The sequence below is a fragment of the Kitasatospora sp. NE20-6 genome (assembly GCF_045862635.1).
In genome coordinates this window covers 112,470-211,480 of the sequence record NZ_BPRL01000011.1, presented here as the reverse complement: position 1 = coordinate 211,480, position 99,011 = coordinate 112,470, and the positions used below count along the sequence as shown (strand labels likewise).

General features: G+C 73.2%; 96 protein-coding genes, 1 tRNA gene and 1 pseudogene (1 of these 98 only partly in view). 39 read left to right on the top strand and 59 right to left on the bottom strand.

What is annotated here, in order from left to right; genetic code table 11:
- The 10 genes and pseudogenes from SNE206_RS12935 to SNE206_RS12890 all read left to right on the top strand — a co-directional run.
- Window positions 1–260 (top strand): 30S ribosomal protein S2 (locus tag SNE206_RS12935; RefSeq protein ID WP_407913442.1); only part of this gene is annotated, 260 nt, incomplete at its 5' end.
- Window positions 261–616: 356 nt separating this feature from the next.
- On the top strand, window positions 617–844 hold the full coding sequence (locus tag SNE206_RS12930; RefSeq protein WP_407913441.1) for a hypothetical protein: 228 nt from the start codon (window positions 617–619) through the stop codon (window positions 842–844).
- A 9-nt stretch (window positions 845–853) separates the two neighbouring features.
- A complete protein-coding gene (locus tag SNE206_RS12925) occupies window positions 854–1,126 on the top strand; it encodes a hypothetical protein (protein WP_407913440.1) in 273 nt (90 codons plus the stop codon).
- 439 nt (window positions 1,127–1,565) lie between these two features.
- Complete coding sequence (locus SNE206_RS12920; RefSeq protein ID WP_407913439.1) at window positions 1,566–2,012, top strand: hypothetical protein; 447 nt, start codon at window positions 1,566–1,568, stop codon at window positions 2,010–2,012.
- 41 nt (window positions 2,013–2,053) lie between these two features.
- Window positions 2,054–4,852 (top strand): tetratricopeptide repeat protein, encoded by a 2,799-nt coding sequence (locus SNE206_RS12915; RefSeq protein ID WP_407913438.1) that lies wholly within the window; start codon window positions 2,054–2,056, stop codon window positions 4,850–4,852.
- Window positions 4,853–5,327: 475 nt separating this feature from the next.
- Complete coding sequence (locus tag SNE206_RS12910; protein WP_407913437.1) at window positions 5,328–5,741, top strand: hypothetical protein; 414 nt, start codon at window positions 5,328–5,330, stop codon at window positions 5,739–5,741.
- Window positions 5,742–5,824: 83 nt separating this feature from the next.
- Window positions 5,825–7,576, top strand: coding sequence for a tetratricopeptide repeat protein (locus SNE206_RS12905; protein ID WP_407913436.1), 1,752 nt, complete (start codon window positions 5,825–5,827; stop codon window positions 7,574–7,576).
- 219 nt (window positions 7,577–7,795) lie between these two features.
- A complete protein-coding gene (locus SNE206_RS12900) occupies window positions 7,796–8,221 on the top strand; it encodes a hypothetical protein (RefSeq protein WP_407913435.1) in 426 nt (141 codons plus the stop codon).
- Window positions 8,222–8,403: 182 nt separating this feature from the next.
- Complete coding sequence (locus SNE206_RS12895) at window positions 8,404–11,226, top strand: tetratricopeptide repeat protein (RefSeq protein ID WP_407913434.1); 2,823 nt, start codon at window positions 8,404–8,406, stop codon at window positions 11,224–11,226.
- Between the two features lie 314 nt (window positions 11,227–11,540).
- Window positions 11,541–12,207, top strand: a pseudogene (locus tag SNE206_RS12890) (tyrosine-type recombinase/integrase); the annotation flags it as partial.
- 182 nt (window positions 12,208–12,389) lie between these two features.
- Here the strand turns inward: SNE206_RS12890 and SNE206_RS12885 are convergent.
- Window positions 12,390–12,470 (bottom strand) — tRNA-Tyr (locus SNE206_RS12885).
- Between the two features lie 213 nt (window positions 12,471–12,683).
- Here SNE206_RS12885 and SNE206_RS12880 point away from each other — a divergent pair.
- Window positions 12,684–13,172 (top strand): YajQ family cyclic di-GMP-binding protein, encoded by a 489-nt coding sequence (locus SNE206_RS12880; RefSeq protein ID WP_407913433.1) that lies wholly within the window; start codon window positions 12,684–12,686, stop codon window positions 13,170–13,172.
- Between the two features lie 75 nt (window positions 13,173–13,247).
- On the opposite strand, the gene SNE206_RS12875 is transcribed toward SNE206_RS12880, so the two are convergent.
- Both SNE206_RS12875 and SNE206_RS12870 read right to left on the bottom strand, forming a co-directional pair.
- Window positions 13,248–13,712 carry a hypothetical protein gene (locus SNE206_RS12875; protein WP_407913432.1) on the bottom strand — a complete coding sequence of 155 codons (465 nt, stop codon included), beginning with the start codon at window positions 13,710–13,712 and terminating at the stop codon, window positions 13,248–13,250.
- 189 nt (window positions 13,713–13,901) lie between these two features.
- Window positions 13,902–14,378 carry a hypothetical protein gene (locus tag SNE206_RS12870; RefSeq protein ID WP_407913431.1) on the bottom strand — a complete coding sequence of 159 codons (477 nt, stop codon included), beginning with the start codon at window positions 14,376–14,378 and terminating at the stop codon, window positions 13,902–13,904.
- 77 nt (window positions 14,379–14,455) lie between these two features.
- Between SNE206_RS12870 and mug the strand changes: the two genes are divergently transcribed.
- Window positions 14,456–15,028, top strand: coding sequence for a G/U mismatch-specific DNA glycosylase (mug, locus tag SNE206_RS12865; RefSeq protein ID WP_407913430.1), 573 nt, complete (start codon window positions 14,456–14,458; stop codon window positions 15,026–15,028).
- Between the two features lie 8 nt (window positions 15,029–15,036).
- On the opposite strand, the gene SNE206_RS12860 is transcribed toward mug, so the two are convergent.
- The 4 genes from SNE206_RS12860 to SNE206_RS12845 form a co-directional block, all read right to left on the bottom strand.
- The gene (locus SNE206_RS12860; RefSeq protein WP_407913429.1) at window positions 15,037–15,585 is read right to left on the bottom strand and encodes a YbaK/EbsC family protein; all 549 of its coding nucleotides are present in this window, start codon (window positions 15,583–15,585) and stop codon (window positions 15,037–15,039) included.
- Window positions 15,586–15,665: 80 nt separating this feature from the next.
- Entirely contained in the window at window positions 15,666–15,941 is a 276-nt protein-coding gene (locus SNE206_RS12855) for a hypothetical protein (protein ID WP_407913428.1), read from the bottom strand.
- 117 nt (window positions 15,942–16,058) lie between these two features.
- Window positions 16,059–16,865, bottom strand: a complete 807-nt coding sequence (locus SNE206_RS12850; RefSeq protein WP_407913427.1) for a hypothetical protein — start codon at window positions 16,863–16,865, stop codon at window positions 16,059–16,061.
- A gap of 312 nt (window positions 16,866–17,177) precedes the next feature.
- Window positions 17,178–17,579 carry a YccF domain-containing protein gene (locus SNE206_RS12845; RefSeq protein WP_407913426.1) on the bottom strand — a complete coding sequence of 134 codons (402 nt, stop codon included), beginning with the start codon at window positions 17,577–17,579 and terminating at the stop codon, window positions 17,178–17,180.
- A gap of 200 nt (window positions 17,580–17,779) precedes the next feature.
- On the opposite strand from SNE206_RS12845, the gene SNE206_RS12840 reads away from it, so the two are divergent.
- Both SNE206_RS12840 and SNE206_RS12835 read left to right on the top strand, forming a co-directional pair.
- A complete protein-coding gene (locus SNE206_RS12840) occupies window positions 17,780–18,220 on the top strand; it encodes a cation:proton antiporter regulatory subunit (protein WP_407913457.1) in 441 nt (146 codons plus the stop codon).
- Between the two features lie 4 nt (window positions 18,221–18,224).
- Window positions 18,225–19,520 carry a cation:proton antiporter gene (locus tag SNE206_RS12835; protein WP_407913425.1) on the top strand — a complete coding sequence of 432 codons (1,296 nt, stop codon included), beginning with the start codon at window positions 18,225–18,227 and terminating at the stop codon, window positions 19,518–19,520.
- 8 nt (window positions 19,521–19,528) lie between these two features.
- Here the strand turns inward: SNE206_RS12835 and SNE206_RS12830 are convergent, their stop codons facing one another.
- The 15 genes from SNE206_RS12830 to ndhC form a co-directional block, all read right to left on the bottom strand.
- Window positions 19,529–20,419: a hypothetical protein gene (locus SNE206_RS12830; protein ID WP_407913424.1), complete on the bottom strand. Its 891-nt coding sequence runs from the start codon at window positions 20,417–20,419 to the stop codon at window positions 19,529–19,531.
- A gap of 46 nt (window positions 20,420–20,465) precedes the next feature.
- Window positions 20,466–21,836 carry an RNA polymerase sigma factor gene (locus SNE206_RS12825; RefSeq protein WP_407913423.1) on the bottom strand — a complete coding sequence of 457 codons (1,371 nt, stop codon included), beginning with the start codon at window positions 21,834–21,836 and terminating at the stop codon, window positions 20,466–20,468.
- 118 nt (window positions 21,837–21,954) lie between these two features.
- A complete protein-coding gene (locus SNE206_RS12820) occupies window positions 21,955–22,383 on the bottom strand; it encodes a YciI family protein (RefSeq protein WP_407913422.1) in 429 nt (142 codons plus the stop codon).
- Window positions 22,384–22,543: 160 nt separating this feature from the next.
- On the bottom strand, window positions 22,544–24,262 hold the full coding sequence (ctaD, locus tag SNE206_RS12815; protein WP_407913421.1) for a cytochrome c oxidase subunit I: 1,719 nt from the start codon (window positions 24,260–24,262) through the stop codon (window positions 22,544–22,546).
- Window positions 24,263–24,451: 189 nt separating this feature from the next.
- Complete coding sequence (gene htpX, locus SNE206_RS12810; protein ID WP_407913420.1) at window positions 24,452–25,309, bottom strand: zinc metalloprotease HtpX; 858 nt, start codon at window positions 25,307–25,309, stop codon at window positions 24,452–24,454.
- 124 nt (window positions 25,310–25,433) lie between these two features.
- Window positions 25,434–26,978 carry an NADH-quinone oxidoreductase subunit N gene (locus tag SNE206_RS12805; RefSeq protein WP_407913419.1) on the bottom strand — a complete coding sequence of 515 codons (1,545 nt, stop codon included), beginning with the start codon at window positions 26,976–26,978 and terminating at the stop codon, window positions 25,434–25,436.
- Window positions 26,979–27,026: 48 nt separating this feature from the next.
- Complete coding sequence (locus SNE206_RS12800) at window positions 27,027–28,580, bottom strand: NuoM family protein (protein WP_407913418.1); 1,554 nt, start codon at window positions 28,578–28,580, stop codon at window positions 27,027–27,029.
- A 91-nt stretch (window positions 28,581–28,671) separates the two neighbouring features.
- On the bottom strand, window positions 28,672–30,687 hold the full coding sequence (locus SNE206_RS12795) for an NADH-quinone oxidoreductase subunit L (protein ID WP_407913417.1): 2,016 nt from the start codon (window positions 30,685–30,687) through the stop codon (window positions 28,672–28,674).
- Complete coding sequence (nuoK, locus tag SNE206_RS12790; protein ID WP_407913416.1) at window positions 30,684–31,061, bottom strand: NADH-quinone oxidoreductase subunit NuoK; 378 nt, start codon at window positions 31,059–31,061, stop codon at window positions 30,684–30,686. The genes SNE206_RS12795 and nuoK overlap by 4 nt, the downstream gene beginning before the upstream one ends.
- Before the next feature lie 5 nt (window positions 31,062–31,066).
- Window positions 31,067–31,732: an NADH-quinone oxidoreductase subunit J gene (locus tag SNE206_RS12785; protein WP_407913415.1), complete on the bottom strand. Its 666-nt coding sequence runs from the start codon at window positions 31,730–31,732 to the stop codon at window positions 31,067–31,069.
- A complete protein-coding gene (locus SNE206_RS12780; RefSeq protein ID WP_407913414.1) occupies window positions 31,729–32,310 on the bottom strand; it encodes a NuoI/complex I 23 kDa subunit family protein in 582 nt (193 codons plus the stop codon). Before SNE206_RS12780 ends, SNE206_RS12785 begins: the two co-directional genes overlap by 4 nt.
- On the bottom strand, window positions 32,310–33,263 hold the full coding sequence (gene nuoH / locus SNE206_RS12775; RefSeq protein ID WP_407913456.1) for an NADH-quinone oxidoreductase subunit NuoH: 954 nt from the start codon (window positions 33,261–33,263) through the stop codon (window positions 32,310–32,312). The genes SNE206_RS12780 and nuoH overlap by 1 nt, the downstream gene beginning before the upstream one ends.
- Before the next feature lie 2 nt (window positions 33,264–33,265).
- Complete coding sequence (locus SNE206_RS12770) at window positions 33,266–34,354, bottom strand: NADH-quinone oxidoreductase subunit C (protein ID WP_407913413.1); 1,089 nt, start codon at window positions 34,352–34,354, stop codon at window positions 33,266–33,268.
- Window positions 34,351–34,977, bottom strand: coding sequence for an NADH-quinone oxidoreductase subunit B (locus SNE206_RS12765; protein WP_407913412.1), 627 nt, complete (start codon window positions 34,975–34,977; stop codon window positions 34,351–34,353). Before SNE206_RS12765 ends, SNE206_RS12770 begins: the two co-directional genes overlap by 4 nt.
- The gene (gene ndhC / locus SNE206_RS12760; protein ID WP_407913411.1) at window positions 34,968–35,384 is read right to left on the bottom strand and encodes an NADH-quinone oxidoreductase subunit A; all 417 of its coding nucleotides are present in this window, start codon (window positions 35,382–35,384) and stop codon (window positions 34,968–34,970) included. The genes SNE206_RS12765 and ndhC overlap by 10 nt, the downstream gene beginning before the upstream one ends.
- A gap of 348 nt (window positions 35,385–35,732) precedes the next feature.
- Between ndhC and SNE206_RS12755 the strand changes: the two genes are divergently transcribed.
- Entirely contained in the window at window positions 35,733–36,920 is a 1,188-nt protein-coding gene (locus SNE206_RS12755) for a sensor histidine kinase (RefSeq protein WP_407913410.1), read from the top strand.
- Between the two features lie 92 nt (window positions 36,921–37,012).
- On the opposite strand, the gene SNE206_RS12750 is transcribed toward SNE206_RS12755, so the two are convergent.
- The 4 genes from SNE206_RS12750 to SNE206_RS12735 all read right to left on the bottom strand — a co-directional run bounded on the left by SNE206_RS12750 (window position 37,013) and on the right by SNE206_RS12735 (window position 44,234).
- On the bottom strand, window positions 37,013–38,092 hold the full coding sequence (locus SNE206_RS12750; protein WP_407913455.1) for a S1C family serine protease: 1,080 nt from the start codon (window positions 38,090–38,092) through the stop codon (window positions 37,013–37,015).
- Between the two features lie 307 nt (window positions 38,093–38,399).
- Window positions 38,400–39,542, bottom strand: coding sequence for a glycosyltransferase (locus SNE206_RS12745; RefSeq protein WP_407913409.1), 1,143 nt, complete (start codon window positions 39,540–39,542; stop codon window positions 38,400–38,402).
- Window positions 39,539–42,433 carry a CDP-glycerol glycerophosphotransferase family protein gene (locus tag SNE206_RS12740; RefSeq protein WP_407913408.1) on the bottom strand — a complete coding sequence of 965 codons (2,895 nt, stop codon included), beginning with the start codon at window positions 42,431–42,433 and terminating at the stop codon, window positions 39,539–39,541. Before SNE206_RS12740 ends, SNE206_RS12745 begins: the two co-directional genes overlap by 4 nt.
- 163 nt (window positions 42,434–42,596) lie before the next feature.
- Window positions 42,597–44,234: a glycosyltransferase gene (locus tag SNE206_RS12735; RefSeq protein WP_407913407.1), complete on the bottom strand. Its 1,638-nt coding sequence runs from the start codon at window positions 44,232–44,234 to the stop codon at window positions 42,597–42,599.
- Window positions 44,235–44,387: 153 nt separating this feature from the next.
- Between SNE206_RS12735 and galE the strand changes: the two genes are divergently transcribed.
- A complete protein-coding gene (gene galE, locus SNE206_RS12730; protein ID WP_407913406.1) occupies window positions 44,388–45,371 on the top strand; it encodes a UDP-glucose 4-epimerase GalE in 984 nt (327 codons plus the stop codon).
- An 80-nt stretch (window positions 45,372–45,451) separates the two neighbouring features.
- Here galE and SNE206_RS12725 read toward each other — a convergent pair whose 3' ends face one another.
- Window positions 45,452–47,764 (bottom strand): serine/threonine-protein kinase, encoded by a 2,313-nt coding sequence (locus SNE206_RS12725; RefSeq protein ID WP_407913405.1) that lies wholly within the window; start codon window positions 47,762–47,764, stop codon window positions 45,452–45,454.
- Between the two features lie 371 nt (window positions 47,765–48,135).
- Here SNE206_RS12725 and SNE206_RS12720 point away from each other — a divergent pair, with 371 nt between their 5' ends.
- Entirely contained in the window at window positions 48,136–48,777 is a 642-nt protein-coding gene (locus SNE206_RS12720; RefSeq protein ID WP_407913404.1) for a TetR family transcriptional regulator, read from the top strand.
- Window positions 48,778–48,962: 185 nt separating this feature from the next.
- Here SNE206_RS12720 and SNE206_RS12715 read toward each other — a convergent pair whose 3' ends face one another.
- The 6 genes from SNE206_RS12715 to SNE206_RS12690 form a co-directional block, all read right to left on the bottom strand.
- A complete protein-coding gene (locus tag SNE206_RS12715) occupies window positions 48,963–49,907 on the bottom strand; it encodes a beta-ketoacyl-ACP synthase III (protein WP_407913403.1) in 945 nt (314 codons plus the stop codon).
- Window positions 49,908–50,012: 105 nt separating this feature from the next.
- The gene (locus tag SNE206_RS12710) at window positions 50,013–50,945 is read right to left on the bottom strand and encodes a hypothetical protein (RefSeq protein WP_407913402.1); all 933 of its coding nucleotides are present in this window, start codon (window positions 50,943–50,945) and stop codon (window positions 50,013–50,015) included.
- A 212-nt stretch (window positions 50,946–51,157) separates the two neighbouring features.
- Window positions 51,158–52,321, bottom strand: a complete 1,164-nt coding sequence (gene mqnE / locus SNE206_RS12705) for an aminofutalosine synthase MqnE (RefSeq protein WP_407913401.1) — start codon at window positions 52,319–52,321, stop codon at window positions 51,158–51,160.
- A gap of 89 nt (window positions 52,322–52,410) precedes the next feature.
- Window positions 52,411–53,373, bottom strand: a complete 963-nt coding sequence (locus SNE206_RS12700) for a threonine/serine dehydratase (RefSeq protein ID WP_407913400.1) — start codon at window positions 53,371–53,373, stop codon at window positions 52,411–52,413.
- Window positions 53,374–53,400: 27 nt separating this feature from the next.
- A complete protein-coding gene (locus SNE206_RS12695) occupies window positions 53,401–53,862 on the bottom strand; it encodes an Lrp/AsnC family transcriptional regulator (RefSeq protein WP_407913399.1) in 462 nt (153 codons plus the stop codon).
- A 120-nt stretch (window positions 53,863–53,982) separates the two neighbouring features.
- A complete protein-coding gene (locus SNE206_RS12690) occupies window positions 53,983–54,666 on the bottom strand; it encodes a UbiX family flavin prenyltransferase (RefSeq protein ID WP_407913398.1) in 684 nt (227 codons plus the stop codon).
- Between the two features lie 63 nt (window positions 54,667–54,729).
- Here SNE206_RS12690 and SNE206_RS12685 point away from each other — a divergent pair, with 63 nt between their 5' ends.
- Both SNE206_RS12685 and SNE206_RS12680 read left to right on the top strand, forming a co-directional pair.
- Complete coding sequence (locus SNE206_RS12685) at window positions 54,730–55,470, top strand: cyclase family protein (RefSeq protein ID WP_407913397.1); 741 nt, start codon at window positions 54,730–54,732, stop codon at window positions 55,468–55,470.
- Between the two features lie 88 nt (window positions 55,471–55,558).
- Entirely contained in the window at window positions 55,559–56,272 is a 714-nt protein-coding gene (locus tag SNE206_RS12680) for an MOSC domain-containing protein (RefSeq protein WP_407913396.1), read from the top strand.
- A 40-nt stretch (window positions 56,273–56,312) separates the two neighbouring features.
- Here SNE206_RS12680 and SNE206_RS12675 read toward each other — a convergent pair whose 3' ends face one another.
- Complete coding sequence (locus SNE206_RS12675) at window positions 56,313–56,696, bottom strand: VOC family protein (RefSeq protein ID WP_407913395.1); 384 nt, start codon at window positions 56,694–56,696, stop codon at window positions 56,313–56,315.
- 253 nt (window positions 56,697–56,949) lie between these two features.
- On the opposite strand from SNE206_RS12675, the gene SNE206_RS12670 reads away from it, so the two are divergent.
- From SNE206_RS12670 to SNE206_RS12645, 6 genes are read left to right on the top strand one after another with little or no spacing between them, the layout of a single operon-like run.
- Window positions 56,950–57,702, top strand: a complete 753-nt coding sequence (locus SNE206_RS12670; RefSeq protein ID WP_407913394.1) for a GntR family transcriptional regulator — start codon at window positions 56,950–56,952, stop codon at window positions 57,700–57,702.
- A 9-nt stretch (window positions 57,703–57,711) separates the two neighbouring features.
- Complete coding sequence (locus SNE206_RS12665; protein WP_405012797.1) at window positions 57,712–57,939, top strand: ferredoxin family protein; 228 nt, start codon at window positions 57,712–57,714, stop codon at window positions 57,937–57,939.
- 11 nt (window positions 57,940–57,950) lie between these two features.
- Window positions 57,951–59,342 (top strand): ABC transporter substrate-binding protein, encoded by a 1,392-nt coding sequence (locus SNE206_RS12660; protein ID WP_407913393.1) that lies wholly within the window; start codon window positions 57,951–57,953, stop codon window positions 59,340–59,342.
- Window positions 59,339–60,184: an ABC transporter permease gene (locus tag SNE206_RS12655; protein ID WP_407913392.1), complete on the top strand. Its 846-nt coding sequence runs from the start codon at window positions 59,339–59,341 to the stop codon at window positions 60,182–60,184. The genes SNE206_RS12660 and SNE206_RS12655 overlap by 4 nt, the downstream gene beginning before the upstream one ends.
- A complete protein-coding gene (locus SNE206_RS12650; RefSeq protein ID WP_407913391.1) occupies window positions 60,181–60,906 on the top strand; it encodes an ABC transporter ATP-binding protein in 726 nt (241 codons plus the stop codon). Before SNE206_RS12655 ends, SNE206_RS12650 begins: the two co-directional genes overlap by 4 nt.
- A gap of 44 nt (window positions 60,907–60,950) precedes the next feature.
- A complete protein-coding gene (locus SNE206_RS12645) occupies window positions 60,951–63,626 on the top strand; it encodes a fumarate reductase/succinate dehydrogenase flavoprotein subunit (protein ID WP_407913390.1) in 2,676 nt (891 codons plus the stop codon).
- Window positions 63,627–63,650: 24 nt separating this feature from the next.
- Here SNE206_RS12645 and mqnP read toward each other — a convergent pair whose 3' ends face one another.
- Window positions 63,651–64,550, bottom strand: a complete 900-nt coding sequence (mqnP, locus tag SNE206_RS12640) for a menaquinone biosynthesis prenyltransferase MqnP (protein WP_407913389.1) — start codon at window positions 64,548–64,550, stop codon at window positions 63,651–63,653.
- Window positions 64,547–66,004 (bottom strand): menaquinone biosynthesis decarboxylase, encoded by a 1,458-nt coding sequence (locus SNE206_RS12635; RefSeq protein WP_407913388.1) that lies wholly within the window; start codon window positions 66,002–66,004, stop codon window positions 64,547–64,549. The genes mqnP and SNE206_RS12635 overlap by 4 nt, the downstream gene beginning before the upstream one ends.
- A 79-nt stretch (window positions 66,005–66,083) precedes the next feature.
- Here SNE206_RS12635 and SNE206_RS12630 point away from each other — a divergent pair, with 79 nt between their 5' ends.
- From SNE206_RS12630 to SNE206_RS12620, 3 genes are all read left to right on the top strand, one after another.
- A complete protein-coding gene (locus SNE206_RS12630) occupies window positions 66,084–66,464 on the top strand; it encodes a PLD nuclease N-terminal domain-containing protein (protein WP_407913387.1) in 381 nt (126 codons plus the stop codon).
- Window positions 66,465–66,850: 386 nt separating this feature from the next.
- Entirely contained in the window at window positions 66,851–68,452 is a 1,602-nt protein-coding gene (locus SNE206_RS12625; RefSeq protein ID WP_407913386.1) for an acyl-CoA carboxylase subunit beta, read from the top strand.
- A gap of 58 nt (window positions 68,453–68,510) precedes the next feature.
- A complete protein-coding gene (locus tag SNE206_RS12620) occupies window positions 68,511–68,720 on the top strand; it encodes an acyl-CoA carboxylase epsilon subunit (protein ID WP_405012788.1) in 210 nt (69 codons plus the stop codon).
- A 108-nt stretch (window positions 68,721–68,828) separates the two neighbouring features.
- Here SNE206_RS12620 and SNE206_RS12615 read toward each other — a convergent pair whose 3' ends face one another.
- The 7 genes from SNE206_RS12615 to hemL all read right to left on the bottom strand — a co-directional run bounded on the left by SNE206_RS12615 (window position 68,829) and on the right by hemL (window position 75,898).
- Window positions 68,829–69,233 carry a hypothetical protein gene (locus SNE206_RS12615; protein WP_407913385.1) on the bottom strand — a complete coding sequence of 135 codons (405 nt, stop codon included), beginning with the start codon at window positions 69,231–69,233 and terminating at the stop codon, window positions 68,829–68,831.
- A 126-nt stretch (window positions 69,234–69,359) separates the two neighbouring features.
- A complete protein-coding gene (ccsB, locus tag SNE206_RS12610; protein ID WP_407913384.1) occupies window positions 69,360–70,496 on the bottom strand; it encodes a c-type cytochrome biogenesis protein CcsB in 1,137 nt (378 codons plus the stop codon).
- Window positions 70,497–70,499: 3 nt separating this feature from the next.
- Window positions 70,500–72,248 carry a cytochrome c biogenesis protein ResB gene (locus SNE206_RS12605; RefSeq protein ID WP_407913383.1) on the bottom strand — a complete coding sequence of 583 codons (1,749 nt, stop codon included), beginning with the start codon at window positions 72,246–72,248 and terminating at the stop codon, window positions 70,500–70,502.
- Between the two features lie 2 nt (window positions 72,249–72,250).
- Window positions 72,251–73,021, bottom strand: a complete 771-nt coding sequence (locus tag SNE206_RS12600) for a cytochrome c biogenesis CcdA family protein (protein WP_407913382.1) — start codon at window positions 73,019–73,021, stop codon at window positions 72,251–72,253.
- Window positions 73,018–73,614, bottom strand: coding sequence for a TlpA family protein disulfide reductase (locus SNE206_RS12595; RefSeq protein WP_407913381.1), 597 nt, complete (start codon window positions 73,612–73,614; stop codon window positions 73,018–73,020). Before SNE206_RS12595 ends, SNE206_RS12600 begins: the two co-directional genes overlap by 4 nt.
- A gap of 221 nt (window positions 73,615–73,835) precedes the next feature.
- Window positions 73,836–74,483, bottom strand: a complete 648-nt coding sequence (locus SNE206_RS12590) for a histidine phosphatase family protein (RefSeq protein WP_407913454.1) — start codon at window positions 74,481–74,483, stop codon at window positions 73,836–73,838.
- A 29-nt stretch (window positions 74,484–74,512) separates the two neighbouring features.
- A complete protein-coding gene (gene hemL / locus SNE206_RS12585; protein WP_407913453.1) occupies window positions 74,513–75,898 on the bottom strand; it encodes a glutamate-1-semialdehyde 2,1-aminomutase in 1,386 nt (461 codons plus the stop codon).
- A gap of 494 nt (window positions 75,899–76,392) precedes the next feature.
- Here hemL and SNE206_RS12580 point away from each other — a divergent pair, with 494 nt between their 5' ends.
- Window positions 76,393–76,881, top strand: coding sequence for a hypothetical protein (locus SNE206_RS12580; protein ID WP_030267869.1), 489 nt, complete (start codon window positions 76,393–76,395; stop codon window positions 76,879–76,881).
- 111 nt (window positions 76,882–76,992) lie between these two features.
- Here the strand turns inward: SNE206_RS12580 and SNE206_RS12575 are convergent, their stop codons facing one another.
- The gene (locus SNE206_RS12575; RefSeq protein WP_407913380.1) at window positions 76,993–77,760 is read right to left on the bottom strand and encodes a Clp protease N-terminal domain-containing protein; all 768 of its coding nucleotides are present in this window, start codon (window positions 77,758–77,760) and stop codon (window positions 76,993–76,995) included.
- Between the two features lie 211 nt (window positions 77,761–77,971).
- Window positions 77,972–78,211, bottom strand: a complete 240-nt coding sequence (locus SNE206_RS12570) for a chaplin (protein WP_407913452.1) — start codon at window positions 78,209–78,211, stop codon at window positions 77,972–77,974.
- Window positions 78,212–78,542: 331 nt separating this feature from the next.
- Here SNE206_RS12570 and SNE206_RS12565 point away from each other — a divergent pair, with 331 nt between their 5' ends.
- From SNE206_RS12565 to SNE206_RS12550, 4 genes are all read left to right on the top strand, one after another.
- A complete protein-coding gene (locus SNE206_RS12565; RefSeq protein WP_407913379.1) occupies window positions 78,543–78,785 on the top strand; it encodes a chaplin in 243 nt (80 codons plus the stop codon).
- Between the two features lie 308 nt (window positions 78,786–79,093).
- Window positions 79,094–79,336, top strand: a complete 243-nt coding sequence (locus SNE206_RS12560) for a chaplin (protein WP_407913378.1) — start codon at window positions 79,094–79,096, stop codon at window positions 79,334–79,336.
- 94 nt (window positions 79,337–79,430) lie between these two features.
- Complete coding sequence (locus SNE206_RS12555; RefSeq protein WP_407913377.1) at window positions 79,431–79,721, top strand: chaplin; 291 nt, start codon at window positions 79,431–79,433, stop codon at window positions 79,719–79,721.
- Between the two features lie 146 nt (window positions 79,722–79,867).
- The gene (locus SNE206_RS12550; protein WP_407913376.1) at window positions 79,868–80,263 is read left to right on the top strand and encodes a hypothetical protein; all 396 of its coding nucleotides are present in this window, start codon (window positions 79,868–79,870) and stop codon (window positions 80,261–80,263) included.
- Window positions 80,264–80,371: 108 nt separating this feature from the next.
- Here SNE206_RS12550 and SNE206_RS12545 read toward each other — a convergent pair whose 3' ends face one another.
- Window positions 80,372–81,022: a hypothetical protein gene (locus tag SNE206_RS12545; protein ID WP_407913375.1), complete on the bottom strand. Its 651-nt coding sequence runs from the start codon at window positions 81,020–81,022 to the stop codon at window positions 80,372–80,374.
- Window positions 81,023–81,355: 333 nt separating this feature from the next.
- On the opposite strand from SNE206_RS12545, the gene SNE206_RS12540 reads away from it, so the two are divergent.
- The 3 genes from SNE206_RS12540 (at window position 81,356) to SNE206_RS12530 (ending at window position 82,718) form a co-directional block, all read left to right on the top strand.
- Window positions 81,356–81,700: a rodlet layer protein gene (locus tag SNE206_RS12540; protein WP_407913374.1), complete on the top strand. Its 345-nt coding sequence runs from the start codon at window positions 81,356–81,358 to the stop codon at window positions 81,698–81,700.
- A 157-nt stretch (window positions 81,701–81,857) separates the two neighbouring features.
- The gene (locus SNE206_RS12535) at window positions 81,858–82,205 is read left to right on the top strand and encodes a rodlet layer protein (protein ID WP_405012774.1); all 348 of its coding nucleotides are present in this window, start codon (window positions 81,858–81,860) and stop codon (window positions 82,203–82,205) included.
- Between the two features lie 255 nt (window positions 82,206–82,460).
- Window positions 82,461–82,718, top strand: a complete 258-nt coding sequence (locus SNE206_RS12530; RefSeq protein WP_407913373.1) for a hypothetical protein — start codon at window positions 82,461–82,463, stop codon at window positions 82,716–82,718.
- A 73-nt stretch (window positions 82,719–82,791) separates the two neighbouring features.
- Here the strand turns inward: SNE206_RS12530 and hemB are convergent, their stop codons facing one another.
- From hemB to SNE206_RS12495, 7 genes are all read right to left on the bottom strand, one after another.
- Complete coding sequence (gene hemB / locus SNE206_RS12525) at window positions 82,792–83,772, bottom strand: porphobilinogen synthase (protein WP_407913372.1); 981 nt, start codon at window positions 83,770–83,772, stop codon at window positions 82,792–82,794.
- Window positions 83,773–83,841: 69 nt separating this feature from the next.
- Window positions 83,842–85,482 carry a uroporphyrinogen-III synthase gene (locus SNE206_RS12520; protein WP_407913371.1) on the bottom strand — a complete coding sequence of 547 codons (1,641 nt, stop codon included), beginning with the start codon at window positions 85,480–85,482 and terminating at the stop codon, window positions 83,842–83,844.
- Window positions 85,479–86,477, bottom strand: a complete 999-nt coding sequence (gene hemC / locus SNE206_RS12515) for a hydroxymethylbilane synthase (RefSeq protein ID WP_407913451.1) — start codon at window positions 86,475–86,477, stop codon at window positions 85,479–85,481. Before hemC ends, SNE206_RS12520 begins: the two co-directional genes overlap by 4 nt.
- Before the next feature lie 41 nt (window positions 86,478–86,518).
- Entirely contained in the window at window positions 86,519–87,865 is a 1,347-nt protein-coding gene (locus SNE206_RS12510) for a glutamyl-tRNA reductase (RefSeq protein WP_407913370.1), read from the bottom strand.
- Window positions 87,862–88,752 carry a redox-sensing transcriptional repressor Rex gene (locus SNE206_RS12505; RefSeq protein ID WP_407913450.1) on the bottom strand — a complete coding sequence of 297 codons (891 nt, stop codon included), beginning with the start codon at window positions 88,750–88,752 and terminating at the stop codon, window positions 87,862–87,864. Before SNE206_RS12505 ends, SNE206_RS12510 begins: the two co-directional genes overlap by 4 nt.
- A 107-nt stretch (window positions 88,753–88,859) precedes the next feature.
- Window positions 88,860–89,549 carry an exonuclease domain-containing protein gene (locus SNE206_RS12500; protein ID WP_407913369.1) on the bottom strand — a complete coding sequence of 230 codons (690 nt, stop codon included), beginning with the start codon at window positions 89,547–89,549 and terminating at the stop codon, window positions 88,860–88,862.
- Window positions 89,550–89,708: 159 nt separating this feature from the next.
- A complete protein-coding gene (locus tag SNE206_RS12495; protein ID WP_405012768.1) occupies window positions 89,709–89,984 on the bottom strand; it encodes a glutaredoxin family protein in 276 nt (91 codons plus the stop codon).
- Between the two features lie 109 nt (window positions 89,985–90,093).
- Here SNE206_RS12495 and SNE206_RS12490 point away from each other — a divergent pair, with 109 nt between their 5' ends.
- The 3 genes from SNE206_RS12490 to SNE206_RS12480 all read left to right on the top strand — a co-directional run bounded on the left by SNE206_RS12490 (window position 90,094) and on the right by SNE206_RS12480 (window position 94,022).
- Window positions 90,094–91,101 carry an HAD family hydrolase gene (locus SNE206_RS12490; protein WP_407913368.1) on the top strand — a complete coding sequence of 336 codons (1,008 nt, stop codon included), beginning with the start codon at window positions 90,094–90,096 and terminating at the stop codon, window positions 91,099–91,101.
- Between the two features lie 607 nt (window positions 91,102–91,708).
- Entirely contained in the window at window positions 91,709–92,575 is an 867-nt protein-coding gene (locus SNE206_RS12485; RefSeq protein ID WP_407913367.1) for an ECF subfamily RNA polymerase sigma factor, BldN family, read from the top strand.
- Window positions 92,576–92,831: 256 nt separating this feature from the next.
- Window positions 92,832–94,022 carry a DUF5667 domain-containing protein gene (locus tag SNE206_RS12480; RefSeq protein ID WP_407913366.1) on the top strand — a complete coding sequence of 397 codons (1,191 nt, stop codon included), beginning with the start codon at window positions 92,832–92,834 and terminating at the stop codon, window positions 94,020–94,022.
- Between the two features lie 161 nt (window positions 94,023–94,183).
- Here the strand turns inward: SNE206_RS12480 and SNE206_RS12475 are convergent, their stop codons facing one another.
- From SNE206_RS12475 to SNE206_RS12450, 6 genes are all read right to left on the bottom strand, one after another.
- Window positions 94,184–95,194, bottom strand: a complete 1,011-nt coding sequence (locus SNE206_RS12475) for a lysophospholipid acyltransferase family protein (protein ID WP_407913365.1) — start codon at window positions 95,192–95,194, stop codon at window positions 94,184–94,186.
- A complete protein-coding gene (locus SNE206_RS12470) occupies window positions 95,191–96,252 on the bottom strand; it encodes an NAD-dependent epimerase/dehydratase family protein (RefSeq protein ID WP_407913364.1) in 1,062 nt (353 codons plus the stop codon). The genes SNE206_RS12475 and SNE206_RS12470 overlap by 4 nt, the downstream gene beginning before the upstream one ends.
- A gap of 217 nt (window positions 96,253–96,469) precedes the next feature.
- Window positions 96,470–96,568, bottom strand: a complete 99-nt coding sequence (locus tag SNE206_RS12465) for a 30S ribosomal protein bS22 (RefSeq protein WP_003948845.1) — start codon at window positions 96,566–96,568, stop codon at window positions 96,470–96,472.
- Between the two features lie 120 nt (window positions 96,569–96,688).
- A complete protein-coding gene (locus SNE206_RS12460; RefSeq protein ID WP_405012763.1) occupies window positions 96,689–96,898 on the bottom strand; it encodes a helix-turn-helix domain-containing protein in 210 nt (69 codons plus the stop codon).
- 257 nt (window positions 96,899–97,155) lie between these two features.
- Window positions 97,156–98,355 (bottom strand): acetoin utilization protein AcuC, encoded by a 1,200-nt coding sequence (locus tag SNE206_RS12455; protein ID WP_407913363.1) that lies wholly within the window; start codon window positions 98,353–98,355, stop codon window positions 97,156–97,158.
- A 42-nt stretch (window positions 98,356–98,397) separates the two neighbouring features.
- Window positions 98,398–99,011: the 3' portion of an MFS transporter gene (locus SNE206_RS12450; RefSeq protein ID WP_407913362.1), read on the bottom strand. The gene runs 604 nt beyond the window's last position; the window shows 614 of its 1,218 coding nt (coding positions 605–1,218); the start codon falls outside the window, past its right edge; the stop codon is at window positions 98,398–98,400.

Here is a 99,011-nt window from a genome sequence, read left to right as displayed (position 1 = left end):
TCGTCGCGATCCTCGACACCAACTGCGACCCCGACGAGGTCGACTACAAGATCCCGGGCAACGACGACGCGATCCGCTCCGTCACCCTGCTGACCCGCGTGATCGCCGACGCCGTCGCGGAGGGCCTGAAGGCCCGTGCCGGTGTCGCCAAGGGTGACACCAAGGCCGACCCGGGTGCCGGCCAGCCGCTGGCCGACTGGGAGGAGGACATCCTCGGGGGCCAGCGGGCCGAGGTGCCCGCCGCTGAGGCCGAATACTGACACCTCGCTCGGGCTCAATGAGCGTTAAGGCTTCAAAACATAGATGGAGGCAGGTGGATGTGCCGCTCGCTAGATGACTTGGAGACGAACGGAACTCCGCCTGAGCGGGATTTTGCCTCTAAATACAGAGGCTTCCACTCGCTAAATAATAATGCCAAAATACATTGGGAGGAGGTGTGTGAAAGCTATATGCTGAATCCGCAGGTCCTGCGCGCACCTCCCAATGTTAGAGAACTGGTGGCCGAGGGGCTGGCAATACGTGCTCTTAACTACGGCATCCATCTTGGCAGCTGCCCTCACTGCTAAAAGAGATTGCGCTGCAGCGGATGTCGATAAAGTTTGCGGGGTTGAGCTAGATGTGGGACCACGGCGCCGTAAGCGCGACATGCATTCAGGCGCTGAAGGAAATGTTTCCCGATGCCTTGGATGAAGACCTCAAGGCTGGTGCGGTGCTGCTGGCCGCACAGCTGGCCAGGGAGTTCGACTTCAATCGCGAGGTAGACCGGGAAATTCTCGTTCCAGGACTGGCTCAGCAACTGAAATCGATCTTCAGGCAGGACGAAGCGACTCCTCCTCAGACGTGAATCCAGAAATTGGCCGGGCCCGAGGACCCTGCGGCTCGCTGGAGTCACGAACGGCTACTGACCACCCGCAAGAACCTCGCCTACACCTACCAGGTGGCCGGAGACCTGGACCGCCCCCTCCACGAGACCACCCTCGCCCAGCGCGAGCAGGTCTTCGGCGCCACCCACCTGGCCACGCTGACTGTGCGGGCAGCCTTGGCCCGCGCACGCGACGCCCTCAAGGGTGAAGCAGCAATTCCGGTTGACCCGCGGCTTTACAGACCGCGCAGCGAATCGCTCTGACCTGCACATTCATCCCGCTCGAAGCACGCCATCCCACAGGTGCCCCATGGTCAACCGAACCGGAGGTAGATGCTCGAACACCCGTGGGTGTTTCAGTGATCCCAGCCAGGCCGGACAGGATTGATGGACTGTCCGGGGCACTGTCCGGTCCATCCTCCCAGCTCAGGGCCCATGCCCGAACAGCAGCCCACAGGCGCCAACTGTCCGGCCTGCCGATCCACCCCGGCCAGGGCACCCAAGTGATCCGCGAACCCATCCACGAGGCTCGCGCAGCCTTCCCCCACCCTGCACCGCCAGCGCGGTCCCGCAGGTCCTCACGGCCCCCTCGGGCAGGTCTCGATCCGGGTTGAACCGAATGCCTGAAGTGGCCTGCCAGATGCCTCTACGCTCCGTCACAAAGCCTGTGGAGCAGGCGATATCAACCCGAGGGGAGACGGGGATGAGTACGGAGATCGTTCAGCTGGTGGAGCAGGCCAGCCCCTATCTGACCGCCGCGGTGAGCGCGTACGGCGGGGCCGTGCTGGCGCGGGCGGAGGACGCCGCCGCGGACGCCACCGCCAACCTCGGCCGCCGCATCCTTCGGACCGTCTGGCACCGCCAACCCGCGTCCGTCCAGACCGCCCTCGAAATTGCCATCCAGGACGCCGCCGAGGACAACGGCCCCGACGCCGCCGCCACACTACGCCAGCAGATCAAGCGAGCCCTGCGCGAGAACCCTGAACTGCTGCGCGAGATCACCGCACTGCTCCCCCAGTCCGCACCCGAATCCGTGACGATCACCGCCGCCGGCACCCGCGCCGTCGCCGCACACACCATCGTCACCGCCGTTACCGGCGACCATGTCCAGCTCACCCCGCCCCCGACCGTGCCGGGAACCAGCGCGTGAACGCCGAGGCATCCGGCAACCGGTCAGTCGCCGCACACAACATGAGGGACGTCCACACCGGCGACGTCATCAACCTACCCACCGAGGTCCTGACCGCAGCCCGCGACGTCCCGGCCCCGCCCGGTCTCTCCAACCTGCCGCCATACCTCATGTGCGTCGGCCGCGACGACCACCTCACCCGACTCCGCACCACACTCGCCACCACCCGTGAGGCCGCCGCAACGCAGGCATCCGCGGTACACGGCCTCGGCGGCATCGGCAAGACCACACTCGTCCTCGCCTACGCCCACCGCCACCGCCACGAATACGACCTGATTTGGTGGATCAACGCCGACACTCCCGGCAACATCGCAAAATCTCTCGCTGACCTAGCCCTCAACCTGTTCCCCGCCTGGGCCGGGAAAGCGAATCAGGACGAACGCACCGCATGGGCGACTAGCTGGCTGCAATGGCACCCCAACTGGCTGTTGGTCTTCGACAACGTCGAGAACCCTGCCGACCTTGCCCCCTACCTCGGTGCCCTGGACGGCGGACACCACCTCATCACCAGCCGCCGAGCCACCGGCTGGCCTCGCACCATCCACACTCACCCCCTCGACACTCTCGACCCTCACGAAGCCGCAGAACTCATCTGTACTTACGCCATACCCTCCGGAACCCCCACGCCCCAAGAACTTCTAGATGCCCGTGCCCTGGCCGCAGACCTCGGCCACCTCCCCCTCGCCCTGGAACAAGCTGGCGCCTACCTCGCCCAGAACCCCACCATCACCATCGACTCGTACCGAAGGCACCTGCCCGCAAAGCTGGACAAAGCCGCCGACGGCATCGATGCCGAACGCACCATCGCCCGCATCTGGTCCCAGACCCTCCATGCCCTAACCGAACGCAACCCCCACGCCGTTCAGGTCCTGTACACGCTCGCCTGGCTGGCGCCAGACGACATCCCCGTCGGTCTCCTCGAAGTCGCCGGCGCTGACCCGGACGACCTCCACGAGGCCCTCGGACTCCTCGCCGCCTACAGCATGGCCACGGTCACCAGGCACACCACGAGCGTCCATCGCTTCCTTCAGGCGATTCTGCGCTCAGCTGCGAAGCCTGGCCCCGACGGCTCACCCTCCGGACGCCGGGCAGCGGAAGAAGCAGTCGCTCAGGCTCTGAGAGGGCTCGTCCCTTCGACCATCAACTTGGTCACGCCCTGGGACACCCTGATGCCCCATCTGATCGCACTCGCCGCAACCAGACCACCCGGGCACCAGGACGACCGCGCGGCAGACCTCTACGACACCGCAGCTCGGCTTCTGTACGCGCAAGGCCACGACGCCCGCAGCATCCCCCTCCGAGAGGCCACCCTCGCCCAGCGCGAGCAGCTCCTTGGCGACACCCACCCAGACACCCTGACCAGCCGAGGCAACCTCGCCAACGCCTACCACGCGGCAGGCGACCTGGCCCACGCCATCACCCTCCACGAAGCCACCCTCGCCCAGCGCGAGCAGTCCCTCGGCGACACCCACCCAGACACTCTGATCAGCCGCAACAACCTCGCCCACGCCTACCAGCACGCCGGAGACCTCGAACGTGCCATCACCCTTTACAAGACCACCCTCGCCCAGCGCGAGCAGGTCTTGGGCGACACCCACCCAGACACCCTGACCAGCCGCAACAACCTCGCCAATGCCTACCACACGGCCAGAGACCTTGCACGTGCCGTCACTCTGTACAAGACCACCATCGTGCAAAGCGAGCAGCATCTCGGCGACACCCACCCAGACACTCTGATCAGCCGCAACAACCTCGCCGACGCCTACCAGGACGCAGGGAACCTGGACGACGCCATCACCCTGTACAAGACCACCCTCATCCAGCGCGAGCAGGTCCTCGGCGACACCCACCCCAACACCCTGGCCAGCCGCACCAGCCTCGCCCACGCCTATCGGACCGCCGGCGATCCGGCGCGCGCCGTCTCTCTGTACGAGACCGCCCTCGCCCAGTACGAGCAGACCCTCGGCCACACCCACCCCGACACCTTGGCCACCCGCAACAACCTCGCCCACGCATGTCAGGACGCCGGCGATCCGGCCCGCGCCGTCTCTCTCCACGAGACCGCCCTCGCCCAGTACGAGCAGACCCTCGGCCACACCCACCTCCACACCCTGGCCAGCCGCCACAACCTCGCCCACGCCTATCGGACCGCCGGTGACCCGGCCCGCGCCGTCTCTCTCTTCGAGACCGTCGTCGCCCAGCGAGAGCAGGTCCTCGGCGACACCCACCCAGACACCCTGACCAGCCGCAACAACCTCGCCCACGCCTACCAGGACGCAGAGAACCTCGACCGCGCCGTCTCTCTCTTCGAGACCGTCGTCGCCCAGCGAGAGCAGGTCCTCGGCGACACCCACCCAGACACCCTGACCAGCCGCAACAACCTCGCCTACGCCTACTTCGAGACCGGCGACCCAGCCCGCGCCATCGCTCTCTTCGAGACCGTCGTCGCCCAGAGCGAGCAGGTCCTCGGCGACACCCACCCGGACACCCTGACCAGCCGCAACAACCTCGCCTACGCCCATCGGGAACTCGGGAACCTCGACCGCGCCATCCCTCTCTTCGAGACCGTCGTCGCCCAGAGCGAGCAGGTCCTCGGCGACACCCGCCCCAACACCCTGACCGCCCGCCACAACCTCGCCCTCGCCTACTTCGAGGCCGGTGACCCAGCCCGCGCCATCCGCTTCTTCGAGGCCACCCTCGTCCGCTGCGAGCAGGTCCTCGGCGACACCCATCCCGAGACCCTGACCAGCCGCGACAACCTCGCCACAGCGAGGGAAGTAGCTAGCGGCACGACCGGGTGAAGCTGCGCTCCCGGCTTTACAGACCGCACGCCGAACTCGGCCGGGTCCACGAGTCGGGCTTCCGGCACACGCCCCGGACACCCCACTCCAACCTGTCCGGGCACTGTCCGGCCCGATTCCCGCAGGTCAAACCACCAACCCGGACACCGGACAGCCCGGACACAACCCCACACGTCCACCTGTCCGGGCAGCGAGCCAGACCCCCGGCACAGCCCCCCACACGGACCGCCCACCGCTACACCCACACCAACCTCGCTGCAGCGAAGGCAACACCAGCGGGCGGCTCAGCCGGGGAACCCGCACTTCCGGTTGACCCGCGGCTTTACAGACCGCGCAGCGGAACGCGTCAGACGTGGGCTTCTTCCGTGTTGTGGAGGCCCGGCCCCACGGGTTTCCCGTAACGATCCTCCGGCGACCGTCCGGCTCCTAAGCTGATGACACATCAGTTGGTGTCCGCTTGGGGGGTTCGAGCAAGATGAGTGTGGAGATCGCGGAGCTGGTGCAGCAGGCCGGCCCCTATCTGACTGCAGCCGCGGGCGCTTACGGAGGCGCGGTCCTCACCCGGGCGGAGGACGCTGCAGCCGACGCCACCGCCAACCTCGGCCGCCGCATCCTCCAGGCCATCTGGCACCGCCGCTCCACGCCCGAACTGGAGGCCGCGGTCCTCGACGTCGCCGAGAACACCGACGACGAGGACGCCGCCGCCGCACTACGCCAGCAGCTCAAGCGGGCCCTGCGCGAGGACGCCGACCTGCTCAGGGAACTTGCCGCTCTGCTGCCCGCACCGGCAGCCGGAAGCGTGACGATCACCGCCTCCGGTGAACGGTCCATCGCCGCGCACACCATCACCACAGCCATCACCGGCGACGGCCACCCCACCGGCCGGTGACCAGCCCCCACTACGAGACTTCCGGGCCGCGCTCTGCCGCCGCACACAGCATCGGAAGTGTCCACACCGGCGACGTCATCGGTATGCCCGCCGAGATCCTCACCGCCGCCCGCGACGTCCCGGCCCCGCCCCGCCTCACCAACCTGGCACCTCTCCTGCTGTGCTTAGGGCGCGACGACGACCTCGCCTGGCTACGCAGCACACTCGCCGAGCAGAGCGGGACCGCGATCACCCAGGCATCCACCGTCCACGGCCTCGGCGGCATCGGCAAAACCACCCTCGCCCTCGCCTACGCCCACCGCTACCGCCACACCTACGGCCTCATCTGGTGGATCAACGCCGACTCCCCCACCCGCATCGAGCAATCCCTCGCAGACCTCGCCCTCAAGCTGCTCCCTGTCTGGGCCGGGAAAGCATCCCAGGACGAACGCACTGCGTGGGCGACGACCTGGCTTCAGTGGCATCCCGGGTGGCTGCTGGTCTTCGACAACGTTGAGACTCCCGCCGACCTGACCCCCTACCTCGGCGCCCTCGACGGCGGCCACCACCTCATCACCAGCCGCCGCGCCACCGGATGGCCCCGCACCATCCCCACCCATCCCCTCGGCACCCTCGACCCTGCCGAAGCCGCCGACCTCATCTGCACCTACGCCTGCGGCACACCCACGCCCCGGGAACTCCAGGACGCCCGCCTCCTGGCCGCCGACCTCGGCTATCTCCCCCTCGCCCTGGAACAGGCCGGCGCCTACCTCGCCCAGAACCCCACCATCACCATCGACACCTACCGCCGACGCCTGGACACCAGACTCGACAAGGCCGCCGACGGCATCGACACCGAACGCACCATCACCCGCATCTGGACCCACACCCTCCAAGCCCTCACCGAACGCAACCCCCACGCCGTTCAGATCCTGCACACCCTCGCCTGGCTCGCCCCCGACAACATCCCCATCAGCCTCCTGGAAAAACCCGACACTGACCCGGACGACCTCCACGAGGCCCTCGGCCTCCTCGCCGCCTACAGCATGGCCACGGTCACCAGGAACACCGTCAGCGTCCACCGCCTCCTCCAGACAGTCCTGCGTTCAACTGCACATGGCGGCCCCGACAGCTCACCCATGGGACGCCAGAGCGCCGCAGAAGCACTCGTTCGAGCCCTGGGCTCGCTCAGCCCCCCAACCACGAATGCAGTTACACCCTGGGATTCCCTGATGCCTCAGCTGATCGCGCTCGCCGCAACCAGACCCTCCGGGCACCGGGACGACCGCGCGGCCGACCTCTACTACACCGCGGCAGAGCACCTCCGCGAGCAAGGCCACGACGCCCGCACCATCCCCCTCCGAGAGGCCACCCTCGCCCAGGACGAACAGACCCTCGGCGACACCCACCCCGACACCCTGACCAGCCGCAACAACCTCGCCAACGCCTACGCATCAGCCGGGGATATAAGGCGCGCCATCCCCCTGCTCGAAACCACCCTCGCCCAGGACGAGCAGATCCTCGGCGACACCCACCCCGACACGCTACTCATCCGCAACAACCTCGCCGCCGCGTACGACGATGCCGGCGACCTGAACCGCGCCATCCCCCTCCACGAAACCACCCTCGCCCAGCGTGAGCAGATCCTCGGCGACACCCACCCCCACACCCTGACCAGCCGCAACAACCTCGCATACGCCTACTACGAAACCGGGGACCTGGACCACGCCATCCCCCTGTTCGAAACCGTCCTCGCCCAGCGTGAGCAGATCCTCGGCGACACCCACCCCGACACCCTGACCAGCCTCAACAACCTCGCCATAGCGAGGGAGCAAGCGACCGACACAAGCGAGTGAATCTGTCGTTCCGGTTGACCCGCGGCTTTACAGACCGCGCGGCGAACCGGACTGACCTGCGTCGCGGCACTCTCTACAAGGCGTGTTCCCGCATATCTCCCGCGTTGCGGTGAGCTTGGTCTCGGAGTCGACTGGAAGGAGGGACGCGAACCAGCTCGGCCGCCGACCCCCACGCCCTGCCGTCGCTGCTTCGCAGCCACAAACGCACGAACGGGGCACATGATGAGTGCAGAGATTACCGACCTGGTGAGCCAGGCTAGCCCCTATGTGACCGCAGCCTTAACCGCCTACGGCAGCGCGGTACTCACCAGGGCAGAGAACGCCGCCGCTGATGCAACCGCCAACCTCGGCCGCCGCATCCTCCAGGCCATCTGGCACCGGCGCCCCGAGCCCGAGCAGGCCAAGCTGGAAGAAGCCGTCCAAGAGGCCGCCGAAGAAATCAACAACGAAGACGCCACCGCCGCCCTACGTCAGCAGATCAAACGGGCCTTGCGCGACGACGTCGATCTGCGCAACGAATTCGCCCAACTCCTGCCCCCACAGGCTCCCGGCACGGTAACGATCACTGCTTCCGGGGAACGCGCGATCGCTGGCCACGCCATCACCACCGCCATCACCGGCGACATCCACCGCCCCGTCCCATGAGCAGCCCGCATTTTGACGCCTCCGGGCCGGGGTCAATCGCCGCCCAGACCATCGGCACGGCCATCACCGGCGACGTACTCACGCTGCCGGCGGAGATCCTCAATGCGGCCCGCGACATCTTGGCGCCCCCTGCGCTCACAAACTTACCGCCGTATCCGCTATGCCTGGGCCGCGACGACGCCTTGACCTGGCTCCGCGCAGCCCTCACCCAAGTAGGCGGAAACACGATCACTCAGGCATCGATCGTCCACGGCCCCGGTGGTGTCGGCAAGACCACACTGGCCCTCGCCTACGCCCACCGGCACCGCCAGGACTACACCCTCGTCTGGTGGATCGCAGCCGACTCCCCCACCCGCATCGAACAATCCCTCGCAGACCTCACCCTTCAACTCCTCCCGGCATGGGCCGGGCACGCCGCGCAGGACGAACGGGTGGCCTGGGCAATGACCTGGCTGCAATGGCATCCCAACTGGCTACTCGTCTTCGACAACGTCGAAGACCCAGCCGACTTAACCTCTTACCTGGGGGTTCTTGATAGTGGTCACCACCTGATCACCAGCCGCCGCATCGCCGGATGGCCCCACACCATCCGTGCCTACCCGCTTAGCACCCTCACCTCAGTCGGGTCAGTGGATGTGCTGTGCGCGCGCGCCCTGCCTGGGGCCCTGCCGACCCTGCGCGAACGCAAGGAAGCGCAAGCACTAGCCACCGAACTAGGCCACCTGCCTATCGCCCTGGAACAGGCCGGCGCGTACCTCCACCAACATCCCACCATCAGTATCGATGCCTACCGTAGACGCTTGCATTCGAGGCTCGATGCCTATCGCCGACGTCTCCGTGGGAAGCTCGACACGACCCTTGAGGGCGCCGACGCCGAACGCATCGTCACCCGCATCTGGTCCCAGACCCTCCAGGCCTTGACCGACCGCAACCCACTGTCGGTTAGCGTCCTACGCACACTGGCGTGGCTCGCGCCCGACGGCATCCCGGTCAGTCTCCTGGAGATTCCTGGCGCCAACAACGACGATCTCCACGAAGCCCTTGACCTCCTCAGCGCCTACGACCTGGCCACCGTCACCAAATACAGCGTCAGCGTCCACCGTCTTCTCCAGACAGTCCTGCGCACCACTGCGCCAACCGAACCTGACGGATCACCCGCGGGCCGCCGCGAGGCGGAGGAATCCCTGGTTCGGGCACTTGGTCCCCTTCCTGCTTCAGAAACAGGCGCAACTACGGCGTGGGACGCTCTCATGCCCCAGCTGATCGCACTCGCCACCACCACGCCGGCCGATCGCCTCGACCACGCAGCCAACCTCTACAACACCGCGGCCGTGCACCTTCGCGCGCAGGGCTACGAAGACCGCGCGATCCCCCTCTACGAGACCACCCTCGCCCAGTGCGAGCAGGCCTTCGGCGACATCCACCCCGACACCCTCACCAGCCGCAGCAACCTCGCCCACGCATACCAGTGGGCTGGAGACCTGGACCGCGCCATCCCCCTCCACGAGACCGTCCTCGCCCAGTGCGAACAGGTCCTCGGCGACATCCACCCCGACACCCTCACCAGCCGCAACAACCTCGCTCTTGCCTACGGGGAAGCCGGGGACCTGGACCGCGCCATCCCCCTCCACAAGACCGTCCTCGCCCAGTGCCAACAAGTCTTCGGCGACACCCACCCCCACACCCTGGCCAGCCGCGATAGCCTCGCCCACTCCTACAAATCAGCTGGGGACCTCGACCGCGCCATCCACCTCTACGAGACCACCCTCGCCCAGTGCAAACAGGTCCTCGGCCACACCCACCCCCAGATCCTCATCAGCCACAACCACCTCGCCACCGCCTACGAGGACGCCGGGGACCTCGACCGCGCCATCCCCCTCTACGAGACCACCCTCGCCCAGTGCGAACAGGTCCTCGGCCACACCCACCCCGACACCCTCATCAGCCATAACAACCTCGCCCACGCATACCGGGCGGCTGGGGACCTCGACCGCGCTACCCCCCTCTTCGAGACCACCCTCGCCCAGTGCGAACAGGCCCTCGGCGACACCCACCCCCAGACCCTGATCGTCCGCGACAACCTCGCCCACGCCTACCAGGACGCCGGGGACCTCGACCGCGCCATCCCCCTCTACGAGACCACCCTCACCCAGCGCGAGCAGGCCCTCGGCCACACCCACCCCCAGACCCTGACCAGCCGTAACAACCTCGCCAGCGCCTACCAGGACGCCGTGGACCTCAAGCGCGCCGTCCCCCTCCACGAGACTGTCCTCATCCAGTGCGAACAGTTCCTCGGCGACACCCACCCCCTCACTCTGACCGGCCGTAACAACCTCGCCAGCGCCTACCAGGACGCCGGGGACCTCGACCGCGCCATCCCCCTCTACGAGACCACCCTCGCCCAGTGCAAACAGGCCCTCGGCGACACCCACCCCGACACTCTGACCGGCCGCAGCAACCTCGCTCTTGCCTACCAGGACGCCGGGGACCTCGACCGCGCCATCCCCCTCTTCGAGACCACCCTCGCCCAGTGCAAACAGGCCCTCGGCGACACCTACCCCCAGACCCTGACCAGCCGCAGCAACCTCGCTCTTGCCTACCAGGACGCCGGGGACCTCGACCGCGCCATCCCCCTCTTCGAGACCGTCCTCACCCAGTACGAACAGGCCCTCGGCGACACCCACCCCGACACCCTGAGCATCCGCAACAACCTCGCTCTTGCCTACCAGTCTGCTGGGGACCTCGACCGCGCCATCCCCCTCTACGAGACCACCCTCACCCAGTACGAACAAGCCCTCGGCGACACCCACCCCCAGACCCTGAGCATCCGCAACAACCTCGCCCACGCCTACCTGTCGGCTGGGGACCTCGACCGCGCCATCCCCCTCTACGAGACCACCCTCGACCAGTGCGAACAGGCCCTCGGCGACACCCACCCCGACACCCTGATCGTCCGCAGCAACCTCGTCGCCGCCAGGAAGGCAACAGGCAACACCAGCGGATGAACCTGCCGTTCCGGTTGACCTGAGGCTTTACAGAATGCGCCGCGGACCGCCTTGACCTTACGGTTCGTCAGCCATAGGCATGTAGGCCCCGCATCCGCCCCACAGGGCTGTCAGGCAACGAGCTGACGGCCGTCATGCGCCCTCACGGCAGGATCGCCAGTGTTCAGCGCGTCCCGCACCCGGATGGCGTACATATCGCCCATCCTCGCAACGGCCTCGTCGGCCGGGAGCCACTGCACGGCAGCGGGTTCGTCGGACACCCTCGGCGCACCGCCAACGGGGTGGCACCGGAAGACCAGGGCAACCACGCCGAGATCCACAACGCACTCGGCTTCGCCGTCGAGGCACGGAGACTGCCGCACAACCCACTGCACCAGGTGCAGTGGACCGCGCTGGCCGCGGCCGAGGCCGTTGACCCCGCCGTGGTGGCCAACCCTCGGCAGGTACGGAAGTTGCTCGAAGGCGTCCGGCAGCAGGGGGTCCGTGGGCAGCACTTGGAAGCGTTCTTCGGCTGTCTGTATCACGCCGGCATGCGCCCCGCCGAGGCCGTCTGGCTCCGCCGGGCAAACTGCCAGCTTCCGGCGACCGGTCAAGGACACCCGCCCGATCCCGATCCCACCGGCGCTGGTCGCCCTGCTCCGGGAGCACATCGCCGCCCACGGCGTCGCCCCCGACGGCCGACTGTTCCGCACCTCACGGGGCGGGCTCGTGCAGGAAAGCGGGTACGGCGTGGTCTGGAAGAGGGCCCGGGAGAGCGCCCTCACCCCGGAGCAGGCGGCGTCACCGCTTGCCAGTCGCCCGTACGACCTGCGGCACGCAGGTGTCTCGCTCTGGCTGAACTCCGGTGTGGACCCCGCCGAGTGTGCCCGTCGGGCGGGCCACAGCATCGCGGTCCTGCTCCGGGTCTACGCGAAGTGCCTCGACGGCGCGACCGAGGCCGCGAACAAGCGGATCGCCGAAGCCCTGCAAGGGTGGGAGTGAGGCGCGGCCCCGGCGGGACCGTCCCACGGATGTCCCACACGCGCTGGTCGGAGCCGGTACAGAGGTGAGACAAGGCGGGAAAATCCGCCCATAACGACCGCTCCGCCGATCCCGCTGGATTAACTTACACAGAGGGCCCCTGACCAGCGTTTCCGCTGGTCAGGGGCCCTCTGTTTATCCTGTGGCTGGTGCAGGGTTCGAACCTGCGTAGCTTGCGCGGCAGATTTACAGTCTGCTCCCTTTGGCCGCTCGGGCAACCAGCCAGGATTTCGTCGTCCGGGGCGCTGCCCTGTTCGACGCGGTAAACAATACCTGATGGAGGGGGGTGGTTCGCCACTCCGTCGGCAACGCGGCGATCACGGGGGTGAACCGGCAGGCGCGGGCAGGGCGGGGCGGTGCTGGATAGGCTGGGACGGCGCCCGTGCCGAGCGGCCGGGCGGTGACCGTCAAGCCAGCACCCAAGGAGACCAACACCCATGGCCGACTCCAGTTTCGACATCGTCTCGAAGGTCGAGTGGCAGGAGGTCGACAACGCGATCAACCAGACCTCTCGCGAGATCGCGACGCGCTTCGACTTCAAGAACGTCGGCGCCGAGATCAGCCGGTCGGGCACCACGATCGAGATGAAGGCCAACGGCGAGGAGCGGGTCAAGGCGATCCTGGACGTCCTGCAGAGCAAGTTCATCAAGCGCGGGCTCTCGCTGAAGGCACTCGACGCCAAGGACCCCCAGCTGTCGGGCAAGGAGTACAAGATCTTCGCGGACGTCAAGGAGGGCATCACCACCGAGGACGCCAAGAAGGTCGCGAAGATCATCCGCGACGAGGGCCCGAAGGGCGTCAAGGCGCAGGTCCAGGGCGACGAGCTGCGTGTCACGTCCAAGAGCCGTGACGACCTGCAGGCCGTGCAGGCCCTGCTCAAGGACAAGGACCTCGAATTCGCCCTGCAGTACGTGAACTACCGCTGATCTTCGCCGCCCCGCGGCAGGAGGCGGGCCCCCGGACCGTGCGCGGTCCGGGGGCCCGCCGTGTGTCCGCGAGGGTCAGGAGCCGTGCGTCCGCAGGCCGGGCAGCTGGACGGGGAGGCCGGCGAGGATCGCCTTCACGGCGGCGAGGAGTTCGTCGACCTTCTGCTGGAGGGCGGCCGTGTCGGGCGTGCCGGATCCCGGTGCGGCCAGGGCGAGGACGCCGCCGAGGAGGCCGAGCACCCCGTCGAGCGGGCCGAGGAGTGACGACGTGTCCGGCACCCCTGGCAGCGAAGGCACGCCCGGTAGCGAGGGCACGCCCGGCAGTGCCGGGGGCGAGGGCAGGGCGGGGAGGGCGGACGCGTCCGGGATGCCCGGTGCGGGGACGGGGAGCGGGGGCACGTCGGCGGCCGCGGGGCGGCGGTAGGAGACGGCGAGCACGGCGTCGGGGTCGACCGCCGACGCGGGGGCGGCGGACATGAGCGTGACTGCGGTGATGGCGCCTGCTGCAGTCATCGCGGCGGCCGTCCAGGTGGTGCGCATGGTGAAACGGTTCCTCTCAACGGGCTTTAGGGCGTATCGCCTGAATGCCACGTTGGGACACCCGGACGGGCCCGGCCACCGGTCGTACGCCGAACGGTGCCGACCCCCGCCACTCCGGGCCGACGCGCCGTCAGCCGACGCCGCGTCCGCTGACGCTCCGACGGCCGAAGGCATGGGCCGGTCGGGGGTTCACTGCGGGAGCCAGTCCGCCGAACGGTGCAGGCGGTCGAGCCCGACCGCGGCGAACTCGTCGGTCCCGTCCTCGCCGGGCGTCGCCCCGAGCCGGCGCAGCGCCTGGGAGATGGCTCCTCCCTCGGGCGGCCGCGGGTCGCCCTCGCCGGTCCGCAGCGGGCCGAGCGCGATCCGGCCGTGCACCCAGACCGCGGCCTGCTGCACCTCGCCGCCGCCCTGCAGCTCCGCCTCGACGTAGGCGATCGGTCCGGCCTGCGACCACGCCTCCAGGCGGCGGGCGAACCCGGCCGGGAAGCGGGTGAAGCCGGGCTGGTCGCGCCCCTCCGGGTTGCTCAGCACCGCATGGAGCCGGTCCGTCATCGGGATCAGCGCCAGTCCCTGCGCCAGCCGGGCGACCCGGGCGACCGGGACCTCGGCCGCCACGACGTCGAGGAGTTCGGCGGTCGAGAGCAGAGCGTTGAGTTCGTATGACATTCCGTCATTTTGCGCCGGTGATCGCCGTCGGGTCAGCCGAATATTCGAACTGACTATCCAAAGAGGAGACTGGGGGCATGACGACTCCGCACCGGCCGACGGCCGACGAGATGGCGGCCGCGCACGGCACGACGATCCCCGACGTCGCGGGGCCGGGGCTCCGGGTGCTGTTCTGCGGGATCAACCCGGGCCTGTGGTCGGGGGCCACGGGGTGGCACTTCGCACGGCCGGGGAACCGCTTCTGGCCCGCCCTGCACCGCTCGGGCTTCACCCCGCGGCAGCTCCACCCCTCCGAGCAGGGCGAACTGGCCGCGTACGGGCTCGGCATCACCAACGTCGTGGCCCGCGCCACCGCGCGGGCGGACGAACTGACCGCCGACGAGTACCGGGAGGGCGGTGCGGCGCTGACCGAGCGGGTCACCCGCCTGCGGCCGCAGGCGCTCGCGGTGCTGGGCATCGGCGCGTACCGCGCCGCGTTCGGGCGCCCCCGGGCACAGGTCGGCCCGCAGGACGCGACGATCGGGGACACCGCGGTCTGGGTGCTGCCGAACCCCAGCGGACTCAACGCGCACTACTCGCTCGACGCCATCGCCGCCGAGTTCCGCCGCCTCCGCAGCACGGTGGAGGCGGCGGCCGCGACCGGGGGCTGAGGCTCCGCTCAGCCGCCCGCCACCGGGGCAGGCTCGCCACCGGTCAGGCGCAGCAGGTCGTCGTACGTCACGGGAAAGACCGTGTGCGGGTGCCCGGCGGCGGCCCACAGCCCGGGGTGGGCGGCGAGGGCGGTGTCCACCACCGTGCGCAGCGGGGCGGGGTGTCCGACGGGCGCGACCCCGCCGATCGCCTGCCCGGTGTGGTCCCGCACCTGCTGTGCGGAGGCGCGGGTGATCGGGCCGGTGCCGAGCCGCGCGGCCAGGAAGGCGGTGTCGACCCGGTGGGCGCCGCTGGTCAGGACGAGCAGCGGTGCACCGTCGCACACGAAGACCAGGCTGTTGGCGATCGCGCCGACCGCGCAGCCGAGCGCGGCGGCGGCCTCCGCGGCGGTCCGGGCGGAGTCGGGCAGCACCCTGATCCGGCCCGGCACACCCGCGGCGGCGAGCGCCTCGGCGACCGTGCGGCTGCGCTCGGGCAGGTCCGCGGGCAGGTCCGCGGGTGCGGGTGCGGTGCCGGACAGGGCGGCGGGCGGGGCGGCGGGCGGGGTGGCGTTCATCGGGCTCCTCGCGGCGGGGCGCGGCCGGTCCGGCCGGAACCGTCAGCCTGCCCGCGGCGCGCGCGGTCTGTCCACCGGATTCACCCGGGCCCGGGCGGCTCAGCGGGCCCCTTCGCGCGTACGGCACCGTGGTTGGGCAGGAGCTGGAGTTCGCCGGAGTCCGGCCGGTTCCGGTTGGACGCGATGCCGGGGAGGCGGTGGCTGCCGGTGGCCGCCGCGCGCACCCGCTCCTCGTACAGCTCCTGGAGGGTCCGTCCGGTGGCGCGGCGGACCTCCTCGCCGGTCAACGCGCCGATGACCAGGACGTGGTGGCCGAACGCGGCGCCCGGCCGCCGGTCGTCCCCGGTCCGGTCCACGGGTCGACGACCGCCCGCCGTCCACCTGCACCGCCGACCGGGCCACGTGGTCGGGCTCTTCGCCCGTGATCACGGCAGCGAACTGCTCCCGCACGGCCGCGTACCCGTCGGCGCCGGTCAGGGCGCGGGGAACGTGTCGGCCGGGACGTTCGTGGTGCTGGCGTTGCCGCCGACGACGGGGCGCAGGCTGAGCTTCCAGGTGGAGTAGGTGCGGCTGGTCGTCGCGAAGTCCAGCCCGTCGTCGAACTTGGTGAAGCTGCAGTCCCGGGTGAACCGTTTGGTTCCCGCGTCCCAGTCGGAGCCGCCGGTGAAGTAGACGTCGTAGGCGCCGTCGCGGATCCCGGTGACCTTGGCCGTCCGGCCCTTGACGACGTAGAAGGAGTACGCGGTGTCGGAGCCGCGGACGAGGGTCAGCACGGCGTCGCCGCCTCCGCCGTTGTCCACCGTGAGCTCGCCGTGGCCGTCCGCGCGGCCCTTGCGGACGAAGGCGCCGTTCTCCAGCGCGCGGTTCTGGACGGGTCCGGCCTGCGGCACCGTCAGGGTGGCCGGGTAGCCGGCCGAGGCGAGGGCGGACAGTGCCGCGGCGGTGTCCTTCAGCCCCTGGGCCGCCGCCGTCTCGGCGAGCGCCGAGGAGGGCGCGCACAGCCGGTGGGCGTCGAGGCCGCTGCGGACCGCGCCCAGATCGACCGCGAGCCGCTCCAGGGCGGTGCGGAGCTGCCGGTGGGTGTCGGCGACGGCGTCCGGCGCGACGGCGAGCCGCAGCCCGGCGGCGGCGTCGGCCGCGGCGTCCTCGGCCTGCGCTAGGTCGCCGTCGATCGCGTCCGGGGTGCTCCCGGCGGACAGCCGGCCGAGGGCGGTGTTCAGCGGGCCGATGCCGTCCGCCAGCGCGGTCCCGTACGGCGGGGCCGTCGGGGTGGGTGACACGGACGTGGCCGCCGTCGCCGTCCCGGCGGGCGGGGGCGGGCCACCCGTGGCCGAGGTGCATCCGGCGAGCAGCAGTGCGGCGGCGACCGGGACCGCCGCCGCGCGCCGGACCGTCGTGCGTGCCGTGCGTGCCGCGCGTGTCGTACGTGCCGTGCGTGCGGATTCGGACAAGTCGAGCCCCCCATGCCTGGCTTGTGCGTGCCACCAGCGTGGCGCCGCCCCGGCGGACCGTCAACGCGGCGCACGGAGCACCGCCCCGGCGCGGGAGGAGCGGCCGGGGCGGGGACAGCGGTGCCAGGGGGCGGGACGGGGTCAGCGCCCGCCGAACGCCTCGTCCGTCTGCACCACCTCGCGGCCCAGCGGCATCAGCGAGATCGGGATCATCTTGAGGTTCGCCCAGCCGAACGGGATGCCGATGATCGACAGGAAGAGCGGGATGCTCGTCGCGATGTGCGCGAGCGCCAGCCACCAGCCCGCGAAGACCAGCCAGATGACGTTCCCGACGCAGGACGGCGCACCCGCGTCGTCCTTCTCGACCGTCGTGCGCCCGAAGGGCCACAGGACGTAGCCGGCGATCCGGAACGCGGCGATGCCGAAGGGGATGGTGATGATCAGGACGAAGCAGACGATCCCCGCGATCGCGTAGCCGATGGCCATCCAGATCCCGCAGAAGATCAGCCAGAGGACGTTGAGGACGAAACCGAGCACCTTCATACCGTCCACCCTCGCACGGGGCCGCCCCGGCAGCCATCGATACCGGCCGACGACCGTCTTTACCATTCCATTACCATGGGACGGCCGTCCTCCGGTCCGGTCCGCACCAGTCGGCGCGGCCGCACCGGGGATCCGCTGACGAGAGGACAGATGACGTGCCCATCCCGCGTGTCCGGACGACGAGCCTGCCCGGTGTGGGCATGCAGTACGACCTGACGACCCGAGAACAGCGCCACCTGTCGGTGATCGCCCACCGCGACGGCTCACGGAGCCTCAACGTCTACCGCGCCGACGACCCGGACGCCTGCGCGCACTCCGTGCACCTCACCGCGGACGAGTCGACCGCCCTCGTGGACGCCCTGATGCCGGCCCACCACAGCCCCGGCCTGCTGCACACCACCGACCTGGGCCTGATAGCGGAACGCATCCCGCTGAGCGGCTCCTCCCACTGGAACGGGCGGGTGCTCGGCGACACCCGGATGCGGACCGCCACCGGCGCCTCGATCGTCGCGGTGATGCGCCGCACCGGCGCGGTGCCCTCGCCCGGCCCCGACTTCCGGCTGGCCGGCGGGGACACCCTGATCGTCATCGGCACCCGCGAGGGCGTCGACGCGGCCGCCGCGATCCTGGGAAGGGAGTGATCGGATGCACACCGCGACCGTGTTCACCGAGCTCGGGGCGATCATCCTCGTCCTGGGCCTGCTCGGCCGGATAGCGAGCCGCTACGGCTTCTCGCCGATCCCCCTCTACCTCCTCGGCGGCCTCGCCTTCGGTCACGGCGGGCTGCTGCCGCTCAGCTCCAGCGAGGAGTTCGTGGCGACCGGCGCCGAGATCGGCGTCGTCCTGCTGCTCCTGATGCTGGGCCTGGAGTACACCGCCGCCGACCTGGTGACCAACCTGAAGCAGCAGTACCCCGCCGGCGCCGTCGACTTCGCGTTCAACGCGCTGCCGGGTGCGGCGATGGGCCTGCTGCTCGGCTGGGGGCCGGTCGCGGCCGTGGTGCTGGCCGGGGTCACCTGGATCTCCTCCTCGGGCGTGATCGCCAAGGTGCTGGGCGACCTCGGGCGGCTCGGCAACCGGGAGACGCCGGTGATCCTCAGCATCCTGGTGCTGGAGGACCTCTCGATGGCCCTCTACCTGCCGATCCTCACCGCACTGCTCGCCGGGGCCGGCCTGCTGGCGGGCAGCATCACGCTCGCCATCGCGCTGGCCACCGCGGGCGCCGTGCTGTTCGTGGCGCTGCGCTACGGGCGTCTGATCTCGAAGTTCGTCTCGCACGACGACCCGGAGAAGCTGCTGCTGGTGGTGCTCGGCCTGACGCTGCTGGTCGCCGGGGTGGCGCAGCAGTTGCAGGTCTCCGCCGCGGTCGGGGCGTTCCTGGTCGGCATCGCGCTCTCCGGGGAGGCCGCCGAGGGTGCCCACGTGCTCCTCAGCCCGCTCCGCGACCTCTTCGCCGCGGTGTTCTTCGTCTTCTTCGGCCTGAGCACCAACCCGGCGTCCATCCCGCCGGTGCTGCTGCCCGCGCTGGCCCTCGCCGTCGTCACCGCCCTGACGAAGATCGCCACCGGGTACTGGGCCGCCCGGCGGGCCGGCATCGCCGTCCGCGGCCGGTGGCGGGCCGGCGGGGCGCTGGTCGCCCGTGGCGAGTTCTCGATCGTCATCGCGGGGCTGGCGGTCACCGCGGGCATCGAGCCCGACCTCGGACCGCTCGCCACCGCGTACGTACTGATCCTGGTCGTCGTCGGACCACTCGCCGCGCGGTACACCGAACCCGCCGCGGGCCGGATCGGTGCGCTGGTACGGAAGCGGTGGGCACCGGCCGAGCAGCGCACCCCCGCCGCACCCGCACCCGCACCCGTAGCCGCAGCGTCCGGGACGGCCGGAGCCGCCGAATCGGCCGAGGCGGCCGAGGACGGCACGGCGGCGGCAGCACCGTCCTGACGCCCGTCTCAGCCGCACCCGCCGCTCTCCTGAGGCTCCACCTCCGCCCCCACCTCCGCCCCCGTGCCCGGCGCGGGCGCGGGGAGCGGTGACTTCTCCGGGGACGGCGGTGCGGACGGCCCGGGCAGCACGGGGGCCTCCTCCGCGGAGGAGGCCCGCAGGGCGCCGAGGCGGTCGCGCAGCGCCGCCGAGGTGGACCGCAGCCGCTGGGCGCGGTCGGCACGGACACCGTCCGGGTCGACCGCGACCACCGGGATGCCGCGGGCCTTCGCGGTGGCGATCAGGCTCTCCGAGGCCGCCGGGAGCAGCGCGAGCACGGCGGCGGCGAACAGGCCGCCGTTCAGCTGCTTCGTCCGGCCCAGCAGACCGCGGTGGACGATCTCGCACGGCAGCAGCAGGTCCTCGCGCTCGGCCGCCTCGACGGCCGCCAGCACCAGGGTGACCAGCCCCTCGGCGGCCCGTGTGACGACCCATCGGCGGCCCGGCACGGGTGGCAGGAACTCCCTGATCCGGTCGACCTCCTTGCCGACGACCACGTCGGGCAGCAGGTCGAGGGTGGAGTGCAGCCTGAGCTCCTGCACCTTCTCCCAGGCGACGTCGTCCCCGTCGAAGCCGACGCGTTCGGGGCCTACGGAGACCTGTCCGAAGCCGTCCAGCAGGTGCAGCAGCCGTACGGCCGGGCCCGGCACCCGGGGGTGGCGGCCGATCAGCGCGGCGATCGACACCTCCCACTCCTCCGCGGCGGGCGCCTCGGGCGGGGGCAGGGAGGCGAGGGCGCGGCGCACCCAGTCGCCCTCGCCGACCACGTTGCGGGCCTTCCCCCGGCCGGTGTGCGCGGCGGCGCCGATCGCGGCGCCCGCCCTGCGGCCGATGTCCTGCGCGGTGTCGCGTACCCCCATGGCCCTGCTCCCCCTCCACCCGGTCGCACCAGTCTGCCGGGCCGGGTCACCGTACGGGGCCGGGCTCGCCGCTCTCCCCGCGCCGCGTGCCACCGTCCCGCCCGCCGCCGGCCGCGGGGTCCGCGACGCGGGCAGTGTCGGCGGCGCGGGTGCTGTCGGCGGCGCGGGCGAGCAGGACGCCGCGTTCGCGGGAGTTGCGGGTCAGGCCGGCCGCCCGGGCGAACTCGGCGGCGGCCTCCTCGTGCCGGCCGAGCCGGGCGAGCAGGTCGCCGCGGACACCGGGCAGCAGGTGGTAGGAGCGGAGGGCCGGTTCGGCGGCGATCCGGTCGACCAGGTCGAGGCCGGTGGCCGGTCCGAAAGCCATGCCGAGGGCCACGGCCCGGTTGAGCTCGACGACCGGCGAGGGGTGGCGTTCGGCGAGCGCGGCGTAGAGGGCGGCGATCCGGATCCAGTCGGTGTCGCCGGCGGTCGCCGCCCGCGCGTGGCAGGCGGCGATGGCGGCCTGCAGCACGTACGGGCCCGGCGGTGTGCCGAGCCGGTCGTCGAGGGCCTCGGCGCGGGCGAGTGCGGCGAGGCCGCGGTGCACGAGCAGGCGGTCCCAGCGGGTGCGGTCCTGGTCGAGCAGCAGCACGGGCGCGCCGCCGGGGCCGGTGCGGGCGGCGGTACGGGAGGCCTGGATCTCCAGGAGTGCGACGAGGCCGTGCACCTCGGGTTCGCCCGGCATGAGGCCGGCGAGCACCCGGCCGAGGCGCATCGCCTCCTCGCAGAGCGCCGGCCGCATCCAGTCGTCCCCGGCGGTGGCGGCGTAGCCCTCGTTGAAGACCAGGTAGACGACTTCGAGGACGGAGGCGAGGCGGGGGGCGAGCTCGTCGCCCTGCGGCACCTCGAACGGCACGTCGGCCCGGGCGAGGGTGCGTTTGGCGCGGACGATGCGCTGGGCAACCGTGGCCTCGGAGGTGAGGAAGGCGCGGGCGATCTCGTCGGTGGAGAGGCCGCCGAGCAGCCGCAGGGTGAGGGCGGCCCGGGCCTCGGTGGAGAGCACGGGGTGGCAGGCGGTGAAGACCAGCCGGAGCAGGTCGTCCTCGACGGCGTCGGCGAGGGCGGCCTGCTCCGGCCGGGGCTGCTGCGGGGGGCCGGTCTCCAGCTCGTGGCCGAGCAGGCGGAGCTTGGCGGCGAGCCGCTCCTCGCGGCGGATGCGGTCGACGGCCCGCCGCCGGGCGGTGACGGTGAGCCAGGCCCCGGGGTTGTCGGGGACTCCGGACCCGGGCCACTGTTCGAGGGCGGCGACCAGGGCGTCCTGGGCGAGTTCCTCGGCGAGGCCGATGTCGCGGACGAGCCTGGCGAGTCCCGCGATGATCCGGGCGGACTCGATCCGCCAGACCGCCTCGATGGCACGGTGGGTGTCGGTGGCCGTCACAGCTCCCCATCAGAGCAGTTGGGGAAGGGGACCGGCCACCCGGCACACCGCACAGCCCGCGCCGCCCAAGCCGCCCATGACCAACAGCGACCGGCGGCAGTCGGCGTGCGGCCCGGGGTCAGCCGGTGATCGGCTTCTGGTGCTCGTCGCGCCAGGCCTGCTCCTGGGCGGCGACCTCCGGGGAGACGGTCTCGGGCGGGAAGTCGGAGGCCTCGAAGACCTTGCGGAGCTCCAGCACCGCGCCGTCCTGGAACGGCGCCCGGCCCGCCCACTGCAGGGCCTCCTCGCGGGAGCTGACGTCGATCACCCAGTATCCGGCGATGAGTTCCTTGCTCTCGGCGAAGGGGCCGTCGGTGACGGTGGCCTTCCCGCCGTGGAAGGTCAGCCGGGCGCCGGCGGAGCTGGGGTGCAGGCCGTCGGCGGCGAGCAGCACGCCGGCCTTGATGAGTTCCTCGTTGTAGCGGCCCATGGCGTCGATGTCGTCCTTGCTCGGCATGACGCCGGCCTCGGAGTCGTCGTCGGCCTTCACGATCAGCATGAATCGCATGGTGGTGTCTCCTGGTCCGGGGCCCGGGGTGCGGGCCGTGTGCGCCGGCCGTTCCGGCGTTCCGTCTGTGCGTCGATCGGGCGGGGCGGGATTCGACACGTGCGCGGAGATTTCTTCCGGGGTTCCCGGAGGGCGGGCAGGCGGGCGGACGGGCGGGCCGTCAGCTGCGGGGCCTGCCGGGTTCGACGGCGTTCTGCAGCCGGTCGAACTCCGCGATGTCGGGGTGGTGGAGGTCGAACGCCGGGCTCTCGGAGCGGATGCGCGGCAGGGTGGCGAAGTTGTGCCGGGGCGGCGGGCAGGAGGTGGCCCACTCCAGCGAGCGGCCGTAGCCCCACGGGTCGTCGGCCTCGACCTTCTCGCCGTACCTGGCCGTCTTCCACACGTTGTACAGGAACGGCAGCACGGAGAGCCCGAGGAGGAACGAGCCGATGGTGGAGACGGTGTTCAGGGTGGTGAAACCGTCCGAGGCCAGGTAGTCGGCGTAGCGGCGGGGCATGCCCTCCGCGCCGAGCCAGTGCTGCACGAGGAAGGTCAGGTGGAAGCCGATGAACAGCGTCCAGAAGGTGACCTTGCCGAGGCGTTCGTCGAGGATCCTGCCGGTCATCTTCGGCCACCAGAAGTGGAAGCCGGCGAACATCGCGAAGACCACGGTGCCGAAGACGACGTAGTGGAAGTGGGCGACGACGAAGTACGAGTCGGAGACCTGGAAGTCCACGGGCGGGCTGGCGAGCAGGACGCCGGTGAGGCCGCCGAAGAGGAAGGTGACGAGGAAGCCGATGCTCCAGAGCATGGGGGTCTCGAAGCTGAGGGAGCCCTGCCACATGGTGCCGATCCAGTTGAAGAACTTCACGCCGGTGGGCACCGCGATGAGGAGCGTCATGAAGGAGAAGAACGGCAGCAGCACCTGGCCGGTGACGAACATGTGGTGGGCCCAGACGGTGACCGAGAGGCCGGTGATCGCGATGGTGGCGCCGATGAGGCCGGCGTAGCCGAAGATCGGCTTGCGGCTGAAGACCGGGATGATCTCGGTGACGATGCCGAAGAACGGCAGGGCGATGATGTAGACCTCGGGGTGGCCGAAGAACCAGAAGAGGTGCTGCCACAGCAGGGCGCCGCCGTTGGCGGGGTCGAAGACGTGGGCGCCGAACTTCCGGTCGGCCTCCAGGCAGAGCAGGGCGGCGGCGAGCACGGGGAACGCGAACAGCACGAGGATGCTGGTGAAGAGGATGTTCCAGACGAAGATCGGCATGCGGAAGACCGTCATGCCGGGGGCGCGCAGGCAGACGATCGTGGTGATGAAGTTGACCGAGCCGAGGATCGTGCCGAAGCCGGAGAACGCCAGGCCCATGATCCACATGTCGCCGCCGATGCCGGGTGAGCGGATCGCCCCGGAGAGCGGCGTGTAGGCGAACCAGCCGAAGTCCGCGGCGCCGTCGGGGGTCAGGAACCCGGCGACGGCGATGAGCGAGCCGAAGAGGTAGAGCCAGTAGGCGAGGGCGTTCAGCCGGGGGAAGGCGACGTCGGGGGTGCCGATCTGCAGCGGCATGATCCAGTTCGCGAAGCCGGCGAAGAGCGGGGTGGCGAACATCAGCAGCATGATCGTGCCGTGCATCGTGAACAGCTGGTTGAACTGCGCGTTCGAGACGATCTGGGTGCCGGGCCGGGCCAGTTCGGCCCGCATCACCAGGGCCATCACACCGCCGACGAGGAAGAAGGCGAAGGCGGTGGTCATGTAGAGGGTGCCGATCCGCTTGTGATCGGTGGTGGTCAGCCAGCCCACCAGGGCGCGCCCGCGGTGGGGCCGGCGGGCCTCGTCGAAGCGCCGCCGCCGGGGGCGTGGGCGGGGTCTGTGATCGGTGTCGGTCGGCAGAATCGTCACTGCGCCCACTCCTCCGCGCCTGGCCGGCCGGCCGGCCGACGGGTCACCGGCCCATCAGTACCAGCCGGGGCGGGCGGCGGCCGGAGGCTCGCCGCGGAGGAGGGCCCGGGTCACCCGGGCTGCCGCACCGGGCCACGGGCAGGGGCGGGGCCGCCTCAGCGGCCGGCCTCGGGCAGGGGCGGAGCGACCTCAGCGGCCGGCCATGTGCTCCAGCCGGGCGATCCGCTCCTGCATCGGCGGGTGGGTGGAGAAGAGCCTGGCGCCGCGCTCACCGGGCCGGAACGGGCTGGCGATCATCATGTGGCTGGCGGTCTGGATCTGCGGCTCGGGCGGCAGCGGCAGCCGCTGCGTGCCCGCCTCCAGCTTGCGCAGCGCGCTCGCCAGGGCGAGCGGGTCGCCGGTGATCAGGGCTCCGTCGGCGTCCGCCTGGTACTCGCGGGAGCGGCTGACGGCCAGCTGGACGAGCGAGGCGGCGAGCGGGCCGAGGATCATGATCAGCAGCAGGCCGACCAGCCCCGGACCGTCGTCGTCGTCGCTGCGGCCGACCGGGATCAGCCAGGCGAAGTTCACCAGGAACATCACCACCGAGGCCAGGGCCCCCGCCACGGACGAGATGAGGATGTCCCGGTTGTACACGTGGCTGAGCTCGTGCCCGAGCACGCCGCGCAGCTCGCGCTCGTCGAGGATCTGCAGGATGCCGTCGGTGCAGCAGACGGCGGCGTTGCGCGGGTTGCGGCCGGTGGCGAAGGCGTTCGGCGCGGGCGTCGGCGAGATGTACAGCCGGGGCATCGGCTGCCGGGCGGAGGTGGAGAGCTCGCGGACGATCCGGTACAGCTGCGGCGCCTCGATCTCGCTGACCGGGCGGGCCCGCATGGCGCGCAGCGCGAGCCTGTCGCTGTTCCAGTAGGCGTACGCGTTGGTCACCACCGCGACCACCAGGCCGATGATCAGCCCGGCGCGGCCGAACAGGCTGCCGATGCCCAGGATCAGCGCCGACAGGGCGCCCAAGAGTACGGCCGTCCTCAAGCCGTTGTGCTGGCGGTGCACGGCTGACCCTCCGTGGTGGTGCGGCGGGGAGCCCGGTGGCGGCACCCTCGTCGGAATCAACGGAAGGATGCCGCTCGTTCGTTCCCCGCCGCATCCCGGGCGGGCCGCCCGGGTGGTCCCGCGGTCAGAACAGGGTGCCGTCCACGACCTGCAGCACGAGCTGCGGGACCACCGACAGCACGACCGCGCCGCACGCCGTGAGCGCCAGCGCGGCGGCCAGCGGTGCGGGGGTCCGGAGCGTCCCGGCCGCGGCCGCCCGGGCGGTCTCCGGCGCGGTCTCCGGGGCGGGCGCGAAGAGCTTCGCCGTCCACTGCAGGTAGTAGAAGAGCGCGATCACCACGTTGACCGCCATCACCACGGCCAGCCAGCCCAGCCCGGCGTCGACGGCGGCGCGGAAGACCACGACCTTGCCGAAGAGGCCGATCACGCCCGGCGGCAGGCCCGCCAGGCACAGCAGGAAGAAGGCCATCGCCAGCGCGCTCCAGCGGTTGCGGGCGAAGAGCCCGCGGTGGTCGTCCAGGCGGGTGCCGGACGTCCGGGCGACGACCGCGACGACGCCGAACGCGCCGAGGTTCACCACGCCGTAGATCAGCGCGTACGCGACGGTCGCGCCCAGCGGACGCGGCGAGCCCTCGTAGCCGGCCGCGGCCAGCGGCACGATCAGGTAGCCGGCCTGGCCGACCGACGACCAGGCGAGCAGCCGCACCGCGCTGTACGGGGTGCCGGGCCGCTGGCGGAGCGCCGCGACGTTGCCGCCGGTCATGGTGAGCGCGGCCAGCACCGCCAGCACCAGGCCCCAGGTGTGCGCGTACGGGTGGAAGGCGATGGTGGTGACCAGGGCGAGCCCGGCCAGGCCGGCCGCCTTGCCGACCACCGAGAGGTAGCCGGCCACCGGCAGCGGCGCACTCGTGTACGTGTCGGGCAGCCAGAAGTGGAACGGCACGACGGCGACCTTGAAGGCGAAGCCGACGAGGGTGAGCACCGCACCGGCCTCGGCGAGCGGCTTCAGCTGCCCCGGGGTCGTCGCCAGCCCGTCCGCGATCGCGGCCAGGTGGATCGAGCCGCTCGCCGCGTACACGAAGCCGACGCCGAGCAGCATGACCGCGGTGGCGGTCACCGAGGAGAGGAAGAACTTCAGGGCGCCCTCGGCGCCGCGGCCGTCCCGGCGCAGCGCCACCAGGGCGAAGGCGGGCAGCGAGGCCACCTCCAGCGCGATGATCAGCGTGGCGAGGTCACGGGAGGCGGGCAGCAGGGCGGCACCGGCGGCGCTGCTCAGCAGCAGGAACCAGTACTCGCCGCCGGGCAGCCGCTCCTCGTCGACGGTGTGCAGCGACAGCAGCACCGCGATCAGGGCGCCGCCGAGCGCGAGCAGCTGGAAGGCCAGCGCGAAGTGGTCGGCGGTGTAGCTGCAGGCGCCGGTGCCCGCCGCGGTGCGCAGGCAGAAGGTCGAGCGGGCGTCCCCGCGCACCAGCGGCAGCATCGACGCCAGGGCACCGACGAGGCCGGCGGCGGAGATCCAGCCGAGGGCCTTCTTCCGGGCGCCGGGCAGGAAGAGGTCCGCGACCAGCACCAGGAGCGCGGCCAGCGCCGCGATGAGCGGCGGCGCGACGGCCACCCAGTCGACGGACTGGATGAGACCGCCCGGGTCGGCGACGGCGAGACGGTTCATGGCGGGCTGCCCCAGGAGAGGAGATCCGAGCGGGGTGCTGATCACGGCTCAGCCACCCCCGAGCAGGTGCTTGACGGCCGGGTCGGAGAGGCTGAGCAGCAGCGCCGGCCACACGCCCGCGGCGAGGGTGAGCGCGGCGAGCGGCGTCCAGCTGACCGCCTCGTACGGCTTGAGGTCGGGCACGTCGGCGACGGCCGCGGGCTGCTTCGGGTCGCCCATGCAGACGCGGCGGACGACGACGAGCAGGTAGCCGGCGGTCAGCAGGGTGCCGAGGCCGGCGAGCACCATGTACGTCACGAACGCGGGCCGGGAGAGCCCCGCGGCCGGGTCGAAGGCCCCGAACATCGCGAGCAGCTCGCCCCAGAAGCCCGCCAGGCCGGGCAGGCCCAGGCTGGCCACGGCGGCGAAGGCCAGCAGGCCGCCGATGCGCGGCGCCCGGCCGTACAGCGCCGCTCCGGTGGCCCCGGCGAGCGTGTCGAGGTCGGCGGTGCCGTAGCGGTCCTTGACCGCGCCGACGAGGAAGAACAGCAGGCCGGTGATCAGGCCGTGCGCGATGTTGGCGAACAGGGCGCCGTTGACGCCGGTCTGCGTCAGCGAGGCGATGCCCAGCAGCACGAAGCCCATGTGGCCGACGGACGAGTAGGCGACGAGGCGCTTGAGGTCGCCCTTCGCGCCGGGCCTGGCCAGCGCGAGGCAGGCCAGCGAGCCGTAGACGATGCCGACCGCGGCGAGCGCGCCCAGGTAGGGGGCGAAGGTGGCCGTGCCCTCCGGCACGATCGGCAGCAGCACCCGGACGAGGCCGTACGTGCCCATCTTGAGCAGCACGCCGGCGAGCAGCACCGAGCCGACCGTGGGCGCCGCGGTGTGCGCGTCGGGCAGCCAGCTGTGCAGCGGCCACGCGGGCGCCTTCACCGCCAGGCCCGCGAGGATCGCGAGCGCGGCGACCACCTGGGTGGTGTGGCTCAGGCCGCTGCCGTGGGCGGCGGCCAGCTCCGTCATGTCGAAGGTGCCGGCGTCGGTGCCGATCAGCAGGAAGCCCAGCAGCATGACCGCGGAGCCGAGCAGGGTGTAGAGGATGAAGCGGTTGGCGGACGGCACCTTCGCACCGCTGCCCCAGCGGGCGATCAGGAAGTACATCGGGATCAGCACGACCTCGAAGGCCACGAAGAACAGCACCAGGTCGAGCACCGCGAAGGTGGCGAGCATGCCGACCTCCAGCAGGAGCAGCAGGCCGGTGAACGCCTGTGCGGTCGGCACGCCCTCGCCGGAGGGCAGCCGCCGGGTCGAGTAGACCGCGCAGAGGAAGGTGAGCAGCGAGGTCAGCACGAGGAGCGGCAGCGAGATGCCGTCGACGCCGAGGTGCAGGCGGACGTCGAGCGCGGGGATCCAGGCGGTGTCGGTGACCGCCTGCATGCGGGCCGGCTCGTCGTGGTCGAAGCCGGCCGCGAGGGCGATCGTCAGCACGAGCACCGCGCCGGTCACGGCGGTGCCGAGGCGCAGGGCGCGCCGGTCGGCGGTCGCCCGGTCGGGGCCGAGGGGGACGAGCGTCACGGCGGCGCCGGCGAGCGGCAGCAGCAGGAGGGCGATGAGGACTGCGTTCATCGGGGGCTCCAGGGTCGGGCTGCGGCCGGCTCGGCGGTACGGACGGTGCGGGTGCTGCGGGCGGTGCGCGGGTGGCGGGGCGTCGGCAGGGTCATGTGCCGACCGCCACGAGGACGGCGAGCACGACGGCCCCGGCCAGGAGGGCGCTCAGGTACGCCTGGGCGTTGCCGTTCTGGGCGCGCCGCACGAGCCACCCGAGGGCGTTCGCGCCGGTGCCGGTGCCGCGGACGTACGTCTCGACGACCTCGCGGTCGAGGAAGCGCACCAGCCGGGCGGCGGCCGCGGTCGGGCGGACGAACACGGCGCTGTAGAGCCGGTCGACGCCGAAACCGTGCTGCGCGGAGCGGTGCAGCGGGCCGAGGAGCAGCCGTCCGGGGTCGGCGGGCAGCCGCTCGGCCGGGGGCGGCCCGGCCTGCTCGGGCACGCGCCCGGCCGCGGCCGGGCGGGCGGCCTGCCGGGCGGTGGCGGTGCGCCACGCCGCGTACGCGACGAGGATGCCGACCACGGCCAGGCCGGTGCCGAAGACCGAGGTGGTGAGGGAGGGGCGCAGCGAGCCGCCGTCGAGGAGGGCGGGCAGCCAGCCGCTGCGCAGGCTGGTCACGCCGAAGGCCATGGTCGGCACGGCGAGCACCCACAGCGGCCAGCGCATCGCCGACGGCTCGGCGGTGGCCGGGTCGGCCTCGTCGATCTCCGGGGAGTACGGGGCGCCGTCGGCGGCCGGGGCGGCGGCGGGTGCCCCGGCGCGGCCGTGGAAGGCGACCAGCCACAGCCGGGTGGCGTAGGCCGCGGTGAGCAGCGCGGTGAGGGCGGCGGAGACCAGGACGATCCAGCCGGCCGCCTCGGGGACGGCCGCGGCCGGGCCGACGCCGTTGGTCAGCGCCTCGCCGTGCGCGGCGTGCTCGGCCGCCGTGAGCACGGACTCCTTGGTGAAGAAGCCGCTGAACGGCGGCAGGCCGACGAGGGCGACGAGGCCGATGCCCATCGTCCAGTAGGCGTCCGGCACCCGTCGGCGCAGGTCGCGCATGCCGGACATCGCGCTGAGGGAGTTGGTGTGCGCGGCGTGGATGACGACGCCCGCGGTGAGGAAGAGCAGGGCCTTGAAGGCGCCGTGGCCGACCAGGTGGAAGACGGCGGCCTCGCGGTCGCCGGAGGCCAGCGCGCCGGCCATGTAGCCGAGCTGGCCGACGGTCGAGTAGGCGAGCACCCGCTTGAGGTCGTCCTGGGCGAGGGCGCAGAGCGCCGAGCCGACCATGGTGACGGCGGCCATCACGGCCAGCACCACCAGCGCGGCGCCGGAGAGCAGGAAGACCGGCAGCAGCCGGGCCACGAGGTAGATGCCCGCGGCGACCATGGTGGCGGCGTGGATGAGGGCGGAGACCGGTGTGGGGCCCGCCATCGCGTCGGGGAGCCAGGTGTGCAGCGGGAACTGCGCGCTCTTGCCGGCCACGCCGGCGAGCAGCAGCAGGGCGATCAGCGTGGGGTGGCCGAGCCTGCCGTCGGTGGCGGCGGTCAGCACGTCGGTGATGCCGAAGCTGCCCGCGTCGGCGCCGAGCAGGAAGATGCCGAAGAGGAACGGCACGTCGCCGAGCTTGGTGACGAGGAACGCCTTCAGCGAGGCGGAGCGGGCGTCCTCGGTCTCCCAGTGGTGGCCGATCAGGAAGTACGAGCAGATGCCCATGATCTCCCAGCCGACCAGCAGGATGATGAGGTCGCCGGAGTAGACGACCAGGAACATCGCCGCGGTGAAGAGGGAGACCAGCGCCGCGTACGAGGGGTAGCGGGGGTCGTCCTTGAGGTAGGCCGTCGAGTAGACCTGCACGCAGGTGGCGACGAGGCCGACGAGCACCGAGATCAGCGAGCTGTAGCCGTCGAGGTGGACGGAGAGCGCGATGCCGGGGCCGCCGGTCGGGGCGAGCCGGGTCGAGGCGTCGAGGGTGTGGCCGGTGCCGAGCTGCAGGGCGACGACGAGGGCGAGCACCGCCGACACGGCGACCGGGAGGACCGCCAGCGGACGGGCGAGGCCGGGGTGCCGTCGGCCGGTGGCGAGGGTGGCGGCCGCGCCCAGGGCGGGCAGCGCGGGGACGAGGACGGGCAGGGCGAGGTTCATGCGGCCTGGCCCTCCGGCTGGGTCGACGGGGCGGCGCCGGCCCCGGGCTCGGGCGCGGCGGCCTCGGCCGGGTCGCCGAGCGCGGTCAGCCGGTCGACGTCCGCGGTGCCGCGGGTGCGGAAGACCAGCAGCACGATCGCGAGACCGAGCCCGATCTCGGCGGCGGCGACGGTGATGGTGAAGAGGGTGAGGGCCTGTCCGGCGTGCACCGCGTCGCGCAGCCAGGCGTCGAAGGCGACGAGGTTGAGGTTGACGGCGTTGAGCATCAGCTCGACGGACATCAGCACGAGCACGGTGTTGCGCCGGGCGAGCACGCCGTAGACGCCGACGCAGAACAGCAGCGCGGCGAGGACGGCGGGGTAGACGAGGTGCATCGGCGTCAGCGCTCCTGCGCGGGGGCGGTCGGGGCGGTGGACGGCGCCGGTGCGGCGGGGCGGCCGACCGGTTTGCCGGCCCGCAGCTTCCCGGCGCGCGGCCGGGGCAGCCGGGCGGAGTTGTTCCGGGACAGCACGACGGCGCCGACGAGGGCGGCGAGCAGGAGCACGGACAGTGCCTCGAAGGGCAGCACCCAGTGCCGGAAGAGGTACTCGCCGGTGGCGCGGGTGGAGCCGCCGCCCCCGCCGAGGTCGATCCAGCTGGTGCGGAACGCGTCCGTGACCAGGGTCACCAGGGTGCCGGCGGCCGCGAGGGCGACGCCGAGCGCCACCCAGCGGTTGCCGGAGTCGGCGTCGGGGGAGCGGCCGATCGGGGCCCGGGTCAGCATCAGCCCGAACAGCACGAGCACGACCACCGAGCCGAGGTAGATCAGCACCTGCGCCCAGGCGATGAACTCCGCCGTGAGCAGGAGGAACTCCACGGCCAGACCGCCGAGCGCGACGACCAGCCACAGGGCGGCGTGCACCAGCTGCTTCGTCGTCACCGACACCACCGCGGCGCCGAGCACCACCAGGCCGACCAGCAGGAAGACGACCTCGGCCCCGGTCGGGGAGAGGAAGGAGCGTGCGGCGGGCTCCAGCGGGCCTGCCGCGGCGAGCAGGGCGGTCATGCGTCCTCACCGGCCTCGGCGGCCGCGGCGGCCGCAGCGGCGGCGGCGGCAGCGAGCTTCTCGGCCGCCTTGCGGGCGGTGGCGATCTCCTTGGGCTCCTCGGCGGCCGGGTCGAGCGCGGGGGGCGCGGGCACCGTCCACATCCACTCCCGCAGCCGGTCCCGCTCGTGGGTGAGGTCGAGGATGTCGGTCTCCGCGTACTCGAACTCGGGCGACCAGAAGAGCGCGTCGAAGGGGCAGACCTCGATGCAGATGCCGCAGTACATGCAGAGCGAGAAGTCGATCGCGAAGCGGTCGAGCACGTTGCGGGTGCGGGCGCGGGCGTTCGGGTCGGCGGCGGGCAGCGTCTCCTTGTGGGAGTCGATGTAGATGCACCAGTCCGGGCACTCGCGGGCGCAGAGCATGCAGACCGTGCAGTTCTCCTCCAGCAGCGCGATGACGCCGCGGGAGCGCGGCGGCAGCACGGGCTGCACGTCGGGGTACTGCGCGGTGACGGTCCTGCGCATCATGGTGCGGAGGGTCACGGCGAGGCCCTTGGCCAGGCCGCTGCCGGGGACGCGGTCGATGTGGGGAGCCATCAGGAGATCGCCACCTTGACGATGCCGGTGAGGGCGAGCTGGACGAGCGCGAGGGGGATCAGCACCGTCCACGCGAATCGCATCAGCTGGTCCTCGCGCAGACGGGGATAGGTGACCCGCAGCCAGATCACCACGAAGGCCAGCGCGAAGGTCTTGAGGAGCGTCCACAGCCAGCCGAGCGAGTCCGCGAGCGGTCCGTGCCAGCCGCCGAGGAACAGCACCGTGGTCAGCCCGGAGACGACCAGGATGCCCGCGTACTCGGAGAGCAGGAACAGCGCGAACCGCAGGCCGGTGTACTCGGTGTACGCGCCGAAGATGATCTCCGAGTCGGCGATCGGCATGTCGAACGGCGGCCGCTGCAGCTCGGCCAGCCCGGCCGTGAAGAAGACGAACGCGCCGATCGCCTGCCACGGGATCCACCACCAGTGGAAGGCGTCCACGATCTCCGGCAGCGCCACCGTGCCCGCCGCCATCGCCACCGAGGCGGCGGCCAGCAGCATCGGCAGCTCGTACGACATCAGCTGGGCCGCCGTGCGCAGGCCGCCCAGCAGGGAGAACTTGTTGGCCGAGGCCCAGCCCGCCATCAGGGAGCCGAGCACGCCGATGCCCATCACCGCGAGCACGAAGAAGATGCCGGCGTCGACCGTCTGCCCGACGAAGCCGTCCGGGCCGACCGGGATCGCCAGCAGCACCACCAGGTACGGCAGCAGGGCCACCGCCGGGGCGATCCGGAAGACCTTGCGGTCCGCGCCCGCCGGGACGATGTCCTCCTTCTGCACGAACTTCACGCCGTCGGCGACGAGCTGCGCCCAGCCGTGGAAGCCGCCCGCGTACATCGGGCCGAGCCGGCCCTGCATGTGCGCCATCACCTTGTGCTCGGTCTGGCCGATCACCAGCGGCAGCACCAGGAAGACGATCAGGGTGGCGACGCAGCGCAGCAGCGTGTCGATCAGGGTCACGCGCCGTCTCCGTCCTGGGTGGGGGCCTCGGGGGTGTCCGGGGCTTCGGGGGTGTCCGGTACGTCGGGTGCCGCGGGTGCCGCGGGTGCGTCGGGTGCCGCCGGTGCCGGGGCGCCCTCGGCGGGCTCCGGCGCCTCGTGCGCCGGGACGGGCGCGTGCCAGGGGGCGTCCGCGGACTGCGTGCGGGCCGGTCGGCGCGGGCGCTCACCGGCCGGCGCGGCCGGGGTCTGCCCGGCGTCCTCCGCGGCCTGGCTCACCGAACCGTCGCTGATCGAGCGCGTGCGCCGCGGCCGGTCGGCCCGGACGGGCGCGCCCTCGGCCCCGGGCGCCGCAGCGGCGGCACCGGCTGCCGCGCCGGCCGCGGCCCGGGGGCCTGCGCCGGCCGCCCGCGGGGTGCGGGCCGCACCGCGGGCGGGACGCTCCGCGATCGGCGGCAGGGTGCCCTTGAGCGGGCCCCACTCGTTGGGGTCGGGCACGCCGGGTGGCTGCATCTTGCGCCGGGCCGGGCCGTCGCCCTCCGACTCGCCCGGCTCCTTGGCGCCGGGCCAGGCCTTGGCGACGCGGGCGGCGAGCACGAAGTCCTTGCGCAGCGGGTGGCCCTCGAAGCCGTCCGGCAGCAGCAGGGTCACCAGGTGCGGGTGGCCGGGGAACTCGATGCCGAACATCTCGTGCGTCTCCCGCTCGTGCCAGCCGGCACCGGCGTAGACGCCGACGGCGGTCGGCAGTGCGGCCTTCTCGCGCGCCACCCGGGTGCGCAGCAGCAGGTGGCGCACGGTGCCGGGGGATCCGACCTCGGCGAGGTGCGCGGCGACGGAGAAGCCCTCGGCGAGCTCGTCGACGGCGCTCAGCCAGTCGAAGTAGGTGAGGCCGAGGGTGTCGCGGGCGGTGGTGAGCGCCTCGGTCCAGTGCTCGGCGGGCACGTCGACGGTCAGCAGGCCGTAGGCCTCGGAGGCGGTGGCCCAGGGGCCGACCGCCGCCGCGGTGCGCTCGGCCGGCGTCGGCCCGGCCGGCGGCTCCACGGGGGCCGCGGCCTCGGGCGGGCCCTCGGGAGCGGCTCCGGCCGGGGTGGGCTCGGGGGTGGTCACTGCGCGCCCTCCGGTCCGGCGACCAGCCCGCGGCGGAGCGCGGAGGCCGGCGCGGCGTAGCGCTGCGGCAGCGACTCGGCGGCGATCTTCTCCTGGAGCTTGAGGATGCCCTGGAGCAGGGCCTCGGGCCGCGGCGGGCAGCCGGGCACGTAGACGTCGACGGGGATGATCTGGTCGACGCCCTTGGTGACGGAGTACGAGTCCCAGTAGGGACCGCCCGAGTTGGAGCAGGCGCCGAAGGAGATGACGTACTTCGGCTCGGGCATCTGCTCGTAGAGGCGCTTCACGGCCGGCGCCATCTTGTCCGTGACGGTGCCGGAGACGATCATCAGGTCGGCCTGGCGGGGGCCCGGCGCGAACGGGATGACGCCCATCCGGATGAAGTCGTGCTTGGCCATCGACGCGGCGATGAACTCGATCGCGCAGCAGGCGAGGCCGAAGTTGAAGCACCAGAGGCTGTAGCGGCGGCCCCAGTTGAGCACGACCTTGACCGGGTCCGGCGCGAGCCGGGCGAGCGGGCCGAGGCGGCGCGTCCCGACGGCGCCGGGGGTGGCCGGGTCGGGGATGCCGAGCGGCACGGGGCCGCCGGAGCCGCCGTGCGCGTGGCCGTGGGTCACGTCCATTCCAGAACGCCCTTCTTCCAGGCGTAGAGCAGTCCGACCGCGAGGAAGCCGATGAAGACGAACATCTCCACCAGCGTCGCCGCCCCGTACCCGGCGGCGGCGAAGACCGTCGCCCAGGGGAAGAGGTAGATCGCGTCGACCGCGAAGATCACGTACAGGAAGGCGTAGACGTAGTACCGGACGTGGGTGTGGGCCCACCCCTCGCCGACCGGGTCGACCCCGCACTCGTACGCCAGCAGCTTCTCCGGCGAGTGGACCACCGGACGCAGCAGGCGGTTGGCGGTGAACGAGACCGCGACGAACAGCACGCCGACGAGGGCGATCAGGCCCACCGCCGCGTACGCGTCGAAGTAGCCGTCGCCCGCGGCCGCACCGGCACTGCCGGCGGCAGCCAGCTGCCCCTCCATGCGTTCGCCTCCACCTCGGCCGGGCCGCCGTGTGACCGGCGGGATCCGAACTCTTTGCACACCCATAACCAACGCTAAGGCGTGAGTCTAAATGCACCGCTGAGGTACTCCTGCACCCGCCCGAGCGGGCAGCCACATGCTGGACACCGGCCCCGGGCGGCACGGGAGCGGGCTGCCGTCCCCCGGGTGGGGATAACCCCCCTCCGGGGACGGCACCCAGCACCATGGCACGGCGGCCCCCCGGACCGCGATGCTGGTCCGGCAGCGGGGCACCGGGCGCCACGGGGGTGCCCGGGTCCGCTGCTCCCCGGGGACGGGGACGACATCGAAGGGGCAGGTGCACGCACGATGAAGGACCTGGCTGACCGCGAGGCGGAGGCGGCCCGGCCCTCCCTGTACGGGCCGCGGCTCTGGCTGCAGGTGCAGCACCTGCTGCTGAACCTGCCGCTCGGCATCGCCGGGTTCGTCCTCACGGTGGTGACGCTGACGGTCGGCCTGGGCCTGGCACTGACGGTGATCGGCCTGCCGGTGCTGGCCGCGGGCCTGGCCGGCAGCCGGTGGCTGGGGTCGGTCGCCCGGCGGAGGGCCCGTCACGCACTCGGCTCGGACGTCGCCGAGCCGGGCCCGCTGACACCGGCGCGGACGGGGGTGGCGGGCCGGATCGTCGCCGGGCTGACGGACTCCCTGAGCTGGCGCTCCGCCGTGTACGGCGTGCTGCTGCTGCCCTGGGGGATCATCGGCTTCGCCCTCACCCTGGTGCTGCTGATCGTGGGGTGGCCGGTGCTGCCGTGGGCGATCGGCGGCCTGGCCGCGCTCGACCGGATGCTCGTCGGCAGCCTGCTCTGCCCGAACGCGCTGAGCGTGCGGGTGCGGGAGCTGGAGGACGACCGCGGGGCGGTGGTCGACACGGCGGCGGCGGACCTGCGCCGGATCGAGCGCGACCTGCACGACGGCGCGCAGGCCCGGCTGGTCGCGCTGGCCATGGACCTCGGCCTGGCGAAGGAGAAGCTGGGCGAGGCGGGCACGGCGGACGAGGTCGCCGCGGCGGCCCGGATGGTGGGCAGCGCGCACGGCGAGGTGAAGCTGGCCCTGCAGGAGCTGCGCGACCTGGCCCGGGGCATCCACCCGGCGGTCCTGACGGACCGGGGCCTGGATGCGGCGCTCTCGGCCGTCGCGGCGCGCTGCACGGTGCCCGGCGGGGTGAGGGTGCACGTCGACCTCAACGGCACCGACCGGCCGGACCCCGCGGTGGAGGGCATCGCGTACTTCACCGTCAGCGAGCTGCTGACCAACGTCTCCAGGCATTCCGGCGCGCACTCCGCGACGGTGGACGTCCGGCGGGCCGACGACCGGCTGCTGCTGGTGGTGCAGGACGACGGCCACGGCGGCGCCGACCGCGGGCGGGGCAGCGGGCTGGCGGGCCTGGCCGAACGCGTCGGCGCGGTCGACGGGGTGTTCGCGGTGGAGAGTCCGGCGGGCGGTCCGACCGCGGTCACCGTCGAGCTGCCGTGGCGCACCCGGACGGCACGCGGCTGACGGAGGGCCCGTGGTGGAGGGGCCGTGGTGGAGGGCCCGGCGGCCGCCTCCCTTGCGCGGTGCGGCCGCCGGGCCCGGCCCGGGGGTGCGGGTCAGGCGGTCTTGAGGGTGTCCAGGGTGGCCTGGGCGGTACGCGTGGTGCCGTCGCGGGTGTAGGTCACGGTGACCTGCTCGCCCGGGGTGAGCTGGGCGAGCGCGGTGGTGAGCGAGGCGATGGTGGTGACGGGGGTGTCGCCGAGCGCGGTGATGACGTCGCCGGCCTGGATGCCGGCCGTGGCGGCGGACCCTCCGGGGAGGACGCTGACGACGGCGACGCCCGCGGGCTGGAAGTTCGCGTCGAAGTAGGTGCGTCCGGTGATGTCGAGGGCGGCGCGGCCGGAGTCGGTGACCTTGCCGTCCTTGACCAGCTGGTCGGCGATGCTGGTGATGGTGACCGACGGGATGGCGAAGCCGATGCCGGGCGCGGCTCCCCCGTTCAGCTCCTGGTCGACGGCGGCGAGGGTGTTGATGCCGATGACCTTGCTGTCCAGGCCCACGAGGGCGCCGCCGCTGTTGCCGGGGTTGATGGCGGCCGAGGTCTGCACCATGTTGCTGATGGTCGCGCCCGCCGCGCTGCCGCTGGCGGGCTCGGTGACGGTGCGCCCGGTCGCCGAGACGATGCCCTGGGTGACGCTGCTGGCGAGCCCGAGCGGGCTGCCCATCGCGAGGGTGATCTGCCCGACCTCGACCGTGGAGGAGTTCGCGAAGACGGCGGGCTTGAGCCCGCCGGGCACGCTGGTGAGCCGGATGACCGCCAGGTCGGACTCGGGGTAGCTGCCGACGAGGGTGGCGTCGAGGCCCTTGGTGCTGTTGGCCAGGGTGACGGTGAAGGTGGTGGCGGTGCCGACGACGTGGGCGTTGGTGACGATGTCGCCCTTGGTGTCGTAGACGATGCCGGAGCCGAGGCCGTCCGCCGTGGTGATCTGCACGACCGAGGGCAGCACGTCGGCGATGACCCGCTGGTAGGCGTTCTGCAGCTCGACGCCCCCGGCGACCGGGGCACCCGTCCCCGCAGAGGCGCTGCCGGTGGCGGACCGGGTGGCGGACGCCGAACGGGAGGCCGAGCCGGACGCCCCGGACTGCGGGGCGGCCGCACTGGTGCACCCGGTCGCCACGAGTCCGGCCAGCGCCAGGGCGGCGCCGTACGACCAGAGCTTCGGCCCGGTGGGGCGAGGTCCGGCCGGGTACGGGCGGGTCGGTTCCTTCTTCGGGCGCACCGGGGTTCCTCCGGAGGTGTGCACGGATGCGACAGGTGAGATGGCTTTGTCAGCATTTCACCTGTATGTCCGGTTCACCGGACCGGCGCGCCCGGAAGACCCCCGCCCGCGGGGCCCGCCGCCGGCCGGCCACCCCCGCCGCACCCGCCACCCCCGCCGCACCTGCCGCACCTGCCGTACCTGCCGTCCCGGACGAGGAACCGCACCCGCCGCACCCGCCGGGTCACGCCTCCAGCAGCGCGAAGAGTTCCTCCCAGCGGTCCAGCACCCGGTCCGGGGCGTACCGCACGATCGCCTCGCGGGCCCGCTCCCCCATCGCGTCGCGCAGCTCCTGGTCGTCCATCAGCCGGCCGAGCTGCCGGGCCAGCGCCGCGGTGTTGCCGACCGGGGCGAGCAGCCCGTCCTCGCCGTCCCGCACGATCTCGTGCACACCGGGCGCGCAGTCGAAGGCGACGCAGGGCACGCCGCAGGCCATGGCCTCCATCAGCGAGATCGGGAAGCCCTCGCCGCGCGAGGACAGCACGAACGCCCCTGCCCCGGCCAGCGCCCCCGGCACGTCGTCCGTCCGGCCGGCGAACTCGACCGACCCGTCCAGCCCGAGCGCGGAGCACTGCGCGCGGAGCGCGTCCTCCTCCTCGCCGAGGCCGTAGATCCTCAGCTGCCAGCCGGGCCGGTCGGCGACCGCCTCGGCCCAGGTCTCCAGCAGCAGGTCGACGCCCTTCTCCTGGGCGAGGCGGCCGATGGAGACGACCGTCCGGGTGGCCGGCTCGACCGTCTCCGGCAGCGCGAACGGCAGCGGGTTGGGGATGCCGCAGGTGGAGTTCATGCCCTGGCGGATCCAGGCGTCGGCGTCCTCGTCGGTGAGCACGACCAGCCGGTCGACGTCCGCGTAGTACCGCTGCACCCGGCCGAACCGGGAGGACGCCCTGCACGTCTCGAACGACTCGTGGCTCATGCCGATCACCTGAAGGCCCTTCAGGTCGGCCAGCGCCACCCACTCCATCGCCCACACCTGGGTGACGATCACCACCGCACCGGGCCGGGCGGCGCGGAACATCGCGCTCATCCGCCCGGCGGCCTCCCGCATCCCGGCGGCCCGCGCGGCCTGCCGCCGCCGGGCGCGCACGTCCAGCTGCTGCCACGGGAAGCGGGGCGTCCACGCCGCCGGCGGCTGCCCGGTGTGGAGGGTGGTCATGCCGTACGGGAGGTCGTCGCCGAAGTCCTTGTGCAGCACGGCGGGCGTGATGCCGATCAGCTCGACCCGGTGCCCGCGGCCGGTCAGCAGTCCGGCCATCCGGTGCGACCAGCTGGCCACGCCGCCCAGCTCGTCGACGCTGTTGCTGACGATGAAGATGTCGCGGCTCACGCGCCCGCCTCCCGCTCGTGCTTGCCGGCGCCGAACATCAGGTCGGCGACCCGCGCCGCCGCGTCGCCCCGGTCGTACTCCCCGTACGCCGCCGCGAAGTCGCGCCGCGCGTCCGCGTACTCCTTGCCCACCGACTCCAGCTCGGCCAGGGCCGCGAACAGCTCGCCCGGCTCCCGCAGCACCGGTCCCGGCGCCTCGCTCAGCAGGTCGAAGTACGTGCCGCGGACGTCGTCGGCGTACTCCTCCCAGTCGTAGGCGAAGAACAGCATCGGCCGGTCCAGCAGCGCGTAGTCGAACATCAGCGAGGAGTAGTCGGTGATCAGTGCGTCGGAGAGCTGGTAGAGCGGGGTGACCTCCTGGACGTCGGAGACGTCGATCACCCGCCCGCGCACCGACGGCGGCAGCACCACCTTGTTGAGGTAGTGGCAGCGCACCAGCAGCGTCATCCGGTCGCCGAAGCGCTCCGCGAACTCCTCCACGTCGAAGGGCAGCTCGAACGCCCGGACCCTGCCGCGGGCGTCGGCGCGGAACGTCGGCGCGTACAGCACCACCGGCTTCGACAGGTCGATGCCGAGCTCGCCGGCCAGCTGCCGGTCCTTCGCGGCGTCCTCGCGCAGCAGCACGTCGTTGCGCGGGTAGCCGGCCCGCAGCAGCCGCTCCTCGCCGATCCGGTACGCCGGGGCGAGCGTGCGCACGTCGTGCTCGGAGCGCACGACGAAGTGGTCGAAGCGGTTCAGCCCGGCCAGGTACTCGGCCTGCTGCACCGGCGTCTGCCGCTTGAGCGCGGCCAGGTCGAAGCCCATCTTCTTGAGCGCCGAGCCGTGCCAGGTCTGGATGTAGGTGGTCTCCGGGCGCTTGCGCAGCCGGTGCGGGAAGCCCTGGTTGTCGACCCAGTACTCGGCCTGCGCGAGGGCCCGCAGGTACGGCCAGGACCAGCGCCGCACCAGGGTGGCGCCGGAGGGGAAGCCCTCGGTGCTCCGCGCGTACGACCAGACCGCCTTCATCGGGGCGCCGCGCCGCACCAGCTCCTCGTAGACGGCGCGCGGGCTGTCGCTGTACTGCCGGCCCTGGTGGCTCTCGAAGACGACCTGGCCCTTCACCACCGGCAGCTTCTGCAGGAGCTGGTGGTAGACCTTCAGCTTGGTGTCGCCGTTGTTGAGCGTGCGGCGCAGCTCCAGGGCTCCGCGCACCGTCCGGCGGGCCCGGTCGGCGGCGGCGTTGGCGACGGCGGAGGCCTCGCCGCGCAGGGCGCGCTCGATCAGGTCGGTGCCCCGGCGGGCGGCCGCGCCCTCGGCGGTGAGCTCGAAGGCCAGGTGGCCGCGGGCGGTGGCCTGCGGGGTGAGGCGGTCGCCGGTGAGCCGGGTCAGCCGGGGCCGGACGGCGGGTGCCGCCGGGGCCGTGAGGTCGGTGTCGCCGACGGTGAGGCGGGTGGTGGTGCGCTCGCCGTTGACGGTCAGCACGCAGCGCACGTCCCACACCGCGTCGAGCACGCCGAGCGGCCGCAGCCGGCGGCCGAGGTCGGCGGTGGCGCTCCAGGCGATGCCGTCCCCGTCGTGCCGCACCTCCCCCACCGGGAAGGTGAACGACTTCATGCCCTTGCGGCGCGGCGAGAACAGCAGCCGGGCGGAGAGCTTGGCGTCCGACGGGATGCGGCCGAGCGGGTTGACGATCCGCCCGGCGAGTTCGACGCCCGCCGGGCCGGCGGCGTAGCGGGTGAGCCGGTTGCGCAGGAAGAGCTTGCGCAGCGGCGTCGCGTGGTAGCCGTGGGCCGTGACGTCGAGCACCCGGCGGCCTTCGGGGTCGTCGAGGTGCTCGGGGCAGAAGTAGACCCGGCCGTCCTGCTCGGTGAGCGGCGCGGCGAGCTTGTCGCGGTTGATGAGGGTGTCGACGGCGGGCAGCAGGTTGTCCCAGTCGTCCTGGCCGAGCAGGTAGGCGCAGACCCGCTGCGGGCTGCCGACCTCCTCGTACGCCTCGGGGGCGAGCCCGGTGAGGTAGCTGCGGGCGTGCCCGGCGAACTCCTTGCGGAAGTCCTCCGGCAGGAACGGCAGGTCGCGCAGGTGCAGCACCAGGTCGTGCTTGAGGAACTTCACGTCCTTGCGGTACTTCAGCTCCGTCATGCCGCGGTCGGCGAGCATGGCGTCGATCCGGCGGTGGATCTCCAGCCGGTCGGTGAAGTTGCGGATCTCGTGGCGCCGGTTGGAGAGCGAGCGCTCGCCCTTGGTGGGCGGGGCGACGTCCCACCAGTAGACCCGGTTGGGGATGAGGGTGATCCTCGCGGCGGCGAGGTAGGCCTGCGAGGAGAACAGCAGGTCCTCGTAGAGGATGCCGACGGGGAAGGTCAGCGCCTGCTCGGCGAGGAACGCCCGCCGGTAGGCCTTGTTGGTGGAGAGGGTGTCCCACACCAGCAGGTCGGGCATCTCGGCGACGGAGTCGAGGGTGCGGGTGCGGGCGTAGATCCACGGGTACCAGGCGTCGGTCTTGCCGTGCCGGTTGCCGAGGAAGCGGCGCACGCTGAGGCCGGAGACGAGGTCGGCCCCGGTGCGGGTGCCGGCCTCGTAGAGGTTGCGGGCGGCGTGGGCGGCGAGCTCGTCGTCGCTGTCGAGGAACATCACGTACTCGCCGCGGGCCTCGGCGACGCCGTGGTTGCGGGGGGCCCCGCAGCCGCCGCTGTTGGCGGGCAGCCGCAGGGCGCGGACGCGGCCGGGGTGTTCCTGCTCCAGCCGCAGGGCCACGGCGTGGCTGTCGTCGGTCGAGCAGTCGTCGACGATCAGCACCTCCAGGCCGCGCAGCGACTGTCCGAGGGCGGAGGCCACCGCCCGGGGCAGCCGGGCGGCGTCGTTGTAGACGATCACGATGACGCTGACCAGCGGCTGCGCCTGGCTGGAAGGCATGGAGCGAGGGTCCTTGTCGTCGGGTGCGCTGAGGGTGGTGGTGCGGGTTCCGTGCTCTGCCGATTGAGCCACGGCATCGTGGGAATCCCATGAATTCTCCCACCGCGCGCGCAGTGCCCCGTCCCTCCGGGGCCCGTGGGGTCCGTACGGCGTGCGGGGGCGGTCAGCCGAGGCGGGCGAGGATGCGCCGCAGGCGGGCCCTGACGACCTCCCAGCCGCCGCGCACGCCGTCGGCGACCCGCAGGCCGAGCTCGCCGTTGGTGGTGCCGTACGCCTGGACGAGGGCGAAGCGCAGCGGAGGCCGGTGGACGACGGCGTGCCGCTTGCCGAGGCCGGGGGCGCGGACGGCGGTCACGGCGCGGGAGCCGTCGGCGAAGCCGAGGCCGACGCGCAGCGACCAGGCGGTCATCTCGCCGACGTCGCGCAGCTCGAAGGCGTCGACGGTGGTGGAGGCCGTCCAGCCGCCGTCGGCGTGCGGGGTGAGCTCCAGCCGCCGGCGGACGCTCAGCGGCGGGCCGAGCCGGGTGCGGAGCTCCAGTTGGGCGTTGATCGGCCCGGCGGCCGACACCAGCCCGTACGGGTCGTGGACGCGCAGCCGGACGGCGCAGACCGGGCCGAGCCGCAGGGAGCCGTCGACGGCCAGCGGCAGCCGGCCGGGCGGCAGGGCGTCGAGGCCGGTGAGCGGTACGCCCGCGGCGAGCACCGGGCTGCCGTCGTCGTCGGTGAGGTAGGGCGGGGCGAGCCGCGGGGGGCTGGCGGCGAGTTCGCAGGCGCGGGCGAGTTCGGCGCCGTCGACGGGCTCGGGCCGGGCCAGCAGGAGGTCGCTGAGCCAGCGGCCGGCCGGGCTGGCCGCGGCGGCCGGGGCGGGGCCGAAGCCGGCGAGGTGGGTGCGGGCGATGCGCCACCAGGCCGTGCGGTAGGCGGCGGGCTTCTGCCGCAGTTCGCGGACGTACATCCGCAGGTCGTGGTCGATGAACTTGGTGCGGGCGGCGTCGGCGAGCCCGGGGGCGCCGGCCCCGTCGAGGATGCGGATCGCCTCGGCGTGGGCGTCCACGCGGTCCTGCCAGTTGCGGACCTCGTCGCGGCGCAGGGAGATCGACTGCCGGCCGGCCTCGCGGCGGACGTGCCAGAGGTAGACCGTCTCGCCGACGGCGACCAGGCGGGGCCGGGCGGCGTACAGGCGGGCGGTGAAGACGAAGTCCTCGTAGTGCACGGCGCCCTCGGCGAAGCGCACCTGGTGCTTGTCGAGGAAGTCCCTCAGGTAGAGCTTGTTGACGCAGAGGGTGTCGCGGAGGAACTCCGGGCGGGCGTCGATGCCGTCGTAGCGGCGGGGCGGGGCGCCGACCGCGGGGAAGAGGTCGCGCTGCCAGGGGGTGTCGGTGCCGGCCGGGAGTTCGCGGCGCACGCAGACGCCGGCGGTCACCTCGGCCTGTTCGGCGACGGCGGTCGCCAGCAGGGTGCGCACGGCGTCGGGGGCGAGCACGTCGTCGCTGTCGAGCAGCATCACGTACGGGCTGCGGGCGGCGGCGAGGCCCTGGTTCCGGGGGGTGCCGCAGCCGCCGCTGTTCTCCGTCCGCGTGATGACTCTCACGCGGGGATCGGCGGCGGCGAGGCGGGTCAGGCGCTCCGGAGTGGCATCGGTGGAGGCGTCGTCGACCACGACGACCTCGGCGACGCAGCTTCCCTGGGACAGCGCCGAGCGCACCGCGTCGGTGATGTGCGCGGCGTCGTCGTAGACGATGACCACGATGCTGACCTGGGGTGTCGCGCCGGGCGTCGTGCCGGGAGTGCTGGCGGTCATCCCGCGACCTGCTCCTCCCGCTGACGACAACCGCCTGCGATCGTACCGGACCGTACTTATCAGGGTGTCGGATAACTCGCGCCTCGGACGCGCCGACCGGGCCCGCCGGACTGCCGGAGCCGACTCGAACGCGTGCCGCATAGGATTTCGAGTATGACTTGGTTGATCACGGGCGGCGCCGGATACATCGGCGGACATGTCGTGCGGCAGCTCGCGGAGGCCGGCGAACGGGTCGTCGTGCTCGACGACCTCAGCTCGGGCGCGCCCGGCCGGCTGCCCGCGGGGGTGCCCCTGGTGGTCGGCTCCACGCTCGACCGCGGGGTGCTCGACGCGGCGATCCGGGAGCACGGCGTCACCGGTGTGCTGCACGTCGCGGCGAAGAAGCAGGTCGGCGAGTCGGTGGCGGAGCCGCTGCTCTACTACCGGGAGAACGTCGAGGGCCTGCGCACGGTGCTGGACGCCGCCGTCGGGGGCGGTGTGCGCCGGGTGCTGTTCTCGTCCTCGGCCGCGGTGTACGGCATGCCGGACGTCGACGTGGTGACCGAGGACACCCCGTGCGCGCCGATCAACCCGTACGGCGAGACGAAGCTGGTCGGCGAGTGGCTGCTGCAGGCCGCGGCCCGGGCGTACGGGCTGTCGACGGTCTCGCTGCGGTACTTCAACGTGGCGGGCGCGCACTCGCCCGAGCTGGCCGACGACGGGGTGAGCAACCTCGTGCCGATGGTCTTCCGGCGCCTCACCGACGGCCTGCCCCCGCTGGTCTTCGGCGACGACTACCCGACGCCGGACGGCACCTGCGTCCGCGACTACATCCACGTCGAGGACGTCGCCTCCGCGCACGTCGCCGCGGTGCGCCGGCTGGACGCCGAGGACGGGCCGCTGAGCCTGACGCTCAACATCGGCCGCGGCGAGGGCGTGTCCGTCCGCGGGATGCTCGACGCGATCGCCCGGATCACCGGCCACGGCACCGCCCCGGAGAACGCCCCGCGCCGCCCCGGCGACCCGGCCCGGGTGGTCGCGTCCGCCGACCTCATCCGCAAGGAGCTCGGCTGGTCGGCGCGGTACGGCGTCGACGAGATGATCGGCTCCGCCTGGGAGGGCTGGCTGGCCCGGCACCCCGGGGCCCGGCGGCCCTGACCCCGGCGCCCCGGCGCCCCGCCCCGGCGGTGCCGTGCAGGGCCGGGGCAGGGCGGAGGCGGGGCGGCGCGGGCCGGGGCCTAGTGCGGTACCGCCGTGCCGTAGTACGAGTCCAGCGCGTAGACGCAGCGGTCCTTGCTGCCCGCGAAGACCCGGCCGGCGACGGCCACCGGCGACCCGGTGAGTTCGCCCTTGGTGCCGAGCTCCCAGCGGAGCCGCCCGGTGGCCAGGTCGACGGTGTGCAGGGAGTGGTCCCGGCTGCCGATGTGCACCAGGCCGTCGGCGACCGCGGGCGATCCGACGATCTCCCCGCGGGCGGTGTAGCGCCAGCGCTCCCGGCCGGTGGCCGTGTCGAAGGCGAACAGCGTGTCCCCGGAGCCGAGCAGCACGGCGGTGTCGGCGACCACCGCGGGCTCGGCGCCCTGACGGCTGCCGGTCCGGCCGCGCCAGCGCTCCCGCCCGGTGGAGAGGTCGACGGCGTAGAGGGTGCCGAGGTAGTCGGCGACGTACACGGCACCGGCGTCGAGGGCCGGCGGGGTGAAGAGCACCACGGGTGCGTCGAACCGCCAGCGCTCGGCACCGGTGGCCGCGTCCAGCGCGTGCACCCGGGTGCCGGCCGTGACGTACAGCACGCCGCCGCGCTCCACGGGACGCGAGGGCACGTCCTCGCCGACCCGGAACGACCAGCGCAGCCCGCCGCCGCGGGGGTCGACGCAGCGCAGCCGCCCGCCGCCGTAGTAGTACGCGGCGCCGCCGAGCAGGGCCGGGCCGGACTGCGGGTTCTCGTAGTCCTGCTGGGCGTCGTCGGCCCGCCACAGCTCGGCGCCGTTGGCCGCCGAGCGGAGCTGGACCCCGCCGCCCCTGATGCCGCAGCAGAGCACGCCGTCGGCGGCGTCCAGGGCGTACACCCAGCCGTCGAGGGAGTTGCGCCAGCGCTCGGTGCCGTCGGCGACGTCGACCGTGTACAGGTGCGGGCCGTCGGCGGCGTGCACCCGGCCGTCGGCGACGGCCAGGGCCCAGGCGACGTCCCGGGTCTTCCAGCGCCGCTCGCCGGAGGCGATGTCGAGCGCGTGCACCTCGAAGCTGGAGACGAACAGGGTGCCGTCGGCGACCACCGGGGTGCCCCACACGTCGTTGGACATCCGGAACCGCCAGGGCCGCCACCGCACCGCCGGGGCGGGCGGCGGGACGGGGGCGGGCGCCGGGGCGGGCACCGGGGGGCGGCGCACCCAGTCGGTGGCCGCCGGGGCGGCCGGGGCGGCCGCACCGCTGCCGGGCTGCCCGGCGACGGACTGGTCGGCCCGCGGGCCGGGCCCTATCCGTACGGGACCGCCGGACAGCCGCACCTCGCCGGCGACCGGTCGGCGGCCCGGCGCCATGCGCTCGGTGGCGGCCTCGCCGCCGAGCGAGCCGGCACCGGCGGCCACCGGCGGCGGGGCGACCGGCTGCGGCGGCACCGGGGCGACCGGCTGCGGCGGGGCGACCGGCTGCGGGGCGGGAACGGGGCGGCGCCCGCGCTTCTGCTCGATGAGTTCGAGGGCGCTGTCGGGCAGCCAGTCGCCCGCGTCCCCGAGGGCGTCGTCCGAGAAGAGGTGCGGGGCCAGCTCGGCCTGGATCTGCGCCGGGGTGGGGCGGTGCTCCGGGGAGGGGCGCATGCAGGCCCGGACGAGGTCGACCAGCTCGACCGGCAGCCCGGAGAGGTCGGGCTGGTCGCGCAGGAGCTGGAAGACCGTCTCGACCGGGTTGGCGCCGCGGTAGGGCGGGTGCCCGGTGCCGCAGAAGACGAGCAGCGAGCCGAGCGAGAAGACGTCGCTCGCGCCGGTGACGCTGCGGCTGTCGCGGGCCTGCTCGGGCGACATGTAGGCCGGGGTGCCGACGGCGACGTTGGTCATGGTGAGCCGGGTGTGCGAGACGCCCGCGGCGATGCCGAAGTCGATCACGCGCGGGCCGTCCTCGACGACCAGCACGTTGGACGGCTTGAGGTCGCGGTGCACCAGGCCGGCGGCGTGGATCGACTGGAGGGCCTCGGCGATGCCGGCGACCAGCCAGCGCACCGCGACGACCGGCAGCGGCCCGCAGTGGTTGACCAGGTCCTCCAGCGAGGGCGCGGGCACGTAGGCGGTGGCGAGCCAGGGCACCCGTGCGTCTGCGTCGGCATCGACCACGGCGGCGGTGTAGAAGCCGCCGACCGTCTTGGCGGCGGCGATCTCGCGGGCGAAGCGGACCCGGAAGAGGTCGTCCTCGGCCAGCTCGGTGCGCACGGTCTTGATGGCGACGCGGCGGCCGGAGGCCGAGCGCGCCAGGTAGACCAGGCCCATTCCGCCCGCGCCGAGCCGCCCCAGCACCTCGAAGGGCCCGATCCGCCTTGGATCGTGCGCCGTCAGCTGGTCCACTGAGCTGCCACCTCCCCGTTGTGCCGTCCCCGGTACGGGGGTGCGCCCCCGATTCTCCAGTGCGCACCCCCCGGGAGCCAATCTCCCCCGCCCGCGGCACGCGGGCGGGCTGTTGCGGAGCGCCGGCGTCCGCCCCGAACGCCTCCCGAACGCGGCGGGACGAACCGCATCGGCGCCCGTGTCCGGCGATCACTGCGTGTCATCCGACCAACCCTCAGCAGACCAGCCGTCACGCTGTGGGGTCATCAGTGCACGGGGGGGCTGCAAGGTGATCGCTGAATATCCGTCCGGCCCCTTCCATTACCACCCCGGGCGGCGTAATAGTCGCATCACCGAATCGCGGCAAGATCGTGCCGCGGTAAGCTGACGGCATGACAGGACAAGTTCGCACCGTCGACGGTCGCGTCGCCGGGCGACGCGGACAGGAGACGCGGCAGAAGCTGCTCGACTGCCTCCGCGAGATGCTCAGCACGTCGCCTTACCGGGACGTCAAGGTCATCGACGTCGCCCGTATGGCGGGTACCTCCCCCGCGACCTTCTACCAGTACTTCCCGGATGTCGAGGGCGCCGTCCTCGAGATCGCCGAGGAAATGGCCGAGGACAGCGGCGGGCTCAAAGAGCTCGTCGAAGGAAAGTCCTGGGCGGGAAAGACCGGCGCCGCCACTTCGGAAGATCTGGTGGACGGTTTCCTCGCCTTCTGGCGCAAGAACGACGCCATTCTCCGGGTGGTGACTCTCGGTGCCGCCGAAGGGGACAAACGGTTCTTCAAGATCCGCATGAAGGTCCTCAACTCGGTCGTCGCACCCCTCACCGAGGCCGTCCGGACGAACCAGGGAAAGACCGACACGACGATCGATCCGGCCGCGGTGGCGGGATCCCTGGTCTCGCTTCTGGCCTCCGCGGCCGAGCATCAGAAGGCGTTCACCTCCTGGGGCGTGAAGGTCAAGGACCTCAAGCCCAACCTCGCGCTCCAGGTCTACCTGGGCGTCGCGGGCAAGAAGCCGCCGAAGTAGGCAGCCCCACCACCCACCCGTCAGCTCGCACGGACGACCCCGGTTTCCTGTCCGGGGCGGGGCGGACGGCGGCCGTGTCCTCGGGGGAGGTTCGCCGACGTACCGCGACGTGCCCGATCGGCAGCGGGGCGCCGGAATCACTGATTCCGGCGCCCCGCTGCTTCTCTCCGTGCCCACCGCACCCGCTACGGGCAGCGCACCACCTGGCCGGCGTACGCAAGGCCGCCGCCGAAGCCGAAGAGCAGCACCGGGTCGCCCGGGCGCAGCTCGCCGCGCTCCACCAGCTTGCTGAGCGCCAGCGGGATCGAGGCGGCCGAGGTGTTGCCCGAGTCGACCACGTCCCGGGCGACGACGGTGTCCGGGCCGACGCCGAGCTTGGAGGCGATGGCGTCGATGATCCGCAGGTTGGCCTGGTGCGCGACGAAGCCGCGCAGCTCGGACGGCTCGATGCCGGCCCTGCGGCAGGTCTCGCGGGCCAGCGGGGCGATCTTCGTGGTGGCCCAGCGGAACACCGCCTGGCCCTGCTGGCTGATGGTCGGATCCCAGCCGCTGATGACGACGGCGTCGCCCTTCCCGGGCTCGGAGCCCCACACCACCGGGCCGATCCCTGCCTCCTCGTCCGGCACGGCCTCCACCACAGCAGCGCCGGCGCCGTCGCCGAAGATCACGCAGGTGGTGCGGTCGGTCCAGTCGATGGTGTCGGACATCCGCTCGGCGCCGATCACCAGGGCCCGGGTGGCCGCGCCGGCGCGGATCGCGTGGTCGGCGGTGGCCAGCGCGTACGAGAAGCCCGAGCAGACCGTGTTGATGTCGTACGCGGCCGGGGCGGTGATCCCCAGCCGGGCGGCGACCGCGGCGGCGGTGTTGGGGCTGCGCTCCACGGCGGTGCAGGTGGCGACGACGACGAGGTCGACCTCCTGCGGCTGCCGGCCGGAGGCGGCGAGGGCTTTCTGGGCGGCTTCGGTGGCGAGGTCGACCAGGGTCTCGTCGACCGCGATGTGCCTGGTGCGGACGCCGACCCGGGAGCGGATCCACTCGTCGTCGGTGTCGACCAGCGTCGCCAGGTCGTCGTTGGTGAGGACCTTGGGCGGCTGGTAATGGCCGAGCGAAACGATACGGGAGGCGGTCATACATCAACTCAACCCGGTTACCGGCCAGTCTCCCGGTGACGCTCCGGCACAGTATCGAGGGAAGTTAGCTGTAGGAGGGTGACAACTCCGCCCAAACCGTCCGGGTCAGGCCGCCAGGGCCGCGGCGTCGCCCATGGCGATCACCGGGTGGGCCGCCGGGTCCAGCGTCCGGATGAGTTCGATCATGTCGGGCTCGGTCAGCGAGACGCAGGCGTGGGTCGGGCCGCCGTGGTCGACGTGCAGCCAGACGCCGCCGCCCTTGGCGCTGCCCTCGGGGTAGGCGGTGTCGAGCGGGGAGCGGCCCGCCACCCGGTTGTAGTTGATCGCGACCACGTAGTCGAAGGAGCCGGCCAGCTGCTCGCCGTTGAAGCCGCGGCCGCCCACGACGAAGCCGGGGTCCTTGTCGTACGGCAGCCGGCTGCCCGGATCGGCCTTGCGGCCGCCGGCGTCGGTGAGGCCGAAGACGCCGATCGGGCTGTGCAGGTCGCCGGCCTTCTTCCGGTCGGACCAGCCCTTGTAGCCGTTGTGGGCCGCCCAGGCCGTGCCGGGCTTCCAGCGGCCCTCGACGGTGCGGGTCCACAGGGTGACGGTGGTGTCGGAGGAGTCCTTGCCCTGGCCGGAGGCCAGCACGACCTGGGTGGTCTCCGCCGGGATCTTCGCCAGGAACGCCGGGCCGAGGCCCGGGATGGCCGCCAGCGTGCCGTCGTTCCGGTCGGAGCGGTCGGCGGCGCCCGGGCCCTCGGTGTGGTCGCCGGCGGACACCGGGGCGACGTCGGCCTGCTGCGCGGTGCTCTCGTCGCGGTCGGGGGCGCCGGCCGCGCTGATCACGGGCAGCGACCGCCCGGGGCCGACGGCGAACCAGCCGGCGGCGGCCGCCAGGAGGACCGCGGTGCCGCCCATCAGGGTGCGTCCGCGGCGGCGGGGCTTCACCCGGCGCCGGTGCCCGCGCTGCCGTGCCGCCTGCCCCTCCGCACTGCTGCGGGGGCCCGGCACGTCGGCCGAGCGGCGGTGCGCGGAGGCGCGATGGGAACCGGACATGGGGACGATCCTCCCAAAGTCCCGGGCCGGAACGAAACCCGGGGCGTGTGGTGAGCCTGTGAGCATACGCGTTCCGTGGGGTGGCAGACCCGTGTCCGGGGCGGCCGGAGCGGTCCGTGCGGGGTGCGCGCGGGACCGGGGCGCGCGGGTGGCGGACGCGCGCCGGGGCCCGTCGGCGGGGTGCCGACGGGCCCCGGGCGGACGGGTCGCGGTCAGAGGCGCATGGCCTGCGGGGTCTCGCGGCGGCCGAGGTCCGGGCCGTCGTACTCGCGGATGACCTCGTAGCGGGTGTTGCGCTCGACCGGGCGGAAGCCGGCGTCGCGGATGAGGTCGAGCAGGTCGTCGCGGCCGAGCTTGTTCGGGGTGCCGAAGTTGTCCGCGTCGTGGGTGATCTTGTACTCGACGACCGAGCCGTCCATGTCGTCCGCGCCGTGGCTGAGCGCCAGCTGGGCGGTGGTGACGCCGTGCATCACCCAGAAGACCTTGACGTGCGGCACGTTGTCGAACAGCAGCCGGGAGACGGCGAAGGTCTTCAGCGCCTCGGCGCCGGTCGCCATCTCGGTGCGCGCCATCAGGCGGTTGCGGACGATGCCGTCCTTGGAGTCGTGGAAGTCGTGCTGGTAGCGCAGCGGGATGAAGACCTGGAAGCCGCCGGTCTCGTCCTGCAGCTCGCGCAGGCGCAGCACGTGGTCGACCCGGTGGCGGGGCTCCTCGATGTGCCCGTACAGCATGGTGCACGGGGTCTTGAGACCCTTCTCGTGCGCCAGGCGGTGGATCCGCGACCAGTCCTCCCAGTGGGTGGCGTGGTCGACGATGTGCTGCCGGACCTCCCAGTCGAAGATCTCCGCGCCGCCGCCGGTGAGCGACTCCAGGCCGGCGTCGATCAGCTCGTCGAGGATCTCGCTCGCCGAGAGGCCGCTGATCTTCTCGAACCAGTGGATCTCGGTGGCGGTGAAGGCCTTGAGGGAGACGTTCGGCAGGGCGCTCTTCAGTTCGCGCAGCGAACGCGGGTAGTAGCGCCAGGGCAGCGTCGGGTGGAGGCCGTTGACGATGTGGAGCTCGGTGAGGGAGTCGACCTCCATGGCCTTCGCCAGGCGGACGGCCTCCTCGATGCGCATGGTGTACGCGTCCTTCTCGCCCGGCTTGCGCTGGAACGAGCAGTACGCGCAGGACGCGGCGCACACGTTGGTCATGTTGAGGTGGCGGTTGACGTTGAAGTGGACGACGTCGCCGTTCTTGACCGTCCGCACGTGGTGCGCCAGGCCGCCCAGCCAGGCCAGGTCGTCGCTCTCGTAGAGGGCGATGCCGTCCTCGCGGGTCAGCCGCTCACCCGCGTAGACCTTCGCCTCCAGCTCGCGCTTGAGCCCTGCGTCCATGCGGTGACCCGCCTCCTCCGACTTCGAATCCTTGCCGGAACGAGACTACGCCCACGCACGCCGGGGGGAACGGCAGGGGCGCGCGAACCCTAGCGGGCGAGGAGTTCGGCGAGGAGCTTCGGCTCGATGTTGCCGCCGCTGACGACGGCCGCGAAGACCCGGCCGGCGATCTCGCCCGCCCGGTGGAAGTACCCGGCGGCGGCGACCGCGCCGGACGGCTCGGCGACCAGCCGGCCGCGGCGGGCCAGCAGGGCGACGGTGTCGCGGATCTCGTCCTCCGTCACGGTGACGATGTCGTCGACGTACGCCTGCAGGTGCTGGAAGGGCAGCACGCCGACGGTGGGGGTGCGCAGCCCGTCGGCGATGGTGCGGTAGGTGTCCTCGACCGGCCAGGCGAGGTGCTCGCCGGCCCGGAAACTGGCCTGCGCGTCGGCGGCGAGCTCGGGCTCGACGCCGACCACCCGGACGCCGGGGCAGGTCAGCTTGAGTGCGGCCGCCGTGCCGGAGATGAGGCCGCCGCCGCTGACCGGCACCAGCACGGTGTCGAGCTCGTCGGGGGCGTCCTCGCCGATCTCCAGGCCGACGGTGCCCTGCCCGGCGATGATGTGGGGGTCGTCGTACGGCGGCACCCAGACGTAGCCGTGCCGTTCGACGAGCTCGGCGGGGAGGGTGTCGCGCTCGCCCGGCGGCACGAGGACCACCTCGGCGCCGAAGCCCCGGGTGTTCTCGACCTTGACGGCCGGGGAGGTGTCCGGCATGACGACGACGGCCTTGATGCCGAGCAGCCCGGCGGCGTACGCCACCGCCTGCGCGTGGTTGCCGCTGGACTGCGCGACGACGCCGCGGGCCCGTTCCTCGGCGGTCATCGCCGCGAGCCGGTTGTAGGCGCCGCGCAGCTTGAACGCGCCGGTCGGCTGGAGGCTCTCGGGCTTGAGCCAGAGCCGGCGGGCGCCGTCCGCCGCCCAGGGGCAGGGCAGCAGCGGGGTCCGCACCGCGACTCCGGCGATCCGCTGCTGCGCGGCGCGCAGCTCCTCCAGGCCGACCAGCGTCATCCCGTCACTCCTCCGTCGTCCGGCCGGTCACTCGGCGCCGCCCAGCGGCAGGTCGCTGACCCGGTTCTCCCACTTGGTGGAGAGTACGACCGTGGTGCGCGTCCGGGCCACGCCCTTCGTGCCCGACAGCCGCTTGACGACCGATTCCAGTCCTTCGACGTCCGGGACGCGCACCTTGAGCATGTACGAGTCGTCACCGGCGATGAACCAGCAGTCCTCGACCTCGGGGAGGTCCTTGAGGCGGTGCGCGACGTCCTCGTGGTCGGCGGCGTCGGTGAGCTGAAGACCGATCAGGGCGGTCACGCCGAAGCCCAGCGAGGCCGGGTTGACGGTGGCGCGGTAGCCGGTGATCACCCCGGCCTGCTCCAGCCGGTTGATGCGGTCCGTCACGCTGGGCCCGGACAGGCCCACGAGTCGGCCGAGTTCCGCGTAGGAGGCGCGGCCGTTCTCCCGCAGTGCCTGGATGAGCTGTCTGTCCACTGTGTCCATATACCTGCCAGCGCCCTTCCGAACCTCACCGGACCGAGAGATCATTATCCGGATTCGAAGGCGCCGTGCGCGGATCGACCCGGATATCGCAAAGAACATACTCTCCCGATCCGCGCCCTCTCACTCAGCCCGGGCCGCTGCCCCGAGTTCGCCCTCCCAGCGGCGGTAGAGCGTGTGCGGCACGCCCACCGCGTCGAGGACCCGTCCGGCGACGAAGTCGACCAGTTCGCGGGCGGTGGAACCGCCCGCGTAGAAGCCCGGCGAGGCGGGGAGCACCACGGCGCCCTGCGCGTCCAGTTCGACCAGGTGCTTCAGCGTCGCCCCGTTGAGGGGGGTCTCGCGCAGGCACACCACCAGCGGCCGGCGCTCCTTGAGGGTGACGCCGGCGGCCCGCTGGAGCAGGTCCTTGCTGAGGCCGAGCGCGATGCCGGCCACGGCGCCGGTGGTCGCGGGGATGACGAGCATGCCCTTGGCCGGGTACGAGCCGGAGGACGGCCCGGCCGCGAAGTCCCCGGCCGCCCAGTACCGCACGTCGCCGGGCACGTCGCCGGAGGCCTCCCCGGCGGGCGCCTCCTGCCCGGTCGGCCCGGTGCCGAGCCAGGCCGCCAGGTCGGTGCGCCAGTGCGCGTCGCGGAAGGAGATGCCGGTCTCGTCGAGGATGGTCAGCCGCGCGGCGCGGCTCACCACCAGGTCGACGGCCTCGCCGGCCGCCAGGAGCGCCCGGAGCACCGATGCGGCGTACGGCGTGCCCGACGCCCCGGAGACCCCGACCACCCACGGCCTGCGTACCTGCTGATCACTCATGTCCCCGACGATAGACCGGCGCACCGCTGCGGCGGCGGGGCCGGGCGGGGCAGGATGGACGGCATGGCGCCCACGCTGATCGATCTCACCCATCCGGTCACCACCGGCATGCCGGTCTACCCCGGCGACCCGGAGGTGGACCTCCGGCCGGCCCTGACGACGGCGGGCGCCGGGGTCAACGTGCTGGCGCTGCACCTGGGTTCGCAGTCGGGTACGCACGTGGACGCGCCGTACCACGTGGACGTCACCTGGCCGACGCTGGACGGGCTGCCGCTGGAGCTGTTCACCGGCCCGGCCGTGGTCGCCGACCTGCGCGGGCTGGCCCCCCGCACCGCGGTGACCGCCGGCCTCCTCGCGCCCGCGCTGGCCCGCTGCACGGCGGGCACGGTGCTGCTGCTGGCGACCGGCTGGCCGCGGCACTGGGGCACCGACCACTACCTGGCGCACCCCTATCTGACGCCGGAGGCGGCGGAGGCGATCACCGGGGCGGGGGTGCGGACGGTCGGGGTGGACGCGCTGTCGGTGGACCGGACGCCCGAGCCGGGCCCGGCCGACCCGGCGGTGGCCGCACTGCTGGCGGAGCTCGCGGACGAGCACGACCCGACGGCCGAGCCGCCGAGCCTGGCCGCGCACCGGGTGCTGCTGGGCCGCGGGGGCGGCGGGGTGATCGCGGAGAACCTCACCGACCTGACGCCGCTGCTGGCCGCGCAGGAGGCCGGGGCCGCGCTGGAGGTGTCGCTGTTCCCCCTGCGGCTCGCGGCGGCGGACGGCGCTCCGGTGCGGGCGGTGGCCCGGGTCGGCTGACGGCGGGTGAGGAGGCTCGCGGAGGCGGGCCGGAGGGTCTCCATGACAGGTCTAGACCATGCGCCGGGTGCCCGGCTACGCTCCCTGCATGGCAGAGATCTCCGGTGTCGTCGAGCGGATCTGGCGCTACCCGGTCAAGTCCACCGGCGGCGAACCCCTCGACTCCGTCGAGGTGGACGGGCGCGGCCTCGCCGGCGACCGCCTGTACGCCGTCCGGGACGGCGCCGGCCGGCTCGGGTCCGGCAAGAACACCCGCCGCTTCCGCCGGATGGACGGCCTCCTGCGGCTCGGCTCGCGCCTCGGCCACCGGCTCGACGCACCCGAGCTCCTCGACCCGCTCGGCCACCGCGTCGAGGACCCGGACGCCTTCCTCCGCGCCTACCTCGAACGCGACGACGTCGCCCTCGCCCGCGAGGACGCCGTCTCCCACTTCGACCAGCTGCCGGTCTCCGTGCTCACCACCGCCACCCTCGACTGGGTGCGCGCCGCCGCCCCCGGCGCCGCCGTCGACGAGCGGCGCTTCCGCCCCAACCTTCTGGTCCGGACCCCGCCCGGCACCCCGCCGTTCGTCGAGGACACCTGGTTCGGCCGGGAGGGCCTGGCCGGCGACGGCGTCCGGCTGGCCTTCGTCCGCTCCAGCGAGCGCTGCGCCATGGCCGGCCTCGCCCAGCCCGGCCTGCCGCACGCCCCCGAGATCCTCCGGGCCGTCACCCAGGGCCACGACGGCCGGCTCGACGCGCTGGCCACCGTCGCCCGGGCCGGCCGCCTCCGGGTCGGCGACACCCTCACCCTCACCACCTGAGACACCCCGGGCACCCCACGGGCCCGGACGGCCCGGACGGTCAGGCCGTACCGCCGCCCGGGCCGACCAGGCAGAACGGGTGCCCCGCCGGATCCAGGTACACCCGCCAGCCGGCCTCCCCGGCCTTCCGCACCGCACCCAGCCCGACGACCCGCTGCTCGGCGGCGTCCAGGTCCTCGACGTCGATGTCGAGGTGCATCTGCTGCGGATGGGCCGGGTCCGGCCACATCGGCGGCCGGTAGTCCTCCACCCGCTGGAACGCCAGCACCGCGCCGTCCGGCGTGTGCACGGTCGACCACTCGGCGTCCAGCGACCAGCGCGGGTCCGGCCGGTCGACCTCGCCGCCAAGCACGGCGGCGTAGAAGTGCGCCAGCCCCGCCGGGTAGTGGCAGTCCAGCACCACGCACTGCAGCTTGCCGATCATCGGTCCACACTCCTCGGGTCGCGGCCACTCCTTCGCACCCTCCCATCTTTCCGCCCGGCGCCCCCGCAAGCAGGGCAGCGCGGACGGACCCGGGTGGCACATCACCCGCGCCGCCCCCGCCCCGGCCAGGTCAGGGCCGCGGCGGACGGGCCGTCAGGTGGCGTAATGCTCCGGCAACCCGGCCGCCATCGGACCGCCCCTAGGGTCGTCCCCGGCCGCACCGAGTCCGTACCGACCGCCCCCGGGAGCCCCGATGACCAGCGACAACCCCGCCCTGCCCGGCGCCCGGCGGCTGCGCGCCGACCGTGCCCGCCAGGTCGCGGACGTGCTGCGCCGACAGGTGCTCGGCGGGGCGTACACCGCCGGCCCGCTGCCGCACGAGGACGTGCTCGCGGAGGAGTTCGACGCATCCCGGAACACCGTGCGGGAAGCCCTCGACCTGCTGCGCGGCGAAGGACTGGTGCGGCGCGTGCCGGGCTCGGGGACGATCGTGGTCGCCGACAAGGTGCCGCACGGACTCAACCGCCTGCAGGGCCTCGCCGAGACGCTCCATGAACACGGCGAGGTCGTCAACGAGGTCCGCGCCCTCGGGCCCGTCCGGGCGCCAGGCCCGGTCGCCCGCCGGCTCGGCCTGCCCGACGGCAGCGAGGTCGTCTACGTGGAACGGCTGCGCCGCCTCAACGGCCTGCCGCTCTCCCTCGACCTCACCTACCTGGCGCCCGACATCGGCGCCGGGCTCGACGCCGCCGACCTCGCCCACACCGATGTCTTCCGGCTGATCGAGGAGGCCGCCGGGCAGCCGCTCGGCGGCGCCGACATCACCCTGGAGGCCGTCAGCGCCGACGCGCACTCCGCCACCGTCCTCGAAGTCCCCCGCGGCAGCGCCCTGCTGATGCTGGAGCGGCTGACCACCCTCGCCGACGGGCGGCCCGTCGACCTCGAATACGTCCGCTTCCGCGGTGACCGGATCACCATGCAGGGCCGGCTGCTGCGCGACACCCCGTAGGAGCCCCCGTTGGCCCTCGCCGACCACCGCACCGACGTGCCCGTCACCATCGACGCCTCGCTGTGCATCGACGGCTGCACCCTGTGCGTCGAGATGTGCCCGCTGGACTCGCTGGCCATCGACCCCGACACGAACAAAGCCTTCATGCACGTCGACGAGTGCTGGTACTGCGGCCCGTGCGCCGCCCGCTGCCCCACCGGGGCCGTCACCGTCAACATGCCCTACCTGCTGCGCTGAGGAGCCCCCGCATGCACCGCCCCGGACCCCTGGCCCGCCTGCTGCCGGCCGCCGCCCTGCTCGTCGCCGCCACCGCGTGCTCCTCCGCCTCCGCCGGCACCTCCGGCACCGTCCAGGTGGTCGTCGGCTACCAGTCGAAGACCATCAACACCGTCACCGCGGGCACCCTGCTGCGCGCCCAGGGCTACCTGGAGCAGCGGCTCGCCGAGCAGGGCCGCAAGGACGGGCGGACGTACCGGGTCGTCTGGCAGGACTACGACTCGGGCGCGCCCATCACCGCCCAGATGCTCGCCGAGAAGATCGACATCGGGTCGATGGGCGACTACCCGCTGCTCATCAACGGCTCCCGCGCGCAGGAGGCCGGCGGGCCCGGCACCCGGCTGGTCTCCGTCACCGGCTACAACCTGCTCGGCGCCCTCAACGGCGTCGTCGTGCCGAACGGCTCCCCCGCGCACACCCTCGCCGACCTGAAGGGCAAGAAGGTCTCCACCTCGGTCGGCTCCGCCGCCGACGGCACCCTCGTCCAGGCGCTGCGCAGGGCCGGGGTGCCCGACACCGGCATCCAGAAGCAGAACCAGCAGCCCGCCGTCGGCGCCTCCGCGCTCAAGGCGGGCAGCGTCGACGCGCTCGCGCAGTTCGTCGCCTGGCCCGGCGTGGTGGTCTTCGCCGGCGACGGCCACCTCCTCTACGACGGCGCCGCCCTCGGCCGCCCCACCCTGCACGGCGTGGTGATCCGGCAGAAGTACGGCACCGCGCACCCGGAGGTCGTCCAGGCCTTCCTGCACGCCCAGGCCGACGCCACCCGTTACCTCAACGAGCACCCCCTGGACGCCAGCCGGAAGGTCGCCGAGGCCACCGGCCTGCCCGCCGAGGTCGTCCACCTCTACAACGGGCCCGACGGCATCGCCACCTTCGCCACCCCGCTGCGGCCCGACCTGCTGGACGCGCTCCGCCAGGACGTGCCGTTCCTGAAGTCGGTCGGCGTGCTCAAGGCGCTCGACGTGGAGAAGTTCGTCGACCCGTCGTACCTGGCCGCCGCCGCCCTGCCGGACATCCCGCCCGCACGGATCACCGGCACCGACGAGGTCTGCGCGAAGCCCGTCACCGACCCGGCACTCGCCGGGGAGATCTGGTACCAGGGCGAGGACGCCACCCACCCGGCCGCCGACCCCCGCTGCCTGCTGCGCGCCGTCAGGGCCGCCACGGCCGCCGGGAAGAAGCTCCGCGCCGCCTACGTGCCGGACGCCGCGACCGGCACCCGCTGGTTCGCCGACAAGGACCACTGGGTGCTCGACGGCACCGCACTGCTGCCCTTCACCACCGAGGACGGCGTCCGCGCCCACCTCGCCGCCCACCCCGGCGCCCGCGCCGTCGGCTGGGACGAAGCCCTGGCGGCGGCATGAGCACCACCCTCCAGCGCCCCGGCGCCCCGCCGCGCACGGCCGTGCAGCGGCCCGCCCGCCCCGGCCGGGCCCGGCGACGGCTGCTGCGGACGGCCTCCCTGCTCGCCTTCGTCGGCCTGTGGCAGCTGCTGACCGCGCAGCACGTGCAGGCGTGGGTGCGCTTCGACCACCTGCCGACGGCCGTCCAGGTCGGGCAGGCCTTCGGCCGGCAGCTCGGCACCGGCCCGTACTGGCAGGACCTCGCCGACAGCCTCCGGCGGATCGGCACCGGCTTCCTGCTGGCCGCCGTGCTCGGGGTCGCGGTCGGCGTGCTCACCGCCCGCTCACGGTGGGCCGCCGACCTGCTCGGACCGGTGCTGGAGCTGATCCGGCCGATCCCGGCGATCGCCCTCGTCCCGGTGGCGATCATGCTGTTCCCGGAGAACGAGCAGGGCATCGTCTTCATCACCTTCACCGCCGCGTTCTTCCCGGTGACCGTCTCCACCCGGCACGCGGTGCGCGCCGTGCCGCCGCTCTGGGAGGACGCCGTCCGCACGATGGGCGGCGGCCGCGCCCGGGTGCTGCGCAGCGTGGTGCTGCCCGCGGCCCTGCCCGGCGTCGTCGGCGGGCTGTCGGTCGGCATCGGGGTGTCCTGGATCTGCGTGATCTCCGCCGAGATGGTCTCCGGCCAGTACGGGGTCGGCTACCGCACCTGGCAGGCGTACACCGTGCTCGACTACCCGGGGGTGTTCGTGGGGATGGCCACCATCGGCCTGCTCGGGTGGCTGACCTCGGGCGCCGTCGAGCTCACCGGCCGCCGGCTGACCGCCTGGCTGCCGCCGCGGACGGGAGGCGGGCGATGAGCCTGCGCCTGACGGCCCGCGGGCTGAGCCTCGGCCACCCCGGGCACCCGGTGCTCGACGGTGTCGACCTCGACGTCGGCCCCGGCGAGGTGCTGGCCGTGGTCGGCTCCTCCGGCGGCGGCAAGTCGACCCTGCTGCGGGCGCTCGCCGGGCTGCTGCGCCCGAGCGGCGGCGAGCTGCTCGCGGACGGCGAGCCGCTGCGCGGCCCGGCCGCCGACCGCGCACTGGTCTTCCAGGACGACGGGCTGCTGCCCTGGCGCAGCGTCCGGCGGAACGTCGAGCTGCCGCTGGCGGTGCGCCGGGTGCCGCGGGCGGAGCGGCGGGAGCCGGTCGCCGAGTGGATCGGCCGGGTCGGCCTGGAGGGCCTGGAGCGGCGGCTGCCCCGGGAGCTGTCCGGCGGGCAGCGGCAGCGCGTGCAGCTCGCCCGGGCGCTGGTCGGCTCGCCGCGGGCCGTCCTGATGGACGAGCCGTTCGGCGCGCTCGACGCGCAGACCCGTGCCGCGATGCAGCAGCTGCTGCTGACGGTGTGGCAGCGGCAGCGGTGCACCGTCGTCTTCGTCACGCACGACGTGGACGAGGCGCTGCTGCTCGGCGACCGGATCGCCGTCCTGGGCGGCGGCACCCTCGCCGCCGTGCACGACGTGCCGCGGCCGCGCGACCCCGGCTCGCGCGCCGACCCGGCGGTGCGGCGGCTGCGCGAGGCCGTCCTCGCCGCGCTGTGACCCGGCGCCGCCCTGCTGTGACCCCGACCCCTGGAAGGAACCCCGTGGAGATCCCCGACCTCGCCGACGCCCGCCGGCTGCACTGCGACGTGCTGGTCGTCGGCGGCGGCACCGCAGGCTCGATGGCCGCGCTCAGCGCCGCCGAGGCCGGGGCCGACGTGCTGCTGCTGGAGAAGGCGCACGTGCGGCACTCCGGCGCCCTCGCCATGGGCATGGACGGCGTGAACAACGCGGTCGTGCCGGGCCGGGCCGACCCGGACGACTACGTCGCCGAGATCACCCGCGCCAACGACGGGATCGTCGACCAGCGCACCGTGCGGCAGACGGCCACCCGCGGCTTCGCCATGGTGCAGCGGCTGGAGCGGTACGGCGTGAAGTTCGAGAAGGACGAGTACGGCGAGTACCAGGTGCGCCAGGTGCACCGGTCGGGCAGCTACGTGCTGCCGATGCCGGAGGGCAAGGACGTCAAGAAGGTGCTCTACCGGGTGCTGCGGGAGCGCCGCATGCGGGAGCGGATCACCATCGAGAACCGCGTCATGCCGGTGCGGGTGCTGACCGCGGAGGGGCGGGCGGTCGGCGCGGCCGGCTTCGACACCCGCACCGGGGAGTTCGTCGTGGTGTCGGCCGGGGCCGTCGTGCTGGCCACCGGCCCCTGCGGCCGCCTCGGACTGCCCTCCAGCGGCTACCTGTACGGCACCTACGAGAACCCGACCAACGCGGGGGACGGCTACGCGATGGCCTACCACGCGGGGGCGGAGCTCAGCGGCATCGAGTGCTTCCAGATCAACCCGCTGATCAAGGACTACAACGGCCCGGCGTGCGCGTACGTCGCCAATCCGTTCGGCGGCTACCAGGTCAACCGGCACGGCGAGCGGTTCGTCGACTCCGACTACTGGTCGGGGCAGATGATGTCGGAGTTCGCCGCGGAGCTGGCCTCCGACCGCGGCCCGGTCTACCTGCGCACCACCCACCTGCCGGAGGAGACCGTGCAGGCGCTGGAGTCGATCCTGCACACCACGGAGCGGCCCAGCCGCGGCACCTTCCACGCCGGGCGCGGGCACGACTACCGCACGCACGACGTGGAGATGCACATCTCCGAGATCGGCCTGTGCGGCGGTCACTCCGCGAGCGGCGTCTGGGTCGACGAGAACGCCGCCACCACGGTGCCCGGCCTGTACGCGGCCGGCGACCTCGCCTGCGTGCCGCACAACTACATGATCGGCGCGTTCGTCTTCGGCGACCTCGCCGGCAGCCACGCCGCCGCGCACCTGCCCGCGGAGCGCGCCGAGCTCCCCGACGACCAGGTGAAGGCCGCCCACGCGCTCGTCTACCGCCCGCTGCACAACCCGGACGGGCCGCCGCAGCCGCAGGTCGAGTACAAGCTGCGGCGCTTCGTCAACGACTACGTCGCCCCGCCGAAGACCGGCGCCCGGCTCTCCGTCGCCCTCGACCACTTCGAGCGGATGCGGGGCGAGATCGCCGGCATGGGCGCCCGCACGCCGCACGAGCTGATGCGCGCCGTCGAGGTCGACTTCATCCGGGACTGCGCCGAGATGGCCGCCCGCTCCTCGCTCGCCCGCGAGGAGAGCCGCTGGGGCCTCTACCACGACCGTGTCGACCACCCCGGGCGCGACGACGCCCGGTGGTTCCGCCACCTCAACCTGCGCCGCACCGCCGACGGCGCGATGGAGTTCCTGACCCGTCCGGTCGCGCCCTACCTGGTGCCGGTCGACGGACTGGAGCCCCCGGGCGGCGACGTGGAACTGCTCGGCGAGGTCCACGCCCTGCTGGTGGGGCGCACCGGCGCCGCCACCGCCACCGCCCAGGACGGCCCGGCGTCCGCGGCCCCCGCCTCGCCGCGCCTGCTCGACCTGCTGCGCCTCGCCGACGAGCAGCCCGGCCTCGACCGGCTCGCCCCGTACCTCGCCGACCCGGCGGCCGACGTGCGCCGCACCGCCGTCGCCGTGCTCACCGAGAGCGCGCCGGACGGCACCGGGCCGGCCCTCGCCGCGGCCCTGCACGACCCGGACGGGCGGGTGCGGGCCGCGGCCGTGGCCGGCCTCCGCGAACTCGCCGACGTGCTCGACCCGTCGCTGGGGGCGGTGCTGGCCGGGGCGGCCGGCTCCCCCGACCCGGTCGTGCGGGCCGGTGTGCTGGAGCTGGGCCGGGCGCTGCGCACCGGCACCGGGGCGCTGTACGCGGCCGGTCTCGCGGACGGCGCGGTGACCGTGCGGCTGCAGGCGGTGCGCGGCCTCGTCTCGCTGGACGCGGCGGGCGGGCTCGCCGCCGCCGCGGCCGATCCCGCCCGCGAGGTGCGGGTCGCCGTCGGGGAGGGGCTCGGCACGGTCGGCGACCCGGCCGCCGAGGCGGTGCTGCTCACCCTGGCCGCCGATCCCGATCCGCTGGTGCGGGCCGCCGCGTACGAGGGTGCCGCCGGGATCGGCTGCCCGCCCGCGCTGGCGGCGCTCGCGGGGCTGCCGGACGACGCCTGGCAGGTGCGGAAGGCCGCCGCCGGGGCCCTGGGCGCGGCCGGTGCCCTCGGCCCGCTGCTGGCGCTGCTCGCCGACGCGAACGGCGACGTGCGGAAGGCCGCCGTCCGTGCGCTCGCCCCGCACGCGGCCGGCCCGGCGTCCGCGGCGGCGCTGCGGGAGCGCCTCGCGGACCCCGACGCCGACGTCCGCGCCTACGCCCGTCTGGCCCTGCGGGAGGCCGCGGGGTGACACCCGCGGCCTCCCCGGGGCGGGTCAGATCCGCAGGCCCCGGCTGACCAGGTCGATCAGGGCGAAGACGAAGAGCGAGATGCCGACGAAGCCGTTGGTGGTGAAGAAGGCCCGGTTGAGGCGGGAGAGGTCGCCGGGCTTCACGATCGCGTGCTCGTAGAGGAACGCCCCGACGACCACGGCGAGGCCGGCCCAGAAGGCCGGGCCGGCGTCGGTGAGCAGGCCGTACCAGGCGAGCAGGAGGGTGGTGACGGCGTGGCAGGCGCGGGCGCCGTACAGGGCGGCGGCGGTGCCGAAGCGGGCCGGCACGGAGCGGACGCCGTCCGCGCGGTCGGCGGCGACGTCCTGGCAGCCGAAGATCAGGTCGAAGCCGCCGATCCAGACGCCGACGGCGAGGCCCAGCACGACGGCGTCCCACGACCAGGTGCCGGTGACGGCGAGCCAGGCACCGATCGGGCCGGCGGCCTGGGCGAGGCCCAGGATGGCGTGCGGGAAGTCGGTGAACCGCTTGCCGTACGGGTAGACCACCATCGGCACGACGGCGACCGGGGCGAGCGCCAGGCAGAGCGGGTTGAGCAGGGCGGCGGCGCCGAGGAAGACCACGAGGGCGATGCCGGAGCCGATGTACGCGGTGCGCAGGGAGACGGCGCCGGTGACGAGCTCCCGGCCGGCGGTGCGGGGGTTCCGGGCGTCGATCTCGCGGTCGATGATGCGGTTGGCGGCCATGGCGAAGGTGCGCAGGCCGACCATGCAGACGGTGACGACGAACAGCTCGCCCCAGTGCACCCTGCGGTCGGCGAGGAACATCGCGGTGAGCGCGGCGATGTACGCGAAGGGCAGCGCGAACACCGAGTGCTCGATCATGACCAGCCGGAGGAAGGCCTTGACCTTGCCGGGCGGGACCTCGAAGGCGGCCGTGGTCACAGCCCGTACTCCTTCCAGCGCTTGGTGACGAGGGCCGCGGTCTCCGGGTCGGAGGCGACCATCTCGGGCCATCCGCCGTCGCGGGTGTAGCCCTCCTCGGGCAGTTTGCGGGTGGCGTCGATGCCGGCCTTGCCGCCCCAGAACTGCTGGTACGAGGCGTGGTCGAGGTGGTCGACCGGGCCTTCGACGACGCTCAGGTCGCGGCTGTAGTCGGTGTTGCCGAGCGCCCGCCAGGCCACTTCGTGGTAGTCGTGCACGTCGCAGTCGGCGTCGACCACGATGATCAGCTTGGTCAGCGACATCATGTGGGCGCCCCAGATGGCGTGCATGACCTTCTGGGCGTGCTTGGGGTACTTCTTGTCGATCGAGACGATCACGCAGTTGTGGAAGCCGCCGGCCTCGGGCAGGTCGTAGTCGACGATGTCCGGGATGATGATCTTGAGCAGCGGCAGGAAGAACCGCTCGGTGAACTTGCCGAGCGGGCCGTCCTCGGTCGGCGGCCGGCCGACGACGATCGACTGCAGGACCGGACGGCGGCGCATGGTCACGCAGTCGATGGTCAGCGCCGGGAACGGCTCCTGCGGGGTGTAGAAGCCCGTGTGGTCGCCGAACGGGCCCTCGGGCAGCATCCTGCCGGGCTCCAGCCAGCCCTCCAGCACCACCTCGGCGTCGGCCGGCACCTGCAGCGGGACGGTCCTGCAGTCGACCATCCGCACCCGCTCGCCCGCCACGAAGCCCGCGAACAGGTACTCGTCGATGTCGCCGGGCAGCGGCGCGGTCGCCGCGTACGTCACGACGGGCGGGCAGCCGAAGGCGATCGCGACCGGCAGCCGCTCGCCGCGGCCCGCGGCCACCGCGGCGTGGTTGCGGCTGTCCTTGTGGATCTGCCAGTGCATGCCGATGGTCCGCTTGTCGTGGCGCTGCAGCCGGTAGAGGCCGAGGTTGCGGATGCCGGAGTCCGGGTCCTTGGTGTGGGTCAGGCCCAGGTTGAAGAAGGAGCCGCCGTCGAGCGGCCAGGTGAAGAGGGCGGGCAGCTGGTCCAGGTCGACGTCGTCGCCGGTGAGCACCACCTCCTGCACGGGCGCGTCGCCGGGCTTCACGTGCTTCGGCGGCACGTGGGCCATGGAGGCGAGTTTGCCGAAGGCGTCCCGGAAACCGGTGAAGCCCTGCGGCAGCTCGGGCTTCAGCAGGCCGGCGATCTTCTCGGAGATCTCGTCGGGCGACTTCAGCCCCAGCGCCTTGGCGAGGCGCCGCTCGGTGCCGAAGACGTTCATCGCGAGCGGCATCGCCGCGCCCTTGACGTTCTCGAAGAGCAGCGCCGGGCCCTTGGCCTTCTGGACCCGGTCGACGATCTCACCGACCTCCAGGTAGGGGTCCACCTCGGCCTTGATCCGCTTGAGGTCACCCTCCCGCTCCAGGGCGCGGAGGAAGGAGCGGAGATCGTCGTATGCCATGCCAGTCAGTATCCGCCACCGGCTACCCTGGCCCCGCCAGGAGGGCCCTGTTCGACGTTCCCCGGGGGAGACCACCACCGTGCTGAGGATTCTGCCGCCACTGCTCATGCTCGCCCTGTGGGTGGGCGCGTTCATCGACTGCCTGACCACGCCGGAGGACCGCGTCCGCCACCTGCCGAAGGTGGTGTGGGTGATCATCGTGCTGCTCTTCCCGCTGGTGGGCTCGATCGCATGGCTGGTGGCGGGGAAGAACCGGGCCCGCGGGCCCCAGGAGCCGGCCGCCGGCGGCCCGCCGCGGGGCGGGTTCGTCGCCCCGGACGACAACCCCGAGTTCCTCGCCTCGCTGGGCGGGGACGACCGGCGGCACGAGGACATGCTCAAGGAGTGGGAGTCCGACCTGCGCCGCCGCGAGGAGGAAATGCGCCGAAAGGACGAGCCCGGGGAAGGTCCTCGCGGCTGAGCGGATTTGGCGCTTCCCTACCATCTCCGCACCTTCCTGAACCGGGCACCTGCAGGAACCGCACACCCCCGGCCCGGCCTCCGGGCCGGGTTTTCCGTGCTGCCCGCACGCCGTCCGCGACGCCACTGACCTGCGGGATCGAAGCCCCGGCCACACCCCGTGACGGGCCGGGCGGGCACCCCGGCCACCCCTCCCCCGGTGCTCGCCGGGGTTGTGAGAACTGTGCGCCCTTCACAGGTTCTGAGGCTCGACCTTGTACGGAATCGACGCCGAGCCCCGGCGCCACTCCCTCGTAGTGTCGTAGGTGAAGAAGTGTTCGCCGCAGCAGCAGCCACGTACCCCGGGCCGTCTGCCGGACAGTTCCCTCACACTTGGAGTGGTTCGAGATGACGGTTCTGCACGACGCGCCGGTCGGCGACGAGATCCCAGCGATCCCGGCCGATGCGCGCGGACGCGTGGCCGAGCTGCACGAACTCCGCGAGCAGGTGCGTCGGGGTCCGAGCGAGAAGGCCACCGAGGCCCAGCACGCGAAGGGCAAGCTGACCGCGCGCGAGCGCATCGACCTCCTCCTCGACGAGGGGTCGTTCCACGAGGTGGAGCCGCTGCGCCGGCACCGTGCGAGCGGCTTCGGCCTGGAGAACAAGAAGCCGCACACCGACGGCGTGATCGTCGGCTGGGGCACCGTGCACGGGCGGACCGTCTTCACCTACGCGCACGACTTCCGGATCTTCGGCGGTGCCCTCGGCGAGGCGCACGCCCAGAAGATCCACAAGATCATGGACATGGCCATCTCGGCCGGCGCGCCGCTGGTCTCGCTGAACGACGGCGCGGGCGCCCGCATCCAGGAGGGCGTCACCGCGCTCGCCGGCTACGGCGGCATCTTCCAGCGCAACACGAAGGCCTCCGGCGTCATCCCGCAGATCTCCGTGATGCTCGGCCCCTGCGCCGGCGGCGCCGCGTACTCCCCCGCGCTGACGGACTTCGTCTTCATGGTCCGCGAGACCTCGCAGATGTTCATCACCGGCCCGGACGTCGTGCAGGCCGTGACCGGCGAGAAGATCTCGCAGAACGGCCTCGGCGGCGCCGACGTCCACTCCGCCACCTCGGGCGTCTCGCACTTCGTCTACGACGACGAGCAGTCCTGCATCGAGGAGGTCCGCTACCTCCTCTCGCTGCTGCCGCAGAACAACCGCGAGATGCCGCCCGCCACCTCCGGCGACGACCCGGTCGCCCGCCGCAACGACTCGCTGCTCGACCTCGTGCCCGCCGACGGCAACCGCCCGTACGACATGCGCAAGGTCATCGAGGAGGTCGTCGACCACGGCGAGTACCTGGAGGTCCACGAGCGCTGGGCGACCAACGTCATCGTGGCGCTCGCCCGGATCGACGGGCACGTGACCGGCATCGTCGCCAACCAGCCGCAGTCGCTCGCCGGCGTGCTCGACATCAACGCCAGCGAGAAGGCCGCCCGCTTCGTGCAGATGTGCGACGCCTTCAACATCCCGATCGTCACCATGCTGGACGTCCCCGGCTTCCTGCCCGGCGTCGACCAGGAGCACGGCGGCATCATCCGGCACGGCGCCAAGCTGCTGTACGCCTACTGCAACGCCACCGTGCCGCGGATCTCGCTGATCCTCCGCAAGGCCTACGGCGGCGCCTACATCGTCATGGACTCCCGGTCGATCGGCGCGGACCTGTCCTTCGCCTGGCCGACCAACGAGATCGCCGTGATGGGCGCCGAGGGTGCCGCCAACGTCATCTTCCGCCGGGACATCGCGGCCGCCGAGGACCCCGAGGCGATGCGCGCGCAGAAGATCAAGGAGTACAAGACCGAGCTGATGCACCCGTACTACGCGGCCGAGCGCGGCCTCGTGGACGACGTGATCGACCCGGCCGAGACCCGCGAGGTGCTCGCCGCCTCGCTCGCCATGCTCCGCACCAAGCACGCCGATCTGCCCAGCCGCAAGCACGGCAACCCGCCGATGTAACCGGTTCTTCCGCCGTTCGGAACCCGCAGGACTTCACCATGGGGGAGAAACAAGGACCATGAGCGCATCCGCCGAACCTCTCGTCCGCATCGTCCGCGGCTCGCTGACCGACGAGGAGCTGGCCGTCGTCACCGCCGTGCTGCTCGCCCGCGCCGCGGCCGCCCAGCAGACCGCCGCAGCACGGGCGGCCGAGCCGATCGCCCGCTGGCAGCGCCTGGAGCGCCGCACGGCGTACTACTCGCCCGTCAGCTGGCAGCAGGCCGCCTGACCCGCACCCGCGGGCACACGAAGGGCCCCGCACGCCGCTCGGACGGCGTGCGGGGCCCTTCGGCGCACACAGGGCGCCTCCCGGTGCGTCAGGGCGCCTCCCGGTGCGTCAGGCCGCCGCGAGGGCGGCCGGACGGCCCTCGTGCATGGTGGAGAGGTGCTCGGCGAGCACCTGCGGGTCCTGACCCAGCCAGAGGCGCACGGCGGCGCCGAGCATCATGCAGGACGAGTCGATCCGCACGCCGGTGGTCTGGGCGATCCGGGTCGAGGCCGGCGCGAGCAGGTCGGCGAGGTCCGCGGGCAGCCACACGGTCTGCGCGCACGGCGCGGGCCGTGTCAGCGCCGCCAGCAGGCGGTGGGCGTCCGGTGTGCAGTGCAGGGTCGGCAGGACGTCCAGCAGGCCGTCCGCGACGACCTCGGAGACGTCGCTGCGATGGCCCTGCGCGAGCCTTCGGAGCAGAGCTCTCTCCCCGGCGGTGATCCGGACGGTCAGCATGACCTCGTCGCTCTCCACGACGGCTCCTCCTCGCGGCTTCCTGACGTCCTGGTCGACGACCGGACGGACGATCCCTCACGGTTCCTGTGCACGGTTCCGGACGGCAGCACGCCTGCACCGCCGCCCGGCCCCGCCGGCGGCGGATCAGACGCCGGCGTAGGAGTGCTTCCCGGTGACGAAGATGTTGACGCCGTAGTAGTTGAACAACCAGCAGGCGAAGGCCAGCAGGGCCAGGTAGGCCGCCTTCCGGCCGCGCCAGCCGGCGGTCGCCCGGGCGTGCAGGTAGCAGGCGTAGGCGACCCAGGTGATGAACGACCAGGTCTCCTTCGGGTCCCACTCCCAGTACTTGCCCCACGCCGCCTCGGCCCAGATCGCGCCCGCGATGATGGTGAACGTCCACAGCGGGAAGACGAGGGCGTTGATGCGGTACGAGAGCTTGTCGAGGGTGGCCGCGGCGGGCAGCCGCTGCCAGACGGACGCCGGGGTGCGCAGCGGCCCCCCCGGCAGGCCCTCCTCGACGCGCCGCTCGTACGAGTCCTTGCCGAGGTAGAGCACCGTCGCGACGAACGCCGCGTACAGCGCGCCGCCGCAGATGATCGCGGTGGAGACGTGGATGCCCAGCCAGTACGAGTGCAGCGCCGGCACCAGCTGGTCGGAGTCGGTGTAGAGCACCGAGACCGCCACGCCCAGGGTCAGCAGCACGGCCAGCACGACCGGCAGGCCCAGCCAGCGGACGTTCTTCCGCGCCGCCAGCAGGCCCAGGTAGGCCAGCATCATGGTGAGGGCGAAGGCGCACGAGAACTCGTACATGTTGCCCCACGGCCAGCGCATCACCGACAGCCCGCGGGAGAACACCCCGCCCGCGTGCAGCAGGACGCCGAGGACGGTCAGCGACACCGCGATCCGGCCCGCCAGGTCGCCCTTCTCGCTGCCGCCCGCGGCACCCGGGCCGTCGACGGCGGCGGCCTCGCCGCGGCCGCTGGTGACCACGGTGGCACCCGCGTCGGCGAGCGCGGTGCGGGTCAGCGTGGTGGTTCCGCCGTCGGCGGTGGCCACCGTGACGGTGACCGTGCGGGTGCCCTTCGCGGACTCCTCCGCGGCGGCCAGCGTCTCGGCCAGCCCGCCGGACTGCGCGGCCGAGCGGACCGCGATCGCGCCCTTGCTGCCGAACGTCCACTCGAAGAGGTGGGCGAACATCGCGAGGGTGTACACGGCCATCGCCGAGTAGATCAGCTTGTTCGAGAGGTCGGCCAGCTGTGGGTCGACCGAGGCGAGATTCACCGTCTACTCCTTGGAGTCCGGATCTGCGGGGGTTGCCGGTGCGGGGATCGCGGGGGCGGCGGGGGTGTCGTCGGCTCCGGCACCGGTCCCGTCGCCGGTCCCGTCGTCCAGGGCCGGGGCGTCGTCCAGGGCCGGGGCGTCGTCCTGGAGCCGGACGGCGAACTCGGCGAGCTCCTCGGCCGTACGGGCGGACTCGCTGCGGGCCAGGCCGGCCATCTCGACCAGCGTGGTGCCGTCCGGGCCGGCGGTGGCCCGCACCCAGATCCGGCGGCGCTGGACGAAGAGCGAGCCGATCAGGCCGAGGATCGCGCAGACCGCGCCGGCCAGCGCGATCGCGTTGCCCGGCCGGTGCGACACCGAGAAGCTGGCCCACTGCTGGTAGCCGTCGAAGGTGATGCTGCCGTAGCCGTCCGGCAGCTCCCAGCCCTGGCCCGGCTTGAGGCGGGCCCGGGCGATGTCGCCGTCCTGCTTCAGCTGGGTCAGGTGCGTGGTGTCGAGCTGGTAGATGTTCTGCGGCAGGCCCGAGTCGGTGCCGAGGTCGCCGGCGTAGGCGGTGATGACGAGCATCGGCTCGGCCGCGTCCGGGAAGAGCGAGACCGGGCCGGTCTGCTCGAAGTTCACCGGCGCGGTCGGCAGGAAGTAGCCGTTGAAGCCGAGCTGGGTGTGCTTGCCGTCCTTGTCGCCGTAGTCGCTGACCTTGATCACCCCGGTGGAGGTGAGGTTGGAGTCCTGCGGCAGGAACGGCGTCGGGCCCTTGTAGACCACGTCGCCCTTGGCGTTCCTGACGGTCACCACGGGCGCGTAGCCGTGGCCGATCAGGAAGACCTTGGAGTCGCCGATCTCCAGCGGGTGGTTGACCTGGATCGACCCCTTGGTCAGGGCCGAGGCGTCCGTGCCCTTCCAGTAGCGGATGTGCGCGGTGAACTCGCGGGCGCTGCCGATCTGCTCGCCGGTGGCCTGGTACTTCGCGGTGAAGCCGTCCAGCTTGAAGCCGAAGGCGTCCAGGTCGTCGGTGGTGTAGAACGCGGATCCGGTGAAGTCGTCGAGCTGGGTGGTGGTGTTGGAGAAGCCCTGGCCCTCGATCACCAGCTTGCCGCCCTGCCCGCTCCCCAGGCTCGCCCAGGCGAAACCGGCGAGCAGGGCGAACAGCGAGAAGTGGAAGAGCAGGTTGCCGACCTCGCGGAGGTAGCCCTTCTCGGCGGCGACCGCGCCGCCCGCGAGGTCCGCCCGGAACCGCCGCCCGCGCAGCAGCCGGTGGGCCGCGGCGTTGACCGCCTCCGGGCCGGCGTCGGTCCGCCAGGCCGCGTACACCGGCATCCGGGTCAGGTTGCGCGGGGCGGCGGGCGGCTGCGCGCGGAGCACGCCGACGAACTGCCACGTCCGCGGGACGATGCACCCGGCGAGCGAGACGAACAGCAGGATGTAGATCGCCGAGAACCACACCGAGCTGTAGACGTCGAAGAGCTGGAGCTTCTCGTACAGCGGGGTGATGCCCTGGTGGGTGGACTTCCAGGTCTGCACCTTGAAGGCGTTCTGGCTGTTCTGCGGGATCAGCGAGCCGGGGATCGCGGCCAGCGAGAGCATGAACAGCAGGATCAGCGCGACCCGCATGGACGTCAGCTGGCGCCACATCCACCGGACCCAGCCGAGGACGCCCATGCCGACCGGACCGTCCGACTCCTCGGGGGCGCTGGTGAGGCGCTCGGCGGAGAGGTCGTCGGGCCCGGTCGGGGCGGTCTTCGTCTCGCTCACGGTCAGATTCCGATCGTGACGTCGTCGGTGAGGTACTGCAGGTTGTTGACCATCGCGTCCCACGCGCCGGTCACCAGGAGCAGGCCGACCACGACGAGCATGCCGCCGCCGATCCGCATCACCCACTGGTAGTGCCGCTTGACCCAGCCGAACGCGCCGAGCGCCCGGCGGAAGGCCAGCGCGGCCAGCACGAACGGTACGCCGAGGCCGAGGCAGTAGACGGCCATCAGCAGGGCGCCGCGCCCTGCGCTGGCCTGGTCGATCGACAGGGTGAGGATCGAGGAGAGCGTCGGACCGATGCAGGGCGTCCAGCCGACACCGAAGACGACGCCGAGCAGGGGCGCCCCCACCAGGCCGATCGCCGGGCGGCGGTGCGAGCGCACCTCGCGCATCGTGAAGCCGGGCAGCAGGCCCATGAAGGCGAGGCCCATGACGATGGTGACCACGCCCATGACGGTGTCGATCGTCCGCCGGTGGTCGGCCAGGGTGCGGCCGAACTCGCCGAAGAGCGCGCCGCCGGAGACGAACACCGCGGTGAAGCCGAGGACGAACAGCGCCGACCCGAGGAGCATCCGGCCGCGCCGGGCGCCCCTGGCGTCGGCGAGGTCGGCCGCCGAGAGGCCGGTGACGTACGAGAGGTAGCCGGGGACGAGCGGCAGGACGCACGGGGAGAAGAAGGAGACCAGGCCGGCCGCGAGCGCGATCGGCAGGGCGACCAGCAGGGCCCCGCTCGCGACCGTCTCGTTGTAGCCGGTCCCGGCGAGCGCGCTCACTTCTGCTCCGCGAGGACCGGGGTGATCATCTTCTCCAGGTCCTCGCTGGAGAGCGCCCGCATCGCCCGGGCCGCCAGGCGGCCCTCGCGGTCGACCACCACCGTGGTGGGGATGGACTGCGGGTTGAGGCTGCCCTTGGGGAAGCGCAGGATCTGCGTGCCGTCCGGGTCGTAGATGCTCGGGTAGGTGATCCCGGTCTGCTGCTCGAAGCGGACGGCGTTGTCCGGGGCGACGTCCCGGGTGTTGATGCCGAGGAACTGCACGCCCTTGTCCTTGTACTTCGCCGACACCTCCTGGAGGTTCTTGCCCTCCGCGCGGCACGGGCCGCACCAGGAGCCCCAGATGTTCAGCACGACGACCGTGCCGCGGTAGTCGGAGAGCTTGAGCGGCGCGCCCTGCAGGCTCGTGCCGGTGATGTCCGGCGCCGCCGTTCGCGTGTCCGGCTTCGCGGTGGCGATGCCGCCCTTGCCGGTGATGAATCCGGCCTGGCCCTCGCTGCTCGACGAGCCGGAGGTGCATCCAGTGAGTGCGAGCGCGGCAGCGGCGCCGAGTGCGGCGGCCGGGCTGATGCGGCGGCGGGTCGTCCCAGACATGTGAAAAGTTTCGCATGGGACTTTGGGCAGGTTTGAGGGGGTCCGCCGTTACCGGTCGAACCCCCTCTGAGCTGCGGTTTCTGTACTTATGATCCGCTTACTACGGGCAGTCGGGCCCACCGCGGCCCGCCGGACCGTCAGACGCGGACCCGCCGGGCACCGCCTGCCGGACACGGCCCGGCGGCCCGGGCCCCGGGCAACCGGCCGCCAGGCCCGGGCCGTCAGGCGCCGAAGCTCTTGCCGACCGGCTTGTCCTTGCCGCCCTTGCCGACCAGGTGCGCGGGCAGCAGGTCGCGGGCCGGCTCGCGGTAGCCGATCGAGACGATCCGGTCGCCCTCGTACGTGAAGCTGGTGAGCGAGGCCAGCGAGCACTGCCGGTTGCGCGGGTCGTGCCACAGCCGGCGGCGCTCCGCGAACGAGCGGACGATCCAGATCGGGAGCTGGTGGCTGACGCAGACGGCCTCGTGGCCGCGCGCGGCGTCCCGGGCGGCGGCGAGCGCCCCCATCATCCGGACGGCCTGCTCGACGTACGGCTCGCCCCAGGAGGGCTTGAACGGGTTCGTCAGGTACTTCCAGTAGCCCGGGTTGCGCAGCGAACCGTCGCCGACCCCGAAGGTCTTGCCCTGGAAGATGTTGTCCGCCTCGATCAGCTGCTCGTCCGAGGCGACCTCCAGGCCGTGCGCCTTGCCGATCGGCTCGGCGGTCTCCTGGGCCCGCTCCAGCGGCGACGCCACCACGTGGGTGATGTCACGGTCCGCCAGGTGCTCGGCGACCCGGTCGGCCATCTGCCGGCCGAGCTCGGAGAGGTGGTAGCCGGGCAGCCTGCCGTAGAGCAGACCCTCCGGGTTGTGCACCTCGCCGTGCCGCATCAGGTGGACGACGGTGGTGTCCTTGGCGCTCACTTCGCTCCCTCACTGGGGTCGGTGGCCTCGGCGGCGGCGCGGGCCGCGGCGGGCAGGGCGGCGGCGATCCGCTCGATCGCCCGCTCGTCGTGGGCGGCCGAGACGAACCACGACTCGAAGGCCGACGGCGGCAGGTAGACGCCCTGGCTCAGCATCGAGTGGAAGAAGCCGTTGAAGCGGTACGCCTGCTGGCGCCGCGCCTCGTCGTAGTTCGTGACCTGCTCCGCGGTGAAGAACACCGAGAACATGTTGCCCGCGCGCTGCAGCCGGTGGGCCACTCCCTCCTTCGCGAGCGCGTCCCCGACCAGCGACGAGATCTCGCCGGCGACCCGGTCGACGGTCGCGTACACCTCGTCGGTGCAGTGCCGCAGCTGCGCGAGGCCCGCGGCCGTCGCGATCGGGTTCCCGGAGAGCGTGCCCGCCTGGTAGACCGGGCCGGCCGGGGCGAGGTGCGCCATGACGTCGGCCCGTCCGCCGAAGGCCGCCGCGGGGAAGCCGCCGCCCATGACCTTGCCGAAGGTGAGGAGGTCCGGGGCCCAGCCCTCGTGGGCGGCCTCCAGGCCGTACCAGCCGGCCTTCGACACGCGGAAGCCCGTCATCACCTCGTCGGAGACGAACAGCGCGCCGTCGGCGCGGCAGAGCTCGGCCAGGCCCCGGTTGAAGCCGGGCAGCGGCGGCACGACGCCCATGTTGCCGGGCGAGGCCTCGGTGATCACGCAGGCGATCTCGCCCGGGTGCGCGGCGAAGGCCGCGCGCACGGCGTCGAGGTCGTTGTAGGGCAGCACGATGGTGTCGCCGGCCTGGGCACCGGTCACACCGGGCGTGTCGGGCAGGGCGAAGGTCGCGACGCCCGAGCCGGCCGCGGCCAGCAGCGCGTCGACGTGGCCGTGGTAGCAGCCGGCGAACTTCACGATCTTCGCGCGGCCGGTGAAGCCGCGGGCGAGCCGGATCGCCGACATGGTCGCCTCGGTGCCGCTGGAGACCAGCCGCACCTGCTCGACCGGCGCGACCCGGGCGGTGATCTCCTCGGCGAGCTCGACCTCGCCCTGCCCGGGCGTACCGAACGAGGTGCCGAGGCCCACGGCCTGCCGCACCGCGTCGACCACGGCGGGGTGCGCGTGCCCCAGGATCATCGGACCCCACGAGCACACCAGGTCGACGTACTCGCGGCCGTCGGCGTCGGTGAGGTACGGCCCGGTGCCGGACACCATGAATCGCGGGGTGCCGCCGACCGCGCGGAAGGCACGGACCGGCGAGTTCACGCCGCCCGGGGTCACGACGGAGGCCCGGTCGAACAGCGACTGCGACTGCGGGGCCTCGTACGGATAGCTCGGGACACCGGCCTGCGCGGTGCCCGCGGACCGGCTCTCAGGGTTGCTCACGGGGTTGGTCACCTGAACATGCTCTCAAATCGTGTCCTTCACCTTCGCATGGCGGACCCGATCATCTGGAACGATGATCCGTGTGCTGCTGCCTAGGCAGGGCGTTCGGACGGTACGGTTGTCCGTGCGACCGTCGCGAAGGAGTCCGGCCGGCGAGCCGGGGGTCCGGGCACGGCACGGGACGCACCATCGGGTCGGACCTTCGGGCATCATCAGGGGCGGGCATCCGCACCGGGTCCGCAGGGACGCGGCGACGCCGTCGCGGAGTGGTGCGTACGGCAGTGTGTACGACGGCACGAGGCGGGTAAATGGCACGTTCGGAAGAGGACACCGGGCGTGTGGGGGTCTGTCGATTCCGGCGAGTACCGGTGAGGATGGTCCGAGTGTCCGAGGCGCAGGACGGCTTCGAGGAGGCCACGGGTAGCTCCCGTCCCTCCGCGGAGGCCGCGCACGGGGGTACGGGTACGGGCAGGGGAAAGCGGGGAGAGGGGCGCGTGGGAGTCACCTACAAGTACTTCGGCGCTCCCGACCGGGCCACCGCGGCCAGAGTGCCCACCGCCCTCGGGCCCGGCGGGCTCGGCCTGGACGCCGGCGAGCTCGGCGCCCTCGGGCGGCTCGGCGACCTGATGGAGACCAGCGGCTCCCTCAACGGCCACCTCTCCACCAAGATCAAGCCGGAGACCATGAGCGCCATGGTCCTCACCGGCATCCAGGGCGTGCCGCTGCACCAGGTGCCCCCGCTGGAGCTCGTCGTCCTGCACCCGGACTACGCCGTCGTGCAGCTCCCGCACAACGTCGTCGAGCCGCTGCGCAAGGCCGACGAGACCCAGCTCGGCGCCGCCGCCTTCATCTGGTCGACCGTTCCGGACCGGCGCGGGCCGCGCGACGCCTTCGTGATCTACCAGATGCTCCACGAGTGGCAGGACTTCGCCAACCGGCTCCACGACGCCGGCCACCAGCTGTACTGCCTGGTCTGGCCGTAGGCCGCCCGCGGGTTCCGCCCGGTCCGGCCGCAGGCCCGGCACATGCGTCAGGGGTTCCGCGCCGAGTGCCGCGGAACCCCTGACGCGTGCGGGCACCCGTGCGCCCGCCGGTCAGTCCTGCGGTTCCTGCGCGTCCTGCACTTCCTGCCGGCGGGATCCCGTGAGGACCGCCAGCGTCTCCACGACGAACGACTCGACCGCGGCACGGTCGACGCCCAGCGCGGCGAGCGGGCCGCTGCCGCTCTCCAGTTCGAGCAGCGACAGCAGGATGTGCTCGGTGCCGACGTAGTTGTGCCCCAGCCTCAGCGCCTGACGGAACGTGAGCTCCAGCGCCTTGCGCCCGCGGGCGTCGTACGGGACGAGCGCCGGCGGGTCGGCGGCGGCCGGCGGCAGCGCCGCGGCGAGCCCCGCACGGAAGGCCTCGACCGTGACGCCCTGCGCGAGGAGGGCCTGCACCGCGAGGCCGTCCGGCTCGACGAGCAGGCCGAGGGCCAGGTGCTCGGGGGTGATCTCGGCGTTGCCTGCGGCGACGGCCTCGTTCTGGGAGGCCATCACGACGTTGCGGGCCCGGTCGGTGAACCGGCCGAAGCCCTGCGCGGGGTCGAGGTCGGTCGGCTCGCCGGGGTCCTTCGGCACGAAGCGCTTCTGGGCCGCCTGCCGGGTGACGCCCATGCTGCGGCCGATGTCCGTCCAGGAGGCGCCGGAGCGCCGGGCCTGGTCGACGAAGTGGCCGATGAGGTGGTCGGCCACGTCACCGAGGTGGTCGGCGGCGATGACCGCGTCGGACAGCTGGTCGAGGGCGTCCGTGTGGACCTTCTTGATGGCTTCGATCAGGTCGTCGAGCCGGACGGGATGCGTCATCTTGACTGGATTCGCCATGTGTCAACCATAGGTTGACACCTCTTACGTGTCAACCGTCGGTTGACAGTCGGCGGAGCGCCGCGGCCCGCGCCGCACGCGCCCGGCGCGCACCCGGCACACAGCGGGCACGCAGCGGGCCGCCGCCCTGCGCCCCGGGAGGGGAACGGAGGGCGGCGGCCCGGATGGTGCGGCACGGACCGGCGGACGGCCCGTCAGGCTCGGGGCCCGGTCAGCCGACGTTCGCGCAGGAGTTGCCGAACGCCGGGTTCAGCAGGCCGATCACGTCGATCGAGTTGCCGCACAGGTTGACGGGGACGTGCACCGGAACCTGGATGTTGTTGCCCGAGGCGACACCCGGGGAACCGGCCGCGACGCCCTCGGCACCGGCGCTCGCCATGGCGGTGCCCGCACCGGCGGCAACGATGCCCACGACGGCGGCGCCGACGGCAGCGACCTTCTTGACGCTCATATGAAACTCCTCGTTGTTCAGGTCTTCCACGAACCGCACTGGCTCGGCGCGGAAGCGCACGCGGCGTGCACCGGGCCCAACGAGACCTGCACGGTGCGGTACCGAACGGGCCGTCATGTTCACCCGTAAGCAGTAGTGAAGGCATTCGGGTGATCGTGGGATCAGCCCGTTTCCCCCGGCCGCCCGCCTCGTTCTTCCCTGCGTACCGGCTCCACCGGTCAGGCCCGGCCCACCGGACCGGACCGGCCCACCCGTTCCGTGCGGGCCCGCCGGCCGTCACCGGCCGCGCGGCGCGCGCACACGGGAATCGCGAACAGAAAGAGACTGCACCATGCGCAAGATCGCCCAGGGCGCGTTCGGCACCGCGGCCGTCGCCGCCCTGCTGCTCGGCGGCGCCGCCGCCGCGTCCGCCACCGGCGCGTCGGCCGAGGGCGTCGCGGCCGGCTCGCCGGGCGTGCTCTCCGGCAACCTGATCCAGGTGCCCGTGCACGTGCCGGTCAACGTCTGCGGCAACACCGTCGACATCATCGGCGCCCTGAACCCGGCGTTCGGCAACTCCTGCGCCAACATCTGAACCAGGGCCGCCCGAGCGGTGGCCCGCGCCGGCCCCGGCCGGCCCCACGACTCCCGGAGGAGCCTCCACAGCGCCCTCCGGAAGCGCCGCGGTGTGACCAATTCCCGGCCGTGCGGGGAATGGTGGCGGGGCGCACGAACGAACGCGGTCCACGCGCCCGCCCAAGCCACGGGCGACACGCGCCAGTTGGTCCGCGTGAGTGACAATCACGGAGCATCAAGGAAAGGCCGGGCGATGATGTCGATTCGCCCGGCACCCGGAATTGTCGGATCACCGCAATACCGGCCACGAACCGAAGGAACAATCCCATGCGCACGTTCAAGAAGGCTGCTGTCCTCACCATCGCCGCCGCCGGCCTGGTCGCCTCCGGCGCCGGCGTCGCCGCCGCCAGCTCCGAGGCCGAGGGCGTCGCCGCCGGCTCGCCCGGCGTGCTCTCCGGCAACCTGATCCAGGTGCCCGTGCACGTGCCGGTCAACCTGTGCGGCAACACCGTCAACGTCATCGGCCTGCTGAACCCCGCGTTCGGCAACTCCTGCGCCAACGTCGGCTGAACAAGCCCTCGCTGACGGCAGTGTCCGTGCCGCGCCCGGCCTTCCCGGCCGGGCGCGGCGCACCCTCCCCGCGTGTGATTAGGAGATCGACCCCATGCAGAACGTGAAGAAGGCCGCCGTTCTCACCGCCGCGGCCGGCATCGTCCTCGGCGGTGCCGGCGTCGCCGCCGCCGGCTCCCAGGCCGAGGGCGTCGCGGCCGGCTCGCCGGGCGTGCTCTCCGGCAACCTGATCCAGGTCCCCGTGCACGTGCCGGTCAACGTCTGCGGCAACTCCGTCAACGTGGTCGGCCTGCTGAACCCGGCGTTCGGCAACTCCTGCGCCAACGTGGACGCGCCGGCCACCGTGCCGACGGACACGCCGGAGGTCGACGAGGAGGACTGCTGATCCCCCCGATCGGCACGACTCGCGCGTCCTGCCCCCCGGCCCCAGGCCGGGGGGCCGCTCGCGTCGGCCCGCCCGGCGGGCGCGAGCCCGGCGCCGGCCACCGCCGGACCGCCGGACACCCCCACCGACACGAAGGGTTCAGCCCCATGGTGCTTAAGACCACCGGTGCCGGCGTGCTGGCCGCCCTCGGCGCAGCCGCCGTCGTGGGCGCCGCGGCCGGACCGGCCGCCGCCGCCGGCTCCTCGCAGACCGCTCCCGCCGGACTGCCGCGCCCCACCGCACAGTTGCAGTCCACCGACACCTCGCAGCTGGTCGGCGGCACCACCGGCGCACTGGGCTACGCGGTGGCCCCGGTGAAGGACCTGCGGCTCGACCCGTGGGCGCAGTCCTCCGCGGACGTGCTCGACAACGGCGTCGCCGTCGAACCCGACAACGGCATGGCGCCGGTCACGACGTCCACGCTGACCGGCCCGCTGAGCGCCGGCGGCGGCCCGGCGAGCCTGCCCGCGGTCGGCCCGGTGCTCGGCCTGCTGCCCGGCTGAGCCACCCTCCGGTGCGGCGCGCACCGGCCCCGTACACGGCGGAGCCCGGCCCCTCGGGGCCGGGCTCCGCTGCCGTCCGGGCCGGGCCCGGAAGGCCGCCCGCCGGTGTCAGACGGCCGGCTGGGCCAGCACGTCCTCGCTCAGCGCGCCGGTGGCGGCGGCCGTGAGGTTGCCGACGGTGTCGGTGACGGAGACCTTCTGGTCGTCGCCGCCGAGCGAGGCCTTGGCGCCCGGCACGGCCTGCACCGGGGCGGTCACCAACTGCGGGTCGAGCTCGCCGAAGGACAGCGCGCCGTCGGCGAACTCCCCGCTGTGGTCGGTGGCGTAGCGGACGGGCTGGCCGAGTTCCAGGGCCGGGCCGGACGTCCGGATCGGCGCGGCGGGTACGGCGAGGACGGCCTGGCCGAGCTCGGTGCTGGAGTCGGCGGCGGGCAACGGCACGACGGCGTCGACGGCGGGGCCGACCCGGCCGGCGTTGAGCGCGGGCACGATGCGCGAGGGGATGAGCTGGGAGCCGGGGTTCTCCTCGGGCACCGGCGGCTGCAGCGGCGAGGCCGGGAGGCCGCCGGAGAGCGTGCCGGTCTGGGTGAGCAGCGGCAGCGGCACGTTGAACGGCACCTCCTGGCCGGCCAGGCCGTCCTCCAGCGCCGCCACCTCGCCCGGGGTCATCGGGCGGGCCTCGGCCGCGCCCTGGCCGGCGAGGACGCCGGCCCCGACCGCGAGCAGCAGGGCGCCGGCGGCCCGCTTGGAGAGCTTCATGCAATTCACCGTTCTGTCCGAGAGCGTTCTACCGGGTGCGATCCGCCGCAGGCCGTCGGACGGGTGCGCCGTCGGGAGCTGTGCGGAAAAGCAATCTGCGCAACGACCGAGCACCGGGAGGATTGCGGGCATTGACCGGTTCGGGTTAATAATCGGACTGGAATACCGCCGAGTTGATGATCAATCAGACGCCTGCGAAGAATCTGCGTAACTTTCCGGCCCGTCATTCTTTGAACCCGATGTCGCAGCTCGACGCGACGCGACCGGAATCCACCGAATACCGGGCACGGCCGCCGAGCCGGCGCACCCGAGCTTTTCAGAGAGGTATCTCCCATGCTGAAGAAGACCTTCGCGGGCCTCGGCCTGGCGGCCGCCGCCCTCGCCTCCGCCGCCGCACCGGCCGGCGCGATCGGCAACGCGGACGGCTCCGCCGGCTCCATCCAGGGCAACGGCGGCACGAACGCGACCGGGACCTGGGGCAACCACAGCCCCAACTTCCACTTCGCCGACAACCCGAACGTCTGCCTCCCCGAGATCCACAACATCGGCGTGGCGGTGCTCGGTGTCGCGGTTCCGGTCGAGGTCGACGCACTGAACAACCAGCCCAAGCAGACCTGCGTGGTCGGCGAGGGCACCCTCGGCAGCGGCGACGGCGGCGTGTCCCACCTCATCGGCTGACGCACGCTCCCCGCTCCACCCTCCGGGGCCCACGCCCCGTCCTGCATCCCCCCGCGCGGGCCGCTCCCCCGGCCCGGGCGGCACAGCACGGCCGGCGGGATCCACCCGCCGGCCGAGGCTCCTCCCCATCAAGAAGATCCGAAGAAGGAACGCTGAAATGATCAAGAAGGCTCTCGCCGCCGCCGGCGTCGCCGCCGCCGGTGTCGCCATGGTCGCCTCCCCCGCGATGGCCATCGGCGACGCCGACGGTGCCGCCACCTCCATCCAGGGCAACGGCGGCACCAACGCCACCGGCACCACGGGCGACCACAGCCCGAACTACCACACCCTGGACAACCCGAACCTGTGCCTCCCCGAGGTGCACAACATCGCCGTCGGCGCCGTCGTCGGCCTCGCCGTGCCGATCGAGGTCCCGGTGCTCAACAACCAGCCGGCGCAGACCTGCGTCGTCGGCCAGAACACCGTGGGCAGCGGCGACGGCGGCGTGTCCCACCTGATCGGCTGATCCTGCCGGTCCGCTCTGCCGCCGGGTCCGGGGGAACTTCTCCTCCTGGCCCGGCGGTTGCCGTTCCCCGGCCGGGCCCGGCTGCCCTGCCGCACGGTCCTCCCCCGAGCCGCCCGTCCGGCCCGTACCGCACAGCGGGCCGGGCGCGGCGCGTTCGGGTGACGGAGTGTCACGGCGGCGCGTACTGCCGGGCCCGAACGGGTTGTTGTGATCACACTGAGTCCGCATCACCGTCGAAGAGAGGACCCCTCCACCATGAAGAGCACGCTGGGCAAGGCCCTGGTGACCACCGCGACCGCCCTGGCCATCGCCGGCGTCGCGGCCCCCGCCCACGCGCACGTGGACGCGGGCGGCGGCGCCCACCTGATCGCCACCGCCGACGACCCGTTCGTCGCGGGCGAGGAGCACGGCTGGGCGGAGACCGACCACATCTCCGTCCTCGGCCAGAAGTGGGGCTGGGCCACCAGCACCGCCGTCGGCGGCGGCGCCGAGGGCGAGATCCACGTCGGCTGAGGCGGCCCGCACGCAGCGGAGGCCGGGCCCGGGTGATCCCCGTGGCCCGGCCTCCCGCACGTGGAGGGGCGTCCTACCGCAGCATGCGGGCCGCCTCGACGGCCCAGTAGGTGAGGATCTGCTCGGCGCCGGCCCGGCGGATCGAGGTGAGCGTCTCCAGGATCATCCGCTCGCGGTCCACCCAGCCGTTGGCGGCGGCGGCCTCGACCATCGCGTACTCGCCGGACACCTGGTAGGCCGAGACCGGCACCGGGGAGGCGTCGGCGATCTGCCGCAGGATGTCGAGGTACGCCATGGCGGGCTTGACCATGACGAGGTCGGCGCCCTCGGCGATGTCCTGCTCCAGCTCGCGCAGCGACTCGCGGGCGTTGGCCGGGTCCTGCTGGTACGACTTGCGGTCGCCCTTGAGCGAGGAGCCGACGGCCTCGCGGAACGGGCCGAAGAACGCCGAGGCGTACTTGGCGGTGTAGGCGAGGATGCCGGTGTCCTGGTGCCCGGCGGCGTCCAGTGCGCTGCGGATCACGCCGATCTGGCCGTCCATCATGCCGGACGGGCCGACCAGGTGGACGCCCGCGTCGGCCTGCACGACGGCCATCTCGGCGTAGCGCTCCAGCGTGGCGTCGTTGTCGACCGAGCCGTCCGCCGCGAGGACGCCGCAGTGGCCGTGGTCGGTGTACTCGTCGAGGCACAGGTCGGACATGACGACCAGGGCGTCGCCGACCTCGGAGACGACGTCGCGGATGCCCTGCTGGAGGATGCCCTCCGGGTTGGTGCCCTCGCTGCCGACGGCGTCCTGCACCTCGGGCACGCCGAACAGCATGATGCCGCCCAGCCCGGCCCCGGCGGCCTCGGCCGCGGCCCGGCGCAGGGTGTCACGGGTGTGCTGGACGACGCCGGGCATCGAGCTGATCGGCCTCGGCTCGGTGATGCCCTCGCGGACGAAGGCCGGGAGGATCAGCTCGGCCGGGTGCAGGCGGGTCTCGGCGACCAGGCGGCGCATCGCCGGGGTCGAGCGCAGGCGGCGCGGGCGTACGGTCGGGAATTCGGCGGACAACTCTGCTTCTCTCTCCGGACGATACGAGACCGCCGGGGAGGCTCGGAGCCTCCCCGGCGGCGGGGGGTACTAGCGGGCGGCCTTGCGGCGCGACCCGGGTCGGCGCTCGCTCGGCCGGTAGACCGGTTCCCCGGCGACGACCGCCGCGTCCCGGCGCCTGGCGCCGAACTCGGCGAGGGCCTGGGCGAGCGCCCCGGCGGACGGCGCGGGCGCCATCACGTCGACCCGCAGCCCGTGCTCCTCCGCGGTCTTGGCGGTCGCCGGACCGATGCAGGCGATGACGGTGACGTTGTGCGGCTTGCCGGCGATGCCGACGAGGTTCCGCACGGTCGAGGACGAGGTGAACAGCACCGCGTCGAACCCGCCGCCCTTGATCGCCTCGCGGGTCTCGGCCGGCGGCGGCGAGGCGCGCACCGTGCGGTACGCGGTCACGTCGTCGACCTCCCAGCCGAGCTCCACCAGGCCGGCGACGAGCGTCTCGGTGGCGATGTCGGCACGCGGCAGCAGCACCCGGTCGATCGGGTCGAAGACCGGGTCGTAGGGCGGCCAGTCCTCCAGGAGGCCGGCGGCGGACTGCTCGCCGGACGGCACCAGGTCGGGCTTGACGCCGAAGTCGACCAGCGCCTGGGCGGTGGTCTCACCGACGGCGGCGACCTTGATGCCGGCGAAGGCGCGGGCGTCGAGGCCGTACTCCTCGAACTTCTCGCGGACGGCCTTCACGGCGTTGACCGAGGTGAAGGCGATCCACTCGTAGCGGCCCGTGACCAGGCCCTTGATGGCGCGCTCCATCTGCTGCGGGGTCCGCGGCGGCTCCACCGCGATGGTGGGCACCTCCTGCGGCACGGCGCCGTAGCCGCGCAGCTGCTCGGACAGGCCGTGCGCCTGCTCCTTGGTGCGGGGGACGAGGACGTTCCAGCCGAAGAGCGGCTTGGTCTCGAACCACGAGTGCGAGGCCCGGTGGGCGACCTGCTCGCCCACCACGGCTATCACCGAGGTGGCCGGGTCGACCGGGGCCGACACCGGGGACGGCAGCACCCGGGCCGCCTTCAGGTCCGCGGCGATCGAGGCCAGCGTGGCGGTGAAGGTGCGCTGGCGCGTCGTGGTGCCCGAGAGGGTCGCGGAGAGCGGCGACTCGGGCTTGCGGCCGTTGGCGACCAGCGCCGCGGCGGTGGCCGGCAGCTGGCCGAGCGTGGTGCGGACGACCAGGGTGGTCTCCGGTGCGCCGAGGTCGACCCCGTTGCCGGAGACGAGCGCGGCGGCGTCGACGAAGCGCACGTCGGCGCCCTGGCTGCCGCGCAGCGGCACACCGGCGTAGGCCGGCACGCCGACGGACTGGGCGACGCCGGGGATCACCTCGAAGGGGATCGCGGCGCCCGCACAGCAGAGCATCTCCTCGGCGGCACAGCCGTCGAGGCCGGGGTCGCCGTCGACGGTGCGCACCACGTGCTTGCCGGCGCGGACGGCGTCCGCGACCAGCCGGGCGACGTCGAGGCCGGCCTCCTCCGCGGGGCTGTGCACCTGGACGCCGGCCGGGCAGTGCGCGCGGACGGCGACGGCGGTGAGCGGGTCGGCGATCAGGATGTCGGCCGAGGCCAGCACGTCGACCGCGCGCAGGGTGAGGAGACCGGGGTCGCCCGGGCCCGCACCGAGGAAGGTGCAGCGGCCGGCGGGGGCCTGGGGGGTGGACTGGCTCGCAGCGGTGGGGCTCATCGGCTTCGCTCCCCCATCAGGCCGGCCGCTCCCTGTTCGAGCAGCCGGGCAGCGAGCGCGCGGCCGAGGGCCGCCGCCTGCTCCTCGGCCGACTCGTCCAGGACGAACGGACCGGTGGCGGTCATTCTCAGCAGGGTGGCGCCGTCGACGGTGCCGACCACGCCCTCCAGCAGCAGTTCGGTGCCGTGCCACACGGCGAGCGCCCCGACGGGCGCCGAGCAGCCGGCTTCCAGGGCGGCCAGCAGCGCGCGTTCGGCGACGACCGCGGCACGGGTGGGGGTGTGGTCGAGCGCGGCCAGCCGTGCGGCGAGGCCGGGGTCGACGCACTCGACGGCGAGTGCGCCCTGGCCGGGGGCCGGGAGCATCAGCGCGGGGTCGAGGTGTTCGGTGATGTCGCCGCGGCGGCCGAGCCGGTTGAGGCCGGCGGCGGCGAGCACCACGGCGTCGAGCTCGCCCTGGGCGACGTAGCCGACACGGGTGTCGACGTTGCCGCGTATCGGCACGGTCTCCAGGGCGGCGCCGTGGGCCGCGGCCCAGGCGTTGAGCTGGGCCGTGCGGCGCGGCGAGCCGGTGCCGATCCGGACGGGGCGGCCGGCGCCCGCGAGCTTCTCGACGAGTTCCTGCAGGGCGAGGCCGTCGCGGGCGACGAGGGCGTCGCGGACGTCCTCGCGCTCGGGGACCGCCGCGAGCCGCAGACCGGTGGGGGCGGCGGTGGGCAGGTCCTTGAGCGAGTGCACGGCGAGGTCGATACGGCCTTCGAGGAGTGCGTCGCGCAGGGCGGAGACGAAGACGCCGGTGCCGCCGATCTGCGCGAGCGCCTCACGGGAGGTGTCGCCGTACGTGGTGATCTCGACCAGCTCGACGGGGCGGCCGGTGACCCGGGTGACCTCGCGCGCGACCATGCCGGACTGCGCCATGGCGAGGGCGCTGCGCCGGGTGCCGAGGCGCAGCGGCTGCTCGGGTGCGCCCGGGGGGCTGCTGAGTTGACCATTCATGAGGTGCTCGTCCAGGTCGTGCCGGTGGGGATTGACGGGGTTCATCCGGCCGCACCGCCGAGGGCGGAGGGGCCGGCGCCCGGCGACGCTGCCGGGGTGCCGGAGACGGCGTGCACGGCCGCCGGGTCCAGGTCGAAGAGTTCCCGCAGCGCGTCGGCGTACGAGGCGCCGCCGGGCTCTGCGGCGAGCTGCTTCACCCGCACGGTGGGGGCGTGCAGGAGCTTGTCGACGACGCGGCGGACGGTCTGGCCGATCTCCGCGCGGGCGCGCTCGTCGAGGTCGGGGAGCCGGGCCTCCAGGCGGGTGAGCTCGCTGCTGACCACGTCGGAGGCCATCGAGCGGAGCGCGACCACGGTGGGGGCGATCCTGGCGGCGCGCTGGGCCGCGCCGAAGGCGGCGACCTCGTCGGCGACGATGCCGGTGACGGCGTCGACGTCGCCGGTGCCGGGGGTGGCGGCGTGCGCGTGGGAGAGGCTCTCGATGTCGACGAGCAGGGCGCCGGGGAGTTCGTGCACGTCGTGGTGGACGTCACGGGGCATCGCCAGGTCGAGGAAGGCCAGCGGGCCGTCGGCGGTGCGGGCGGCGACCGCGGCGGCGGCGTCCTCGGCGGTGATGACGACGCCGGCGGCGCCGGTGCAGGAGACGACGAGGTCGACGTCGGCGAGGGCCTGCGGCACCTTGGCGAAGTCGAGGGTGCGGCCGGTGCCGCCGAGGTTGGCGACGAGGCGCTCGGCGCGCTCGGGGGTGCGGTTGGCGATCAGCAGGTCGGAGACGCCGGCGCGGACGAGGGTGGCGGCGGCCAGGGAGCTCATCGAGCCGGCGCCGACCACGAGGACGCGCCGGCCGGCGACGTCCCCGGTGCGGGCGGCGACCTGCTCCAGGCCGAAGGTGACGAGCGACTGCCCGGCCCGGTCGATGCCGGTCTCGCTGTGGGCGCGCTTGCCGACCCGCAGGGCCTGCTGGAAGAGCTCGTTGAGGCCGCGGCCGGCGGTGTGCTCGTCCTGGGCGCGGGCGAGCGCGTCGCGGAGCTGGCCGAGGATCTGGCCCTCGCCGACGACCATGGAGTCGAGGCCGCAGGCCACCGAGAAGAGGTGGTGGACGGCGCGGTCCTCGTAGTGGACGTAGAGGTGGGAGGTGAGCTCCTCCAGGTCGACGCCGCTGTGGTGGGCGAGCAGCAGGGAGAGCTCGGCGACGCCGGCGTGGAACTTGTCCACGTCCGCGTAGAGCTCGATCCGGTTGCAGGTGTTGACCAGGGCGGCCTCGGCGACCGTGGCGGTGGCCGCGGCGTCGTGCAGCAGGCGGGTGGGGACCTCGCCGGTGAGGGCGGCGCGTTCGAGCACGCCGACCGGGGCGGTGCGGTGGCTCAGTCCGACGACGAGCAGGCTCATGCCGGCATCACCGCCTGCACGTCGCCCTCGCCGCCGCCGGGCTTGGCCGGGGGTGCCGCGGCCTTCTTGGCCGCGGCGCCGCGGGCGGCCGGCTCGGCCTTGGCGGTGCCCGCGGCGGCGCGGCGCAGCTTGGCGGCGGCGGCGCGGACGGGGCCGGGGGCCCGGTCGAGCACGGAGTCGGTGGAATCGGACTCCTCGCCGGCCTTGCGCTGCTCGTGGAAGGCGAGGATCTGGAGCTCTATGGAGAGGTCGACCTTGCGCACGTCCACGCCGTCCGGGACGGTCAGCACGGTGGGGGCGAAGTTGAGGATGCTGGTGACGCCGGCGTCGACGAGGCGGTCGCAGACCTGCTGGGCGGCGCCGGGCGGGGTGGTGATGACGCCGATGGAGACCTGCTGGCTCTCGACGATCTGCTCCAGCTCGTCCATGTGCCGCACGGGCAGGCCGGCCGCGGTGGAGCCGACGACGCTCGGGTCGGCGTCGAGCAGGGCGGCGACCCGGAAGCCGCGGGAGGCGAAGCCGCCGTAGTTGGCGAGGGCGTGACCGAGGTTGCCGATGCCGACGATGACGACCGGCCAGTCCTGGGTGAGGCCCAGCTCACGGCTGATCTGGTAGACCAGGTACTCGACGTCGTAGCCGACGCCGCGGGTGCCGTAGGAGCCGAGGTAGGAGAAGTCCTTGCGGAGCTTGGCGGAGTTCACGCCGGCCGCGGCGGCGAGCTCCTCGGAGGAGACCGTGGGGACCGAGCGCTCGGAGAGCGCGGTCAGGGCCCGCAGGTAGAGGGGGAGGCGGGCGACCGTCGCTTCCGGGATGCCCCGGGCGCGCGAGGGTCGGCGCGCGGCGCCGCCGTCGGGCGCCTGCGAACTGCTCTGGGTGGATCGGCCGATTGCCACGGTGCTCCCGAGGGTGAAGCTGGGCTTAGGCAGCCAGGCTATGCGTTTGTGAACGTGTGCACAAAGATGGTGTCCGATTTGTCCCTCCACAGTGATGCGCATCACTCACCGCCCGCCGCCGCCGGCAGGCCGCCGGGCAGCGGAGCGCCGCCCGGCCGCGGCCCCGGCACGGTTCCGCGGGGCAGCAGCGGCACCGCGCCGCCCTCGCCCAGCGAGCGGGCCCGTGCCAGCCGCGGCCACGCCACGGGCGTCCCGGCGGGCGACGGCGCACCGCGGTCGGCGGGCGGGAGGCCGCCGGAGCGGCCGTAGTGGCGGAGCAGGTCGGCGGTGGCCCGGGCGTCACCGAGGGCGGTGTGCGCCGCGTACCGGCCGAGGCCGGCCGCGGCGACGCACGCCGCGAGCCCCCAGCCGGTGGCCGCCGGCAGGCGGGTGCGGGCCAGGCGCATGGTGCAGAGCAGCGGCACCGCCGGCAGCGGCACGCCTATCCGGGCGAACTCGCGTTCGAGGAAGGCGTGGTCGCAGGAGACGTGGTGCCCGACCACGACGCGCCCGGCCAGCAGGTCGAGCAGGTGCGGCGCGACCTCGCGGAACCGCGGTGCGCCGACCACGTCGTCCTGGCTGATCCGGTGCACGTGGGTGGGGCCGACCGGCCCGACCGGGTCGACGAGCGTGGCGAACGTCTCCTCGGTGCGCAGGCCGTCGTCCAGCAGCACCACGGCCACCTCCACGACCCGGTGCCGCCACGGGCTGCGGCCGGTGGCCTCGACGTCGACGACGGCGTAGCCGTCCATCGCGCCCTCCTTCGCCTGCGGGCCCCCGGGCGGACAAGAAACAGGCTCGATCGTAAGCCGACGAATTCACCGGATCCCAAGGTGATCTCTATCGTCTCGGCAACGATTCGGCCGCACCCCTCCGGACGGAGGCGTGCGGCCGGGCGGGACGGCCGGGGGTCAGGCGCCGAGCGCGGCGCGCAGCCGCCGCTCGTCCACCCGCCAGAAGTCGTGCTGGCGGCCGTCGACGAGGGTCACCGGGATCTGCTCGGCGTACTCGCGGTACAGCGCCTCGTCCTGGGTGATGTCCTTCTCCTCGAAGGCGGCCCCGAGCTCCCCGGTGACCCGGAGCAGGACGGCCCGGGCGTCGTCGCACAGGTGGCAGCCGGGCTTGCCGATCAGGGTGACCACCCGGTCGGCGGGCTTCTTGTTCTTGTCGCGTCGCAGCAGGCTCACCGTGCCATTGTGCGCCGTCGTCCGGGTCACGCCGTGGACGCGGTCCGTTAACGGCGCCTGCACGCCGCGGTCACGGGACCGCCCTCCGATGCTGGCTATGCTCGGGTCCATGGCCGCGCTGAGAAGGCTTCACCTGGCAAGGCGTTCCCCCGACGAGCGGAGCGCCCTGGCGGGCGAGGCCGCCGCCGACGCGGCGGAGGCCGATCTGCTCGTCCGGGCGGCGGACGCGACGGCGGACGCAGGGGCGGACGCGGCGGAGGCCCCGGAGAAGGGCGGGCGGTCCGAGAGGGCCGGGCGCCCCCCGAAGGCTCCCGCCGAGGACCACACGCCCACCCCGGACGACCCGCAGGCCGCCGCGTTCTTCGACTGCGACAACACGATCCTGCGCGGCGCGGCGATGTTCTACCTGGGGGTCGGCCTCTACCGCCGCCGCTTCTTCACCCGTCGCGACGTCGCCCGGTTCGTCTGGCAGCAGGCGTGGTTCCGGCTGCACGGCTCGGAGGACCCGGCGCACATCGCCGACGCGCAGGACACCGCCCTCGGCCTGGTCGCGGGCAAGCGGACGGCGGAGCTGGAGCAGATCTGCGAGGAGATCTTCGAGGAGGTCATCGCCGACAAGGTCTGGCCGGGCACCCGCGCCCTCGTGCAGATGCACCTGGACGCCGGCCAGCGGGTGTGGCTCGTCACCGCCGCGCCGCAGGAGATCGCCCGGATCATCGCCCGGCGGCTCGGGATGACCGGCGCGCTCGCCACCGTCGCCGAGACCGCGGACGGCGAGTACACCGGGCGGCTGGTCGGCGGGCTGCTGCACGGCCCGGCGAAGGCCGCGGCGGTGCAGGCGCTGGCCCGCCGCGAGCAGCTCGACCTCGGCCGGTGCGCCGCGTTCAGCGACTCCGCCAACGACATCCCGATGCTCAGCCTGGTCGGCCACCCGTACGTGGTGAACCCGGACACCTCGCTGCGCCGGCACGCGCGCACCCACGGCTGGCGGGTCCGCGACTTCCGGACGGGCCGCAAGGCCGCACGGATCGGCCTGCCGGCCGCGGCCGGCCTCGGTGTCGCCGCCGGGGCGACGGCGGCGGGGCTGGCGATCCACCGCCGCCGCCGCACCGCCTGAGGAGGGCCCCGCACCGCACCCGACGGCCGCCGCACCGTCCGGCGGCCCCGGCGCGGGGCCGCACCGTCCGGCGGCCCCGGCGCGGGGCCGCACCCGGGCCCGGCCGGTGCGCCCCGCGGCCGCCGCGGCACCTGCCGCGACCTGCGCCGACGTCCGCCGCCCCGGGTCGCGGCGGCGGCGTCACGCGGGACCACCCGAGCGCCTGTCCGGTACGTGACGACCCCTCACACGTACGAGGTAACCGGGCCGGTCGGGAGCGCTTCGCCGATGACCGGAACCGATCGTTCGACAACTCGGGAAAGTTGTGGGTTACCGGGCCCCGAGGCAGGGAAACCGCCCGGCGCCCACCCGAATCGGTCACAGCAGGTTGTCGTTCGATCACCCGGAGCCAGTCCGTACCGGCCGTCAACGATCAGTACCGGCTGAATATACGCGCCAACCGGATCCCAAACGACCAGTTCCGCCACAGGGCGTAGCCGTCATTGCACAAAGCGTTATTCTTTCCCGGATGCACGGCACCTGCGTGTCCCCCGTCCCGGGGGGACAGGGGGCGTGCACTCCGCACAGGCGGAGGTGACCCGTCCACAGTTCTGCCTCTGGGAGTCCCGTGTACCCACCCGTCCGGAACGACGCGCCAGCCACCTCCCGCCCGTCGACCGCCGCCCTGCGCTCCGGCGCCCGGCTGGACCGGCTGTGGGCCGCCATCCGCGAGTTCCACCTGACCGGCCCGCAGCCGGCCCTGGCCGGGGCCGTGTTCGCCGGGCCGCCCGCCGCCCGGGCCGTACCGCCCGCGCGCGCCGCCGGCCAGGGCCGCCTCCTGCGGTCCACCACGACCCCGGCCTCCGCCACCGGCACCCGGGGCCGCACCCTCGGCTCACCCGCCCGCAGCCGCGCCAGGACGGACCGCGGCACCGGCGCCGAGGGCGAGCACAACCCCGTGATGGAACTGGTCGAGCGCGCCCAGGCGGGCGAGAGCGAGGCCTTCGGCGGGCTCTACGACCAGTACGCGGACACCGTGTACCGGTACATCTACTACCGGGTCGGCAGCCGGGCCACCGCCGAGGACCTCACCAGCGAGACCTTCCTGCGCGCCCTGCGCCGGATCGGCACCTTCACCTGGCAGGGCCGCGACTTCGGCGCCTGGCTGGTGACGATCGCGCGCAACCTCGTCGCCGACCACTTCAAGTCCAGCCGGTTCCGGCTGGAGGTCACCACCGGCGAGATGCTGGACTCCAACGAGTGCGAGCGCAGCCCCGAGGAGTCGGTGCTGGAGTCGCTCGCCAACGCGTCGCTGCGCGACGCGGTGCGGCGGCTCAACCCGCAGCAGCAGGAGTGCGTCAACCTCCGTTTCCTGCAGGGCCTCTCGGTCGCCGAGACGGCCCGGATCATGGGCAAGAACGAGGGCGCCATCAAGACGCTCCAGTACCGCGCGGTACGCACCCTGGCCCGCCTGCTGCCCGCGGACGCCCGGTGAGAGCGGTGGCAGGCACGCCCATAGTCGACGGCCCGTCACCGGCCCCCGTGCGCGGACACGGGTGGGTGAATACGCGGTCACATGATCAGCCGTGCGTAACCGACTCCCTGCGCCGCTCGTTGGCCAACGCGGAAACCACCAACGGGCCCGCGGTCAAGCAGGATCGGAACGCGTCACCCGATGGTGTGGTTTCGGCCCGCCGAGACAACCATCCGGCTGGCCACGGTGTCGACAACGACGAAGGGAGGTGCGGCCCGTGACGGCAAACGTGCTGGAACACCGCCGGGCGAAAGCCTTCGCCGAGGCATTGGAGGCCCACCGGACGGACGACGGCCCGGAGGGCGGCCCCGACGGACCCGGGACCGGCGGCGCCCATCGAGCCGGTTCCGCCGCCATGGCGGACCTGCTCGCCACGGCGGCCCTGCTCACCGAACTGCCCGAGCCGGAGTTCGCGGCGGACGCCAAGGCCGTCCAACGCGCCCAGCTCATGGCCGCGTTCGAGCAGGCCTACGCGGGCGGCGGCGGCGCGGCGGTGCCGCGACAGCGGCGCCACCACGCCGTCCGCGCGACCCGCGGACGGTGGGGCCGACGGCTGGCGATCGGCGGCCTGGTCGCCGGCGTCGCGGTGGGCAGCTTCGCCGGGGCGGCGACCGCCAGCGGCAACGCGCTGCCGGGCGACGCGCTGTACGGCATGAAGCGCGGCCTGGAGGGCCTGCGGCTCGACTGGGCGGGCTCCGACTCCGAGCGTGGCGCGCTGCTGCTCCAGCAGGCTTCGACCCGCCTCGACGAGGCGCAGAGCCTGCTCCAGCGGTCCGGTTCGCCGGAGGCCCTCAGCCCGGGCACGGTCGAGCAGGTCAGGCGGGCGCTGGACGAGATGCACGCCGAGGCCGTCCGCGGCCGCGACCTGCTGCGCTCGGTCTACCGCAGCAACGGCTCGCTCGCCCCGATGCGGCAGCTCGCCTCCTTCGCCGACGGCGAGGACGACCGCTGGGCCAGCCTGCACGACCGGCTGCCCGGCCAGCTCGGCGCGCAGGCCGACAAGGTCGACGAGCTGTTCAGCGACATAAGCGAGGACGTCGCGCCGCTGCGGCTCGACCCGCCGGGCACCGGCGGCCAGGACGGCACGGGGAACGGCCAGGGCGGTGGTTCGTCCGACGGCTCGGGCTCCGGCCGGGGCGGCGCGGGAGCGCCGACGACGCACGGCAACGGCACCGCCCCCGGCGGGGCGGCACCGGGCGGCGCCCCGCAGGGCGTCGGCGGGCTGGTCGACGGACTGACCAGCGGCCTCACCGGTGGCGCCGCGAGCGCCTCACCGGCCCCGGGCGCGACCACCGGCGCGGGCGCCTCACCGGCCCCGACCGGATCGTCCACCCCTGCACCGGAGGGCCCCGGCATCACCATCCCGCCGCTGATCCCCGGTCTGCTGCCGGGCCTCACCCTCGGCTGAGTCCGGCCCGCCGCTGCGGCGGCCGTGGGAATCCCCCGAGCTTCCACGGCCGCCGCGGCGTCGCAGCCGGACCTGCCTCCGGGCTGCCGGCGGACCTGCCGTGGGCGGGCCCGCACACCGGGCGCCGGTACCCGGGCCCGCCCGGGTACCGGCGCCCGGTGTCAGAAGAAGACCGACCGCCGCTGCACGAGCAGCGTGTACAGCGTGTGCTGGATGGTCTCGCGCACCTGGTCGGCGAGGTTGAAGACCAGCATCGGGTCGTCCGCGGCCTCCCGCGGGTAGCCGTCCGTCGGGATCGGCTCGCCGAACTGGATCGTCCACTTCGTGGGCAGCGGGATCGCCCCGAGCGGCCCCAGCCACGGGAAGGTCGGCGTGACCGGCACGTACGGCAGCCCCAGCAGCCGGGCCAGCGAGCGGACGTTGCCGATCATCGGGTACGTCTCCTCGGCGCCGACGATCGAGCACGGCACGATCGGCACACCGGCCCGCAGGGCGGACGAGACGAAGCCGCCGCGGCCGAAGCGCTGCAGCTTGTAGCGCTCGGAGAACGGCTTGCCGATGCCCTTGAAGCCCTCCGGCCAGACGCCGACCACCTCGCCGCGCTCCAGGAGCGCCTGGGCGTCCTCGTTGCACGCCAGGGTGTGACCCGCCTTGCGGGCCAGCTCGTTGACGACCGGCAGCACGAAGACCAGGTCGGCGGCGAGCATCCGCAGGTGCCGTTTCTGCGGATGGTGGTCGTGGATGGCGACCTGGGTCATCAGCGCGTCGAGCGGCACGGTGCCGGAGTGGTTGGCGACGATCAGCACGCCGCCCTCGGCGGGGATGTTCTCCGCGCCGCGCACCTCCACCCGGAAGTACTTCTCGGCGAGCGGCCGCAGCAGCGAGAGGAACACCTCCTCGGTGAGCTCCCGGTCGAAGCCGAACTCGTCGATCTCGTAGTCGCCGGTGATCCGGCGCCGCAGGAAGCCCAGGCCGCTCGCCGCACGGTCCTCCCAGCCCTTGCCGAGCACCTTGGTGGCGGTCGCGCCGAGCCGGCCCGCCAGGGCCCCTCCCACGGCGTCCGCGATGCGGTCGGCGATCCCTCCGGGGGCCTCGCCGGGGTGCCAGCTGGGTGCGGACTCGATCGGGATGACCTTGGCCTCGGCCGGTTCGGTCCTGCGGGCTGCGGTCATCGCGGCATCGGCTCCTCGGTGGTTCGGGTGTCCCCGCGGCCGAGCAGGGCGGCCAGGCGGTCGGTGGCGGCGGCGAGCCGCTCGGGCGGCAGCAGCCCGCTCCCGCGGGCCGCCGCGAAGTCGGCGAAGGCCTCCGCCGTGGTCCAGCGCGGCGTGTGGCCGAAGGTCTCGCGGAGCTGGGCGGTGTCGACCACCCGCCCGTGGGTGAGCAGCTGGATCAGTTCGGGCGAGATGTCCGCGGCCCTGGTCTGCCGGGCCAGCCCGGCGACCACGCCGAGGGCCGTCCGCAGCAGCGGCACGGTGGGCCGGCCGAGCCGGCGGGCGCACTGCGAGAGCAGCAGCACGCCGTCCCCGGCGACGTTGAAGGTGCCGGTGTTGGCGGTGCCGGGGCGCGGGTCGAGGGCGGCGAGGCGGAGCACCTCGACGGCGTCGTCCTCGTGGACGAACTGCAGCCGGGGGTCGCGGCCGAGCACGGTGGGCAGCACCGGCAGGGAGAAGTACGCGCAGAGCGGGGTGTCGCCCGCCGGGCCGACGATGTTGGCGAAGCGCAGCACGGTCACGGCGACGTCGGGGCGGCGGCGGGCGAAGCCGCGCACGTAGCCCTCGACCTCGGCGGCGTCGCGGGCGAAGCCGCCCGCGGGCAGCCCCTTGGGCTGCATCCGCTCGCCGAAGACGGCCGGGTCGCGCGGGGCCGAGCCGTACACGCCGGTGGTCGACTTCACCACGAGGCGGCGCACGCCGGGGGCCTTCTGGCAGGCACCGAGCAACTGCATGGTGCCGATGACGTTGGTCTCCTTGACGGCGGGCCGGCCGCCGGGGCCCATCGCGGAGACGTTGAGGTGCACGACGGTGTCGACGCCGTGGTCGGCGACGACCCGGGCGACGGCGGGACGGCGCAGGTCGACGCGGACGAACTCGACGCCCTCCGGGAGGTCCTCGCCCGGTGGCCGGACGTCCAGCCCGACCACCCGGTCGACGCCTTCGGAGCGGGCGATCGCGGCCGCGAAGCGGGCTCCGAGGTGCCGGGCCACACCGGTGACGAGCACGGTTCTGCCCACGCTGCTGCGCCTCCTCGGTTTCGCCCTGCGTGCACCGTACCGTGCGGACGTTCCGGGGCTGCACGGGCGCCACGCCGTCCGCACGCACCGGGCCCGGACACGTCACTGCCCGCCCGGGCGGGGCCCGGGCGGGCAGTGCGGACACCTGGTGCGCGCGAGGCGGCCATCGGTGTAGCGGCTGGCCCCCCGCGTGAGCGGGAAGTAGTCCGGCCGCGGGTTACTTCTTGTTGCGACGCTGCACGCGAGTCCGCTTCAGAAGCTTGCGGTGCTTCTTCTTGGCCATACGCTTGCGACGCTTCTTGATGACAGAGCCCACGGAACAACCCTCGCTCACTCGGACCCCGTCCATGGGAGACGGGAGTCCATACGACTGACGGAGGGCCCAGCCTACCTTCCGCTCCGGGTAAGCCGTAATCCTGCCCTGTCCGTGTCCGGCCTACGCGCTTTCGAGACGCACGTAGGACTCCTTCAGATACGCGTGGACCGCCTGCTCGGGGACACGGAAGGAGCGCCCGACCCGGATGGCCGGGAGCTCTCCGCTGTGCACCAGCCGGTACACCGTCATCTTGGAGACCCTCATGACCGCGGCCACTTCGGCCACGGTCAGGAAGGCGACTTCCTGCAGGGGGCGTTCGCCGGAACTCATGACCATCACCCGACCCTTACCCGTGTGCAAGGCACCGGCTTCCCCTCCGGTGACTCCACCGGCACACGTGTATCCCCAGAGTAGTTATGGGTGGTACCAGTGGGAAGAGGGGGATGCCCAGTCTCTGTACGGTGCGGCATCCCCCCGTTGCAGTACGTAGCCGATCGGCGTCTGGCGCAGAAGGACCGGGCCCGAACGGCCCCTGCGGGCGTACGGGAGCACGGGCCCGGCGCGCGGGGCGCACCGGGCCGGGCGGGTCAGGGCAGCAGGCCGTGGTGCGGCAGGACGGCCCGGCGGGCGGCGAGGATCGCCTGGTCGAGGCGGGAGCCCGGGTCGTAGCCGTGTTCGTGGAAGTCGCGCCAGTCCGCGGGCGCGCCGTCGGTCATCCGCAGCGGCGCCTGCTGCCGGGTGCGGCGGTACACCTCCGCGCGCCACTCCTCCGGGGTTTCGGCCGTGGGGTCGACGGGTCGCCCGGCGGCGGTGGCGACCAGGTGCGTCCAGGTCCGCGGGACGACGTCGACCACGGCGTAGCCGCCTCCGCCGAGGGCGACCCAGCGGCCGTCGGCGTGCTCGTGGGCGAGCCGGTGGAGCGATTCGGCGACCACGCGCTGGGCGTCGACGGTGACGGCGAGGTGGGCGAGCGGGTCCTCGACGTGGGTGTCGGCGCCGTGCTGGGAGACGATCACCTGCGGGCGGAACCCGGCGAGCAGGTCGGGCACGAGGGCGTGGAAGGCGCGCAGCCAGCCGGCGTCGCCGGTGCCGGCCGGCAGCGGCAGGTTGGCGGCGCTGCCGGGGGCGTCCTCGCCGCCGGTCTCGGTCGACCAGCCGGTCTCCGGGAAGAGCGTCGCCGGGTTCTCGTGCAGCGAGACCGTCAGCACCCGCGGGTCGTTCCAGAAGGCCTGCTGCACGCCGTCGCCGTGGTGCACGTCGACGTCGACGTAGGCGACGCGCTCCGCACCGAGCTCCAGCAGCCGGGCGACGGCCAGTGCGGGGTCGTTGTAGACGCAGAATCCGGAGGCGCGGTCCGGCATGGCGTGGTGCAGGCCGCCTGCGAAGTTCACCGCGTGCCGGGCCTCGCCGCGCCACACCGCCTCGGCGGCGGCGACGGACTGCCCGGCGATCAGGGCGGAGGCGGTGTGCAGGGCCGGGAAGGCCCAGTTGTCGTCGGTGCCCAGGCCGTGGCGGAGGTCGGTGCCGTCCGGGTCGGCGGCGGCCCGGCGGACGGCGGCGATGTACTCGGTGGTGTGCACGAGGCGCAGGGTGGAGTCGCCGGCGGCGGGCGCGGAGCGCAGGGTGACCCCGGGGCCGCTGCTGAGGCCGTACGCGTCGACGAGGTGCTTGGTGAGCGCGAGCCGGGTGGGATCCATGGGGTGGCCGGGGCCGAAGTCGTACGCGGTCACCGCGTCGTCCCAGAAGAGGTGCAGGCCGCAGGAGGTGTCACGCTCGGCGTCGGGCATGCCTCCACCGTAGTGGGTGGGTGCGGGCGGGACGCAGGGGGTTCAGGGCGTGCGGACGGGCTCGGTGACCTGCGGGGCCGGTGCGGGCGCGAAGTGCCCGGCGAGCGGTACGACGAGCAGCACGAGCAGCATCGGGGCGAGCATCGCGACCCGGTACGAGCCCGCGTCGCCGATCGCGCCGACCAGGGGCGAGCCGATCAGGAAGCCGGCGTAGTTGAAGAGGTTGAGGCGGGCGACGGCGGCGTCCGAGCCGTCGGGGAAGAGGCGTCCGCCGGCCGCGAAGACCTGCGGGATGATCGCGCAGAGGCCGAACCCGAGCAGGGTGAACGCCGCGATGCCCGCCCACGGGGCCGGGGCGGCCGCGGCGGCCAGGAAGCCGAGCGCGGCGGTGGCGGCGCCGATCCGCACCACCGGCACGGCGCCGAACCGCTGGACGGCGCGGTCGCCGACGGTGCGGCCGGCGAGCATCGCCACCATGTAGCCGAGGTAGGCGAGCTTGGCGACGTCGTCGGGGCTGTGCAGGGTGTCGGTGAGGTACTTGACGCTGTAGTTGGAGACCGACGCGTCCGCGATGTAGGCGAACGCCATCACGGCGCAGAGCGGCAGCAGCGGGCGCCAGGGGATGGCCCGCCCGGCGGCCTCCACGGCCTCGCGGA

Coding starts and splice junctions, on each gene's coding strand:
- SNE206_RS12930 (WP_407913441.1), top strand. CDS start 617: ATGTGGGACCACGGCGCCGTAAGCGCGACATGCATTCAGGCGCTGAAG.
- SNE206_RS12920 (WP_407913439.1), top strand. CDS start 1,566: ATGAGTACGGAGATCGTTCAGCTGGTGGAGCAGGCCAGCCCCTATCTG.
- SNE206_RS12915 (WP_407913438.1), top strand. CDS start 2,054: ATGAGGGACGTCCACACCGGCGACGTCATCAACCTACCCACCGAGGTC.
- SNE206_RS12910 (WP_407913437.1), top strand. CDS start 5,328: ATGAGTGTGGAGATCGCGGAGCTGGTGCAGCAGGCCGGCCCCTATCTG.
- SNE206_RS12905 (WP_407913436.1), top strand. CDS start 5,825: ATGCCCGCCGAGATCCTCACCGCCGCCCGCGACGTCCCGGCCCCGCCC.
- SNE206_RS12900 (WP_407913435.1), top strand. CDS start 7,796: ATGATGAGTGCAGAGATTACCGACCTGGTGAGCCAGGCTAGCCCCTAT.
- SNE206_RS12880 (WP_407913433.1), top strand. CDS start 12,684: ATGGCCGACTCCAGTTTCGACATCGTCTCGAAGGTCGAGTGGCAGGAG.
- SNE206_RS12875 (WP_407913432.1), bottom strand. CDS start 13,712: ATGCGCACCACCTGGACGGCCGCCGCGATGACTGCAGCAGGCGCCATC.
- SNE206_RS12870 (WP_407913431.1), bottom strand. CDS start 14,378: ATGTCATACGAACTCAACGCTCTGCTCTCGACCGCCGAACTCCTCGAC.
- mug (WP_407913430.1), top strand. CDS start 14,456: ATGACGACTCCGCACCGGCCGACGGCCGACGAGATGGCGGCCGCGCAC.
- SNE206_RS12860 (WP_407913429.1), bottom strand. CDS start 15,585: ATGAACGCCACCCCGCCCGCCGCCCCGCCCGCCGCCCTGTCCGGCACC.
- SNE206_RS12845 (WP_407913426.1), bottom strand. CDS start 17,579: ATGAAGGTGCTCGGTTTCGTCCTCAACGTCCTCTGGCTGATCTTCTGC.
- SNE206_RS12840 (WP_407913457.1), top strand. CDS start 17,780: ATGCAGTACGACCTGACGACCCGAGAACAGCGCCACCTGTCGGTGATC.
- SNE206_RS12835 (WP_407913425.1), top strand. CDS start 18,225: ATGCACACCGCGACCGTGTTCACCGAGCTCGGGGCGATCATCCTCGTC.
- SNE206_RS12830 (WP_407913424.1), bottom strand. CDS start 20,419: ATGGGGGTACGCGACACCGCGCAGGACATCGGCCGCAGGGCGGGCGCC.
- SNE206_RS12820 (WP_407913422.1), bottom strand. CDS start 22,383: ATGCGATTCATGCTGATCGTGAAGGCCGACGACGACTCCGAGGCCGGC.
- SNE206_RS12805 (WP_407913419.1), bottom strand. CDS start 26,978: ATGAACCGTCTCGCCGTCGCCGACCCGGGCGGTCTCATCCAGTCCGTC.
- SNE206_RS12800 (WP_407913418.1), bottom strand. CDS start 28,580: ATGAACGCAGTCCTCATCGCCCTCCTGCTGCTGCCGCTCGCCGGCGCC.
- SNE206_RS12795 (WP_407913417.1), bottom strand. CDS start 30,687: ATGAACCTCGCCCTGCCCGTCCTCGTCCCCGCGCTGCCCGCCCTGGGC.
- nuoK (WP_407913416.1), bottom strand. CDS start 31,061: ATGCACCTCGTCTACCCCGCCGTCCTCGCCGCGCTGCTGTTCTGCGTC.
- SNE206_RS12785 (WP_407913415.1), bottom strand. CDS start 31,732: ATGACCGCCCTGCTCGCCGCGGCAGGCCCGCTGGAGCCCGCCGCACGC.
- SNE206_RS12780 (WP_407913414.1), bottom strand. CDS start 32,310: ATGGCTCCCCACATCGACCGCGTCCCCGGCAGCGGCCTGGCCAAGGGC.
- SNE206_RS12765 (WP_407913412.1), bottom strand. CDS start 34,977: ATGGACGTGACCCACGGCCACGCGCACGGCGGCTCCGGCGGCCCCGTG.
- ndhC (WP_407913411.1), bottom strand. CDS start 35,384: ATGGAGGGGCAGCTGGCTGCCGCCGGCAGTGCCGGTGCGGCCGCGGGC.
- SNE206_RS12755 (WP_407913410.1), top strand. CDS start 35,733: ATGAAGGACCTGGCTGACCGCGAGGCGGAGGCGGCCCGGCCCTCCCTG.
- SNE206_RS12740 (WP_407913408.1), bottom strand. CDS start 42,433: ATGCCTTCCAGCCAGGCGCAGCCGCTGGTCAGCGTCATCGTGATCGTC.
- SNE206_RS12735 (WP_407913407.1), bottom strand. CDS start 44,234: ATGACCGCCAGCACTCCCGGCACGACGCCCGGCGCGACACCCCAGGTC.
- galE (WP_407913406.1), top strand. CDS start 44,388: ATGACTTGGTTGATCACGGGCGGCGCCGGATACATCGGCGGACATGTC.
- SNE206_RS12720 (WP_407913404.1), top strand. CDS start 48,136: ATGACAGGACAAGTTCGCACCGTCGACGGTCGCGTCGCCGGGCGACGC.
- SNE206_RS12715 (WP_407913403.1), bottom strand. CDS start 49,907: ATGACCGCCTCCCGTATCGTTTCGCTCGGCCATTACCAGCCGCCCAAG.
- SNE206_RS12710 (WP_407913402.1), bottom strand. CDS start 50,945: ATGTCCGGTTCCCATCGCGCCTCCGCGCACCGCCGCTCGGCCGACGTG.
- mqnE (WP_407913401.1), bottom strand. CDS start 52,321: ATGGACGCAGGGCTCAAGCGCGAGCTGGAGGCGAAGGTCTACGCGGGT.
- SNE206_RS12700 (WP_407913400.1), bottom strand. CDS start 53,373: ATGACGCTGGTCGGCCTGGAGGAGCTGCGCGCCGCGCAGCAGCGGATC.
- SNE206_RS12695 (WP_407913399.1), bottom strand. CDS start 53,862: ATGGACACAGTGGACAGACAGCTCATCCAGGCACTGCGGGAGAACGGC.
- SNE206_RS12690 (WP_407913398.1), bottom strand. CDS start 54,666: ATGAGTGATCAGCAGGTACGCAGGCCGTGGGTGGTCGGGGTCTCCGGG.
- SNE206_RS12685 (WP_407913397.1), top strand. CDS start 54,730: ATGGCGCCCACGCTGATCGATCTCACCCATCCGGTCACCACCGGCATG.
- SNE206_RS12680 (WP_407913396.1), top strand. CDS start 55,559: ATGGCAGAGATCTCCGGTGTCGTCGAGCGGATCTGGCGCTACCCGGTC.
- SNE206_RS12675 (WP_407913395.1), bottom strand. CDS start 56,696: ATGATCGGCAAGCTGCAGTGCGTGGTGCTGGACTGCCACTACCCGGCG.
- SNE206_RS12670 (WP_407913394.1), top strand. CDS start 56,950: ATGACCAGCGACAACCCCGCCCTGCCCGGCGCCCGGCGGCTGCGCGCC.
- SNE206_RS12660 (WP_407913393.1), top strand. CDS start 57,951: ATGCACCGCCCCGGACCCCTGGCCCGCCTGCTGCCGGCCGCCGCCCTG.
- SNE206_RS12655 (WP_407913392.1), top strand. CDS start 59,339: ATGAGCACCACCCTCCAGCGCCCCGGCGCCCCGCCGCGCACGGCCGTG.
- SNE206_RS12650 (WP_407913391.1), top strand. CDS start 60,181: ATGAGCCTGCGCCTGACGGCCCGCGGGCTGAGCCTCGGCCACCCCGGG.
- SNE206_RS12635 (WP_407913388.1), bottom strand. CDS start 66,004: ATGGCATACGACGATCTCCGCTCCTTCCTCCGCGCCCTGGAGCGGGAG.
- SNE206_RS12625 (WP_407913386.1), top strand. CDS start 66,851: ATGACGGTTCTGCACGACGCGCCGGTCGGCGACGAGATCCCAGCGATC.
- SNE206_RS12620 (WP_405012788.1), top strand. CDS start 68,511: ATGAGCGCATCCGCCGAACCTCTCGTCCGCATCGTCCGCGGCTCGCTG.
- SNE206_RS12595 (WP_407913381.1), bottom strand. CDS start 73,614: ATGTCTGGGACGACCCGCCGCCGCATCAGCCCGGCCGCCGCACTCGGC.
- SNE206_RS12590 (WP_407913454.1), bottom strand. CDS start 74,483: ATGCGGCACGGCGAGGTGCACAACCCGGAGGGTCTGCTCTACGGCAGG.
- SNE206_RS12575 (WP_407913380.1), bottom strand. CDS start 77,760: ATGGCGAATCCAGTCAAGATGACGCATCCCGTCCGGCTCGACGACCTG.
- SNE206_RS12570 (WP_407913452.1), bottom strand. CDS start 78,211: ATGAGCGTCAAGAAGGTCGCTGCCGTCGGCGCCGCCGTCGTGGGCATC.
- SNE206_RS12565 (WP_407913379.1), top strand. CDS start 78,543: ATGCGCAAGATCGCCCAGGGCGCGTTCGGCACCGCGGCCGTCGCCGCC.
- SNE206_RS12560 (WP_407913378.1), top strand. CDS start 79,094: ATGCGCACGTTCAAGAAGGCTGCTGTCCTCACCATCGCCGCCGCCGGC.
- SNE206_RS12555 (WP_407913377.1), top strand. CDS start 79,431: ATGCAGAACGTGAAGAAGGCCGCCGTTCTCACCGCCGCGGCCGGCATC.
- SNE206_RS12550 (WP_407913376.1), top strand. CDS start 79,868: ATGGTGCTTAAGACCACCGGTGCCGGCGTGCTGGCCGCCCTCGGCGCA.
- SNE206_RS12545 (WP_407913375.1), bottom strand. CDS start 81,022: ATGAAGCTCTCCAAGCGGGCCGCCGGCGCCCTGCTGCTCGCGGTCGGG.
- SNE206_RS12540 (WP_407913374.1), top strand. CDS start 81,356: ATGCTGAAGAAGACCTTCGCGGGCCTCGGCCTGGCGGCCGCCGCCCTC.
- SNE206_RS12535 (WP_405012774.1), top strand. CDS start 81,858: ATGATCAAGAAGGCTCTCGCCGCCGCCGGCGTCGCCGCCGCCGGTGTC.
- SNE206_RS12530 (WP_407913373.1), top strand. CDS start 82,461: ATGAAGAGCACGCTGGGCAAGGCCCTGGTGACCACCGCGACCGCCCTG.
- SNE206_RS12520 (WP_407913371.1), bottom strand. CDS start 85,482: ATGAGCCCCACCGCTGCGAGCCAGTCCACCCCCCAGGCCCCCGCCGGC.
- hemC (WP_407913451.1), bottom strand. CDS start 86,477: ATGAATGGTCAACTCAGCAGCCCCCCGGGCGCACCCGAGCAGCCGCTG.
- SNE206_RS12510 (WP_407913370.1), bottom strand. CDS start 87,865: ATGAGCCTGCTCGTCGTCGGACTGAGCCACCGCACCGCCCCGGTCGGC.
- SNE206_RS12500 (WP_407913369.1), bottom strand. CDS start 89,549: ATGGACGGCTACGCCGTCGTCGACGTCGAGGCCACCGGCCGCAGCCCG.
- SNE206_RS12490 (WP_407913368.1), top strand. CDS start 90,094: ATGGCCGCGCTGAGAAGGCTTCACCTGGCAAGGCGTTCCCCCGACGAG.
- SNE206_RS12475 (WP_407913365.1), bottom strand. CDS start 95,194: ATGACCGCAGCCCGCAGGACCGAACCGGCCGAGGCCAAGGTCATCCCG.
- SNE206_RS12460 (WP_405012763.1), bottom strand. CDS start 96,898: ATGAGTTCCGGCGAACGCCCCCTGCAGGAAGTCGCCTTCCTGACCGTG.
- SNE206_RS12455 (WP_407913363.1), bottom strand. CDS start 98,355: ATGCCCGACGCCGAGCGTGACACCTCCTGCGGCCTGCACCTCTTCTGG.